A 115,343-nucleotide genomic window follows, 5' to 3' on the forward strand; every position below is an offset into this window, starting at 1 on the left:
CTCAATCTTTAGAAGGAACTGGAGAAAAGCCTTACGAGTTGGCAAAATTAGGACAGTTCTATGCGACCAGGATCTATTCTCTTGAGATAAAAGAGCAACTCTCTCCAAATTCAGATCCAGAAATAAAAGATTTTCTAATCCCTCAGATATCTAGAGAGAAATTTAAACAAACTTGCTCTAGGCTTAAACCGGATTATGTAGTTCGAGACCAATTAGCTATCGAAGAAAAGATCAGGATCGATCGCTCTGTGTACGATTGTAATCTTTCTAAAATGGAAGAATATTCCATCATAGGCAGAAAGGATCTGTTCGAGACTTTAGAGAAGTTGACCAAGGATTCTTTTCCTTTGGTTCCCAAGAAAAAAATAAAAGAATATTCCAGAGAACCGGTTAAAGCCGCGAAATCACAGATCATCGTACTTGATTCTTCTTATTCTTATGCGCCTGAAAGAAAAGAATTTATGTCGCAATTGGAAGCGATCTCTTGGCAACCCGAAACAAAATTTCGTTTAGTTGTTTTTAGTGAGAATGGCTCCAAAGTTTTTCCTGAATCTAGTCGTTCAGAATTCATCAAACAATGGAAGGATTTTAAATCAGAAGGAAAATCCAATACCCAAGATCTTACAAATGCACTTCTTCGATTAAGAAGGATTCTAAGTTCGGAAGATTCTCCAGGAAAGAAGAAGGAAAGGATGATCAGCATTCTGACTAATGCTAAGTCTTCTAATTCAATTGCAGGATACGGTGCAGCGATCGAGGGTTTGAGTCAGATAGGAGCGAAAGTTTCCATTCTATATTCTTCTTATGCCGGGCCGGAGGCACGTAGGGAACATAAAGAAGCCGCAAAAAGAGGAGCAGAATTCAGAGAAGTTTCTTATTTCCAGAAAATTGTAACTCCGAGAGATTCTAAAACTCTCGTATTCAAAGAGGGAAAATTATACAGCACCGGAGCTTCCCCAGATCCAAAAATGAAAATTGAGGATTCTTCTTTCGAAAAAGTGGAATTCGCAGGTAAGTATTCCTTGGGAGAATTCTTAAATCCATGGAGTTTAGGGAGTATTTATGAAGAAGTGAAGAAGGAAAAGATCCTCACTTCTGAGCCTGTTCGCAGTAATTTTGCATCTTTATTCTCTTCTTCCGTAAGTGAAGCTTCCAATTCAGAATATTTCGGAAATTTTCCGAAGGTTTTAGTCAAATCAGGGTCTAAGGCATTCTGGATCCGAGTTCCGAACCTATCCGGATTTTCAGAAGGAAAAAAAGGAGTATGGGCGGTTACGTTTCTTTCATCCTCTTTTTCGTCGGAGGGGGTCGAAGTAATACCGGATTCGTTAGAACGATATACTTTCTCTACTGCTAAAATTTTAGAATGTGATCCTTCCGTTGCTCGAAATTATTTAAGAAATACGGAAAAATTCAAATTCGATTGTTTAGTAAAGGGAGAGATCCTGGAAGTTTCTCAGCCGTAGCAGAGCCATGGAAGAATCTAATTTTATTGCATTATCCCCTTCTACCCGTAAAATTCTGGACCGCATGAAACAAGCGGTCTCTTCCGATTTACCTATCTTGTTTTTAGGAGAATCGGGAACCGGAAAAAGTTATTTAGGATATCTGTTTCATTCCTTCTGCAAAGATAGGTTTCCACAATATCAGGTTTTTGATTTTTCCGTTTCCGAGTCGGAAGAAGAAACCTCTGAGATCTTTTCCAAGTTAGACGGGAAAGCTGGGGTTACGATTTTTTTAGAAGCCTTCTCAAATTTGAATCCTAGTTTTCAAGTGCAACTTTTACAAAAGATACGGAATGAAAAAGGTAAGAATAGATACTTACTTTCTGATCAACCCGATCTTACTGAAAAAGTAAAATCCGGTAGATTGCAGGAATCACTGATGACAGAGATACAAACTCTTCAGGTGAAAATTCCTATGTTAAGAGAAAGAAAGGAAGATATTCCGCCGCTGACCCGATTCTTTCTGGATCTGATTGGTAAAAGGTATAATCGGAAGAATATTAAAATTTCGGAAAAGTTAGGAAAGTTCCTACTGGAGTATGATTATCCGGGTAATCTTCATCAGCTAAAGAATTTATTGGAAGCAATGGTCTCCATGCATAACGTGAAGACTCTGGATACAAAACATCTTCCTCCAGAACTATTCGAAACAGGATATAAACAGAACGATAATCTTACCGTTCGCACTGGAATTCCTCTCAGAGATTATGAAAGAGAAATTATCAGACGCAATTTGATCTTGGTAAATGGGAACAGAGAGAAGGCTGCGAGAATATTAGGGATTTCTGAAAGAACGATTTACAGAAAGATTACCGAGTTCGAATTGTTCGATTCCGAGGATGGAAAAAATCTTCCATCTTCCTGAAGAAATAATACACAGTTTCTTCTTTTTCGGACCCTGTTTTTATCTTTTGGTTCATTTCCAATAAGAACTCGTATAGTTCTTTGATTTCCAGATCGTTAAATGCAGAACTTTCTTTTCTGAGTCTTTTGAAAGTGTGATTTTTTCTAGCGGGAGAATAAGCACCTATCCCAAGCAGGTCTGATTGTTCCTTTTCACTTAGGACCTTATCATACATTCTTAGAATGATTTTATAAATCCTTAATTTATCTAAATGGTCTTTTACAAGGGAAAGAAAAATAAGAAGCGAGTCCTTCCCTATTTTGAATTTTGAAAATTCCCTGGAAAATCTTCCATAATCCTTTTCGAAAAAATAATCCACAATTTCGGAAGAACTGAATTCTGAACTTTGGAATAATACTTCTTTTAAGTCGGCAAGATTGAAACTTTTTTTACCTAAGTATAATTTCAGTTTCTCAAGATTCTTTAAGTAAGCCCCAGCACTAGGATTTACTTTGAGCAAAAATTCTTCTTCTGCTTCTTCGTCTAATTTGACTTCTACTTCTTTGGAGGCTCTTAAGAAGGCTTCCTTTCTTTTATCCGGAAATATTTTTGAAGATTTAAAATGAGAAACCTTGTCTCCGAATATGGAAACCAATTCTTTAGGAAGATCCCAATGATCATAATGAATAAGAATCCTTACCGTCTCTGGAACTGAAAAAGATTTAGGTGAAGTTTTGGATTTTGTTTTTCCCAACCAAGGTTTGAAGAATGTAACGCCTGACTTGATGATAAATAATTTCTGGGCAGCGAACATGTCCAGGTTCCCAGCTTCGTTCTGAAAATTTTCCAGATCTCCCGGCTCAGCAACGAATACTACGATCTCATAAGGATCAGCACTTTTTTTATAAGCTGTTTTGTATAGGTCACTAACTACACCGAATTCATAAGAATCCTGAGAGACCACAAATAGAACCTGGGGCAAGGATTCTAGGCTGGGCTTAGTCTTGTGCAGAAAATCGATCAGATTCTCGTAAGAATTCGAAACTTTGGTATCGGCCACGGAAATCATCCTGGAAGGATTTCGCAGTTAGTCAAGCGGATGATCCGATTCTTTTCCTAAAGTAGATCCGATATTTTTCCGATCTTTTATATAGGTTATTGTTATGAGAATCAGCGACGGCGTTCAAAGAATTTCTGCCCAAGAAGATTACCTTACTTATATCAAACCGATCCTGAATCAGTCTAGAGTTCCGGCGATCGAACCTATCCGCCAAAGGGATTTTTCTGATTTAGGAAAATCTCTGAAATTATACGGCCCAGAAGGAAGTTCTGCTCCCCAAGAATCTTCCGTTTCAAAGGGTAGATTCCTAGATCTTTACGTTTAATTCCCTTCTTCTTTAATTAAAAATCAGAGAAACCTGCTCCAAATAGTATGGTATAAGAAAAATTTACGGATCGGAAATCCTAGGATATTCGAATATGATCCTTGAAATTTTTTAGCAGGTGAATTCGGATCTTGAATACCGTAAGATCCCGCCTTATCGTACGGTTTGCAAATTTTAATATATTCTAAAATTTCAGATTTGTTCCAAGAATAGAATTCCACTTCTGAAACATCGTAATCGAAAATTTTTTCGTTCTTAGTCATTATACCTAACCCCGAATACACTTGATGTGTTTTTCCAGAAAGTTCTGAGATCATGGAAAATGCTTCTGATTCATCCGCAGGTTTTTGCAGTATCTTATTTTGAAAAACAACGATTGTGTCTGAGGCTAAGATCACTTCTTCCGGATCGTCCGGCTTAGCTCCAAGTTTTGCTAGAGTGATTCTTTCCAAATAACGAACAGGTGTTTCTTGGTGTAGACTAGTTTCGTCTATGGGCAAAGGTAGGATTTTGAAATGTAACCCTAAGGACTGTAAGATCTCTTTTCTTCTGGGAGATTGGGATCTCAGAATAAGCATATATCCATTCTGAAAGAAAAGCCTTGCCAGACACTCCTTTTCCCAGTATCAATGTTCGCACGGATCGAACCAATGAATTTATTTCTTAGATCATTCTTCTCTAAACGTACCCTAGTTTTGGTAATTCTTGTCTCTGTTGTGGTCTCCACTTCTTCTTATTCCCAAGAAGCTAAGAAGACCGCGCCTAGTGATAGTCCGGAGACCAAACCGACTAACTCCAATGTAGACCCTAAATCCAGAGCATATTCTTTGCGTAAAAAATCTTGGGTGTCTTTACGATATCTTAGGACCAGTCTTTTAAATTTTGGGAAGAAGGCGGACTGGGATACCTGCCTTGCAGATTATTCAAAGGCAGAATCTACTTTTCAAAGAGGAGAATGGGAACCTGCGGGAAACCAATTCCAAACTTTAAAATCCAAGTTGGACCAACTTGCAGAAGCTCAGGCAAAAGAAGTGTTCAATCGTTCCGATGCTTTGGAGAAAGATATCCAACCTAAGGTTGTGGATCTGAAACTAAATACAGATGCACCTGGCAAACAATATATCCCCGTAATGGAAAAACATCTTCAAATCTATAGGGATACTTGGCAGGCGGCTAAATTAGAAAGAGAAGTCGGAAACCATGGACAGAATTTATATTTTGCTAAACAAGGTCTGTTACAACTTTATAAAGCAAAGATCCTTTTGGAAAAATCCAAAGAAGGAAAATTGGAATCTGAGGAGAAACTTACTAAAAATAAAGTTTTGGAAACAGACTATCTAACTCCTGAGGAAGTAAAATACTGGGACGATTGTCTGGAAGTATTGAACGAATCAGAAGAGAAGAATCGCCAAAAAGAAAAACAGGCAATCATAAGCGTCTACCAATCTAGAACCGGTAAAAGACTGGGTGATGGTAAGGGTAATGCAGGTTCTACGAGTTCTCCTTCAAACGGTGAAGGTAAAAAGTAAGAGCCTTTCAGGATATTTTTCCGAAAGTAAGAATAGGATATGAAATCATCTAAAATAATTTTACTTCTATTTTTTCTTTCCTCCGTATCTTGCCGAGGTTTCAATCTACAAAATTTTAAGAATCATACTTTTGAAAACACCTGTGATTGGTTCGATCTATTCTGCGATAAGATCGTAGTGAATCCGGATCTTTCCGACTGTGATCCATTTCATGAAGAATACGAAGGATATTCTCATTATATCGATCGTGGTGTTTTAAAGAACGATTATAAGATAGAAGAAGAAGCCAAGCTGGAAAAAGAACCTAACGATCCAACAGAACCTCTACCTAAGAAGAAAGAAAAGATCAAGGCAACCAATACGGATTATGGAAATAATATGAGAATAGATTCTAAAAAACTATTCGAAAGATATGATATTTCCGCCGGAAGAAGATCCGACAAAGATAGATCCAAACATCCTTGCGGTGTTTTGCAAGATGGTAGCAAACCTAAAGTGTATTATTCGGAACCTAAAACTACCGACAAGGGAGGAGAATTTTGAAAAACGTATTCGATTTAACAGGTAAATCAGTATTAGTAACAGGAGCAACTAGGGGGATCGGAAGACAGATCGCTCAGGGATTTTTGGACGCAGGTGCAGCAGTTTATGGAACTGGATCTTCTGCGGAGTCCATCAAACGTTTAGATGGATCAGGCATCGAAGCATTCGCAGCAGATATTCGCCAACCAGGGGCAATGGATTCTATCATTGAAACATTGAGTAAAAAACACGGCAAGTTGGACGTGCTTGTAAATAATGCAGGTGTAGCTACCAATCTACCTGCCGGCTTTTTTAAAGAAGAAGACATACAAAACGTGACACAAACTAATTTTGTGGGAGTGTTTCGTGCGAGTCAGGCATACTATAAAATACATAAGAAAAAAGGCGGGAACATTATCAATATCGCCTCAGTCTTAGGTATGGTCGGCACTAAGTTTGCTTCCGTCTATTGCGGAACAAAAGGTGCGGTAATCAATATGACCAAGGCCCTCGCGGTTGAATGGGCAGGTTCTGGATACAGAGTGAACGCGATCTGTCCTGGATTTATAGATACGGACATGACGGAGATGATCAAAGAAAGACCTGAAGTATTGGAACAAATGAAAGCAAGGATCCCAATGTCTAGATTAGGTAGACCGGAAGATCTTGCTGGAGCAGCAGTTTTTTTAGCTTCCGATGCAGCGGCTTATGTTACTGGTCAAACCATCGTCGTGGACGGAGGTGTTACTTCCGGTATATGATATTAGAATTACATCCCCAAAATCCTGAAAAGAGGATCCTCGGACAAATTTCCAAAAGATTATCCGAGGGAGGGGTGTATGTATTTCCTACTGATACAGTTTACGGTTTGATCGCAGATTCCCAGTCCCATGCTGGAGTCGAAAAATTATACAAACTGAAAAATATCTCTAAGAACCAACCTCTGTCTCTTCTATGCGCGGATATTTCTACCGCATCCAATTATATGGAACAACTTTCTAACGAAGCGTTCCGTTTGATGAAAAGAATTACTCCAGGACCATATACATTCGTGGTTAAAGCGAATAAACATCTTCCGCGAGTTTCTTTCTCAAATCAAAAAGATAAGAATATCGGGATAAGAATTCCTGATTCGAAATATCTACAGACTTTGATGGAGCTTCATCCGAATCCTCTTACTTCTACTTCTGTATTTTTTAAAGATGAATTCGTGACCGATGTGGACATGATCGAAAAAGAATACGGCAGTAAAGTAGATGGGATCTTAGATGGAGGAATCCTAGAACTCGAATTATCTACTATTCTTGATTGCACAGGAGATGGAATTTCCATCTTAAGAGAAGGCAAGGGAATGGATAAGATCAATTCATTATAATCTCTGGAGGCAATCATGCAAAAAAGACAATTGGGAAAGATAGGCCCACTCGTATCCGAACAAGGATTGGGTTGTATGGGGATGTCGGATTTTTACGGAAAAACAGATGATACTGAATCCATTGCAACCATTCATCGTGCGATCGAACTTGGAGTCACATTATTCGACACAGCAGATATGTACGGTCCTCATATAAATGAGGAACTTTTAGGAAAAGCAATCAAAGGTAAAAGAGATAAGTTGGTAATTGCCACTAAGTTCGGCATTGTAAGAGATCCAAATGATCCTTATAAAAGAGGGTATAATGGAAAACCTGAATATGTAAAAGCGGCCTGCGAAGGAAGTTTAAAACGTTTAGGAGTGGATACAATTGATTTATATTACCAACACAGAGTAGACCCTGATACTCCAATCGAAGAAACCGTCGGTGCGATGGCAGATTTGGTAAAACAAGGAAAAGTAAAGTATATAGGACTTTCCGAAGCAGGAATTGATACAATCAAAAGAGCTGCAAAGGTTCATCCTATCTCTGCTTTGCAAACCGAATATTCTCTTTGGACCAGAGATCCGGAAGATGGTATTTTACAAACTTGTAGAGATCTTGGAATTGGGTTCGTGGCTTATAGTCCACTCGGCCGTGGATTTTTAACTGGGCAGATCCAAAAATTTGAAGATCTGGATCCTACTGATTTCAGAAGAAACTCACCTCGTTTCCAAGGAGAGAATTTCAAAAAGAATTTAGAACTAGTAGATAAGATCAAAGAAATCGCTAACGAAAAATCTGTAACTGCTGGGCAACTTGCTTTAGCCTGGGTTCTGGCTCAAGGAGAGGATATAGTTCCGATTGCGGGCACCAAAAGACGTAAGTATCTAGAGGAGAATATTGGAGGAAGTTCGGTAAAATTGACGAAAGAAGATCTAGATCGGATCAATTCAGTGGCTCCGAAAGACGCGGCGGCCGGACTACGTTACCCGGCAACTAGCATGGGTTCAGTCGGAAGATAAAAATTGAAGAGAATAGGACTTGGTGTAAAGATTCGAAATCCGTTTTTACGAGTCATTTCTATTGCATCTTTAATTCTAATTTTTTCAGGAATCTGCATTACGATTCTAATTACTTTGCTAGTTTATATACTCCCAACTGTAAAGGAAGGATCTATATTATATAAACCTGATCTAATATTGTCCTGGATAGTTTACGTCGGTCTCTTCTACGGTTATATGATGTATCGAGTATCCGATGGAGAGAAAGCTGAAATTTTGAAAATGTTCGTATCAACGATCGTTTCTTGGGTTTTGATCCTTATACTTCTCGGACAGTTTGTAAAATTAGAATTCAAAGACGGCTCATATTATATCCGAACCGTATATTCAGAAAGAATCGTTCCTGCTGCAGTGGATTCGAAACTTGTTATATCGGAAAAAATGGGCGGAAGAAGTAATAGAACATATTTGATCTTAGATCTAGAATTTCCTAATCCAAAAGATAATTTAAATATTAAAATATTTACTTCATCCTTTTTCAGAGATGTCCGTGATACATGTGTCGAAGAAAAGAAGTTACTTGAATCAGCTGGGATCCGGGTCAGAACATTTTGTACACCGAAAGATTAACGGCTATTTTCCCTTTAAAGCTGCCTTCCATTCTTCTTCTTTAAAACCGACGAAGCCAAAATTTTCACCCAAGATAAAAGGTCTTTTGACTAGGTTGCCGTTCCCGGAAAGAAGTTCGAACTGTTCATCCAAGCTCATTTTGGAAAGTTTGTCCTTGAGTCCGAGTTCCTTGTAATCTCCACCAGAAGTATTGAATAATTTTTTGGAGTCTCCGCCTACGTACCCCAGCATTTTTTTGAGTTCTGCCTTGGTTGGTGGAGTTTCCCGGATTGCCTTTTTGTCGAAGTCGATCTTCTTACCTTCCAGGAATTTTAAGGCGTTTCTGCATGTGCTGCAATTTTTGTATTCGTAAACTTTCAACTTCACGGTTGGATCTCCTACAAAGCTTTCTCTTCCCAAATTCGGAATTTATGTCGTGTTTGCAAGCCGGAACCGACAAAAAAACTTTACCTTGAAAATGGAAAGTTTTGCCGATAGTATTCCTTAGGACGCGCTCAAAGTGCTGAATAAAAAGACCTCTCTAACCGGAAGACAAAAAGCGGCCATTTTTCTAATCGCCGTAGGGTCCGACGTATCTTCGGAAATTTTCAAACATCTACGTGAAGACGAGATCGAGCAGATCACGTTCGAGATTGCACGTTTAGATAAGATCACCCCGGAAGATAAGGAGAAGGTTCTCGTAGAATTCAACGAGCTCATGATGGCTCAGGAATTCATCTCGAACGGAGGTATCGATTTTGCTCGGGGACTATTAGAGAAAGCTCTTGGTAACCAAAAAGCGATCGATATCATCAACCGACTTACTTCAAGTTTACAGGTTCGTCCTTTCGACTTTATTCGTAGAACTGACCCTCAGCACTTATTAAACTTCATCCAGAACGAGCACCCTCAAACAATCGCATTAATTTTATCTTATTTAGATCCTCAGAAAGCATCTAGCATTCTTTCGGGATTGCCACATACGATCCAAGCAGAAGTTGCAAAAAGGATCGCGACCATGGACCGGGTTTCTCCTGACGTTCTTCGAGAAGTGGAAAGGGTATTAGAAAGAAAACTTTCCACCTTGGCGAGTGAGGATTATACCTCTGCCGGTGGTATCGATTCAGTGGTTGAAATTTTGAACCTTGTGGATAGGGGAACAGAGAAGACAATCATCGAAGCGCTGGAAGAAGAAGATCCAGAACTTGCGGAAGAGATCAAAAAGAGAATGTTCGTATTCGAGGATATCGTATTACTCGACGACCGTGCGATCCAAAAAGTATTACGAGAAGTAGATAACTCTGACCTAGCAAAAGCTCTCAAGTCAGTGGATACAGAAGTTCAAGAAAAGATCTTTAAGAACATGTCCAAACGTGCCGCGAACCTACTCCGAGAGGATATGGATTTCATGGGACCTATTCGTATTAAAGACGTGGAAGACGCTCAGCAAAAAATCGTTAACATCATACGTAAGCTGGAAGAATCCGGAGACATCGTCGTCGCACGTGCTGGCGAAGATGAACTCGTTATGTGAGGTCCGAACCTGGACCATATATCTCACAAACGATTTGTATTCTGGACCTGTGTAACCTTACTGGTTTCTCAGTTCGGTTGTATTTCTGATACTAAACCTGTTAGAAAGATCGATTTTTCTGAACTGGAATGGAGCGGAAGACTTATTACAGAAACTCCAAACGAAAAGAAATCAGAATCAAAAAATAAAAAACAAGAATCTGCTTCCGAAGATTGGACTCCTCTTCCCAATTTACCTTGGACATTCAATAGTCTTTTCCAGATCCCTATGGATTCAGGTCTCCATCAAGTTGAGATCAAAACAGAATTTAATTTAGATAAAGCAGACGATTTACTCAAGATCCCGGCCGGTCTCTATATTTCGGACATTGGAGAGAACTGGAAAATTTTTCTGAACGGAATATTAGTAAGAGAAGAATGGTACGAACCTACAGACGGGCAACTTACTAAAAATCGCTCCGTAAAGGGACTGATCATTCCGCTTCATCATGGGATTTTAAAGCAGGGCAGAAACGATCTGAAAATCCGTTTTATGGGAATGGCAGATAGTAATCCAATAAAAGCAAATGATCATTTTGGATTTTATCATCCTAAAAATTTCAGGATCTCTTCTCTCGAAGAAATTTATAACTCTAGCTCAGAATACTTTGATATATTTCTTTTCGGGATCTATTTTATATTTGGGTTTTATCATGTTCTGTTCTTCGTAACCAGAAAGCAGGATATTTATTATCTGTATTTCGGTCTCTTCTCTTTATTTTCTTCCGTATATTTTTATTTTACTACATTCCATATATATAATAAATTTATAAACTTTCCTGGTGGCCCTGATACTGAATTTTTCTTTAGAGGGGAAATTTCAGCTCTCATTCCAATGGTTCCTATCTTTATGCTTTTTGCTAAAGATTTCTTTTACCAAAAAGAAGGAAAGTTTTGGATCATTCATACATTCTGCGCTTTAAGCGGAGTTTTGTTCTTAGCGAACTGGGTTCTTCCTTATAAATACGTTCTTCCGAATCTGACAGCTTTCCAAATTCTCCTTTTTCTGATGCTTTTGTATGTGATCTTCTTCTCTGCAAATGCGATCCGTTTGAAAAAACCTGACTCTGTTAAACTCGCAGTTGGTATTGGGGTTTGTGGTCTTTTCGGACTTTGGGATACTATCGATGCGATGACTAAGATTGCAGGATTTCACTATCCTTTCTTTAAAATTTCCTTCTCTGTTTTCATTCTTGTGATCATCAGTCTTTTGGTTTCCAGATATGTGAGTTTGTATAAACAATCTCAAGCTCTCAACTTAGAGATAGCAAAACAAAGGGATGCATTCTACAGATTCGTACCTTCCGAATTTATTTCAATTTTAGACAGAGAAAGTCCGGTAGAGATAAAAATAGGTGACTCTAAAGAAAAGACAATGTCGGTATTTTTCGCAGACCTTAGAGGTTATACTTCCGTCTCCGAGAAACTTAGTCCGGATGAGAATATCAAATATCTGAACAAATACTTCTCCGCATTTGAAGATATTATATTTAAGAATGCAGGTTTCGTAGATAAGTACATTGGAGATGCTATCATGGCTTTATTCTCCGATCATAGCGACAGAGCGGACAAGGATAACTTTAACTCTGCTGATAACGCTCTTCAATCTGCGATAGATATGGTTCGTTATGTAGAATCCCTGAATGATGGGATTGGCATTGGTGCTGATCTGGGAATAGGTGTGAATACCGGGCCTTTGATCTTAGGAACTGTGGGAAGCGAAAGAAGAATTGATACAACAGTCGTAGGTGATACTGTAAACTTATCTTCTAGGGTCCAAAGTCTTTCCGGTTTTTATAAAACTAAAATTTTAGTAACTCACCATACGTTCTTAAGATTGAACTTACTATCGGATGTAATGGCAAGAGAGATCGATACCGTAATCGTAAAAGGTAAAACTCAGCCAGTAATCTTATACGAAGTTTTCCAAGCAGACGAGCCTGAATCATTGGATTGGAAAGAAGGCTCCAAAATGAAACTGAACGAAGGGATCGCCCTCTATAAAGCGGGTCAGTTTAAGAATGCTTTTTCTATATTTAAGGAATTATACAAAGAAAAGCCTACAGATAATATCGTGAAACTGTATGCTAAAAGAACTAAAATGATCCTTGGCCAGGCTCCTCCGGGAGATTGGGATGGGATTTTCAGGCTTCATAGAAAATAATTTCCGATTTTAAGCCCTTCTTCTAAAATTTAGGGAACATATAAAACCTTCTCCTGTCTGATTGTTTGCTCGGTTTTGTAATCCGAATTTAATCACAACTAAATAGGAAATTCTAAAACATGAAGTATAAGATCCGAGTTATCTCATTCGTTTTGTTTTTCTCTGTCATTGGATTAAGTGCAGACGAAAAAGAGAAACTTCCGGATTTCAAATTGGCCGACCAAAATGGAAAAGTATTCAGCTCATCGAGTGCAAAAGGGAGTGCTTACTTTTTACTCGGGTGTGGTTTCAAAGATGTCGTACTTTGCAGAAAACACGGACGCAAGATCTATTGGAAGATGCAGACATTATTGAAGGACGACGACCACGTTACCTTCTCCGCCTATTTGAATTTGAAAGAGGCGCCTTCCTCAGTTTTCGAATATATTCTACAAGAAAAGGGGAAAGATTACGAAAGTATTTTGTTGGATAAGAAAGGGATTTTGTCCAAAGGCTTAACCGAAGGTAAATCTTTTTTAAGAGTATATTCTCCTAAAGGTATACTGATCCATAAAGAATACTTCGAATCTGTGGATGATACTAAAGTTTCTGAACTTTATAAATTGGTCCGAAGTGGAAAGTAAAATGAACAAAAAGATTTCTTCTTATCTTCTAATTTTATTACTTCTCCCTTTCTTTGGGTGTGTAAGAAAGAATCTGCACGCAGCTGATTACTTCGAAAGATATTTTAAATACCAAGACTTTATCCAAACCGAATTTAAAGACGATCCGGTTCGCGGGATTTTATACGGAAATCCGGAATCGGATTCAGAGGAGAAGTTTTATAAGAAGGACGGATATCTTGCTCTTTCCTTTCGACTAAGTGAAAATGGTGGCCGTTTCAGAAAAGAATTATCAGATTCTCCCCTTTCTATATTTCCAGAAAGTCCTTATTCTATCTTTGTAAAAGCCGAACCTGCGGAGTTTCATACAAAGCCAATCTATAAGATCACTAGATCGGTTGAGATGCTTTCTCCTGAAGTAAGTGTATTCGATGTTTTTCCTATGATCGAAGAGACGATACAGCACTTGCGCAAATCGGAACCAAATCAAGTTTTGGAACATTCATCTCTTCAAAAATTTCTATGCCTTCAGTTCGATTGTGAGATTAAAAAAGAAAATGGTGAACTCTTTCTAACATATACACTTTCCGAAAGAATGAGGGAACAATTCCCGATCGCTTACAAAAAGTGGAATAAACGTTTAGGCCAGGTCTCTTTCCGCTTTCAGTTATTTCAACCGGGAGGTTTTACTAAAGGTTGGGAATTTTATAATGAGGGAAAAAAAATTATATTAGGAATTCCGAATTCTCCTAATGGTTATTGGGCCTCTCCAAAAACTTTACATCTTAGGACATATATGTTCATCAATGTATTTGGATTAAAGATCGATATTCGAGGACTGGGATATACTCTTAAGTTCAGTCGTTCTGGAAGCACAGATACTGTACTAGGATATTATAGTAAAATTCCGGAAACTACGATCGGAGGTAGATTTCTTTCCATCTTCCCTCCCGGGGCAGTGAACTTCTTTATTCCTGGGAATATGGATGAATATGCGGAAGGAAGTTTTAAACTTTTGGTGGAAGGATCCGACGGAAAGGGTGGGACACGTTTTGAAAATAGAACGAAACGTAATGGGAACAAAACAAAAGTTCTCCTTACTACCGAGTCTGAAATTTTCAGAGATCGTTTTCTTCCTTTCAAGTCTAGTGACGAAGATGATGAGCCTTCTTTCTTTACCGAGCTTGGAAAAAGTATTGTATTAGATTTAAGAGGTAAATGATTCTTAAAACTTCAAGTATACTTGAAGTTCGTAAAACCAATTTAGAAACTTTCCAAAACTGCTTGACTGGACCTCTTTCGGAAATAATCCTAATCGGATTCGGTTAACGACCGAAGAATATTTTTAGAACTGTGTTCGGAGGAATCATGGAATTAACCCTGTTTACCACCACGAACGGGCTTTATTACTTAGTTAAGTACATTCACTTTTTATCCGGGGTAACCTGGATTGGAATGTTGTACTACTTTAACTTTGTACAAGGTCCTTTCTTCAACGAAACCGATGCGGATACAAAGAAGAACGCAACTCAGAAATTAGTTCCACGCGCATTATGGTGGTTCCGTTGGGGCGCTATGCTTACCTTCTTATCCGGTATCGCGATGATCGCTATCGCACTTGGAGCGCAAGGTATTCCGCATAATTCCCAGTGGGTAGTAGTAATTCTAGTAGGTGCACTTTTCGGAACGGTTATGTGGGCGAACGTTTGGTTCGTTATCTGGCCGAATCAAAAAGTTGTGATCGCAAAAGCTAAAGGAGAGACCACTGTGGATCCTGCTCCTAATGCTAACCGTGCTTTCGTAGCTTCTAGAACTAACACTTTCTTCTCTATTCCAATGTTATTTGCGATGGGAGCGGCTCGTAACCTTCCTATTAACTATAGCCCAGAGAAGCTAAGAGTTTTCTTAGGAATTATCGTACTTTTGATCGTGATTTTCGAAGTAAACGCTTTAAGAGCGGACCAAAACGGTCCTACTGTTAAGCCGATCAAAACCGTAAAAGCTGTAATTACTAGCGGAGTGATCTTTGCTTTAGTTACTTATGTTCTGATGGAAGTTCTTTTAACTGCTTAAGGAATATTGAATGAATCCATTCCAAACCAATCGGAGTGGAAGCGAGAAGGGCGGTAATCACCGCCTTTCTTTTTTTAGCTTTCTACTCTTACTAATTTTTGGCGCAGCATTTTCTTTATGTAAAGAATCCAAACCTCTTTCTCCGGAAGCAGAGGCTGGTAGAGGATTGTATATGGCGAACTGTCTAGCTTGTCATAATGCCAATCCTAAACTCGATGGGGCGGTCGGGCCTTCGGTAGCAAATTCTTCTTATGAATTATTAGAAGCAAGAATGAGAGGAGAATATCCTCCAGGATATGTTCCTAAACGCCAGAGTACTGCAATGACCCGTTTTAATTTTTCGGAAGCTCAACTAAAGTCTTTAGAAGAGTTTTTGAAACAATAAGATGTTTATGCAAGCTGCGACTCACCGTCGCAGCGATTAGAATTTAATTTCTTCCGATGGAGAGTCGAACATTTCGAAGAATGTCGATAATCTGCTTATGGATCCTTCCGTTAGAAGCTACTACTTCTGCCTGACCTGATAAGAAGTGTTTTCCTTGAAAGTCGGTGAGTTTCCCGCCTGCTTCCGTTAAGATCACCGAGCTTGCTACAGTATCCCAGAGTTTTACGCCCTTCTCCCAGATCCCATCGAGAACACCTTCTGCCACCCAACAAGTATCCAATACAAAAGATCCTGTCCTTCTCATAGATCGACCGCAGCTGATAAACGCAGTGATATCAGAGATTACCTCGTTTAAAATTTCCTTTCTGTTTGTAGGAAAGCTGGATACTAAAAGAGATCTTGCGAGTGCATCTGTATTAGACACATCGATCCTGAGCCCGTTCTTGAATGCACCTTGGCTTAAAATTGCAGAGTAGCGTGTGTCTAGTTCAGGTGCGAACACAACTCCTGCTACCGGAGTTTCTCTATGCTCTAAGCCTACAGACACACAATAGAGAGGAATTCCTCGTACGAAGTTCATGGATCCATCGATCGGGTCTAAAACCCAACGGAAAGAATTGCTTCCTTCGTGTTTAAAATAATCTTCTGAAATGATTGAGTCGTTTGGAAAGTTTTGTCGGATAAAATCGATCAGGAATTTTCCCATCAATTCATCCGCTTTATGAATGCGGTCTTTTTCTTCGGAGTCGCTTACGATCCCGAAAACTCGGATCTCTTTTTGTAGTTTACGAGCGGATTCCAGTATAAGCCCGGATACGGACTGGACTGATTTCACTCTCTTCTTCACTTCTTCAAGAGGGAAATCTATGGGAGGTGCTAAGGATTCCATGTTCGGGCTTATGTCCTTTATACCCGTAAAATTTTCCAAGCCATGTTTCCCGATGGGGAAATGATCCTCTCAGATTTATGAGATCGGAGCCAAGCGAAGAATGAATTTCGGGCAGATTCTTCTAAGGTCATGCTGCCTGGTCTTAACAAAAGATCAACTACTTGGTGAAACGAATTAAAATCCTTTGCGATCTTATCTAGGGAAGGATCTAAAAATCTGGTGGTCAAGGTAAGGTATTCCACCGCTAAAGGAGCGAATATTTTTCCAAGAGTCCAGTCAGAAGGAGTAATCCCCAAGGACTCGTGGATAAAACTTACCTGCTTAGAATAATCCACCTCGTCAAAAATTTCAGAATATGTATGCCTAACCCCTTCGAATGTATCTGTGGAGATCTGGACCATGAAGTCAGACTCTTGGTATTTCTTAGTAGTGAAGTCTATCACTGCATCTTCTAACACTGTAAGAGAATCTAAAGGAATAACCCTAGAAGAAAAGTAAGCCCTTTTGCTGTAAACAGACATAGTTTTTCCCTGAGAAGCTTGCGCATAAATATCTTCCTTGGGAGCTCCACCAAGATGCATCACATGAAAACTGGTAATGATCGCAAACGGGGGAAGTTTTTCTCGCCATACTTCTGGAGAATTTTCTCTGAACATCTCTCCTTCCGTATAGAACGGTTTGATTAGAAATAAACGATCAATATCTCTTTTTGGTCTGGGTTCAGGAAGAACAAGGGAATCTGCGACTAATTCAGGAGCAAGTTGCAGAATTGATTTCAGAAAACCTTCTGCAGCGCTAAACTCTATTTCGAAAACAGAAGTAGAGGGTAGAATAAACTTTTCTTCGAATTCAACGAAGGAAGTGTGAAGGTTATCCACATAAATGGAATGTTCCTTGTTCCTTCCCTTCGAATGATTCTGTAAGAGCTTGTTTAATTCTTTAACTTCATTCAGCTTCATTTTTTCGTTTTAGACAGTATCCGCACCTCGTACGGTTTGAGTAGCTTGAAACCGGCAAAAGCCTTCTTACCGGAATGATTGATAAAAATTTCGTAGTCTTTGGACTTTCCCTTTCTAAAACTGCGCTCCACTGTTGGGCCGTAAAAAGTAAAAGGGATACCTGCCATTCTTAAGGTTCTTCTATATAATAGCATAAACGAGATCGGACTCAGACTCGCTCCAACGTATACGACAGATCCTTTTCCGAATCGATTACAAGTTATGACAGGTTTTCCTTTATAAAATTTCTTATTATCAGAATATCTAGCCCAGACTTTGGCCGTAGTAGGTTCCAAGATCTCGCAAATTTTGGAACAGGATCCCGGTAAGACCCTGAATTGGAACTTAACGTTTTGATTTCCTACCGCTTCGAATTTTCTCACCTTGACCCCTGCCATTTCGGAGAATGGACCAGGAACCTGAGAGTCCAACATCCAGGAATTTTTGTCCTTCAAACCTGCTCTATACCCTAAAACTAAAACACCTCCCTCTCTAACGAATTGCTCCAATTTTTTAACGACGGAATCATCCACCATTGCATAGAGGGGAAGGACCAAAACTTTATATTTGGAGAAGTCGGTTTTGGAGATCGGTAAGAAGTGAGTATTTACATTTAGAATGTTCAAACCTGCAAACCAAGTTGCCATCTCAATGTCGTAGCCAACTTGTGCAAACGGGACGGGACTATGTTTTAAACCGGAAGAGATGGGTTGGTGTTTGAAATTCCTCGCATTCTCAATATCATGAAGAACAGCTATCTCCGCAGGAAAATGTTCCGAAGCAAAATCTTTAGCCTCAGGTAATATCTCAGAGATCCCTTTTTGCAATTCTAAGTATCTATCAGTCAGAGATTTATCGTGGTCTAGAATTCCATAACAAAGTTGTTCTTGTCCGAATCTTGCAGTTCTATATCTGAAAAATACAATTTGTTCTGCGCCTTGGACGATCGCTTGTTTCATCCATAGTTGTATCTGACCTGGCGCAGGAAGATAACCCAAAGTATCATGCCCTTGAAATCCCGATATTTGTTCCATTACAGTAAAAGGAAGATCTTTCAGTCCTCGATTGTATTGATGCATTGCTGATATAAATGGATGAGGGAAAGGTTCTTCTTGGTCTCCCCAGGTAGGATAATTATCCCAAGAAACGTAATCTAAATGAGTGAATAATTCGCTCATATCGATCACAGGAAGAAAAGGACTCGGATATAAATTCGTAGTGAGCTTGCGGTTCGGAGAAAACTTTCGAACAATATCAGACTGTAATTTTACAAAATCCACGATCGTATCCGAATGAAATCTGTAAAAGTCTTGGATCATAGAAGGATTAAATCCAGCACTCACATGAGGACCAGGAAGTGGGATCTCATTCCAATCGTTAAAGATCACTCCCCAAAATATATTTCCCCAAGTATCATTTAGATTTTGGATCGTTTTGTATTTAGATTTCAACCAAAGACGAAATGCTTTGAGAGAAGTTTCTGAATGATCAATATCTGATCCCTCATGACCGATCTCATTATCTATTTGCCAACCGATTACTGCAGGATGATTTCCTAATGTTTGGGCCATCTTAGTAACGACCTTAACCACTGCTTTTCTATAATTCGGAGAAGAAAAACATGCCTGCCTTCTTGTTCCTATATTTCTTAGAACTCCATCTCTCACTTGGAGAACATCAGGATATTTTTTAGCAAGCCAAGGAGGGAATGTCGCGGTCGGAGTCCCTAGGATCACATCCATTTTATGTTTATGAAAGAGGTCCAACATCTTCTTCCAAAAAGAAAAATCGAATTTACCTTCTTTAGGTTCGACTAAGGCCCAAGAAAACTCTGCGAGACGAACTCTGGTCAGTCCCATGTTCTTCATGATCCGAATATCTTCTTCCCAATCTTTGGGAGTCCATTGTTCAGGATAATAATCCGCTCCGAAAATCATTCGGTCCTCGCATGTTAAAAAGGTAGAGACGATGATTCTCTTGAGGGAAGATCTTTCCAGAAAGAAAACCCTTAAATACTATCGAAATTCGGAAAAAATACTGTCTTTTCGATACGATTCAGGGAGAATAGATTAGAACCTCGTCCTACAAGGTCGGGAACCCAATCATTACATGGAAAATCACGATATATACCATTATGGGATTCTTCCCGACGTTCACTTTCGTTTTTCCTCAGCCGAAATTTCCTACGCAGTAACCGCAGCATCTAACTTACACGGTTTCGACGATGCAGGTACGGAGCTTCTGGCAAGGACAATGCTTGCAGCATTCTTCTTAGCAGATCTAGTAAAAGATGATACTAAGGTAAGCGTTCAAATCCGCTTTTATGATGATACTGAGATACACTCGGTCTTAGCTTATAGTACTCGCGATGGAAAGTTAAAGGCGACCTTAAGACATCGCCCGGAAGAAGATATAGAATCCGGACAGATCTCAGAGGAAAATTTAGGAATTTTAAAAGTATTCCGTTGGAAAGACGGAGAATGTATATATCAATCTATTGTTCCTTTTAGAAACCAAAGTTTCGAAACAAATATTGAAAACTATTTAAGAGACTCGGAGCAGGTCCCTTCCTTCTTAGTGGCTTATATTAAATTAGAAGGTTTGCATTGGAGAATCAAAGGTTTATTCTTACAAGCATTACCGGAAGCAAGACCGGAACATATAGATGCAGTTAGAGAATTAGCCGGAAAGTTAGAAGAGGAAAAATCCAAAGTTTATGAAGGAACTGTTTCTCAAGCATTAGAAATTTTGCAATCTTCTTGGAATACAAAATTCGAGATCTTAGCAACTGGAAGACCTGAATATAGATGTGATTGTTCGGAAGAGAAAATCAAAGAACTGATCCAAAATTTAGGAAAAGAAGAAGCTATGGATATCGCAGAAGAGCAAGGGCAGATCGAAGTCACCTGCGAATTCTGTAATTCCATCTATAGATTTCCGAAGGCAGAGGTCTTAGAATTATTTTAAGAAATAGAATGTTAGGACGGTTTGAAAATCTTACCTTAGATTCTATAGAAATCCCTGTATCAAAACTCGCAGGGATTCTCTCAAAAGTCTGGAAAGAAGGAAAATTCCCTCTGCTACTACTTTCCGGAAAAATGGGCTCAGGCAAAACCACATTTGTTTCTAAACTTGTAAAAGCATTATTGGACCAATTAAAGCCTGGATTAGATAAATCTAAATTATTTGTAAATTCTCCCACATATACTTTGATGAATGAGTATCCGTTTCCGGAGATACTAAACCAAACGGGAGATATATTAGAGATCTTTCATTTTGATCTGTATCGGATCGGTTCTTCAGAGGAAATTCCAGACTTAGGTTTTGAAGAATATTGGAACGGTAAAGGGATTTCTCTGATAGAATGGTGGGAAAAAGCAGAGCCTGAATTTAAAGACAGAAAATTCTGCATCAAGATCGATTTGGAAGAAGCAGATGTAGACACTCGGAATCTAAAGGTTGAGTTTTTAGGAGAAGAATGGAGAAGGTCCGATCTACAGATCGGATCGTTCCTGAAGTCGGAGAAAACCTTATGACAAAAATATTATTCTTCGATGCAACTAACTCTTGGATCTTAGTGGGATGTTATCTTAAAACGGAAGATGGCAAATTAGAAAAACTTTCCGAGCATAGAGGATTGCATAATAGAGAATCGTCTCTTTTGCTCATTAAAGAAATTTCTAATTGTTTGAAGGTTTCTAATTGGGAAAAACCTGATATAATAGTAACTGCTACCGGACCTGGATCATTTACTGGGATCAGGATCTCAGTTGCGACTGCTCGCAATTTTTCACAGATCTGGAATATTCCGGTCTTGGGAATTGATAGTTTAGAATTGTACTCCTGCCAATATTATGCGGAATCTGAATCTCCCGTTTGTGTAGGAATAGAAGCGAAACAAGGAAAAATATATTTCGGTCTAAGAGACGCCAGAGGTTATTGGGGCACCTTGGACATTGCTCCGGATATGATTCCGGAAACCATCCCGGAAGATAGGATAGGCTCTTATCTTACTGGAATTAAGTTCAGTGATTCTCCCGAATTTTTTGCGGGAACAAATATGAAAGAAAATCTTCCTTCGCCGGAAGCGAGTATATTGGAAAAGTCCAGCGAGATCAAAAAGGCATTAGCCAAGCCGGAAGATCATTCATATTTGCAATTGGTTCCGAATTATCTGAGAGGAACTTACGCTGATGATAAGCCTAAGGTATATTATACATGACACAAAAAAAGAAAATGGTTAAACAAATACAAACTAAGAAACAAACAAAAACCAATCAGAGTAGTGAGAAAAGCAAAGAACCAAAAAAATCCAGATCCAAAGAATCGGATGAAAAAGATCTAAGAAAAAGTATCAGAGAAGCAAAGGAAAAGGTTTCCAAAAAGAAAAAAGATCATAAGTCTTCTCGCTCCAAGAAATTGGAAATATTTCCCGTCGAACAAAAAGTTTCGGCTCCTTCTTCTAAAAACGAAAAGAAGAATAAAAACAAATCTTTTAAACAAGAGACAAGAAAAGAATTCCGAGAAGAAATTCCTTCACCAAAAGAAGAAACAAACTATAAAAAGCCTTCTTACGAAAATCAAAATAAGAATCAGGGATATTCTCCTAAACCTTCACATCACAAAAATGATTCCCATGTTCCGAGTTCAAAACCCAAATTTTATGATCAAAAGTCTAGAAGTCATGATTGGGAAAGAGAGAATGAGCCAGGCAGAAAACTTCTAAAATTTTTCCGATCTAAAGCTGGAAAGGTCCTCTCTATGCAAGAGATCTACTCTAAGTTTATTGCTCATGCAGGACAAAAAAAAGGATTTAGAAGAGAAAAATGGGAAGCCCAAGAACAAAAACGGTCTGCTGAAGAAGTTCTAGTCTTCTTCGAAAAAGAAGGTCTGATAGAGATCCAAAAAAAGAATATCATAGTTCGTCCCAACCAAACTTTAAATGGAACAATCTCACTAAGTAAAAAGGGAGATGGCTTCGTAAAATTGACTACAGGAACAGAAGTATTCGTTCCAGGTCAGTACACTTCTTCCGCAATCCAAGGTGACCTTGTGGAAATTCTTCCAACAGGTATCGGCCGCAAAGGAAAATTAGAAGGAGAAGTAGTCTCCGTTCTTCGCAGAGGCCGTGAACTTTATAGAATGAAGGTCACTGAGAAGGATTATAAATTTATAGTCGGGACCTTCTTAGATATGGAAGGAGATCTGAAGGAAGGTTTTCTTCCCCGCAAAACATTACTCCAAGATCTACAAGATGAGATCAATATCGGAGATGTTTTAATCGTTACTTTAAAACAGGATTCAGATCACGAAAAAAATCTATACGAAGCTCACTTTGTTCGTTTCGAGTCGGATACAAAAGAAGACACTGATCTGATGAGAATGTTAATGAAATACAATTATACTATTCTCTATCCGGAAGAAGTAAAATTGGAAGAACTTCCTGACGAAGTGGACGAATCCACAGTAGACAATTGGAACTCAAGAGTGGATTTGAGAGAGCTAAAGTCCATCACTATAGATGGAGAATATTCCAAGGACTTTGACGATGCGATCTCCTTTATAGACGAAGGTAAGAAGATACGGTTTTATGTTCATATCGCAGATGTTTCTCATTATGTTCAGCCCGGTTCCGATCTGGATATAGAAGCCTATGCGAGAGCTACTTCCGTTTATTTGGGAAGTAGAGTTGTCCCGATGCTTCCACCTGAACTATCCGAAAATCTTTGTAGTCTTGTGGCTAAGAAGAACCGACTGGCATTTACAGTGGAGATGGAGGCGGATTGGAGTGGAACTATCTTCCATGCTAAGTTTTATAAATCCATTATTAAAGTAGAAGAAAGATACACTTATAATCGAGCAGAAGAAGAGATCAAATCCGGAGATCAGAATAATTGGATCTTCCAAATGATGAAGTTTGCGGACATTCTTAGAAAGAGAAGACTCAATTCCGGAAGAGTGGATCTAAATCTTAAAGAGACAAAGGTAGTCACGGACTCAGAACATAATGTGGTTGAGATCAAACCTGTCGATAGATTACAGGCTCACATCTTGATCGAAGAATTCATGCTCTCTGCAAATATCAAAGTAGCAGAGTATATACGCAAAAAAGAAAGACCTACTCTTTATCGTGTCCACGAACCGATGGATGTGGAAAAACTGGAGATGTTAAATTCGTTCCTAAGCTTGAATGGAGTTAATGCACAGCTACAAGATACAAAGTACGAATCTATCCGACATGTTCTACAAGTGATCGAAGGAAGTCCTTCGGAACGTTTGTTTAATATTTCTCTTTTGAGAAGTTTTATGCAGGCTTATTATTCCGGAGAATATCTAGGTCATTGGGGATTGGGTTTTAAAGACTATTGTCATTTCACTTCTCCAATTCGTCGTTATCCTGACTTGGTTTGCCATCGGGTTTTAGAAAGTATCCTACTCTCAGAAGAGGAACCTTATTCGGAAGAAGATATTAAAGTAATGGGTCTTCATACTTCTCACGAAGAAAGAAAGGCAACTGATTCTGAAAGGGATTATTATAAACTCAAGGCTTGTAGGTTTTTGGAGAAAACAGGTATCAAAGAATTTACTGCGACACTTGTAGGATTCAAAGCTGCTGTTGCATTTGTGGAATTGAATAATCCACCAGTGGAAGCAATCATCCCAGCGATAGAATTCACTGATGAAGGTGAGTTACAAACAGAGACAGATTTCACATTCTATTCTAAAAAATATACCAAACAATATTCATTAGGTGAAACATTCCCTGTTGAATTGGATAGAATTGATTTCGAAGAAATCAAAATTTACGTGAAGATGAAAAAATTCCAAAAGAAAGGATAGACAAAGTCGAACATATTCCAGAACATTCGTTACGGTAAACTTTGTTTTTTCGAACAAAGTTTAGGAGTTAGAATTGGAATCGTTTCTGGATGAGAAAGTCTCTCGTAGTCGCTTTCTAAAGTTTTTGTTCAAAACGGCGGCCATCTCCGCCATCCTAGTTCCTCAAGCTTCCTGCAAACCTGGATCTATTCCTAAATTGCATGGATTGAGTGATTCTGAATATCTCGCTTTCAAATCTTTGGAAGAGGTTTTCCTGGTAGGAAATCCAATCCAAGGATTCGATTTGGGAGTGGCTGCGGATAAATACATCTACGGTCATCCATACCCTATCGATACAGAATCCGTTTTGAAATTATTGGCATTCTTGCCTGGCTCTTCTCTCGTTTCTCTTGCTTTGGATTTTTCTTTCACCTCTATGGTAGGACTTTCCAAAGAAGATAGAGAGAAACGTCTTCTTTCCTGGAAAAACTCTTCCCTATCTTTGAAAAGAGGCGCTTATAATATCATGCGCCAGCTGTCCTTCTTCTTAGTTTCTATGGAAAGAGATTATAACGAACTAGTGGGATATAAAGGTTAAGAACTATGGGAGCAATTCCTGAGGCAAATTATAAGATCATAACTCCTGAAAAACATGAATCTTTGATCAAAGAGAACGGGATCAAAGACGGAGTTTGGAAATTACAAGCAGAGGCTGTCATCATTGGTTCCGGCGCAGGGGGAGCAGTAGTCGCTGCCACTCTTGCAAAAGCGGGTTGGAAAGTAATTCTAATCGAAGAAGGCGGATATTTTAATCCTGCAAAATTCACAGGAGATGAGTTTCTTTCCCAAGCTAGATTATATAGAGATGCGGGATTTATCATCTCAGAAGAGCAAACTCTTTCTATCTTACAAGGAAGGACCGTAGGAGGTTCGACCACTGTAAATTGGCAAACTTCTCTTTATCCTCCTGATTACGTGACCAACGAATGGGATTCCCGTTTCGGTTGGAAAGGTTATGGAAGACAGGAAATGGACGCGTATATTTCAGAAGTCCATGAAAGGATTGGTGTCCATGAAGTTCCTCCGAACTTGATCAATGCAAACAATAACACCTTAATGAAAGGCGGAAAAGCATTAGGCCTACATCCGGAAGTATTAAAAAATAATAATAGAGGTTGTATCGGTCTAGGCCGTTGCGGTTTAGGTTGCCCTATTAACGCAAAACAATCCGCATTCTTAACCTGGATCCCTGATGCGATCGAAGCAGGTGCAACTGTAATCTCGAATATGAGAGCACAATACATCCAAGACGGAGATATTAAAACTGTAGTTGCAGAATTCACTCCTGATCCTTACGAAAAGGCTCCGAACAATATTATAGAAAAAGTAGTGATCGATGCTCCTGTAGTAATCGTAAGTGCAGGGGCAATAGAAGGTCCTGCATTATTACAAAGATCGGGGTTAGGAAACGATTGGGTCGGAAGAAATTTAAAAGTCCATCCTACCAGCACGAACTTTGCCATCTTTGACGAGACGATCAATATGTTCTCTGGACCACCTCAATCCGCAGTGATCAAACATGGCCATAACCAAAATAATACGGGTTATGGATATTGGTTAGAAGTAGCTCCATTCCGCCCTACTTTGGCAAGCTCACTGATCCCTTTCTATGGACAGAGACAATTCGATGCTATGAAGAAGTATCCGAATATGAGCGCAGGTATCGTGCTAGTTCGTGATGGTGCTGATGGAGAAGCGAATGCTTCGGTAAAATGGTCCTTAGGAAGAAGAAAAGTTTATTTCGAGATCACTCCTACCGACGGCAAAAATCTACTCAAAGGTTTGAAAGCTCTCGCAGAAGTACAAGTTGCGGCAGGTGCAAAGGCGATCATATTCCCATTCCCTGATGTAGAAGATCCGATACCAGTGGATAAAAATTCCAAGTTTGATTGGATCTTAGACAAGAGCATCGAACCTGGAAAGATCGCAATCGGTTCTGCTCACCCTCACGGTTCTATCCAAGCAGCCAAATCAGCCGACCTTGGTGCGGTGGATTTAGATTTCCAACTCTTCGGTCATAAGAATATTTTCGTAATGGATGCTTCTGTATATCCTACAGGATTATCCGTAAATCCACAAATTACGACCATGAGCGTGAATCTAAGAGCCGCAAGAGCCTTGGCTCAAAGAAAGTCAGAGGTTTTAGGAAATAAATAATTCCTTTTGGAAGGCGAGAATTCCACTTTATTCGTGGCGTTCTCTTCCAAAATTGGATAAATGCCTTCCTTCTTTTGTAGTATTCGGAGGGAAAATGTAGGTCTTACTAGTATGCGTAAGTCCTTCTTTTCTCTACTGATTTGCTTTAGTATATTCTTCTTTTCCAATTCTGTCTTCGCAGATATGAAAGAGGGCAAAAAAGCTTATTCCAGAAAAGACTATACAGAAGCTCTCAAACAATTCCAAAAATATAACGATGGAAACCCTTCTTCCGGCGAGGCCTGGATGTACATGGGTTATATCTATGAGAGCAGAAAAGATTATAATAAATCGATCCAAGCATTTAAGAAAGCAGTCAGTTTAAATCTTCCCAAAAAGGATTTAGTCAATTCCCTTACAAAGATCATTCTTTATCATAATTATCAGAGAGATTATGGGGAAGTGATCTCTTATTCCAATCGATTGCTAAAGATCGATCCGGATCTTTCCCATATCCAAAAGATCAGAGCTGCCGCAGAAGAGAGATATTCTTCCGGGGGACCTCGCAAACCTGTTTATCATGAGGAAGAACCGGAGCAGGAAAGTGTTTCCAGCCTCGAAAAAAAATTAAAACAAGAACCAAATAACAAAGAGATCCTCTGGAGACTTGCATTAGCTTATTATAATGAAAAAGAATTTGCTAAGTCTGAATCTATTCTTTCCGGATTAGTTAAAAGTGAACCGGAGAATGTGGAGTATGGTTATAAGTATGGTGCCCTTCTCGTTCGCATTGGAAATTATGACGATGCGCTCGTTGTTTTAAATCGTATAGAGCCTAAGATCCCATCTGAAAGAGAAAAATTACTTTATTATACTCACCTGACCCAGGCTGCCGCTTATCATAAAAAGAAAAACTTCGAAGAAGCTTCCAAGTATTACAGAAAGGCGCATGCAAATAAACATACAGTCCTTCCTTTGATTGGTCTGACCAAAATTAAATGGCAGCAAAAGGATTGTGATAGTGCGATCAAAACCGCCGAAAAAGCTCTCGAATACGGAGAAAAAACCAGAGAGATCCGAATGTATATCGGCCTCTGCAAAATACAGATCGGCAAAAAAGAAGAAGGTTATGATCTTCTGAAAGAAATCGGTGCCGCCATCGAAAAAGAAAATCCGGAACTAAAAGAACTTCCGGACGTGTATTACGATGGTATTTTAAAACTTGCTAGATATTATACAAACAACGGTAACTATGAAAAAGCTCTCAAATATTTTCATGCTGTCCAACCGGATGAAGAAGAAATTAGAGAATACAATTTTTATTTAGGTAAAACCTATCTATACACCGGTTCCGTAGAAAAAGCGATCAATCATTTGGAAAGAGTAGAAGATTCTGCAGGAGCCTATTATCTCTTAGCGAAATGTTATGCAGAGAAGAATGACCAAGAAAAGACAATGTCCTATATTAAAAGATCAGGGAGTATCAAATCTTCTTATTGGTCTTCTGCAGAAAAAGACAAGGCATTCAAAAAATTCAGATCCGACGAAGGTTTCAAAACATTCTTGGAGACAAGAGCTGGAACTAGAGATCATAAAAAATCTGACGATGATAAAGACGACGACGATTCCCAAGATAGGGACTAATCGTTTATTTTCTTTTTGAAAGTAAGGTTTCCAGATCCACTTGTCCGGGAGCCTTTGGTTCTCCCAAACAACAATAAGTAAACTGAGATCCTATCCTTTCCGGAAAGATCCTAAATTCTTTTCCTGATTCTCCCATTAATATTCCGCAGAAGCCTATTGGGATATTCTGTTTGGCACATAGTTTTGAAAGTTTAAGTGCATATTCTTGGAAATCTTTGGATTCCTTTTCATTCTTTGGAAGTGCAGCTATCTTAAAAATTCTTTGGAAAGGAAGTCCCGACTTAACAGTAGCTAAAACTTCTTCAGTGACTGGTCTTAGGAAAAAGAGTAATTCTTCGTAATCCGGAATTCCAGAAAAACTATGAACGGATCGAATGATCCCGAAACGATCCTCGTCTATTCCATTAAAGACTGGATTATCCTTATCCAATTCCAGATCTACATAATGTTTTCCTGATTCTAATCCGGAAAGTAAGGGGGCAATATTTTCTATATTCCAGACACCTAAACTTTTCAGGCTGGAATCTTCAGGTTGTCTATAAGTGAATACACAGGATGCATTTAGATCTTTTATTTTTTGTAAGATCTTATCTGGAGCATCTTTGTCTGAACGAAATTGATCCAAACGGATCTCTAAAAAATCGGCCTTAGGAAGAGTCTTTAATCCAAAAAACTCTTCTTCATTCAATGTAAGAATGATCCGTATTTTTTGAGAGTCGTTGCTCATCCGATGATCAAAGCCCTTTTTGCAAAAGATCGTGAATGGAAACGATACCTAATAATGCTCCATCTTTCGAAACAATTGGAGCTACCGAGATAGGTTTTTCTCTTCTTTCCATGGATTGTAAAACATCGTAGGCCATAATCCCGCTTTCGAATACTGTAGGTTTAGGGTTCATTAAATCTTTTGCTTTGATGGACTTATCTAATTTTCCATCATTTAACAATTTTCGAATATCAAAATCGGTTACAAATCCAATCAACTTTCCGCCCGGGTCTACGACTCCGGTAGCGCCCACGAGTTTTTTTGTGATCTCGGAGAGAACTTCTTCTAAACTTGCGTCGGAGCTAACTTTTGCAAGCTTGTCCCCCTTCCTCATAACATCATCCACTTTTAGGGATAATCTTTTTCCGAGTCTTCCAGCAGGATGGTATAACGCGAAATCTTCTTTTTGGAAATCTCTAAGTTCCATTAATGCCATTGCGATCGCATCTCCCAACATCAGCGCGATTGTAGTGCTGGAAGTCGGTGCAAGTTCAAGAGGGCACGCTTCTTTTAATACGGGAGTTAGGATTACAATGTCACAATCCAATGCCAATCTAGATTGGGGATTTGCAGTTAAGCCTACTAATTTGGCTCCAATACTTTTTATAGTAGGGAGAAGGTTAAGCAATTCTTCACTTTCCCCACTTTTGCCGATTGCGATAACTACATCACCTTGGGCTAAAATTCCTGCGTCACCATGAGCTGCATCTGACGGATGAAGAAAATAAGAAGGGGTTCCTGTAGAAGATAAAGTGGATGCGATCTTTTTACCTACGTCTCCGGATTTTCCTACTCCAGTTACGATCACTTTACCTTTGGATTGGAAGATGAGTTCGACCGCTTTTTCTACGTTTGGATCTAGATTTTCCCTAAAATGAAGGATTGCTTCTATCTCTATGTCTAAAGCTTTTTTAACTTTATCTAATGTATTTCCCACTTCTAATTCTCCTCGCCCGTTTCCAATAGTTCCGAATCCAATTCCAAGGATACTGTAGTATCCATTCCGGAAATGGAAACAAGAATAGACGATTTACTTCCTTTTCGGATCACTCTTGCCTTTCTGTCCTTGAAAGGTCCACTTCTGATCAGCACCTTTTTACCTGGAGCTAGCATCTTTTCTCTTTCTATCTTGATCTTATCAGGATATTCAGTGACAATCTGTCGAATTGTTTCGATATCTTCTTCATCGATTACGATAGGAGTTTCTCCGATAGAGACGAACTTTACTGCTCCAGAGGTTTCCAGGACTTTTAGTTTTTCTATTCTTATATCAATTTTTACGAATACATAAGAAGGAAAAACAGGCACCAGAACCGTTTTGATCCGATCAGACCATTGTTTTTTGGTCGAGATAATCGGCAAGTATTGGGTTACTCCCTTTTTGGAAAGTTCTAGCGCTAACTTCTTTTCTGTCCTAGAATTTGTATAAACTGCATACCATGATTTGAAAGATTCACTCATCTGATTCAATGTGAAAGGATACTGGAATAATTATTATATTTCCTTCCGGCAGTTGAAATTTCCAGCTAGAAACTGATCTTCTAAACTGTGTTTCGAAGACCTTATATTTGCAAGGTTTGATAGTGGTAATATTTTTGGCTGCGCCATTAGACCCAATCACTACTTCCCAAGAACAATCTGATTCTAATCTTTGTTCCAATGCCTCCGGTGGAAAATGGATCTCGTTTTTGAATCTTTCAATCTCTGCCTCTGGGGTTCCCGCCAGACCTGAATTTGAAGAGGTATTTGGTCCTTCTCCTGAATTTTTAGGAAGTGAAAAATGTAAACTCGGGATTTGTCCTTTGCTGAGGCTTAGTTTGATTTGTTCTGAAAAACTTTCAGGGCTTAGATTTCGTACAAAATAATAAGATAAAAATAGGGCTACATGAATAGAAAAAGAAATGAAAAAAGAAACCCTGGATCCCATTGGATTGATACGTTTTTACAAGTATAATTAATATTGAATTTTTCTTGAATCGAATTTTCGGACCTATGAAACTCGGCCCGATGCACGGGTCAATGATAGAGATCATTTCAATTCTGGTCACTTGCTCTTTTGTAGGTTGGATCACAAACTATATAGCGGTGCAGATGATCTTCTATCCTGTGAAGTTTAGAGGATGGGGAATTTTAGGCTGGCAGGGTATTATTCCAAAACATTCTAAAAAAATGGCAGGACTCATTTCGGATGTAATGATGGAGAGATTGATCCGACCATACGATCTGTATAAAAAAATCGATCCTGTGCAAATTTCAGATCTGATCCGCGACAGGATTGGAGAAAAGTCTTCCTCCATAGTCAAAGATATATTTTTCGCGGACAACCCCGTGATCTGGAAAATGGTCCCGGAAGAAGCGAAACAAATTTTAGAAAAAGAAATACGAGAAGATATTCCAAAAAAGATTCAGGAAATCTATACTTCTTTTGGTAAAAATTTGGAAAGTATATTAGGGATTGGTGATTTAATCAAAGAATCTCTTTCCGGAGAAAATGCAAACGTTCTCTCTGAAATTTTCAGGAGATGTGGAGGCCCTGAATTTAGATTTATTGTTCGTTCCGGGATTTATTTCGGGTTTTTGATCGGTTGTGTCCAAGTCTTGTTCATCGCATATTTAAACCAATGGTGGACCATGCCGCTTATGGGAGTTTTTGTCGGTTATATCACCAATTGGCTTGCGATCCTTATGATCTTCTCCCCTTTACAACCTAAGAACTTTATGTTTTTCAAATACCAAGGTCTTTTCTTAAAAAGACAGATAGATGTTTCCAGAGAATTTGCATCCGTAGTAGCTTCTAAAATTTTAGATCCTGAAAGTTTAATCGGTGTGATCTTCAAAGGGAAAGGAGGGGATCTGATCATTACGGAACTTCTTTCCAAATCCAAAGAATTGATGGATGAGAAGTTAAAGAAAAAAATCCCTTATGCTTCTTTGATCTTGGGTTCTAAAAAACTAGAAGAATTAAAGGAGAAGATTGCGGATTCTATTTTGGAATTGGTGCCTGAAACGGCAGACAAAATGAAAGACTATATCGAAGAAAGATTGGAGATCGAAAAATTAGTTTTCGAAAATTTAAGTATACTACCTCCTGAAGAATTTGAACATCTATTACATTCGGTTTTCAAAGAAGATGAGGCCACCTTGATCAGCTTAGGTGCATTCCTAGGCGGTATCGCTGGATGTATCCAAGCATATCTCGTTTTCATAAAATAGATAATGCGGTCGGTTTTAAGATGTATTCTCTTGTAAAATAAGCCGAAAGTATTATTCTTTAAATGATTTTTTCCGGATTATTTCTCTTTCATACCCCCATTAAACAAAATCAAGAAGTCGGTATCTTAAATTCGCTATACCAAACTTGACTCTAAAAAATTACTGAAAATATGAGAAAGAACCTTCCGATTACGGGCCGAGAAATTCAGTTCGCTGAATCGGCGGTAATTATTTCCAGAACAGACTCAAAAGGAAAGATCACTTACGTTTCCCAGGACTTCGCGGATGTAAGCGGTTTTTCAGAAGAGGAAATGCTGGGCCAACCTCATAATATTGTCCGTCACCCCGATATACCTCCAGCAGTTTATAAAGATCTTTGGGACACAGTTCAATCCGGTCGTCCTTGGAATGCGATCGTTAAAAATCGCGCAAAGAATGGAGACCACTATTGGGTGGATGCTACTGTTACTCCTGTTCTTGAAAATGGAGTGATCACCGGGTATATGTCTGTTCGTAAGAAAACAAACAGACAACAGATAGAAAAGGCGGAAAAACTTTTTGCGAGATTGAACGGAGAATCTCAACTCATTAGATCATTCCTATCTTTTATAAATTCACTCCGAGTGAAATTCGGATATCTTGGCCTTGTAGCTTTTACATTTGCATGTATATTTGTTCCTTCTTCTTATTTAGGTTTGAAATTATTTTTAACGGATCCTGTTGCCGCTACTTTATCGTTTCTCGCCGTTGTTCTTGGATTTTCTCTCTGTTTAAGAGCCCTCTATAGCTTGAAAAAGAAAATGTCAGAAACCTTAGAGATTGTGGGCAGGGTAGTGAATGGAAATCTTGCTTCTGAATTTCCTAGGAAAGAGGGTGTCGAAGACGCGGACAGGATCTATTCTAACTTTAGATGTATGACTATCAGTCTTTGGGGACTTTTGGTACAAATGAAAGAGAACTACCAGAGAAACTTGAAACTGTATGAGGAATTATTCCAATCAGTGGGATCTTTCGAAAGAGTTTCTCAAAAGCAAGCACATGCTGTACAGGAAACTGCAGCTGCTTCTCACGAACTTTCTAAAACGATTGATGAGATCGTACTAACTATTAACGAACAAACCAGAAGTTTATCCAATGTAAACGATAGTATTGGTTCTATTGACATGTCCTTAGGGAAAACTTCGGAATCGATGCAAAATTTGGAATCCCAAGCCGGTAATGTCGCTGATAAAGCTGATCAGGCAAAACAGATCTTTAATGAAGCAATCCAATCTATGGAACAGATACGTTCATATTCCAATGAGATCAATAAGATCGTGGGAATTATCACAAGTATTTCGGAAAGAACGAACATGCTTGCGCTAAACGCATCTATAGAATCCGCAAGAGCTGGAGAAGCAGGCAAAGGGTTTTCAGTAGTTGCAGATGAGATCTCTAAACTTGCAGAACAAACAAAGTCGAGTATCAAAGACATCACATATCTTGTAAAAAGTACATCTAACTCGGTAGAAGAAGGTGCTCTGAAAGTGGGACAGTCTGTAGATGTATTCGAAAATCTTCAGAACTATATTGAAGAAGTCCATAACTCTGCATCTAAGGTAAAAAGTCTTTTATTAGAACAATCCAAAAGACTCGGAGAAATCCGCAGTAGTTCCGATCAGGTTTTAGTTTTGGGTAAGATGATGGCTGGAACTTCTGAGCAACAAAAGTTTTCCGCTGGTGAAATTTCAGATTCTATGAGTGCTATTTCCAAATCTGCAGAAGACATAGCTGCTACGTCGGAGAATATCAGGCATTCTGTGAAAGATACTCTAGAACATTCTCAAAAATTTGGCGGAATTTTAAGTCATTTTAAAACAGATTGAATTCTAAAAACCGACTGAAAATTCCATTTAAAAAGCCGATATTGATTCTAGAATGGAGAATCGTTTCCTAAGGCTTGCACTCTTACTCGCGATCATAGTGACTCTTCTTTCCTACTGGAATCATGGATGGGTTTCGTATCTAAAAGACTTCGTTGTTTTTATCCATGAAGCAGGACATGCGATCGCAACTTTGATTTCCGGCGGTTCCGTTCAGATGATAGAACTGAATGGTGATGAGGCAGGGCAAACCGTTGCATCTCCAACATCCGGCAAAAGCCCTTTTATATTCGTAGTCTCCGCAGGTTATTTGGGTTCATGTTTGGTCGGAGGATTTTTGATCAACAGAGGATTCAAAGGAAGTCTGGTCCGTCCCACCTTATTGCTTTTGGGAGGGGCGGTTTTATTACTCACTTTGAAATATACTTCTTCCGGAGGACTTGCTCAAAGGACAGGTTTGCTTTGGGGGATTTTTCTTTTAGTCTCTTCCTTCCTTCCATTCGGCTGGGATCGATTGATCACTGTGTTTTTAGGGACCAGCGTGAGTTTATATAGCCTTTATGATCTTTTAGATTTTACTGAGAATGTTCAGAATACGGATGCAGGTATCTTGGCATACTGGGCAACTGGAACCTCTCCTGGTGGAGCTGTTCCTAAATCAGTTTTGTTCTTGGGATATTTGATTGCTCTGCTCTGGTCCTTTTTTAGCGTATCCATCATATTCTTTTCATTGAAGCGAGCGGTAGCTCCTCGTCCGGTTCCGGATGAGACCCCAGGATTTGATGAAGGGCCGGTGATAGGTTTAGACAATCCATTTCCTGGAGAAGTAACTCCGGAAGTATTGGAATGGTTTTTAAGCAGAGGTTTGGATCTGAACGGTAAACCTCTTCCGCCGGAATTTATGGATATCGAGAGAATTGATGGCTAATAGAGTGCTAGTGACCGGTGGTGCCGGATTTATCGGATCTCATTTATGTGAAAGACTGATACAAGAAGGTAACGAAGTTATTTGCGTAGATAACTTTCACACAGGAAGAAAGAAGAATGTTGAAAAACTTCTCTCCAACCCTCGCTTCGAACTAATACGTCATGATATCACTGAACCGATCCGACTCGAAGTAGATCAGATCTACAACTTCGCTTGTCCTGCGAGCCCAATTCATTATCAATCCAACGCAATCAAAACTATTAAGACAAACGTACTCGGTACCACGAATATGTTGGGACTTGCTAAAAGAGTAAAAGCAAGGATCTTGCAAGCGTCTACCAGTGAAGTTTATGGCAATCCTATCGAACATCCTCAAAAAGAAACTTATTGGGGAAACGTAAATCCAATCGGTATCAGAAGTTGTTATGATGAAGGAAAGAGGGTCGCTGAAACTCTTTGTTTCGATTATCATAGAAATCATAAAGTGGACATAAGAGTGATTCGTATCTTCAACACTTACGGACCTCGTATGCTTCCTGACGACGGCAGAGTTGTAAGTAATTTTGTGGTCCAAGCACTTGCAGGAAAAGATATCACAGTTTATGGAGATGGTTCTCAGACCAGGTCCTTCTGTTACGTGGATGATCTTGTAGATGGTATCATTAGAATGATGAATACCCAAGACTTCATTGGTCCCGTAAACTTGGGCAACGACGGAGAGTTTACCGTTAAAGAACTAGCGGAGTTAGTTTTAAAAGAAACCGGCTCTTCTTCCAAGATCATTTATAAAACTCTTCCTCAAGACGATCCTGCCCGCAGAAAGCCGGATCTGACTTTAGCTAGACAAAAACTGGGTTATGAACCTAAGGTACCTTTATTAGAGGGAATCAGGAAAACGGTCGATTATTTCAAAAATCACTTGGATTAATCGTTCGCCAAGAAAATCTGGACCTACTTTTCCCCTATAAGGGAATTTAACCGAAAAATTGAGTTTCGAGTAGGCTGTATGAATATCGGAGTTTTAAAAGAAGCTAAGGAAGAAACTAGAGTCGCGGTAACGCCAGACGTAGTTGATGCCCTTAAAAAAATCGGTGCTTCTGTTATCATCGAGAAAGGCGCTGGAGAAGGATCTTTTTTCTCCGACGAAGATTATAAAAAAGCCGGGGGGACGATTCAATCTCGCGCGGATGTCCTAAAAAAATCCGATCTAGTTGTGAGCATTCACTTAGCGGATGGAGCAAGCTTATCTAAGATCAAAAAGGGAGCTTTCTATTTAGGAATGTTCCAACCTGCAGTGAATCCTCAGGTTATCAAAAAGCTTGCGGCAGGGAAAGTTACAGTACTAAGCTTAGATGCGATTGCTCGTATCACTCGTGCTCAGTCCATGGACGTTCTTTCATCTCAAGCAACCGTTGCTGGATATAAAGCTGTTCTTATTGCTTCCACTCATTTGACCAGATTCTTCCCAATGTTAACTACCGCTGCAGGAACAATCACTCCTGCTTCTGTTCTTATCATTGGTGCTGGTGTTGCAGGTTTACAAGCAATTGCAAGTTCCAGAAGATTAGGTGCAGTTGTAGACGTATTTGATACTCGTCCTGAAGTAAAAGAGCAAGTTCAGTCTCTTGGAGCTAAATTTGTTGAGGTCGAAGGTGCAACTCACTCCGCAGCTGCGGGCGGTTACGCTGTAGAACAAACTGAAGAATATAAAAAACGTCAGCAAGAAGCGATCGAAAAATTTGCAGCTAAAGCAGACGTGATCATCACTACAGCTTTGATCCCAGGAAGAAAAGCTCCAATCATCATCACTAAAAAAATCGTGGATAGAATGAAGGCTGGATCCGTAGTAGTGGACCTTGCTTCTCCAAACGGAGGAAACTGCGAGTACACTCAACATGGTAAGGTTGTATTAACTAAAAACGGAGTTTCCGTAGTTGGTCACCAAAACCTGGCAGGTTCTCTTCCTTCAGATGCTTCTAGAATGTTCGCTAAGAACGTATTAAATTATCTGAAACTACTGGTTAAAGAGAAGAAGATCAACTTTGACTTGAACGACGAAGTTATCGCTTCTACGACGATCGCTCACGAAGGAGAGATCCGTCACAAACTTACTTTGGATGCCTTAGGTGGTTCCAAACAAGTAGGGAAGAAGCCAGCGGCCAAGAAAAAGGCCTAAGGTCCCGAAACAGATTCCTATCAACCACCCTCCGAGTACATCGGAGGGAAAATGGTGAAGAGATAATAATCTTCCGATCCCCGCCAAAAGACTCAGCACCAAAAACCATTCCGGAAAACCGAAAACAAACACTAAGATCAATGCTGCCGTCATCGAGTTAGATGCATGAGCTGAAGGAAATGAATGTTTCATATCCGGATTTTGATCCACTTTTCCAGCTACAGTGACTAGCGGTCTCTTACGAGCGATCAGCTTCTTTAATACTAAAACAAAACGATCATTTGCATAGGCGATAAGTCCGGCATACGGAATTACGATCCACCAAGGATAAGGAAGACTTCCCTCCCATGCCGCATAAGCAAGATAAGGAAGAATAAGAACTAACATTATTTCTCCTCGATTGATCCTGGAGAGAGTTCGGTTCAGAAGAGGAGTATGGATCTTTTCGCGAATGAACATCGCGATCGCATAATCGATTCTTTCAAAAGCGGATAATTTTTCCAATGTGTTCTTATCCAAGTAAGGATTTCCGTAAAATGGAGATTAGATCCGATCTGGAAACAGAAGATTGTTCTCCTGAGACGATATCTTTTAGCTGAACCTTGTTTTCGGAGATTTCGGATTCTCCTAAGAAGATCAAGAAACGATATCCCTTTTTTTCCGCCGTCTGGATTTGTTTGCCGAGTTTTGCAGGCTCGAGCATTGTTTCCACTCCGATTCCTTCTTTCCTAAGTTCTTCTGCGAGTTTTAAAACTTCCGGAAAAACTTTATCGTCCATCAAAGGAATTAAAACAGCAGTTTTAGAATTCAGATCTTTTGGAACAAGTCTATGTCCTTCTAAAAAGTTTTTGAAGGTCACATCCCCTAATCCAAAACCGATTCCGGAAAGTTGCTCATTGGAGAATAATCCGATCAGGTTGTCGTATCTTCCTCCGCCGTATAAAGATCTTCTGTTTTCGGGATTGGTATCGAATACTTCGAAAATACAACCTGTATAATAATCAAAACCACGAATGATAGAAGGATCAAATTCCAATTGGTCTTTAATTCCCAGAGATTCTAGATCAGAGAAAAGATTTCGAATGAACTCGACGGAAGAAGGATCTATACCTTCTAATTCTCCGATTGTTTGAAGATTTGTTTCTAAGTATTTATATATGAGAGTTAATTGTTTTTCCGGATTAGAAAGTAGAGGTTTTATCTCTTCCTCGAATGCTTCTTTACTGATCTTGGATTTTTTATCTAAAAGTTTAGAAACTGAATGCGCTTTTTCAGGAGCTAAAGCCAAAGTTTGATTCAAAAATGAATCCAAAATCCCTCTATGAGAGACTTTGATCTGGTAACTTCCTTTCGGAGCTTTAAAATTTTCTAAAATAGCGTTAGCGATCAGAATGATCTCAACTTCCGCTCTATAAGAATTTACACCGAACAGATCCACATTGAGCTGCCAATGTTCTCTAAGACGACCCTTACCAGGTTGTTCATATCTCCATAAGTTCGGAATAGAAAACCAGCGGATAGGTTTTGCAAGATTTCTAACTTCTCCAGCAACCATTCTTGCCAGAGTGGGAGTCATTTCCGGCCGGATCGCTACATGACGATCTCCTTTGTCCTTAAAATCGTAGAGTTGTCGTTGAACGATCTCTTCTCCACTTTTAGCTAGATAAAGTTCGAAAGATTCTAGGACTGGGCCGTCGTATTCTTCGTACCCGAAAGATTGGACAGTCTTCCTCATTACGGAAAACATCCAATTTCGGAATCTCATTTCTTCCGGATAAAAATCTCTCGTCCCCTTGTACGGGGCTGTGGGTAAAAAGGCTTTCTGTTTTTCCAAGTCTCTTAGACGCTCTTAATGAAGCTTAAATTCTTCTTTAATAGAGTCATATTCGTCTTGGCATCGTTGGAGCCAACTATTTCTGCACCGACCAGATAAATTTCCCCTACTTGTGAAATATGTCGGATTTTGAATGCGAACCTTAACGGAGCTTGCATCTTAAAAGTTATATCCGCAGTAAAGAAAGGTTTATGCAGAAACGATTCGACTAGCTGGGATTCGGTTACTTCTAAAAGAATTCCGCCTTCGGAAGCGTTGATCACGTTTTGACGGATATCTACATCCAGAGTATTGGAATCTTCTATCCTTTCATTAAATACATCTTCTAACTCTGCGTATTTTTTTAGAATAGCAGGATCTAAAATTCTATCCTTAGTCTCCGCATAACCTAAAGCAACGAGTTTAGATCCGGAAGGATCTTTGTAATAGATCGGATAGATTGCAAAGGATTGGATTTTGCCTGAACGATAAACTTTGGTTCTATCTTCCAAAAGCATCTCATCTTCTAATTCTTGTTTTAGATCTAGAATATTGAAGCCGCTTGCCTCTTCCTGGGATAGAGGATCCATACTGATTGCGTCTTTTACGAAAATAGTTTTACCGGTACGTTTAGCTAAATCCTGTTCGAAGCTAAGTTCCTTTCCTGTTGGAAATACCAATCTGGAAAAAGGATACTCTGATAAGATATTCTTATGTAAGTCGGTAAGCAGGATTTGACCGGAAGTTCCCAGGACTTTGGTGGAATCCTGTTCTTTCTTAAGCATATGAAATCTATGTGCTACTACTTTGCCTTGTAGTCCTTCTATCCTAGGAAGAATGCGGCCATCTTTAGCGATCCTTACGTATTCAGGAGAACAGACGACAACCCCGTCCTCATGATTGACTGAATCCACTCTAAAGCCGATCTCCATATGTTTACTTAAGGTTTTGTAAACTGTGATCTCGCCTTCTTCATTTATAGATTCAGGGTCTATCCTAAGGAAAATTTTTCCTTCAGGAGTTGTTTGTAAGATTTGTAATTCTTGTTTTAGAGGATTTTCTTTCAGAAAGAGCCCGTTATTATGTACGTACTCTTTCAGAATATAACCTACTTTTTGTGGATCCTTAATAGTATCCCATATTCTTGGTGATTGTAGGTAAGATCGGTACTCGACTTCCATCTGCTCTCCTTTATAGCTTGCGGAAGTCGACCCTCCTGTTTTTAGCTCTTCCATCTTCGGTAGAGTTATCTTCATCAGGTCTGGAATACCAATAAGCTCTGGTTTTTAACCTAGAAGCTTGGATCCCTTTACTACGAACGTAGTCAAAAACTTTCCGCGCTCTGTTCCCGCTTAAGCGAGTATTATATTCTTTGGAAGCTATATTATCTGTATGGCCCCCAATCTCTATTTTATCCGACGGATTCTTCTTGAGATAGTCTACAATCAGATCGAGTTGTTTACGATGTGCGTCAGTCACTTCGGTCTTATTGAATTCAAAATAGAGTTTAGTACTTAAAACAACTGGGACTTCTGAATCTTTCCTTAAAGCGATAGAAACTGTAGAACCGGGTTTAATATCTTTCTTCAAGATATTAACACTTTCGGAAATATATTTCTCAGCCTTTGCAAAGATTTCAAAATCAGTGTCGGGAATCAACTCGATATGGAAATTTTTTGACAAACTGTTGTATTTTAAGATTTCTCCCTGTCTATTCTTAGGAGTAAAAACTGTAGCGGTCGCTCCAGCGATTGGCTCTTTAGTAGTAGCATCTACAACTACCACATTAAGTCCTTTACCTTTATCTCCATCACCAGTGTTAACGATTTTACCTTTCTCTTCATCTTTGATAGGAAGAAGCACATAAGTTTTATAAACTTTCTTATTTCTTTCTACGTTTCCACGTAAGTCTAGCTTGTCCTCAGTGGGATAAAATCCTGGAGAAGAAATTTCTACTTTATACAATCTTCCGGTCTTCAATACGGTTTTAAAGTTCGTTTGATTTCCTTTAGAAAGATCTCCTCCAATTCTTCTGGAGGTAATAGTGCGAGAAGGTCCTATACTATCCGAAATTTTGATCGTAGCATCCAAACCGATCATAGTAGCTTCTGAGCCGTCTAAGACCAATCCCTGGAAGGATACATCGTAGGAATTTCTCAGATTTTCAGGCACCTGGAATCTATAAATATCGTACTGGCCCTGTCCCCCATTCCGGTTGGAAGAAATATATGCCCAAAGACCTTCGTGATCGAAAGAAATCCCTTCTGAGTCGATTCCTTCCGCAGTATCTAAATTAAATGGATGAGGAAGTTTTTCTAAACTCCCTGTTTCCGGGACTGGATGAGGAAGATTTGTTTTGGAAACAGTAAGTTTATCTTCCGCATCTTCGGTGTCGGAACTTCCGGGAAGATTTAAGAAGCTGCGATATAAGGAAAACTTTTTGCGATCATTTTCTCTATTGGAAGAAAAGTATAACTGTTCTCCATCCGGATGAATATAAGGAAGAATTTCACTTACCTTAGAATTGATCTCTGATCCTAGATTGATCGGGCTGGACCAAACACCTGTGGAAAGATTTCTATAACTTACCCAAAGATCATATTCTCCGTATCCGCCAGGACGATCGGAAGAGAAGATTATATATTTTCCATCCGGAGAAATTGCAGGCATCTTCTCATTGAAGTTTGAATTGATCTCGGAAATACCGATCAAGTCGCTCCAACGTTTTGTTTTTTCGTCTCTCTTAGTATAATAAATATCTAATGCGTCAAAACCTTCTCTATCTGCTTTTACGTTTCGAATAGAAGTTAGAAAAATTTCTTCCGGGTTTCCGAACTCATCGAATCGGATAGAAATTCCACCTTCGTACTTATCAGTATTAAATAGTTTAGATTTTTTTTCTCCGGAAGGAAGTTCCTTTTTATTCTGTTCCCAAATGTCTTGGTTTAGGTTAACCGGCTTCTTCCAATCAGCTTCCCCATCTCTTTTTTTATAATTTGCATTTTCGGAGAGCCAGATGTCCATCTCTCCTTCTCCGCCAGGGCGATTGGATTGAAAGATCAAATACCTTCCGTCAGGGCTAATAATAGGATTGTATTCTACGTTTTGTGTGTTTAAAGGAGATCCGAAGTTTCTTTCCAACAGTGTAGGAACAGGCTGAGCGGATCCATCCCAGGAAAATAAAAAAAACAGAAGAGTTCCGGCAAACATGGAACTTAGAAAATGATTTCGTTTGGTAACGAGTCCTTTTCCTTGATTGTAAAAAAACATCTTGTAATTAGTATCGGAACAAAGACCCCAAGTATCAAGATGGAAACTAAGATGGAAACGGGCGTTCCGAGCAGAATCCAGGGAGAAATTTTCCCTCCAAAACCTATCTTATTCGGGGTTTTGAATATAACCAACGACTCCTTTTCAGATGGGGGTAAATACCTGCATGAGGACCTTGCTTTGGCCAAGGCAAAATCCTTAAGGGAAGAAGGCGCAGATGTTATCGATATCGGTGCCCAATCCTCCAATGTAAAAGCAGGACCCATTTCGGAAGAAGTAGAATGGGATAGAATGAAAGAGGTTATCTCCGAACTTAAAAAAGAGAAAGTTAGGATCTCTATCGATACTTTCAGACCTTACGTCATCCGAAAGGCATTAGAAGCAGGCGTAGATTATATCAATAATATCCGAGGATTTGTAGATCCAGAAAGTTTGGATCTATTAAAGGGTTCAAACAAACAATCCACAAAATATGTAGCAATGTTTTCTCAAGATCATTCTATTAAGGCCTCCGAATCTTCGGACCTGAAACCGGAAACTGTTGTCCCTCTTGCATTGGAATTCTTTAGAGAAAGAACAAAAACTTTCGAAAGTTTAGGGTTGGCAGATCATCTGATCCTAGATCCCGGGATGGGATTTTTTTTAAGTCCTGATTATAAGGTGAGTTTTGCGGTTCTTTCTAAGATCACTGAGATTCTTTCCGAGTTTCCGAATCTAATGGTTTCGGTTACGAAAAAATCTTTTTTAGGAAATGCTCTCGGAGGTTTGCCCGTAGAAGATAGAATTATTCCGACTGCGATCTCGGAAACATATCTTTGGTCCAAAGGAGTTCCTATGATCAGAACTCATTCTCCCAAATCTTTTTTATTAGCAATGAAAACTTGGGAGATGTCTCACGGAGTTTATGGTCCGCAACGCGAGCTTCAGGAGCGAAGCGACTAGTCCGTCCTAAAACTTAGGTTATCGCCCGTAGCGGATCCTATCCATTGTTTCTTTTCCTTCCGGAGTCAGAGTTGGAAAAAATTCTTCCTCGGTAAATTGGAGTCCTTTAGATTTCAATTTTCTAAAATAAGGAAGAAGTGGAGAAACATCCGCTTTAGGGTTTTTGGAAAGTAGAGAAAGTTTCCATAATTCTAAGAATACCAAAGATTCTTTTTCAGATTCGGGTGCTTTGTTAAGCCAATCCAATGATTCTGAGTATCTTCTTTTCTCACAATATGCATGAGCGATATAATATTCCAATTCAGGAATTCTTTCTCCGGTTCCGCTTAAGCTAAGTCCGAAAACTAAAACATCGTCCCATTTTTCTAAGATATGGGCCATCTTCAACATTAGGCCTCTTGCATTCTTATGGAATGGACTTTGTTGTAGTATCTTCTCCAAATAATAATAACTTTTAGACCATTCTTGTTTAGAGAAAAAGTATTCTGCTAAGCCTGACCATGCATAGACTTCTTGGCCAGGAATTGTAGAAAGTACATCTCTATAGATTACTAGTTCTTCGTCTCTTTGGGCTTCTATCAGCAAGTTCTCGAATTTTTTTCGTTCGATCGGAGGAGACTGTTTTAAGAATGTTTCCAGGAACTTTTTAGCTTCTGAAATATCATCCACTAGATAATATAAACGTAATAGATTGAGTGCAGGAATAGGGTTATTTGATAGAAGTTTTTGCGAATTTAGGAATTCCTCTTCTGCGTCATCAATTAGAGAGAATCTTACAAATAGAATTCCCAAATTGTTTTTATCTGGGGCAAGGATCGCTTTTCCTCTATGAGTTTTTGCTTCCCAAGGACTTTTTACAGAGTCAACCTTCTCCCTTGTATAATCCGTAGCAGGAAGATATAGAAACATCGGATCGTTTTCGATCTGTTCATTGTTTCTGATTGGATATAGACAAGAGAAGAATAGAAGGACTGGTAAAAGAAAAAGATTAACCGGTTTCAGAAGTGGGATTTTCCTGTAGGTTTTTCTGCGCATACAATAAATACTTTAAGGCCCGCTCTGTATCTCCATGAAACAAATACATAAGAGAAAGATCAAGCGCGTCCTGTGCTTCCGGAGCCTCGAAATCCTGAGGACTTTCCTTAGATAGAGTAAGTTTATTCTTAAATTCATCCAATTTTTTTCGAGTTAAAACTTCCAAATTATCAAAGAATACTTTCTCATCTGGCTTAGGCTTTTGTTTGGCTTGTTTTATAGAGTCGTTGAATTGGACAAATCCTTGGGCGGTCGTAGTTACCTTCTTAAGAGTTTCGAATGATTGTTTATAATTTCCTAGTTTCACATGGATTTCCGTCATCAGGATTTCCATTCTAGGATCATTCGGATTGATCTGAATTGCGGCGTTCGCGGCTGCTAATGCTTGCTCCCATTTTTCAGTATCAAAATAGATGGTGGCGAGTGCTGCATAAGCAGTTTTGTTTTTAGGGTCTAACTTGATAGCATTCTTCAGATAAAGTTCTGATTTATCAGGTCTATCTAATTGTTTATAACAATATGCAAGAAGTAGATGAGAGTTCAGATATTTTTTATTTAACTCTAGAGAACTTTTGAGCGCCTTAACGGCAGCGTCTAAACTTCCGAGTCGATATAGTTCTACTCCAAGGTTATAACAAAGTTCGGTTGTTTTTCCAAGCTCGAGTGCCTTTTGATAGGTCTTAATTGCATTCTCAGAATCTCCGGTTCTAGAATAAAGTGCACCTAGGTTTAGATAAGCCTTTTGGAACTTGGGGTTCATTCCCAAAATTTCAGAATATACCTTGGCCGCCTGGGAAATTTTCCCTTCTTTTTCGAGTTTTAAAGCCTCGTTGAACTTTCGTTTGATATCGGCCTCGGTCATATCCGGAATATCGACTAAAATTCCCCAGAAAACAACCTGAAAAAAACTTCAGGTAAAATGTAAAAACCTCCGAAAATATAACATAGAAAGACAGAGGTCCGAAATGAAACAGATAGCCGCTATCTTCGCATTGATAACTGTTACCGCTTGCGCTTCTTCAGAAACCAGAAGAAGTATCAGCGCGTCCGGAGATCCTTCCGAAATATTTTTTGAAAAAGAAATCGTTCCGATGGACCAAGAGTCCAAAAGAGATTTGGTTCTGGCTAAGAACTCTTCCGCTTCCAGAGGATTGGATGATCTTCTCGCGGATAATAAACCTGTAAAAGCCACTACCCCTTCCAGACAACAGTCAGGTTCAAATGGAGAATTCGACGAGGTCGGATATTCTTCTTGGTATGGTCCTAAATTTCACGGTAAACCAACAGCGAGTGGAGAAATTTTCGACAAAACAAAACTTACTGCAGCTCACCCAAGCCTTCCTTTAGGTTCAGTGGTTCGAGTTAAAAATCTGGAAAATGATAAAGAAGTTTTAGTAAAAGTAAATGATCGTGGACCTTTCGTAAAAGATAGGATCATCGATCTTTCTGAAAAAGCAGCTGAGAACTTGGAATTCAAAGATGTAGGAATTGCAAAAGTTGGTCTCACTGTAGTAAGTAAAGGAGGAGCAGCGGAGTCCGAAGACATGGAAGGTCTGGAAGATGAAGAAGCTCTTCTCAAAGAAAACAAACCGGAAAGACTTACTCCTAAAAAAGCTGTGACTCCGGCTCCATTAGTGAAGGGGGCTCCAAAAGGACAAACAGTTCAGGTTGGAGTTTTCAGAAACAGCAGACTTGCTGAAGACTACAGAAAAAATCTTTCTGCAGAATACGGTGAGAAAGTCTATCTATTTGAAAGAGAAGGAATGTTTGTTCTTCAGATGGGAGATTTTATGGATCGCGCAAAAGCGGACCTTCTAAAATCCAAATTGAAAGAGGACGGAGTGGATTGTTTTATCCCTAAAAAATAAAACTTCAATTCGGTCTCTGAAAGAAAAAGCCTCCGATTATCGGAGGCTTTTTTATTTAATTTCGATGTGCTCTACAACCTTCGACCTTCATTCTGCTAGCACAAAGTGTTTTGGCTAATTGAACATAAGCAGGAAGACAGGTGCCTGTTCCTTGTCCACAGGCCGGATCGGCAATCAACAAAATAGTAAAACAATCATCGTACTTTTTCAGATCTTCTCCGCAGAGATCTTCATGATTTACTAGAACCCCACAATCTGAAAATGAATAGAGTAAGATTGTAGAAAAACAAACTAGAAAAAAGGCCCTTAATTTCGACTTCATAAACCCTCGACCGCAAAGGCGGCTAACGAATATAGCCTAGAGGATTTGAAAGAAGGTCAGTTTGTCAAAAAAAATCTTTCCGGAATTTAGATTCCACCACCGTGAATGAACTCGTTTAGCTCATCATCTTCGTTTTTAGAATGGGATTTTTTCTCTTTAAGATTGGATTTCGCGTATAGTTCGTTCACTTCTTTTTGTAATGTATCTATCTTTTCGACTAAAATGGAGAAAACTCTTGCAACCGGGTCAGGAAGTTCTCCATGATCCAGCATTCTTTCTCCTTGTTCTCCGAAATCTACTTTGGAACGGACTACTTTTCCAGGAACTCCAACCACAGTACAATCTGCAGGAACATCTCTAAGAACCACGGAACCGGCGCCGATCCGAACATTATGTTCTATGACTATGTTTCCTAAAATTTTTGCTCCAGCTCCAACGACCACATTCTCTTTTAATGTAGGATGTCGTTTGCCGCTTTCTTTACCTGTTCCACCCAAGGTAACGCCTTGCAGAATGAGACAACCTTTAGCTATTTCAGCGGTCTCTCCAATCACAACACCTTGGCCATGATCTATAAAAATCCCGGGTTCAATTTTTGCTCCCGGATGTATATCTATACCAGTCAAAAATCGAGCGAAAGTATTGATCATTCTAGGTAAAAGGGGAACTTTGATCTTATATAAAGAATGAGCAAGGGAATGGAACCAAAGCGCATGTAAACCCGGATAACATAAAATGACTTCCAAATAGGACTTGGCTGCCGGATCGTTTTTTTTAATTGCTTTGATGTTTTCGAACAAATGTTTATCCCGGTTCTTCTTTGACGGTCGATAGAAGAAGAATGTTATCTTTACTTATGAATAAACCTGAAACTGTGTTGGTATGTAAAGGAGGAATCGTTTTGAGAGATTACATAAGTCGGAATCTAAAGGAAAACGGTCTAAAAAATTGAACAGATCGTCTTACGGATGGAACGTACTTCTTTTTGTTCTGACTTTTTTTACCTTAACCTTTCAGGACGATATATTCAGACTTCCGTATTTAAATTTCGCGACAATTTCAGAGATCTTTCGGATCAGAACTCCTTATTCATTCTCTCTTCTTGGAATTCTTTTTTGCCATGAGATGGGGCATTATTTAGCCGCTAGATATTATGGGATCAAGTCGACTCTCCCTTACTTTTTACCGGTTCCGTTTTCCCCTGTAGGAACCATGGGTGCTGTGATCCGTATCAAGGAACCTATCCGAAATAAAATCCAATTATTCGATATCGGGATCTGGGGACCTGCAATGAGTTTGGTACTTTCAATCCCTTGCATTTTGATTGGATTATATAATTCTCAATTAGTTTCTCTTGCGGAAAGAACTGCGATATTACAAGCCCATCCAGGTCTTATGGACATTCATTTTGGGGACAGCATTCTTACTTATTTTTTATCCCAGAAAATTTTAGGACCTTTTGATTCTTCCCTCTTTACTGTGGAATACAATCCTCTTGCGTTTGCCGGTTGGGTCGGGCTTTTGATTACCGCATTAAATCTTTTACCTTTTGGTCAATTAGATGGAGGTCATGTTGTTTATTCATTGGTAGGAGAAGGTTATAGAAAGTGGATCTACTATTTGTTTTCCGCATTTCTTTTGCTCTCTCTTTGGAATTATTCGTGGATCTTATGGGGATTGCTCATCTATTACTTTATCAGAGTAGAACATCCTTTTGTCCCGGATGCTTCTTATCCAATCGGCAAATTTAGAAAGATATTTGGCTGGGGTATGTTATTATCCTTCCTGCTTATTTTTCCGATCTCTCCGATCACTGTTGTTTCCTCTGTGGGGGTTAAGAGCAGTTTAGGAGAAGATCTCTGGAATATCCTACTCGAAGTATTTTCAAAATGAGAAACCTGATCGTTCAAATTTCCATCCTATTCTTTCTAATTATCTCTCTTTCTATCTATTCACAAGAAGAAGGTGACGTAGACATTCAATTAACCGAGAGTCCATATGGTCTTTCTTACGACGGAACAAATTTCTGGTTCGCTGATAGCAAAAGAAGAGCGATCATTCGTGTAGATCCGAGCGGCAGACAAGAAGCTTTCAATCTAGGAATTCCTTTTATTGCAGGTTTAAATTTCGATCCGAGAGAAGGTAAACTTTTCGTAGCGAGCAAAAGGATCGTTCTAAAAGTAGAGCCGAACACCGGCGGAGTTACTGAAAGAATACAGGTCCCGATAGACAAGATAGGTGGGATTGCGAACTTTCAAAATTATCTCTATATTCTGGATTCGGACACAGGAAAAGTTTCCGTGTATGATAAAGGAACCCAAAGTTTTTTCGGTGGATTTTTAACGGATAGATCTGAGCCGAAAGATATTTGTTTTGCAAGGGATAGTCTTTGGATCACAGATTCTTCGGATGGAAACGTATACAGATATGATCCTACAAGTGGAAAGATCACAGGGTCCATTCGTTCACCTTCTAAAGACATTCGAGGGATTGCGATCTTAGGAAGTAGGATCTATGTTGTAGATAGAACTACCAGAGAAGTCAAAAAGATCTCCTTTGTGGAAACGGATCGTTTCTTAGCTTCCGGAGAAGCTACATACCTTATTAACGTAAAGATCAAATATTCTTTGGATGAGGCAACTTTAGTTGGTGGAGTTCTCGGGCTTCTTCCACCTCCTACAACAGAACACCAAAGGATAAGAAATCTAAAAACCAAAGATCCTAAATTTAAAGGCGATATGGTGATGGGAGTCCGTGCACTTTCTAAAAAGTTGGGCATAGACGATCCGAAAGGTCCCCAAACCTTAGAATATCATTTCGAAGCAAGAACGACCAATGTCAGATATTACGTCTTGGATGATTTTTTAAAGAAGAAGGAAGAGATCCCAACTGACTTAGGCGCATTCACTAAAAATAGAGTTTCGGTAAAAGAGAAAGCCGGGAATTTTTTCTTGGATAAAATTTTCGACGCGAGATTATTCCGCTCCGATTGGGATAGTTTGAAAAAATCTCTGTTAGATTCGGGTTTGCCTGTCCGCCCAGTAAAAAGTTTAGTATTTTCGGGATCTTCTAATCCTTCTTTTAAAGACACCTTGGACATTTATATTCCAAGTTTTGGTTGGGTGCCTCTGGCCAGTGTAAAACCGGAGAAGATAGAATCTTCTCGTGCTTACCAGAAAGGAGAAGATATGGTAGACTTGTTTCGCAGTGAGGCATGGGCGGCTTTACCTTCTCCTATTTTATTCAAAGCAAAAGATTCGGAAATTTGGAAACCACTTCCTGCGGAGATTGAAGTTACACTTCTTCCTAAAGGTACTGATCTTTCTTCTAACTGAAAGATCGTTGGTTGTTTACAAAATATTTTTTATAGGCTACAGTTCCAAGTGTGATCGCTCTTCCTAACATATAGAAAGAGAGTGAAAGCCAAAGTATATGATTGTTGTTTTGGATCTTTCCCCAATAAGCTATTGGAAAGAAGAATACGATCGAGCTAACGATCATTGAATTTCTTAGGATTTTTCCTTCTGAAATTCCTAAGAAGAATCCATCGAATATGAATGCAAAAGATCCAAAGAGTAAAACTGGAGCGATCCAATAACCATATTCTTTTGCCAGAGCTACTACTGGTTTGGATTTGCTGAATAATTCGAATAAGAATCCGGCAGGAAGAAGGATCAAAAGGCAAAAGAATAGAGAGATCCCGAATCCGGAAAGGATAGCCATTTTTAGGATTTTTCTTAGGCCTTCCGAATTATTGTTTCCTTTTAGATTTCCTGCAACCGTTTCCATTGCGATTGCAGCTCCATCTATCCAAAATGCGCCGATCAATATCAATTGATGAAGGATTGCATTTGCAGCTAGAGTTTCAGAACCCAAACCTGAACTATAATTTCTAAATAAACTGAATGTAGTGATCAAAAGTAGGGTCCGGATCATTATATCCGAATTCAAAGATAGAAGGGATGTATAACCTTTCAGAGAGAAGATTCGGATCTTATGATAAATTTGTAAGAATCGGTCCTTCTCTTTGAATAATAAAACAAGGAAGAACGCGCACATCAGATATTGGCTGATGGAAGTTGCGATCCCCGCTCCATAAGCTTTCCAATCTAAAAATAGAATGAACCAAATATTCAGACCTATATTGACTAGATTTGCAATGACAGTTGCTACTAGAACAGTAGCACTTTTGGATCTTCCTAAAAACCAACCCGTGAGTACAAAATTACAAAGAGTTGCAGGTGCGCTGATGATCCTGGACTTGAAATATTCTCCACCAGCGGATTTTACTTCCTTCTCTCCTTCTAAAACAGAAAAGCCGAATTCTTCTAAATACGTTTTAGTGAGTAGGATCAAAACACCGATCCCAAGGCCGAGTAATAAGGATCTCAAAAGTATTTGAAAGGATTCTTTATTATCTTCGTTTCCTTCTGCTTGGGCAGTAAGTCCGGTTGTACTCATTCTTAAGAAAGAAAATCCCCAGAATAGATAATCGAATAGTACGTTTGCTAATGCAACTCCTGCTACATATGTATGAGATTCCAATTGCCCAAGTACTGCAACATCTGCAAAGCTTGTAAGTGGAACAGTTAAGTTTGCTATTATATTGAAGAATGTTAGAGTAAGAAATTTTTTTTCCAAGAGAAGACTCAGGTGTTCAGTCGTTTCTTATCTTCTATACTTTGGAAAACATTACAGGCAACCAAGTCTCCAGTAACATTTACTGTGGTTCTGCACATGTCCAGAATACGATCCACTCCCAAGATGATCCCGATCCCTTCTGTAGGAACTCCTACGCCAGCTAAAATAGATGCGAGGATCACTATACCAAGTCCTGGAGTACTGGGAGTTCCGATAGAAGCTACTACGGTTGCGATAAGAACAAATGCAAGATTGGTCGTCGTTAACTCAATACCGTACACCTGAGCTAAGAAGACAGTGGCGACCGCTTGGTAAAGTGCAGTCCCGTCCATATTTACTGTGGCTCCCAAAGGTAGAATGAACTCTGCAATCTTTCGAGAGACGCCCATCTTCTCTATTCCAGTTTTTAAAGAAAAGGGAAGAACAGCTGCAGAACTGGAAGTAGAGAATGCAAGTAGTTGCACTTCTCCTGCTTGCTTAAAAAACCAAATAGGACTCTTTCTTGTGGCAAGAATCAGTATGATTGAATACATGATGAGCACTAGGGCAAGTCCGCCAAGAACAGTGAGAAAATAAACTCCAAGACTCAGTAGTACTTTAAGTCCAATCTTTGCAGTGATCTGTGCTATAAGACCAAAGACCGCAAATGGTGCTATCTTCATTGCCCATTGTACGAATACCATACTTGTCTTGAATACTGCTTGGAAAACAGGAAGAACATAGGCGGCACTTTGTTGTTCTATGGAAAGAATAGCGATCCCGACTAATAGAGCTAACAAAACTACGCCTAACATATCTCCATTAGCAAATGTTTGGAATGGGTTCCTCGGAAGAACTGAAAGGATTAAATCTGGGACCTTCTCTACAGAAACAGTACCCGAAGATTCGGATACTTTATTTGGTACCTGCACTCTTGGGATCCCGGCTGGATCTACAAAACTTCCCGGTTTGATAGTACTTGCTAAGATCATTCCGATCGATACAGCTAATATTGTGGTAAATACAAAGTATAAGAATGCTTTTAATCCGAAACTTTTCAGATTATCTATCGTTTCACCTGCATGAATTCCTAAAACAATAGAACAAAACACCAAAGGGATCATGATGATCTGCAATAAGATCAGGAAGAAATGGCCCGGAAGTCCTAACCAAGAAATGACCGGTTTAGAATATTCTTGGGCTACCAACGAATTTTCAGGGCTTAGATATAGACCTACTAAAAGTCCGGATACCAAACCTAACAAGACTCTGAACCAGAGTTTTTCTAAAGGAAGAAATCTACGAGCATTCGGAATGTTTCGGTTTGAGTCGGCGGACATACTCGACAGAATAGGAGTCGTATTCTTATTTTTCTATTGATTTTTCCCTTTTCAAAATGATAGTGAAGGCTTTAGCCGATTTTTTACCAGTTCGGAAGATGTATTTCGGAACCGGTAAACTAAAAATAAAAGATTCGGTTCGAAGTCAGTTTCGATCATCCGGGCATCCGAGTGCCTGCAGGAGTTTATGGGGTTAAATCCGATTTCTTGGGACCTAGTCCTTTTTAATTATTATTCATTTGGAAGTTTATTGGTCACTTTGACCACCATATTCCTCGGGATTTTCTTTCTTACCCTAAAGAATAGGACCATAGCTACCACTCAGCTTGGGATTGGTTTTATGCTATTAGGGATATTCGAGACAGGATACTTCTTAGCAGCATTTTTATATCATCCTATTGCGGCATACCATCGTTGGATGACCGGTGGATTCATTCTTTTTGCTCTAGCCCATTTCACCCAATTTTTACTTAGGTTTCCAGGGAATAGTAACCAACGTATAGCAAGATGGGTCTTGATTGTTGAGCACTCGGTTGCAGCGATCACTGTAAGCTTATTTATATACTTCACTTATATCTCGGAAAAGATCTATCACTTCACTGCACATCATTGGGATTTTAATGCGTTCGATGCCAGTCGTTATCTGGCATTAGTGATCGGGATATTCTCTATTGTAGGTTTTATTATCGTTCCTGCATGGAGAGTTGTGATCACAAAGGACAAGAGAAGGATCGCTCTTCTCATGTTCAATATTGGATTTTTGATCGCAGCGATCTATCCGAACATTTCGAACATTCTCAGCCGAGACGGAGTGATGGAACGTTCTACATACATGACTTCGAACGTGATCCTATTCTTGACTGCGTTTTCATTCTTAGTAATTGCATTTATCAATAATAGTGCGGAACGAACTACCTTTATGGTTAAGATCGTGGGGATCACACTCTTTACTATCTGCTTGATCATGCAGGCATTAGTTTATATCTCCAGCCAGGAAAAAGACGCAGAATATGATAGTTTGCGTATGGTGAATATCGAAAGAGCTCTGGAGAATGGTGTAAAATCCGGCGATATAGAGTACGCTTTCCATTGGGATGATTCCAAGGAAAGTTTGAATTCTTCCGAATATGATCCGAACAAGGAGTTAGACCTCAAGCAGATCGAGGCAGACTTACAAAACGTAACTATTTATGAAGAGATCCGTAATCTAAAGGAAGAAGGATTTAGAAAATCCTTAATCTCACTTTTGGATCGAACTCACACTTACTTCGGTGGTTATAAACGTTTTATCCAAAAATTATTGGAAGAAAAGAAAGACCTTTCCGATGCAGAACTCAAAAAACTGATCTTTGAAAGTGCAGAGCAATGGAACAAACGTGCTTTCGTTTCTACGAACCGACTCGAAGCGATTGTCGGAGGATCTTTCTGTAAAAAAGGAAGGGACTTCGTAAAAGCTTTAGGAGATTCAGAGTCTGGCTTTAAAGAAGAAATTTTCTCCCATTGGTCCGAAGACTGTCTTTGGGACGGAAAGGACTTAGACCAAGCAGAGATCCGTTCCGAAGTTTTAACATACTTCAGATATTTTAAACCAAGCGAGACACGTCACTACAGAAGAAGTAAGGATGGAACAGGGCATTATGTTGCCTTCATGAAATTCCAACCTGAGAAACAACAAATGAGTGAAGTTGGATTCTCCTACAGATTGTATAGAGAATTCATGCACCCAACTGCGGTGAAACAAACTGGGATCTTGTTAGCAGTGATCTTTATCGTTCTCGCGTTGTTTCCTCTTTTCTTCAAGAACAGTTTAGTAGATCCTTTGAATAGCCTTCTTTCCGGAGTGGAAAAGGTAAACAAAGGAGATCTGGACGTAGTGGTTCCAGTTAAGGTCAGAGATGAGATTGGATTCTTAGCGGACTCGTTCAACGCAATGGTGTCTTCTATCAAACAAGCCAGAAGAGAACTGCAAGATTATGCGGAAAACCTGGAAGAAAAAGTTCGCGAAAGAACTAGAGAAGTTCAGGAGAAGATGGAGGAAGTCCAACGCCTTAAAGTACAGCAGGACGGTGACTACTTCCTAACATCATTATTAGCGAAGCCACTTTTCTATAATGCGAACAAATCAAAATTGGTTTCTACTGATTTTATCATTCGCCAAAAGAAACAATTCGAATTCAGAGGAAAACATTCCGATCTGGGCGGGGATATCTGTGTTACAGGAAATCTTAGATTAGGACGTCCTGATTCCTTCAAACGTTATACAGTTTCCATGAATGGAGACGCAATGGGTAAATCCATGCAGGGTGCCGGGGGAGCATTGGTGATGGGAGTTGTTATGAACTCCATTCTTGCTCGTTCGGCTGCAAACAATAGGATCCTTGATGCAACTCCCGAACAATGGCTGACTGAAATTTATAATGAGATCCATGCAGTATTTAAATCATTTAACGGTTCGATGGTGATCTCAGCTTGTCTTTATTTGGTAGAAGATGAAACCGGAGTATGTTGGTACTTCAATGCGGAACACCCTTACTCGGTTCTGTATAGAGACGGAAAGGCAAGTTTTATCGAAGACGGACTGACTCTCAGAAAATTGGGCTTGGATTCGGAATTTGAATTTAAGGTCAGAAGTTTCCAACTCAAAAAAGGTGATATTATAATCCTTGGCTCGGACGGTCGGGACGATGTGGATCTAACTCCTGAAGAGACGATCCGAACAATTAACGAAGACGAGATGTTGTTTCTACGACATGTAGAAACTGCAAAAGCAAATCTGGAAGATATAGAAACCGAGATCCGTAAAACCGGAGAACTTACAGATGACCTTTCACTTCTTAAGATAGAGTTCCAAGGAGAACCGAAGAGCGATGAGATCGAAGAAATTTTCGAATCCTCCGATCATATTGATAAAGCATTAAATACGGATTCTGTTTATGAAGACGCTAAGAAGATGTACAAAACAGGGCGTTTGGACGAAGCATTAGAACTTCTGAAAACGGGTTATATGCACGATAGCGCTAACCAAAGGTTGAACAAACTTTTGGGGCTTCTCAGCTTTAAAGGTAAAGATTATAATACTGCTGTAGAAGTTTTGAACAATTATCTCGGAACTGATCCAGATCTTCACGAGTATTGGTTCTATCTTTCCATCGCAAACAAGAAGATGGGCAAGTATGACCAAGCCTTGGCTGCGAGTTTGAAACTTTTGGAAATCGATCCAAACAATATATCCAATACGATCAATCTATCCGACATATATCGTTTGATGGAAATGTATGATAGAGCGGAAGAATATGCTCGTAAAGTATTACAAAAAGAACCGGGGAACGAAAACGCTCATAAACTGATCCGTTTAATAGAGAGAGATCGTTGATCAACTTTTTTCTCTCTAAGTTCTCTTTATGGATGCGGATCGGAATTCTTTCCGCATTCTTTTTTTCTGTTTTTCCTATTCTTTCTCAAAATAAGAAGTCTTCAAAAACAAATGAGTCAAACTTCTCCTTTAGATTGAAAGGAGGAGATATTCGATTAGCAGTTCGAAATGAAACTGAGCTGAAAGAATGGGACAGATACGCTTTTGATAAGACAAAAAAGATCTTAGATGCGTACGAGTCTTATTTGGGGATTCCATTTCATCAGGCTTCTTCTCCCATATTCAAAACTCTTCCTTCTTCTGAAAAAGATAAGATAAGATTGGTTTTAAAAGACACAGTCTTTCTGAACGGAACCAGAGTGGGGGGATATAATAATGTATCCGGAGAATTGGGAAAAGAACTAGGTATATTTATGGAACTTGGGCTGGTGCCTCCCGGTTATCCTGCCTTACTTTTACATGAATTGGGTCATTATTATTTTACTGAACCGTCTTGGTTAAGCGAAGGGATTGTTTCTTATCTACCTTATCTTTTGTCCAAAAGAGGTTATTTGAAACTGGACGCTGATGAGCTCCAATCAGTAACGGAAGAATGGAGCCTGGCAGAAGCGATCCCTAAAAACGATCCTCCTCTCTCGAAAGATTTTCATCTATCCAATCCGGCTTTGGGACCTTGGTTTTACTCCAAGTCAGTCCGCACTCAGTTTATTATTCATAAAGAACTAGGTTACGAAGGTTATAAAGCGTTTCTGAAGCAGGTTGCTTCTTCCGAAATGCTGAACACAGAACTAGTTTTCAAGATTTTGAATAAGGTTCAAAGAAAAGATTGGAATAAGATCCTACAAGGTTGGGTGGAAGCTGGGCCTTACAGTGTTTATCCGCCTAACTCTTTTATGAAAATCCAAGACATAGAAAAACTTTAAGCTTGATTTTTATATTGCATTCGTTATACAAAATAGTGAATTCTAAACGAATTTCTTTTTTGATTTGATCTGATCGGTTCCGGCTTTAATATAATCCATTTATAAGAGATTATTCCCTTGGAATAATCTCTTGGAACCCGGCCAAAAGCTGGATTATAAGAGCTTGGTTCCTCTTGCTTGCATGGAAATTTCTTCAATCTTACAAAACGATGTTCTGCTGAACTATTATTCTTTCGGAAGTTTGCTATCTATTTTAGCTTTCTTATGTACTTCCTTATTCTTCCTCTTCTTGAAAGAAAAATCCTCTAGCACAATGCATCTCGCATTGGGGGCTTTATTTTTCTCCTTCTTCTGTTCCGGATATTTTTTCGCAGCATTCCTGTATAACCCTATCGCTGCTTACCATAGATGGTTGACCGTCGGATTTATTTTACCAGCGCTCATTCACTTGGGTCAATTTTTAGCACGTTATCCGGGACATGCGAATCCCAAAATGAACCGAAACCTAACTATCGGAATGTATACGGTTGCTGCGATCGGCATCTCCTATTTTTACTACGTCACTCTTAGTTCTCCTCGAAAATATCACTTCACTGCACATCACTGGGATTTTAACGCGGAGAAAGCTTCTTCTATCATTGCAGTATTGATTATATTATTCGTTCTGATTGCTTTCTTGATCCTGCCGATTTATAGGATGACCAAAACCAAGGGAAGAGTGCGATTTGCGATCGGCGGTTTTATGGCAGCTCTACTTGCAGGTGGTGTGGTTCCTGCTCTTACGAACATTCTCAGCCGAGATGGATGGATTGAACGTTCTACTTATTTGACCTCTATCGTTCTTTTGATGACCTTGGGGATCTTTTTGATCCTAGTAATCTTCTTAAACTTTAGCGAAGAAAAAACCACCTTTATGGTCAAGATTGTAGGGATCACTTTTGTGACATTGATGTTGATCATGCAAGCTTTGGTTTTCATCTCAAATCAGGACAAAGAGGCTGAATACGACACTAAAAGTATCGTGAACATGTCTAGAGCTCTCGAAGGTGGAAAGCAGATCCCTGAGATGTTGTATATTGTTCAGTGGGAAGGTGGGTCCAAGAATGTGGATTATTCTCGCTATGATAATCAATACGACTTGAGACTTCCACAATTAGAGATCGACTTTAAAAATACGATCATCTTCGAACATATGAAACTTTTGACGGAAGAAGGTTTTAGAAACTCCGTTAAAAAGACACTGAAAGATACTCATGAATATTTCAGCGGATATAGAGCTTCTATTCTGAAGTTTTTAGATGATAATCCGAATCTGGAAGGAAAAGAACTAAAAACAAAATTATTCGATCATCTGATTAGTTTAAATACCGCTGTTTTTGTAACTTCTAACAAACTAGATTATATTTTTCCGAAAGAATTCTGTGTAGATGGTAGAAATCATCTAAAAGGGGTTGTGAACAAAGGAGTTATTCCTTTCAAAGAACATCTTCTTCAAAAATGGAAAGAGAAGGATGGGACTTGCACCTTTGATGAAAAGGATCTGTTGATAGGGCATTTAAAAGCGGAAGTACTTTTATATTTCCGTCCATTCCAACCTGCATTGTATCGCCATTACAGAAAAAGTTTGGATGAGCACCAACATTTCGTAACTTATATTCATTATGATGTGAAGAAGGATGTTGTAAGCGAAGTAGGTTATTCTTACCGCAAGTATAGAGAATTCATGCACCCAACTGCTGCAAAACAAACTTTGATCTTGGGTTTGGTTTTGGTAGTGGTATTCTTCGTATTCCCTCTTTTCTTCCGACAAAGTTTAGTAACTCCGTTAAACAGGCTATTGTCCGGGGTTGAAAAAGTAAACTTAGGCGCCTTAGATGTTGAAGTAAAAGTAGACTTAAAAGATGAGATCGGATTTTTATCTGACTCATTTAATAGTATGGTGACTTCTATCCGAAAAGCTAGAGGAGAACTCCAAGATTACGCAGAACATCTGGCAACTAAGGTAAGAGAAAGAACCAGAGAACTTTCAGAAAAGATAGAAGAACTCCAACGCCTGAAGGTGCAACAAGACGGGGACTACTTCCTGACTTCTTTATTAGCAAAACCGCTTTTTTATAATGCGAATAAATCTCCTAAGGTCAGCACAGATTTTATTCTTCGCCAAAAGAAACAATTCGAGTTCAAAGGCAAACGTGCAGACTTAGGTGGGGACCTTTGTGTAACTGGAAATCTTCGTCTCGGAAAAGAGAACGACTATAAACGTTATACCTTCGCGATGAACGGAGACGCGATGGGCAAATCCATGCAAGGTGCAGGAGGCTCTCTCGTAATGGGGGTTGTCATCAACTCCATTCTTGCCAGATCCGCTGCAAACGATAGAGTATTGGACACAACTCCTTCCGAATTTTTAACAGAAATTTATAAAGAGATGCAGTCCGTTTTCAAATCATTCAACGGATCAATGGTGATCTCCGGAACATTCATCATCGTCGAAGATGAGACAGGTAAATTCTGGTATTTCAACGCAGAGCACCCATTCTCAGTAATGTACAGAGATGGAAGAGCAGGCTTCTTAGAAACAGGACTTACTCTTAGAAAGATCGGATTGGATTCAGAATATGAGTTCAAAGTCCATTCCGGAAGATTAGAACCTGGTGATGTATTGATCGTAGGTTCGGACGGTAAAGATGATTTGGATCTTACTCCTGAGAAAGAAGTTCGCACAATCAATGAAGATGAGATGCTTTTCTTACAAATGGTGGAGAAGGGCCAAGGTGACCTGGAAAAAATAGAAGAAGAAGTCCTCAAAGTCGGAGAATTGACTGACGACCTTTCCCTTCTTAGAGTGGAGTATTCTCCTGTTGCTTCTCCGGAAACAAACGGAAAAGAAGACGAGATCACTGATCCTTTCGATTGGAAGTTCATATATAAAAAAGCAAAAGAAGATTATATGGGTGGCCGTTTAAGTGAAGCTCTTGGCGCACTCGAAGGTCTATACAAATCGGATCCTCAAAATACAAAGGTGACTAAACTACTTGGGCTTCTCAGCTTTAAAGGTAAAAATTACGGAAAAGCAGTAGAAGTTCTGAATAAGTATTTGGGATCGGATCCAGACTTAGTAGAATACTGGTATTATCTTTCTTTGGCTAATCGTAGGATCGGAAGAATGGACGAGGCCATTTTGGCTGCAAAAAGAATGGAGGAACTCCAACCGGATAATTCCATGAATCTGATCAATCTTTCCGACTTATACCGTCAAACGGAACAATTTGAGTTAGCATTGGAATACGCTCATTTAGCTCTGGAGAAGGACCCAGAGGATGAGAACGCACAGAAATTAGTAAGATTGATCGAAAGAGATAGAAAAGCTTCTTTATAGAAGTTTAATATTTTCCGTTCTCAAAATCCTTATATAGCATAGAGGTTTGAATACCTTTATTGCCTTGGTATTTGCCTGATTTATATTCTGTGATCTCACCTTCGACTGTATGGTAGAAGATTTGGCAAATTTCTACATTTGGATAAATGATTAGGGGTTGGATGACTGAAATTTCAAGAGTCCAGAATCCTTTGAATCCTACATCTCCGAACCCTGCAGTCACATGCACATACATTCCTAATCTACCAATAGAAGAACGGCCTTCTAACATGGGGACCAGGTTATGAGTCTCGGTGTATTCTAAGGTTCTACCTAAATAAAGAACTCCAGGCTGTAAAAGTAATCCTGAGTCAGGGATGATGAGATTTTCGGAAGGATTGGATTTTTTCATATCCAATGGAGTTTCCGTATAACGAACTAATTCGTTATGAAGCCTTAGATTATAAGAGTTCGGATTTAATCTATTATCGGAGTAAGGATCAATGATGATGTCCTTCTCTAATCTTTTTTTAATTTCCTTACCCGTTAGAATCATTAGTATTCCAGCTTCCTTGTTTTGCCTATTTTCAGGTCGGCCTTGTGTCTCGCCTCCCTTTTTCGGAGTTCTATTTTCCTTTAAATTCCGGTTTTCTTTTTTCTCGGAAAGCCTTTAAGGCTTCTATCCTATCTTCCGTTTTTAAGGTTTTATTATAATGTTTCCTTTCTATCTTTAAGGCTGTTTGTATATCTTTACCTTCTCCTTCTCTGATCGCTTCTTTAGCGAGTCTTAAAGAGATAGGGGCCTTTTCGGAAAGTAAGGAGGCTAATTTTTTTCCAGCCATAAATGCTGAGTCATGCCATACCGAATTCGCAAGTTGGATATCCAATGCGGTTTGCGCATCTATCACAGAAGCAGTTAAAATAAGTTCTAATGCTTTTGTTTTTCCCACTCTACGTGGAAGTCTTTGGGTTCCACCTGCACCCGGAATAATACCAAGTCCTGTTTCAGTAAGGCCTACTTTTGCTTCTGCACTCATCAGAATAAAATCGCAACAGAGGGCCATTTCTAATCCGCCACCGTAAGCATCTCCATCCAAGGCAGCTATTGTTGGAAAAGGAAGATTTTCTAAAGCAAGGAAACATTTCCCAACTTGGTCCAGAAATTTATGAACTTCTCTCTCGGACATATCCGCTCTTTCTTTCAGATCTGCTCCAGCACAGAATACGGCCCCTTCTCCCCTGAGTACTAGGGCACGAATTTTCGGATCTTTGCCTGCCCTATCTATATGGGACATAAGCTGATTGAGCAATTCTTTAGAAATTGCGTTTCGTTTTTCGGGTCGATTTAAACTGATTATGCACGTATAATCTTCGATAGAATAAAGAACAGTCTCGCTCATGTTTGCCTTCTAAAAAATCTTTCCTGGATGGGATGATTCTTTCCGATAATTGGGTAGATTCTGCGGTTTTTTAAAAACGGCAAGCAAAAGCGTTACGTATTAACGGTTCTAGGTTAAAGAAAAAATGCGATTTCAGACTCAGATCTTAGCTATTATTTTATCTCTATCTATCTTTGGATTTAGTTGCTCTTCGAGCAAAGATTCGGACCTTGCCGCTCAGTTAGGTTTGGGAAATCCGGTAATCACGGAAATTGATCCTCCTAGTGGATCTCCTCCGATAGGATCCAATGCAGGGACAACGGTCACAATAAAGGGTCGTTTATTCTCTGCTGATACTAGCTTAACAACGGTTAAATTTAATGGGGTATCTGCAAGTGTTCTGAGTGCTACTAGTACAGAGATCGTTACAGTAGTTCCTGCAGGAGCTTCTACCGGAACATTGTTTGTGACTAAAGACGGACCGGTTATTTGTGATGAGAATAATGGGAGCACAGCGACTAACTGTTATGGCAGTAAATTTTACATAGATTGTTATAAGTCCTTTGATAGTCTATATGGCGAAGAGTTGGGAGTATCTTATCCTGATTCCAAAACTTTTGCGATTACTGGCCAAACTGGAACTAAAGCCCTTAGAATCGACCTGAACCCAGAGGGGCCTACCAATGTTAAGATTGCTTGTGATACTTATCTGATCTATTCTAAGTTCTCTAAGACCTGCGGCCGCACGGATGTAGGAACTTTTAGCGATACTAACACCTGGGTCTTTGAGCCTACTTTGACCTTCTCCAGTTATTACACAGTCCAGATGTTTGTTACTGCCGGAAAAGGTGATTGTACGGTATCTTTTCCTTAATCTTTAGGGTAAAAAAATACTTGGTTTATTATTCGATTTGGATTAGGATCGGAATGGAGGGATTACTGAATGTCAACAATAACCTCTATATATCTCGGACTCGCTGAAAAGGCCTCTTCCGATCCACGTAAAATGCCAAAGGTGGAAGGAATTCCGAATAAGCCTTATGAAAATAAGCAGGCTGAAACCTTTGATCAAAAAGCAATGAATCCTAGTTATGCGGGCGATATTTATAAAACTAAGGGAGCATTTGTAGACAAGATCTCCTAACTTCTTTTGGCCCGATTGTCTAAACCCAATAAAAAAGCCCTCGATTGAGGGCTTTTCTTTATCAGAGCCAAAATTCAGATCTTAATCTTCTTTGTAATTGATCTCTAAAATATTACCGGACGGATCCAAGAAATGAAGGAATTCTCCTCCGTCTCTGGCTTCTGGTCCTCTTACAATCTGAACTGACTTAGACTCGAGTTCTACGATCGCTTCGGTAAAATCATCCACATCCAATACGAAACTGAGGACAGGGGATTTAACTTCGGTTAAAGAACTTTTAACTCCGTTGGTATTGAGGAGTTTAATGTTCACAGAATCCAAACCGATGATTGCGAATTCGTTTCCTTTTTCCTCGATCGTCTCGAAATCAAATAGTTCGGAATAGAATTTTACAGAGGCTTCTATATCCCCGGTAGGTATTACAATATAATCGATTCCTTCTACGATGATCATTGAGGTAGATCCTGTTTTCCTTTTTCGTCATTATGAGAAGAAAACCGGGCTTGTCTATCGGAAAACCGGAGGATACTCGTTTTTCAAGTCAGATGGGCTTTATGAGCCTAAATTCCGGAGGCCAATAAAGCCTTCCAACTCTGAGTTGTTTTTTCCTCCCTTCCAAAGGAACCCATCTAAGATATAATGAGTGAATTGGGGAAGAAAGAAGATAGGCACTAAGATCCCCTCAAGGCCCAGTCCTAGTTCTGCTTTTATTACGGAAGAGTTTCCGAATAGATACGGATGTTCCCTCCATACAAAACTATCCCAAAGCCATTCTTCAGAGAAAGCAAATGCCAATAATATGAAGGAAAAGCTTAGAATAGCCAAAGCAGCGTTACGAAAGCTATTATAGAAAAAGGAAGAAAGCTGTTTCTTTCTAAAATTAGAATATGCGAATACCAAGGCCATATAAGGAATTCCATGGTTGATCACATTAGTGAGAGTAAACGCAAAATCATCGTTTAATAATACGATTCCCACATACCAAACAGAAGCAGTGTTTAATAAAAGTAGAAGTTTTCCAGCACTGATCCTTCTTCCTTTAAGAAGAAGATAGACTTGACTCAAAGAGTATACTATGACCCAAACCCAAAATAGTATATGAATGAAGTTTGAAAGAGACTGATTTGGATATTGATAAAAATCACCTTCCATAAACCATTCGAAATGCCTTCCACCAGGGACCAGATGCCAATACAAAACGGGCAAACCGGTTACCATATAAAGACAGATCTTATCTAATAGAAACGGGATCTTGTTTTCAGTTTTAGGTTCCGTTCTCGCATACAAACTTAAGAAGCCGTATTGTTGTCTTAGAAAATGAAATACAGCAAGATATGCCATTGCTCCCCAGAAGAATAATTTTCCGAAAGAGTAAAGTATCAAAGCTGCGATAAAACATAGGAATGGAACTAAACTTAAAAGAACTTTTTTTCGATTCCAGACTTCTTTATCGAAGTAGGCTCTAAACAAAGTAGAATACACATGCGAAACATCTATACCAGGAATAAGAAGTAACCAAAGCCAAGGAGGCAATGCATTACCACTTGTTCTGGAAGAACCAACGGGAGAAGGTTCCGGAAATCCTAAATAACTCGCAAGTAATACTACTATCACTGAAATCAATCCGGGCGTAATAAACCAGCTTAGATCGAAACTTTTAGAAATGATCCAAGGACTGAGCCGGTTCTTCTCTTCCATCAACTTCTCTTGGAGGACATTTGGACTTTTTTAGAAGCTTCGAATCCTCTATATAAAGCTTCTTCAAAAATGGAAATCCCACTTAGATCGCAGTGAGCGAAATGGATTCCTGATTCAGATTTTGCGAGCTTTTCTCTTTCTCCTCCCCAAAGAAAGCCGGGAATGGGACGGATCATCGCATGTGCATGAGTCATGATATCGATCCGAGAAACCAAACTTTCTATATTTTGATGAGGTTTTTTTAGATCGGAAAGTATCTCTTCCTTCCAATCGTCCCAGGTTTTAGGAAGAATGGACCTTCTCGAGGCAAGAGTATCCTTTTCTCCAAAGGCAAGATAGTAAGTGAGAACAGATTGTGGTCTAAGTGCCCTTAGATCTTGGTGTGTGGATACAACGTAACCTAGAGATTTACTTTTATAAATTACATTCTCCCAGGCAGGTGGGTGGCCTTTTCCTTGAGGAAGTTCGTCTACGAATAGATTTGCAACCAACCAAGGAGAATATTCCAATTTCTGCAAGAATGCGTCCTTCTCTCCCAAAATATATTTTCGAATGAAAGAAGGTAATGCAAAGATCACTTGTTCCGCTTTAATGAGCAGATCTTTTTTCTCTTTTACATCGTAAGCATTGATTTCCCAGGTTCCAGAATTTTTACGAATTCTTTCTACAAGAGTAGAAGTTCTAATCTTATCTTTAGAAGGTTTTTGTAGGAGTTCCAACAGGAATCCGTTTCCTTCGGGCCAAGTCAGAACCGGAGGAGAATCTTCATCTTCTCTTAATCTAGAACAGAAATAATGTAGTCCTGCCCAGGCGGAGATATTGTCGGAATTCCCACCATAATCATCTCGAGTGCAATAGTCAGCGTACCATAAGATCTCTTGCGATTGTATTCCTAACGATTTCAGGTATTCTGAAAAAGTGATCCGATCTAATTTTAAAATTTCAGGATCTCTGGAAGAACGATCTATAGGAATGCAAAATGCTTTTTGTCCGTCTCTTCCCCTTTTGTTTTGCCATGAGTTTATAATTTTACGAAATAATAATTCTTGAGCATCAGGTTCGCCATTTCTTCTAGGAACTAGACCTGCTTGCCATCTTCCTTGGTAAAAAAGTCTTTCTTCCGGATCGAAACAAAGATACTTCTCTGGATAGATTGGATTTCCGCTCGAGTCTTTGCCTTGGACGAGCCCATTCTCTTCTAAAAATTTACGGACTAATACTGACTCAGGTCCCGGTTGTGGAAGATAATGAGCACCCCAAGGATATTTTAAGGAATTGGTTTCCGAGTATCTGGAATTGCCTCCCACATCCTTCTCCAGATCTAAGATCAAATAATCTGAGATCCCGAATTGGGATAGATAGTATCCGGAAGAAAGTCCTGAGATCCCTCCTCCAGCTATGAGCACTTTTGTTTGGATCGTATTTGTAGTCGAAAAATTTGTTCTTACTTGTCTGAGTCTATGACCGGTCTCTTTGTCTGGACCGAGGATACTTCCTTGGATCTTTCTTTTTCTGAATCTGAAATAAGAACCAATCCCTAAAAGGGCAGCGCAGAATGCTAATGCGGAAAGGAATACTTTTCTGGAAAAACGATCTTCGGACATAAACGAACGGATTGCAGATTAGTTTTGAGGGAAGAAGAAGCAAGGAAAAAGAAATTTCCTGAGCATTTTCCAAAACTCTCCTTGGCTTTCCGATCGGTCCGGGAATTTTAGAGTTATGGCAGTTCTTTTAGATTTGGATAATACGGTCTTCGATTCTATAGGGATCTATGAGTTTACGATCCTTGAAATGGAAAAGAAGGCAAAGACCTTTGGTTTTTCCTCTTCCAAAGAATTTAAAAAGGTTTACGACGCAGTTCGGGCAGAAGTTAAAAAGGAACTTCCGAACAATCCAGTCAATCGACTGCGCATTCTTTATTTTAAGAAGATGTCCGAACTTCTTTTTGGAAAATTGGATCCTTCTTTTGTTTTAAAATTGGATTCTGCTTATTTTGGGTTTTTTCTGCAAGGAATCAAGGATTGGAAAAAGAAAAATTCTACAGAGTTTAAAAAGATACTGTCTTTGCTTAGAGCTCTGCAAGAAGTCCAAGATTTGGTCATTATAACAAATGAATCCCTCAGAACTCAATTATTGAAATTATCCGTTCTATTTCCAAAAGACATCCAATACAAGTTGGTCACTTCTGAAGAAAGCGGAGCAGAAAAACCTTCTGCTTTGATCTTTAATAAGGCTTTAACAGATGCAGACCCTAAACAGTCCTATATTATAGGCGATTCTTTGAAAGACGATATAGGTGGAGGACTTGCCTTCGGATTAGAGGCTTTTTATTTAAAAAGCCCTATCTCTTCTGCCCAAACGAAATCGGTTTTGGAAAAGAAAAGTTTAGAAGGAAAAGAATATTGGGAATCTCCAGATCTATCTTCTGCTTTAAACTATATCTTAAGTTTAGAAAAAGGAATCGTACTTTAGCTATTACTTTTTCTTAAGCAAAGCAAACAAGGTTAGATTTAAATTTACCTTTTTGAATGTTAAATACCAAAGCATTAAGGTTCCGTAATAGAATACCTTTTTTAAGAAGACTCCTAGTTTCGCCTTGGGACCGGAAACTCCTGATACGGAAGCAATCGGTTTTAGGATAGAAAATTCCACCGATGAGAATCCGCATTGTTCTGCTAGAAGTCCTAAGGTCTTTTCAGTATAATCGTTAATATGATCTTTTGCTTCTAGGTAATGCCCGCCTTCTTGCATACCTTTCAATGCCACTTTCAAATTTGCTTTGAATAACTGGACAGGGAAATTAGGAGTTTGAACAAATAAGAATCCGCCAGGTTTTAAGAGCCCGAACAGATATTGGATGAGGCTATGTGGTTTAGGGATATGTTCTATCACATCCCAAAGTGTTATAATATCAAAACTTTCCTTTGGAAGTCCGCTGTCCTGAACAATTCCTGGGAATACTTGCTTAAGACCGTTCTTTTCTCTAGCGAATTTAACTGCTTTTTCGGAGATCTCGTATCCCACGGCTTCCCAACCTGGCCTTGTAGTCCCGATTGTTTTTACGAAGAAGCCGAGTCCGCAACCTACGTCCAAAATTTTTCCTTTAGGAGCCGAGAGAAATTTCCCAATGAAGTCATTATAGATGTCTCTATGAGCCACATCCCACCAGTCTAAATCATAACCGGTTTCGTCGTCCCAGTATCCCTCGTAATGCTCGTCTTGTTCGTAAGTAGAGAATGCGTGGCTGCAATTTAAACAACGCACGATTGGGATTCCGTTTTCGACGAATAAGGTTTTGTTTTTCTGGCTTCCGCAAAGATAACAGGTCTGGTTCAAAAGGGAGGTTCCGTTGGAGTGATAGTTTATTCTTTGGCTCCACCCTCTAAATTCCAGTAAAAAACCAAACTTCTCCCGGGCTTTTTGGATTTTCCGGAGAAGGTCCTATTGGAAGCATGGAAACAACCTCTCAGGTTTGATTAGGAGATTCGTTTGGCTAAAGTACATTTTACCAAGATGGAAGGGATCGGAAACGATTACGTTTATGTGGATGCAACCAAAGACGATTTACGTCTAAGTCCGGAACAGATCCAAAAACTCTCCGACCGTAATTTCGGGATCGGTGGTGATGGAGTGATCTTTATCCGTGCATCGAATAAAGGCGATTTCCAAATGGATATGTACAATGCGGATGGTTCTTCTTCCGAGATGTGCGGGAACGGGATCCGTTGCGTTGGTAAATATGTTTTCGATCACGGTCTTACAAACAAAAAACAACCTAAGATAGAAACCGGAGCAGGTGTTTTAGAACTCGACCTTAAAGTAAATGGGACCGGCAAAGTGGAACAGGTTTCCGTAGATATGGGAAAACCGATCTTAGTTCCTTCTTTAATCCCTGTTAAATGGGAAAATGAAAATCCAATCTTAGAGCAGCCGCTTTCTTTCTTGAGTGGATTGCCAGGCTATTCTTCTTATAATTTAAAATTCAGCGCTGTAAGTATGGGAAATCCTCACTGCATTATTTATGTAGAAGATCCGGATAAGTTCCCTGTCAGAGAGATCGGCCCATTGATCGAAAATTTTACTGAACTATTTCCTCGTAGAGTGAATGTTGAATTCGTTTCCTTAAGAGGAAAGGATCATCTTTATCAAAGAACTTGGGAAAGAGGTGCTGGAGAAACATTGGCTTGCGGAACAGGCGCTTGTGCTGTGATGACTGCTTCTCACTTAAATGGCAAAACAGGAAAAGATGTTCGTATCGATCTAAGAGGCGGAACCTTAAGAGTGCAGTTATTGGATTCAGGCCATGTGCTGATGACTGGGCCGGCTACAGAAGTATTTAGTGGAGTCGTGGAAGTTTAAGCTTCCGCGTACTGTCCTTCTTGTAGGGCGATCATTCTACTTCTAACAACATCAGAGAGTTGTTTCATATTCTCATCTAAGGCACCGGAAAGAAATTCTCTGTGATCTACTTTTTCTCCATAGATCACTTTTACCTTTTTGTAGATTGCACGTTTTTTGATATCACAGACTTCTTTAGGCATTCCCATAAAGCTGCGAACGATAGGCGGAATTGGGATATCAGAATAAGATTCTTCGACAGGGATGATTACGGAAGGAAGAATATCCACTTTATTGCGGATGGAAAATGCTGCGAATCCTGAATGAAAGTCTACCATTCCGGATTTAAAATCATTTTTGACCATATAGTCATGGCCTTCGGGGAAAATTCCTAGGGTCTCTCCCTTTTTGAAAACCTGTTGGATCATCTTAATAGAACCGATGGAAATATTTCCGTCGATGGACATAGGGATCCCACCTGCAATCTTTGCAAGGTCTCTGAAGATAGGAATTCTGAAAGTGTACTCTGCAGCGATCCAAGAAATAAATCTAGGAAAAGTATAGGAAAGAATAAAAGGATCCATATCGGATCTATGATTGCAGGTAAGAATTACTTTACCGTTCGTTATTATATTTTCGGTTCCGTACGCGGTAATATCCACGGCTAAACCTATAAAGGGAGCCACGAAATTTTTGATCCGAAGATATGTCTTTGCTTCTTTCTCCACGGTCCAACCTTCCTAAGCGACTATTCTCCTAAGAAAACGCTCCACCATTTTTTATCCTGGCCTACAGGTTTGTTAGAGTTCGGATCTCCATCAGAGGATTTGATCTCTTGTCGAGGTCTTCCGAAATCTTTTTGTTTTCGTTTCGGTTGAACATTGGAGAGATTTTTTTTGATCTCTTCATATTCCTTCGAAGCGTTGGCATTAGAGCGAATATAATTACGTATATCGTCCCATTGAGGATCGTCTTCATTGCCGTAAGCGGCATAGTTGAACAGATCAATTTGATCGAATTCAGGCATACTTTTCCTTTCCGTTAAGGGGAAGTTCAGAATAGGATCTGATCGGAATTGCCTAAAAGCAAAATCCTTTCAAACCATTCGCATGTTTGCCTGGGAAAATACTATGGCAACAGTTTTCGTAAATTTCAAACCGGATTTTATGATTTCGTTTTTAAAAAATCTAGCGAATGTCACTGAATTTAGGACTTCGAATTTCCGAAGGTATAAGTTATGGAGAGAGAGAATCTCCCCCCTTTAAACAGACATAATCATAAAGAATCGGAAGATATAAAAGAAACCGGTACGGCGAAAAATCTAGGTAGGATCATTCCATTTCCTTCCCCGCCAGGAAGAAATTTGAAAAAGATCCGGGAATTGTACGAGGACATTTTCGATCAGGAGCCTTGATTAATACGCAATGCGGGTCTCTTCAGGAGCGAAGTGACTATATCGTTTCTGATTTTAGAAAAGAGATCTGAGAAAGTCCAGATATTGAGTTTTGCCTTCACTGTTCTCCGGTGGAGCCCAAGAAGCGAACTCTTTGTCGGTCGTCGGATCGTACGGTCCTGATTTTCCTTCGAAACAAATGCAGTTCTCCGAAAGGCAGACCAATGTATGGTACACTCCCGGAAGAATATCTATCCCATAGATCGGTCCGTCCGAACTTAGGATATGTTTATCTCTGACTTTACCATCTTCTTCGAATAAGATGAAGCCTAGTTTTCCTTTTAGCACTAAAAAGGTTTCAGGCTTAGGAGGATTTTTGTGACGATGCGCTTGGACGTAAGTGTCCTTAGTGAGTACGTTCAGAAATCTCTGATACGGTTCTAATAGTTCGTGGAAATTGTGATTGGTTCTTCCTCTAGCGGAAGAGGAAGCAAGTGGAAGGAGTTTATTGAATAACTCCTGATCGATGAGTAATTTATCCGGCCGAGACAAGTTGCAGATGCTGTTCGCAATACGCGATGAGGTAATCTGTGCAGGCTGTGCAAGTATCCGCAGCTCCGCAAGCTTTTACCACTTCACGATAATCTTGCCCTTGTTGTTTAGCAGTCTCTACGATTTTTTCAAATGTGATTTGAGCACAATGGCACTTTTCCATTCTGGTTCCCGATCTCTTTCTCTATAACTATCGTTTTTGAGACTCAGTATTAAAGTCAAGTTTTCTGAATAAAAGTTCAGAATATTTTCTAACTTATATGGGACATAATGTCAGAGTTTATGGGGAAAAGAAGAAGTTGGTGCGCCCAGAAGGATTCAAACCTCCGACCTTCTGATCCGTAGTCAGACGCTCTATTCAGCTGAGCTATGGGCGCGGGTGATTAAAAGAATTTCTTTTCCAAAAGCTCTAAATGCTCTTGGGGAAGTTTCGGGACCAGTTTTTTTCCCTTGGTGTAATTGTATAGCAGTAAACCGGATAGGCCAAGATAGATAATCACTCCTGCTAAATGAGCAAGATTTGCCAACCAAGCTCCAACAACAGGAATGAAGGAGAAGAACCAAGACAATACTAAGAATGTTATAAAGTAGAGAATATTCAAAAAGGAAAGTTTGGAATGTCTATATACTTCTGCTTCGTTTGAGTAGAAAGAAAATCCGATGAGCCAGTTTCCGAATAAAGGTAGAGTTACCAAATAGATTCTAAATCTTTCGGTATTAGTAAAACTCTTTGCTTGGTTCCAGTAAGGAGAGAGAAACGCGAAGGCCTTAGCCTTGAGTTCCTCTAATTTTGCTGAGTATTTTTCGAACTTCATTCTCTATTTCCGGGAATAATGGTAATACGAACAGTTTGCCTTGGTAAGCTTGTAAGGCTCCTAAAATTCCGTAACCTAATAAAGCCAACCATGCGACATAGCTGATAAAGTCGGTTACTACAGGATTCGCATGAATCCATTTTAAAATGGTGCTTAGAATAGGGAACTCTCTTAAGAACCAAACTACCAAGTATAAAAATACAAATCCTAGATTTAACTTGATTGCTTGGAGTGCGTGGAACTTGCAAATTTCCTGTTTTTTTCTAAAAAACCAAGGAATGACCCATCCTAAAAAAGGAATATAAGAAATAGCAGCAAATAGATTGGGATATTCATCCCCTTCTAATAATCGTTTGGTCTCTTCCAGGAATTCCCGGGTGTTGAATCTCTGGTCAGACATCTTCTTATTTCTCGGGGTCAGCGTGAGAGTTTGGAACTTTCGGAGACGCAGGGATTCGAACCCTGGGTACAGGTTACCCCATACGACAGTTTAGCAAACTGCTCCTTTCAGCCACTCAGGCACATCTCCAGCAGTGTTCCAACGGAGAAGGTAGGATTCGAACCCACGGTGGGAGTTACCCACGACGGTTTTCAAGACCGCTGCCTTAAACCACTCGGCCACTTCTCCGGTTAAGGATTACTTTACTGACAAGATGGGGGACCCTGTCAAGGTGATTTACCTATGAGTACGGAAAAGAACCGTAGAGAAATTTCAGGATTGGTCGCGGAGAAATGGGCTAATCTCGGAACTTGTATTTCTCATGCGGAGAATAAAACCGTTTTTGTAAAAGGAGCGGTTCCAGGAGAAACAGTTCGGATCAGAACTGATAAAGAAAATTCTAAACTGATTTGGGGTACTGTTCTCTCTGCTGAAAAAAAATCTACTCTTCGGATCGAGTCAGATTGTTCAGCATTTCCAGAATGTGGAGGATGTTCTTATCGCCATATTCCGTATGAGGAAGAGCTTCAGATCAAAAAATCTCTTCTAAAGGATTCATTCTTATATGTTTCTAAATTGGATCCTTCTCAAATTCCTGAAATTGAAATTTTAAGCGGGCCTTCTAACGGTTATCGTAACACTGCCCAGATCAAAATCGAATTCAAAAAAGGAAAAACAAACGCAGGATTTTATAAAGAGAATTCCAACTCCTTGGTTTTATTTCCTAAAGAAGGTTGTAAACATCTTCCTTCCGAAATGAACGAATATGTCAGAAAGAATTTAGGAAATAAGAAAACATTTTCTAGAAAGGGAGATTGGAGACTTCGCTATTCTTCCGGAGAGATTTTAGAATATGATAAAAAAGAAGTAAAGATAGGTCCCTACCTTCCTGAAAAATTAGAATGGTCCATTCCGGCAGAAGGTTTTACCCAAGTGAATCGTTTTCTCTTGGAAGAATGGATGCTCAAAATACGTTCTTGGGTCCCGAAAGATTCCGGTCCGGTACTAGAGTTTTATTCGGGAGCTGGATTGATCAGCTTAGCGATCGGCCATTTAGTGAGCCGTCTTTCCGGTTACGAATTGTCCAACTCTTCTGTAGAGGCTGCTGAAAAAAATGCGAAGAATCTAGGATATTCTCACTTAGAATTCCATACATTGGATCTGAATTCTTCTCTTCCTAAAAAACTGGATTCTTTCGGTGTAAAACTCTGTATCTTGAATCCACCGAGAGCTGGGGCTTCTTCTTCCTTATTAGATTTTTTGGATGGATCTAGACCTTCTCGTGTTATTTATTCGAGCTGTAATCATAGCACATTGGCAAGAGATCTTGGGATCTTAAAAAATTCAGGATATAAGCCGAAGGAAATTATTCTTACGGATTTTTTTCCCAGGACCAAACATTTCGAGGTTCTGGTTCTTTTGGATCTTTGATTTTTTACTTTTAGAATTTAGATCTGAAATCTGAAAATGGTTATTGGGGTCAGGATCCCGGAGAAACTAAATGCCTATCATAGACGAATACGAACTTCCTTCTAAAAAATCAGATCCTGGTTCCAAGTTCGGCGAGGTCTTACAAGGCATTTGGTTAGAAGATGAGATCTGTTTTGCAATCGCAGGTGGCGGTTGTAAGGCATTTTACGGTTTGGGCTTTGGCCATGAATTAAAAACCTGGGGATTAAAACTCAAACAAGTATCCGGAGTTTCCGCGGGTGCTGCAATGGTTCTTTCTTTAATTTGCGGAACAGAAGAAGAATCAGTTTCTTTCTTTGAAAGAATAGTCCGCAAGAACCCTCGCAATTTTTATTTCACTCGTTTATTCAACGGAGAGAAGGCATTTCCTCATGAGGATATGTATCGTAGGACGATCCGATTCGGAATGGATTTCGAAAAGATCATTCGCTCTGGTGCAAAAGTTTTTATACATACGATCAAAGCGTTTCCTAAGGACGATTCCAACAAGAACACATTCAGACTCGCGAGACTGATCGCAGAAACTGGAAAAGCGTTTTTAGAAGATGAAAGAGATCGAGGCAAGGGTCTACATACGGAAAGAACGTTTCGTGTTTTAAGAAATTGGAATATGAAAGAAGTTCTATTTACGGAAGCGGACTTCAGGGATCCGAGCGTGATTGAACAGATCATTATGAATTCTTCTTCTATTCCTCCTATTGTTTCTTTTCAGAACCATGGAAAAGAATATTATTTGGATGGAGGACTTACGAATAATTTACTTTTGGAAGCATTTCCTCCTAATGCAAAAATTATTGGAATACATTACGAGCCAACTACCATAGTTGGAAAAGATCCTCACCTATTAGATCGTTGTTTTTTAGTAACTCCTTCTAAGTCTTTGCCAATTACTTCTTTCGATTACACAAATGCAAAAGGTGTGAGAGAAGCTTACGAGATGGGAAAATCGGACGCATTAAAGAAGAAGGATCAAATCCTAGAATATCTCAAAAAAGATTGGGTGAAAAAAGCGGAAAAGCTGCGTAAGAATTAAGGTTGTACTGTGGATAAAATTCAAAATCCGATCATATCGGTATCTAATGTAACTAAAAAGTTCAAAGATGTAACTGCTGTTAGCGATCTTTCTCTGGAAATTAAAAAGGGAGAGTTTGTCGGTTTGCTTGGACCGAATGGAGCTGGTAAAACAACTCTGATCGAAATGTTGGAAGGTATCCAATTTCCAGATTCGGGAAAGATCCAAATTTTAGGCACGAGTTGGAAAGAGAGCGAAACATTTTTAAGAAGTAATATTGGTCTCGCTTTGCAAGAAACCAGATTTATGGATAGAGCCACAGTTTGGGAAACTCTGAAATTATTCGGAAGTTTTTATAAAGCTCCTGAGTCCAGACTTCATGAAATTTTAGAACTCACCAGACTTACTGAAAAAAATAAATCCTTCGTGAACAGTTTATCCGGAGGTCAAAGACAGAGATTGGCTTTGGGCGTTTCTATAATGAACAAACCAGAAATTCTGTTTTTAGATGAACCCACTACAGGTTTAGATCCGGGAGCCAGAAGAGATATCTGGAAAATCCTAGAGGATCTAAGAGCATATGGAACTACTATGATCCTCACCACTCATTATATGGAAGAAGCAGAAGTTCTCTGCGAAAGGATTATAGTGATGGATAAGGGCCGGATTTTAGACCAAGGAACTTTATCTGATCTTTTAGGAAAACTAGGTGGTGGAGAAATTGTTCGTTTCTCTTTGGAGAATGGAACTGATCCGAGTACTTATCTTCCTGAGAAAGGAAAATTCAAATTCAGTTGGAATTCCGACACGAAAGAAGGCCGCATCAACGTGGAAAGAATTACAGATTATCTTCCTTCTATGTTGGATTCTTTTTCTAAAGCAGGTATCGTTTTAAAAGAACTGGAATGTCATAAAAAAACTTTGGACGACTTATTCCTTTCCATGACCGGAAGAGGGTTGGAAGAATGAAACAAATCTATCATTTAGTCACGATTCAATTAAAAGAATTTTACAGAGAACCCGGGATTCTTTTCTGGGCATTTATATTTCCTATTGCTATCGCAGGTGTATTAGGACTCGCATTCACGACTAAGGGAGTGCCTCAAACCAGAGTTGCCATTATTTCTTCTTCGCATGATGCAAGCGGACTTTCGGCGAAGATTGAAAAAGCATTTTCTAATTCTTCCGGTGGGAATTCCGACGGTTTAGGAGTGATCATTCCTCAAGTTCTGACAGACGAAGATGCGATTAAGGCGCTAAAAAGAGGAGAGATCAATCTTTTAGTAAAAGAAGATGAGAAAGGAAATTTAGAATTTTCTTTCGATCCGAGCAATGCAAATGCGCAGAGAGATTACCTTCTTCTTTCCAATGCTCTTTTGACCATGCAAGGAAAAGAACAATCTAGTTCAAGCATCCGAAGATTGGATTCAAAAGGAACAAGATATATTGATTATTTGGTTCCTGGAATGCTTGCCATGGGAGTGATGAACTCCTGTCTTTGGGGAGTTGGTTGGAATCTAATCGAGATGAGGATGAAAAAACTTTTAAGAAGAATGTCCGCAACTCCAATGAATAAGTTGGCATTCGTAATGTCCTTCTTCTTCACTCGGATTTTTGTCACTACTGTAGAATCTATCATCTTCTTAACGTTTACATTTACAGTTTTTGAAAATGCTTTTTTTGGTTCTATTCCAGCGGCACTTCTGATCTTTCTAACTGGAAATTTCGTATTTGCATGTATTGGGATTTTTGTGGGATCCAGAGCACAAAGTGCTCAAGTAGGGAATGGACTAGTGAACGCATTCACATTTCCGATGATGGTTTTATCCGGGATATTCTTTAGTTATAAAAACTTTCCGGATATAGTACTTCCTTTCATAAAACATCTACCTTTGACCTTGGTGGCGGATTCTTTACGAGCTGTATTTATAGAAGGAGCCGGACTTGCAGAGATAATCTACCCATGTGTGTTTATGATCGGGATCGGATTTTTCTTCTTGGGTGTTGGGCTTCGTATATTTCGCTGGTCTTAATCTATCTATCTGCCAGGAGACCGGATGAATTCAGAATGGAAACAATGGGTTTATGAAAAAACAGCAAAACCTTTCTTCTTAAGCATTCATCCGGAGTCCGCTCACTACTTAGCCCAAAATCTACTCGGGCTTTCTAAAAAACTTCCGTTCGTGTTTCCTGTTTTGGAATCACTCATGTCTTATTCCAGCGATCGTTTGAAAACAAAGGTAGCGGGGATAGAATTTGCAAATCCAGTAGGTTTAGGTGCCGGTTTCGATAAAACTGGAGAACTGTATCCATTTCTTTCTCGATTAGGTTTTGGTTCGATTGAAGTAGGAACAATCACTGGTCAAGGCCAACTCGGTAACCCAAAGCCAAGAATTTTCAGATATGCAGAAGACGAAGCTTTAATCAATCGAATGGGTTTCAATAATCCTGGTGCGGACGTTGCTGAAGAAACAATCCGAAAACAAAAAAAGAACTGCATAAGAGGAATTAACGTAGGCAAAACAAAAATTGTCTCCGAAGAAGACGCAGTAGATGATTATGTATATTCTCTAAAGAAACTAACTCCATATGCAGACTATGCAGTGATCAATATATCTTCTCCTAATACTCCCGGTCTTAGGAATTTTCAAAAGAAGGAAAACTTTACCAAGCTAATGGATGGGATTCGTAGCGGTTTAGGTGGAAAATTTCCAGTCCCTGCTTTTGTAAAATTTGCACCTGACATGGAAAAAGAAGAGCTGAAAGGATTGTTGGAACTCTTACCGGATTCTAAATTATCAGGTGTAATTCTTACAAACACTACTATAGACAAATCAGTCTTAACCAGATACCCAAATGTAGAAAAAGAAGGTGGAGTTTCCGGAAAACCTCTTCGCCAAAGATCTACAGAATTTGTCAGATATGCCTACTCCATCTTAAAAGGAAGCCTTCCTATTATTGGGGTTGGTGGGATAAATTCGGGGGAAGCTGCATTGGAGAAAATTTTAGCAGGTGCGGACCTGATTCAATTATATACAGGTTATGTGTATAATGGACCTTTCTTGCCTGTTAGAATATTAGAATATCTGGATGGAGTTCTTAAGAAAACTGGAGCGAGATCGATTGGTGAATTGGTAGGTAAGAATAAGATCTAATCTTATTCTTCCGATATTTTACATTTTCCTTTTTCGTCCCATTCTGCTTTCCAGACGGCGGAGTTTTGTTCCTTCACTAAACGAATTACTATATCGGAACATACTGTTTTTGAACCGTTTTCAGAAACTTCAAAATCACCCTCATACCTAAACCAAAATTGTTCTTTATTAGGAGTTAGATTTTGCCCGAATTCAGGTTCTGTTAAACGAATAGAATCTACGGATTTAGATTTTCCTTTCTCTTCTAAGATCGCTTCTTCTACGATTTGATAGACCTCGTCTTTTGTAGGAGGTTCTTTTCCTGGTTCGGTGACAACAACTGATCTTGCCATTCCTATATCAGCGAAGACCCAACCTTTTTCTCTTATGAATTGGTAGATTACTCCGACTGGAGTTTTGGTTGTTTGACCTTCTTTTTTGCGGCTAGTAACGAAGAAGGAAAATTTATATCTTAGATCGACAGGTGCATTCTCTTCTGGAGCTTCTTTTTCGATCAGCTTAGGCTTTCCCGCAGCTTGGACGGAAAGTATTCTGTCTCCTGGGAATTTTTTGGACCATTGATTTTGTAATTCTTTTTTAGCCTTTTCCTCATCAGGAGTTCCTGCAATTTGTGAAGAAAGGTTTGTGGCAAAGGATATTAATAGGACCACCCCGATAATATACATCTTTGACATAGCTCAGAAGTTTTATCGTTAGGAAAGATCCTTGTCAATGAAATTCTAAATTCGAAAACTTTATCGCGGAGGAGAGGATTTTGAAAGAGATTCATCTCATAAGACATTCTAAATCCGATTGGAGCGATACTCATTTAAAGGATAAAGAACGTCCTTTATCGAAGAGAGGTCGTAAAAACGCGCGGTTTTTAGGAAAATATGTGGAGAAGGTTTCCTTTGTTACAGATGTCGCCCTTGTTTCGCCATCAATCAGAACTTCAGAAACTTGGAAGATATTACAAAGTTTTCAGAATATTACAAAGGACATTAAGATTGTAAGTGAGATATATGAGGCGGAGTATTCTGACTTACTTAGGATCTTAAGAGGTCTTCCTTCTAAGATCAATAATGTAGTTTTGATCGGTCATAATCCCGGTATGGAAGACCTGGCAAATTATTTATTATTAGGAAATAATACTGACTCTATTTTCGAAAAATTTCCCACTTCTTCTTTTATAAGTTTGGTAACTGATCAAAAGGATTGGTCGGATTTGGGAAAACAAAGTTGTAGGCTGAAAAGGTTTTGGATCCCATGAAGAATAATATTTCAAAATTTAATAATATACCATTCCAGACCTTATTCAGTGAGGAAATGATTATCGCAAGAGTCAGGGAATTGGGCCTACAGATTGCAAGCGACTACATAGAAAAGAATCCGATTTTCGTATGTGTCTTAAGAGGTGGAGTTTACTTCTTTTCAGATCTGACTAAAGCAGTTCCTATACCTATCGAATTAGACTTTATTCAAGCAAGATCATATATCGGAACGGAGTCTTCTGGAAATGTAGAATTGATAAAAGATCTGGATTCGGAGATTGCAGGAAGGGACGTTCTAATTGTAGAAGATATTGTGGATACTGGCCGTACGCTGAAATTTTTGATCTCTCATATTCTTTCTAAAAAACCCAATTCTCTCGAAATAGCTTCTTTATTATTTAAAGAAGGCGGAGAAGAAGTAGGTTATCCAATTAAGTACGTAGGTTGGAATATAGGTAAAGAATTTGTAATTGGATACGGCCTTGACTATGACGGCAAATTCAGAAATCTACCTGGAGTATTCCTTTATTCGGAAGAATGAGGAGTATCCTCAGGCTTTTTGATCAAAGTTTTTAGTCCGGTAATAGAAGTTTCCAAATCTTGGATCTTAGGTAAAAACTTCTGCCCATCAATAAAACTTTTACCTTCATTCTTTCCGAGCTCGGAATATATTTCAGCACTCAGATCATGATAAGACTTTTGTAGACTTATAAAAGAGGATTCTAAATGTCCAGGGGAGAGTGCCTTCTTCTTTACCCTATATTTATGGAATAAAGAAAATCCGAACTTCGTCAGAACTAAAAAGTAAGCGGGAAGAAGAAGGGTGAGTGCCGTTTTTGTGACCGCAAAAATTTCCCAAGACTCGGAAATCGTATGGCTTAAAAAGGATCTAAGCCCAGAGATAAAGACCACGGAGATTGTATAGTTCGTTCTTGGTGTCGAAGGGGATAAGGTATTGATAACGTATAATAAAGGCAGGGAAAGTAATAAAACCAAAACCAAATCGATTGGAAAGAGATTTGAAATCAAATCCAGAAAATGAACGATGGCCTTATAGGTTTTCACCAAGTCGTCTACGGATTGGTTTAACCTGTCAAAGTCAGCCTTTAGATTGGAGAAAAACTGGGTGATCTGGTTCATTAAATCGTTTCCTAAAATTCCAGGATGGGAAAAGAGAACAGCCCTGTCTCTAAAGCTGCAAGAACTTTCCTTAACTAAAAAACTCTTCCTGGTATATTCCGTTTTTGCGTTATATTTTTTATTCTATCACGAGGCCCATCTACCATTAGTTTGGATGGTTGGTCTAGCTTTGATCGGCTATCTTGTATCAGGAATTCTTTTCTGGGGGATCGTATTCGCTTTCCGAAAATTAGAAACTAAAGTCGTATTACCTGCAATTTTTGCAGAAGTCGGGATCGAAAGACCAACCATCAAATTAGTTCCTTGGGTAGAAGTTTCCTTCTTCGCATTTTCAGTTCTTGCATGTTGGCTTACTGGTTTTTTTGAAAACAGATCAGGTATTCTTTTTCTTTTGGTGTATGCAGCTGGAGTTTTAAGCGCAAGACTTATAGACAACAAAACATATTATAAAATTGGCTTATTGGGATTAGTTATCTTAGCTTCCGGACTTATCAGTTTTAAAAGTTTGCAGAAGGCGGAGATATTCGTAGCTTACTCGATGTTCAAGCCCGATTTCGAACAAAAGGATCTATCTCGTTGGAATTACAATGCGGAGAATAGGACCTTACATAACGAAGATCTAAAACTCAGCATTCTTTTACCGGAAGAGTTTTATTTTCATAATCCTCAAAATTTGAATATGGAAGATAAAACTGGAATCGGACAGATTGCCGGGATTATTTCTACGAGCGATTCGGATCCGAATCGTTATCCATCCATTAAGCTCTTTTTTGTTCCATTCAGATTCGATAATGAATCTGAACTACTTTCTGAATTCAAAAAGTTTTTGGACCTCCAAGTGCAAAGAGGAGATATCCAGGAATTGAACGAATTAGAAAGGGAAGTTTTCGAAGATAGATATTTCGGGACTTTTTGGACATTCTACGATGTTCTCAGACCAAGATACGCAAAAACAGGAATGTTCTTCTTAGCGAAACACAAACAACCTTATAGTTTGGTCTTTATCATAGACGAAAGTCTGATCAAAGGAAGAAGACACGAAGAATCCGTGGAAAAAATTCTCACCAGCGTAAAGATAGAAGAGTAACTTTTTAACCGATAGTTACGTAGTCTAAATGGTTTGCTATATGCATTGCATGCGCGAGCTCGTATTCTTGCTTAGTTAGTTTTCCGTAAGCGAAGTGGGGAGCAAATTCTCCAGTATAATTGGAGAATGCAGAGATCGCTTTTTTCAGTTCGAGAATACTATCTGAAATTGAAACTCCAGATTGTAAAACATCCGCACCAGGGATAGGTGCATTTAAGTCGTGAGACATCTTTCCTTTTCTGGAAAAATTCCAGAATGCAATCTTACCCAAAGTATTTTGAAAAACTTCGGATTTGTTTTCAGGATAACCTTTAATAGAATAATAAATACTTTGAGCACAATGAAGAAGTATCTGACTCGGGCTCCATTCTCCATATGGAACGATTGCTTTAGAGAGAAGTATCTTTTCTAACTCAGCATTCACTTCGGAAAAATTAGAAAATTGAAGTCCTCTTTCTTTTACTCCCGCGGGAGCATTGGAGCAAGACTCTAATACAGTTGCCGAGCTTGTTAGAATTCCAACAGCCACCGCTTTTTGAATAAATTCTTTTCTGGAAAAATTAGTATCCGACATGGAGCACTCCACAGTTCTTTTATTTCTATTCTCTAATAACTAATGAAATGATCGAAGGAGTCAAGAATTTGATTATTCTTGAGGAAGGTTTCCGATATACTTTGCTCTAGGTCGGATCAAGTTTCCTGAATCATATTGTTCCATTGCATGAGCTAACCAACCCGCAGTTCTACCGATCGCAAAAATTCCAATGCCAGTTCCTTTAGGGAGTTTCAGCGTCTTAGAAACAAGTGCAAGTCCAGCATCAATCGTTGCATAATCTTCTATAAGTTCTTCTATCTGTTTTAGGAATTGAAGATATAGTTGGACTTCCGCATCTTCTGAAAAAAATCTTTCCACCAGCTGTATTAATTTTCTGCCTCTGGGGTCTCCTTTTTTATAGAGAGGATGACCGAAGCCTGGTATATTTTCTCCGCTTCTTAATTTTTCTTCTAAGAGTTGTTTATCTTTCTTTTTGTTTCCGCTTGCTTGGGAAAGAAGAAGGATCGCTTTCTCAGTGAGTAATCCATGTTTTGGACCTGACAAAGCAGCGAGTCCGGCAAGTACAACTTGATAAAGAGAAGCTTCACTGGAAGCAACACATCTTGCCGTAAAAGAAGAAACATTCAACTCATGATCTGCCGAAAGGATCAAAGCTGCTTCTAAAAGTTTGAGTTTGGAGAGGAAGTTAGCATCTTCCTTTTTTCTAGATGGATTCCAGCCACTTAAAAGTGTCTCAGAAATTTTTCCTGCAGATTCCTTTTTCCCGGAAGAAAACAAGGTAAGATATCTTAAGATAGAAGAGGAAGTCTTTCTAAAAGTTTTAGGATCTTTTCGAAATGCCTTTGCATCTTCATATTCTAAAAAGGGAAGTAAGATCCTAGAAATATCTAAGATGGGCCGGCCTTCTAATAATTTTAGGATTTTATTACATTCTTCAGATAATATTGGCCAATCTGATTCAAAAGGATTTGTTTCTTCTGATTCCCAAAGTAAGCAGGCTATATCTTCAAAACTTCCGTTCTCTGAAAGTTCTAAAACATCCTTTCCTCTGTAAAAGAGAGAGTTTTCACCAAGTAACGTAATAGACGATTCTAAAACAGGTTGTCCTAAGGATAAGGCGGCTTTTGCAGTTTTTCCGGGCTGGCTTCTTTCTTCCCTTCTGAGTAATAATTGTTCTATATCTTCTCTTCTGTATCTTTTACTTCTGTCTTTATTACCTCCGGATTCGGAATGTAATAAACCGCGACTAACGTATGCATATATAGTTTGAACTTCTACTCCTAAAGCGGAGGCAGCCTCGTCCGCATTCAGGAACGGTTTTTTTGAAGAAAAAGCCATATATTGACAATATAATCAACATTGACTATGCTCTGTCAACCCGCTAAACTTGAACGGAAACAAAGGAGAAATATCATGCTGATCTCTGAACAGGAAAAAGAGAAAATTTACAGCCCGGGTTTAGAAGGGATACCTGCGGCAAGAACCAAACTTTCCCAAGTAGATGGAAAGGGAGGTAGACTGATCATTGCAGGTTACCCTGTGGAAGAATTCGCAGGCAAAGCAGTCTTTGAAGAAACCATCTTCACACTTTGGAATGATAGAAGGCCAAAGCCTACCGAAACAAGTTTATTCTCAGAAGAACTCAGATCCTCCAGAAGATTTTCTAAAGTGATACGAACCATCATTGAAGAGGCAGTGTATGCAAATCTTCCTTTGATCGATATTTTAAGAATTGGATCTGCAGCTTTGTCTTTAGGTTCTCAAAAAGAAGATCCTAGAAAGGATGCGATGGCAGTCCTATCTACGTTTCCTTTAATTGTTGCTTGGGCTTATCGTTTGTTGAAAGGGCAAGCCCCAGTTCTTCCAAGACAGGACTTAGATATTGCAGCCAACTTTTTGTATATGTTGAATGGAGCTGATCCGGAACCTAGAAACGTTCGCGCTTTGAATACATATCTAAATACAGTTTGCGATCACGGATTGAATGCTTCTACCTTCGCAGCGAGAGTGATCATCTCCACTCAGTCTGATATGATTTCAGCAGTTACCGGTGGATTAGGCGCATTAAAGGGGCCTCTACATGGAGGAGCACCAGGGCCTGCATTAGACACAGTCTTTGAGATTGGAGCAAGGGAAAATGCGGAGAAGGTACTAAGAGAAAAATTAAAACATAATGAAAGATTAATGGGCTTTGGGCATAGGATCTATAAAGTCAGGGACCCTCGCGCAGACGTTCTTGCTAAGGCAGCAAAAATATTATACGATACCGATGAAAAAAGGGAGTTCTATGATCTTGCAATGTTCGTGGAAAAAACTGCCTTAGATTTATTGAAAGAATATAAACCGGATAGAATTCTACAGACCAATGTGGAATTTTACACCGCATTACTTCTTCATGGATTAGGATTTCCAACTGAGATCTTTACTCCAGTATTTGCAATGGGAAGAGCGGCGGGTTGGACTGCTCATTGTTTTGAACAAATGAAAGAGAGGATCTTGAGACCGGATGCGATCTATACGGGAGAGGACGGAAAGGTTTGGAATTGAAGAGGATATTCATCGGGAGAGATATTATCTTCTCTCCCGATTCGATAGATTACTTTTTCGAGGTTTTCTTTTTGGCTTCGACCAAATCCGTTTGAACAACGGAAAGAGGATCGATCATTGTTCCTAAAACCCTAAGTCCCAAATGTAAATGAGGTCCGGTCGACATACCGGTGGACCCGATCTTTCCGATCAAATCTCCCTTCTTCACTTTATCGCCTTGCTTTACTAAAATTTCAGATTGGTGCATGTATAAGGAATAAACTTCCAAACCATGATCTATCACTGTGAAGTTGCCTTCGTAATACATAGATCTTGCTAAGATCACGGTGCCGTCATTGATCGCATAGATTGGATCTCCAACACCGCCTTTGAAGTCGGAACCACCATGAGGACGACCCTTCTCTTTATTGTAGATCCTACGTTTGTAAAATGGGCTATTTAAGATCGGATTGTGAACCGGATATTCGAAATCCGTTGCAATTTGAAGATCCGACTTAGATTGAAATGCTTTTGCTTTTGCATCGGAACATTCTTTGATGAATGTTTTAGTTTCTTCTGAAAGTTCGTCAGTCGTATACTGCTTATCCATCGTAAGATGAGATACTTTAGAAGTGGCAAAGTAAGTTTTCTGGATTGGGATCTCGTATTTTTTGGAATCGTTTTTAGTAAAAAGATGTTTTTCAGTTAATTCCAAAACTCCATATGTTTTTGAAAATTCTGGAGAGATAGGAAGAAAGGTGAGGATATAACCTTCTCTTTGAGTGAATGGAAGTTCTTGCCCCTCCCAACTGATCGTAAAATTTCCGAGTTTATCTAGGATTTTAGGCAAAGGTTTTATTTTTAAAAATAGAAGTTCCCCTTGCGCGAACTTTCTTCCTCCAAGAGAGAATGAGAACAGTTCTTCTTGTTTTTCTACAATCTCTCCTTTAAGTCTTTTAGATGTTTTTTGTTCAGAGATAACCGTCTTAGGTTTTTTCTCTTCTTTCTTCTTTTCCGGTTTAGAATTTAAAGCAACTTGGTTCAGCTTAGGAAGAACTGAACCCTTTTTGGGCGCCTCATTCTTTTTCTTCTGGTTGGTCTCTTTTGCAAAATGTAAAGAGCTAGAAAGAAGAACTAGAGATATAAATAGAAAGATGTTTTTAGAAATATTACGCATTGGAAAAAAGGGCCCGAGACACGGACATTCTCATAATCGGATAAGACGTATATTGGTACAGAAATATTTTTCCAGATTTGGAAAGAATCTATTCTTCCGATAAAAAGGATGCCAGTTCCGGATTCAATATCTCAGGGATTTCATGGTGGATCCAGTGAGTACCCTTAGAAAAGAAACGTACGGAACCTTCTGAAAATAATTCCAAGGTTTCTTCTGCCATTTCTTTAGCCAAAAACCTGTCTTTTTCTCCCCAGAAAATCCGAGTAGGAACTTTGATCTTTCTAGTTCGTATTAATTTAGGAGGATTTTTAACTGCAGCACGATACCAATGAAGCATTGATTTCACACATCCGGGAATTGCCCATGCATCTTTATAAAGTGAGATCTCTTCCGGAGAGAATGCACCTTTCATAGAAGTTTTTGTTAAGGATCTCTCTAATTTTCTGAAATTCAATCTAGAGAGTAAGAACTCAGGTAACCATGGAATCCTGAAGAAAAGTATATACATACTCTTCTTCCTTTGAGCCTTATCAGAAAGAATTTTTCTCTTCATGATCGTAGGATGGGGAACATTCAAGATACAAGCTTTTCTAAATCGTTCCGGAAACTTGGAAAGAGTCCAATACGCTACTGCTCCTCCCCAATCATGAGCAATAATATCAGTTTTAGAAATTCCATACGCATCTAAAATGGAAACAATATCTTCGGATAAAATATCCAGTCCGTAATCTGAAATAGATTTAGGTTTGGAACTTCTTGCATAACCTCTTTGGTCAGGAGCGATCACTAAAAATCCAAGCTTCGCAAAATAACCGATCTGATTTTTCCAAGCATAAGAAAATTCAGGAAATCCATGTAATAATAATAATGGTTTTCCATTTTTAGGACCGGACTCGAGTAAGAAAAATTTTTGTCCGTTCGCGTCTATGTATTTGGAACGAACCTCAGGAAAGTCGGAAGGGAAAGGCAAATGTTTGATGTTCTCTTCAAGTATTACTGACATGATAGGGTTTCCCATTTTAACCCTTATATTAGTTTCAGCAAGAAAGATTAAAGAAATTCTTTTCGAGGTAAACGATCGTTTATTCTCTAAAATAGAGAAATTTAAATTTTTAGAATATTATACAGGGACCTATTTGAAGAAGGAAAATGTCAAAGATACTCTTCCAATTTTCTATAAACTTCTTCGGGCCAATCTGTCAGACTCAGGGTAGAAAGAGATGCGAATCCGTGTAAAAAGTCTGCCGAACATCTTTTTTCTTCTCCACAAATCGCTTCTACATTGATGAGAATATTTTGGCGTCTTAACCGTTTTACTTTTACTTTAAATTCTAAAATCTCTCCTAAAACCGAAGGTTTATAGAATCTTGCCACAATCTTCATCGCAGGAATACCTTGTCTATTCTCACTTACCATACGGGAGAATTCGAATCCAATCCCTTCTCTGAACCAATCTTCAATTGACTCCACGAATAAATTGAAATATTGAGGAGTGAATACGACCCCACCCGGGTCGCAGTGCTGCATTCTTATTATCTTTCGGACTACGTAAGCTTTGTTTGTCATATATTCCCTGAAATATAGCACAAACAAGTTAGGCCTAACTTTGGATAATTTCTACAATTTTTTCAGAAAGAGATCATCGCCTTTTAGAGCATTTAAATCTACGGGACCTTCTATCCCTTCTAATCTAGCTCTACTATGATATTGCCAGATGATCCAATTTCTTTTGAAAGAAGAAGATGGATGTCCGAATATATCCCGAATCCAAACAGGATATTCCAAAAAGTCATTTTTCAAGTATAGATCTATAAATTCGTAAGTAAGATATAGTATGGGTTTTTTTCCATAATGATTTTCTAATTCAATAAGGAAGTCATGGATCTCTTTTTTTACATCTTGTAATGGGGGTCTCTCTTTACAGTTTCCGACAAACTCCAAGTCTGCAACGGGAGGCAAAGACTCGGGATCTTTAGGGACTAATGAGATGAAATTAGCGGCTTGTTCTTTTCCGGAACGGCATAAAGTGAAAAAATGATAAGCTCCGACTCTGATCCCTAACTGATTTGCCTGTTCCCAATTTCGTAAGAAGGCTTTATCTTTCCAATCTCCACCTTCGGTAGCCTTAATATAAACAAAGCTGATTTTGTTTTCTGAGACCTTCTTCCAATCTATATTTCCTTGGTGGTTAGAAACATCAATTCCTCGGATCGGATATTTTGATTCGGATGGATATACAAACCATATAATTCCTTTGTCAAAAGCAAAGTACAGGACAAAGAGAAGAAGGAGTAGTGGTAATAGTAGAGCTAAAAGTTTATAGGGAAGTTTCATTCGGACTTTTCGAATAAGAAATCTGTATTAACATGAAACTAGGTCATTCTTTTTCTAATTTCTCCTAAAGTATCATTGAAATATTATGTCTCTTTATTGAGTTTTTCAATCTCGGCAAATCGCCTTCTTCTCTTTAGAAAATTCTTATTACTTCTAGTTCTTCGCTTCTAAGCCTCTGAATTTCCAAAAAAACCCCTCATAAAATTCCGGATTCCGCCGAAACAAAGAACAGGGACCGGACAATGATATTAAATAAAGAGGAATGGTTGGATCGGGTGTCTTCTCTTTTCGAGGAAGAAATCCGACTGTACTCCGAAATCCTGGAGTTAGAGAAAGAAAAGACTGAATCGATCACGAAAGCGGACGGAAGATCTTTGGAAACGATTTCTAAAAAGACCTACGAGTTGATTGTTCATGCGAGCGAATTGGAAAGAGTTCGTATGTCCGCTATCCATGATGTTTATACATCAGGTAATTTAGGAATTCCTAAAGAAGGCGAACTTACTCTTACTGATTTTTTAAATAAGATAGACCGTGAATCCGAGCACAAGTTGAAACAACTCGGAACAAGATTAAAGGATACGGTTCATAGGCTGAAGGACAAGATCAAAGCCAATGATAAATTGATCCGAACCAGACAGGAATTTTTGAAGGCCACCATCGACGCGATGCGGACTAACGCGAATAGCGGAGAAGTCGCCGTTTACGAGGACGAAAATCCAAGCGCAGTCAGGAACAAGAAGAAACGTTCTTCGGTGCTAGTAAACGCTTCGGCGTAAGATTGGATAGGAGGGAAGAAGTATGGGATCCACATTCTCCGGATTAGAAATTGGTAAAAGAGGCCTTGCGGCTCATCAGCAAGCCTTACAAACTACCGGCCATAATATCTCGAACGCGGATAATAAACATTATTCACGTCAAAGAGTTGTTTTACAAGCTACGGATCCTCTGTACGAACCTTCTTTGAATCGTGCTCATGTTCCAGGTCAGATCGGTCAAGGCGTTGAGATCGCTTCCATCGAACGTGTTAGAGATAATTTTATTGATGATAGAATTATCGAAACTTCTGGTGTGAAAGATTATTGGGCAGCCAAGAACGAATATCTCTACCAAGCAGAGAATATTTTTAACGAGCCTAACGGTACTACTCTTAGGACTCTAATGGATAAATTCTGGTCTTCTTGGGAAGAACTCGCAAATTATCCTGAAGATAACGCACATCGTTCCGTGGTTCTGGAGAAAGCACAAGGGCTCGGAAGCAGGATTGAAGATGTGTATCGCAAACTTTCTCAATTGAGAGACCAATCAAATCGTGAGATCGAAGCTCATGCACTTCATCTGAATACGATCGGAGAAAATATCCGGACATTAAACGAAAGGATCGCTAAATCGGAAGCATTGGGCGATAGACCGAATGATCTTTATGACAAAAGAGATGCTCTTCTCCAAGAACTTTCTGGCTTAACCGATATCACAATTGGTAGAAGTGATGAAGACGAGTTGATGGTATTTATTGGCCAGCAGATCCTTGTCCAGGGTGGAAAGCTCAATAAAGTCGATATATTAGGAAATCCTTCTAAAGATGGTCTATTAGATCTTTATTGGAAAGTTACTGGAGATCCGGTCCTTCTCCGCAAAGGAAGACTACAAGGTTTGATCGAAGTAAGAGACAGGATTTTGGGCGAGAAGATCGACCAAGTGGATGCTCTTGCGATCAACGTTATGGATGTGATCAACGAGATCCATAAAGACGGTTTTGGTTTGAATGGAAATACGAATCAAAACTTCTTCGATATTCGTTCATTAGCTTTGAATACTTTCGGCGAATATGATTCAGACGGAGATGGCCAGAATGATATCTCTGCGATCTTTAGAGTAACGGGTAAGAATACCTTGGATCCGGATCGTCCGATTGGGATCAGCGGAACCATGACATTCTTAAAGCCTGACGAAAAAGAAACTCAGGTTTTAATTCCTTATTCTGCAAATGATACTTTGAACGGTATTATCAAACGTATCAATGCTTCTAAGGTTGGTGTTGTGGCTTACATGAACCACGATAACCAATTGGCTTTTAAAGCGACTGTAGCGGAAGATACTCCTAAGAAAAACTTCATTCTTAGACATATTGAAGATTCCGGAGAGTTATTAGTCGGTTTGACCGGAATGCTGATGGCTTCCGGACCTTCCGGAGCTTATGATTACAAACGTTTGGGTGAGATTACCAAACTTCAATCTAAGCCGGAAGACATTACTTTAACTCCACATTTTCATCCTTCTTCTCATTTTAAAGTAAATGAACACATTGCGAATAACGTAGCAAATATCGCAGCAGCAAGAGGAAAGGATGTTGGTGGAACAGGAGATTATAATTCTCCTGGAGGTCATAAGGACGGTAGGAATGCTCTTTTAGTAGCTTCTTCCCTTAGAAATAATCCTGTGATGGTGGATTATTCCAAAACCACGGATGATTTTTACAATAGTCTGATCTCTAAACTTGCAACAGAAGCAAGAGAATCAAAACAAGAATTTGGGATCCAATCAGATCTTATGACCGAGCTCGAGAATATGAGACAGTCGGTGATGGGTGTAAGTTTGGATGAGGAAATGGCCAATATGGTCCAGTTCCAGCACTCGTACAATGCGTCTGCGAAGATGATCAATACTATGAATGAAATTCTAGATACGATCATCAATCGTTTGGGCGCGTAATTCCGCCGGAATAGCAAGGAGGCGAAGCCATGATGCGGATCACTAACATGATGCAAAATAACAGTCTGGTGAGGACTTTGAATCGTCACCAGCTGTCGTTAGACGAAACCCAAAACCAATTGGGAACAGGACAAAGAATTAGGACTCCTTCCGATGATCCTGGAAGGGCGACCAACCAAATGTTCTTCCGATCTAGGATGAATGAGTTGGATACTTTCCAAGCAAATATCGACGATGGCTTCGGAAGATTACAACAGATCGACGGAGAGCTGGACAGGATTGGAAACTTATTCCAAAGAGCGAGAGTTCTTGCAGTCCAAGCTTCCAACGGTATCTATCAAGGTGACAAAGGTTTCGAATTAGAAGTTGCTGTCGGTAAAGAGATAGATGAATTACTCAGAGCGTTAGTCGATATTGCGAACACAAGAGATGCCACGGGAAGACCTCTTTTTGGTGGGCATGTGATCGAAAGACCTCCTTTTGAACCGATCGAATCCAAGATCAAAGGACTCCAAGGATTGGAATTAAAAAACCAATATATCGGGGTAGAATATCGCGGAGATATCGGAGAACAGATCAGAGAGATCGAAAAGGGAGAATATATCCCAGTTACAATTCCCGGAAACAAAGTGTTCTGGGGAACGAATATGAGTGTTACCAGTCGTGTGGATAACTCAGGTTACGTTGCAGTTTCCGATCAAAAATTCAAGATAGATGGAGTCGAGATCCAAGTTTCCGCAGGTGATACAATTGATGATATCATAGACAAGATCAATAACTCTCCGATTGAAGCTAAAGCGAATAAGCTTGCTCAGGATAATATCAGTCTTAGTTCCACTGCACCTCACCAGATCTGGTTAGAAGACGTGGATGGAGGAACTGTCCTGAGAGATATCGGATTGATCGATGCAGGAAATTCAGAACCTCCTAATAATTATAGTAAGTCCGCGACTGTTACTGGCCTTTCCGTATTCGATGTACTCATCCAATTCAGGAACGATTTAATCCAGAAAGACCAAGAAAGAATTTCAGGTCGTGATATCCAAGACTTAGATCTTGCATTGGAGAATATTCTTCGTTATAGATCTATTGTAGGAGCAAGGATGAATCGTATGGAGGAACATTCTCAAAGAGTTTCCTTTGATAAATCCTATATGACCGAGTTACTTGCTAAAAATGAAGGAATTGATTTCCCGGAAACTATCATGAACTTGAAGTGGCTGGAAACGATTCATCAATATGCGCTTAACGTAGGATCCAAGGTAATCAAACCTACCTTGATGGACTTTCTAAGATAAGAGCGTGATTCCCCGAAATTCAATCGGGGAATTCTTCTTGTAGTGATTTGAAAAAAGTATAAACTTAGAGCTTAGCTCTGAAAAACAGGTCGGTCGATGTTAGAGATCCACAGCAAACCTTTCGGAAAAATAAAAGTTTCGGAGCGACAACTTATCAAATTTCCGGAAGGACTTCTAGGTTTCGGGGGATATAAAAGTTTTGCCCTAATCGAAGAAGATGAAGAGTCAGTATTTAAATGGCTGCAGTCCATTGACGAAGTGGACCTTGCTTTTGTAGTAATTCCACCTTCTTTATTCAAAAAAGAATATAAACCGATTCTGAGCCAAGAAGAACTTTCTCAAATCGGGTTGCAGGATGTTTCGGAAGCTTTGACCTTAGTCATAGTGACGATTCCGAACGACGATCCGGCATCTATGACCGCAAATCTACAGGGCCCTATTTTGATTAATAAGACGGATCTAACCGGTCGCCAATTCGTATCACGTAACGAGATCCATTCAGTTCGTGAAAGAATTTTAGAAAGCGCCACTGTGGAGATGTCCTAAGTGCTCGTACTAGCTAGGCGTACTAATGAATCCATTATTATAGGTGACGATATAGAGATCGTTATCGTGGATATCAAAGGGGATCAGGTAAAGATCGGAGTTAAAGCTCCTAAAGAAGTTTCCGTTCATAGAGCGGAAGTGTATCGTGAGATCCAGGCTGAGAATAAGAAGGCCGCCGGTGCGAAAATTAAGCCGGAGGAATTGGGAAAAATTGGCAGCATGCTTAAAAAAACCGATTCGGGCAAAAAAGAAAAACCTTAAACTTCTAAGTTTCTTTCTTACCCTTCTATTTACGATCTACTGTTTGTCTTCCCAAAGAAAGGGAATGGCTTCCTCTTCGGATTCAATCGTATTATATTATCTTAAAAAGAGTTCAGAGACTCCACTCTTCTTGCAGGCGGAGACTTGGTTACCGATTGCTTCAGGAGTTTTGACTGGAGCTGGGCCGGACCAATTGGATAAGACAGAGTTTATTTCCAGATGGGAAAAACTTTTTAAGTTCACTGGGGTTTCCGAAACAGGAGTTTTCAATTCAGAACCGGTTCGCTTGTTCACGGAAGAAGAATCTTTTCGCCTCGGAGAATTATTATATAAAGCGGAAATCGAGATCCCAGATGGACTTCCACAAGCTTATCAAGTAATTATTAAAAGAGAAGATCCGATCCGCCCAGGACTCAGGATCAGAAGAACCATTTTTTATATCAGAAATACCCCCGAAGGAATTGTATTAGAATTTTCTGAAATAGGGCAGGTGCTTGATTTTCAGACCACTTATTCTTTTAGGGACTGGACCTTAGTTCCTATATCAAAGCCGGAACCTTCTTCCCGTAACTCCATTTATCTTCCGGAGATCCGTCCGGAAGGTTTAGAATATCTTAACGCTGTTACAGACGGAGAAGATATAAGAAATCGTATCCTTGTGAAAAACGTTTTTTGGACAGCAAATCCTTCTAAGAAAAATGTCGGAACTCCTACCAAAAAAATCCCTAAAACGATAGAGGATCGCCTAAGGACTTTGCAGGAACTTTTAGATAAGGGATTAATATCGAAACAGGAATATGAAAAGAAAAAGGCAGAAATTCTAAAAGAATTGTAATAGATAAAACCCGGAAACTTTTCAGCATCCAGGTTTTGTTGAGAAGAATATTATAAGAGTCTGTCCCAAAAGGTCCAGGCTCTTGAAGCCTGCGTTGCGGACTATAGTCACTTCGCTCCTGAAGCCCGCATTGTGGACTAGAGATTCTTAACTAATCCTACGGTTCCTCCGTAGTTTCCGAATTGCTCGTTATCTGTAGTGGAGCTTAAATTAGGCACTGTGCCTGCTTCCACAACTTGGCCCCCGGAAATGGAAGGTCCTTTTACTTCTCCTACACTGAAATAGGTGAGCTGGTAGAATCCACCGAATCGAATACCGAATGTTTCGAAAGGTTTAAGTACGAATCCTGTTTCGAAAGTCATAGTAAATCCGGAAGCTCCCGCAAAGAATCCATCCTTGGACTTGAATGCGTTGAAGTCTAAACCGTTATACGCTCCTGCAGTGGCTCCTGTATCTACACCGATCTGAGCGGAACTTAAAGATAAGGTTCCCCAGAAAAAGCTTGTATCGCCTCGGAAGTACCAGTTCATCCAACTCCACATTGGAACTGCAACACCGTAATCCAAGGAAAGTGTAGTGATATTATATCTAAGATCTCCAAATCCGATCGCATAACCTGACATTCCATCCGAAGTTCCTGCGCTAAAACCTGGGAGCTTGAGTCCGAAATTGGAATAATCTCCACTTGTTTTACCTTGCCCATAACCGATTGAAAATTCGTAACTTATGTTATTAGAAGTATTTAAGTTCAAAGGTCCCCAACCGTACTTAACTTTCCACTCATTGGTGGTTGTAGTAATTTTATCGGTGGTATATCTATTAGAAGTACTTGTAGTAGTGGTTTCTGTTATAGATTTTTCTCCCAAGGAAGCTACGATACCTATGAATGTGTTATCAGACAACTGGTGAGAATATCTGATCTTAGGAAATCCACCGCTCGGAGTTGTCTTACTATCTTCCTTGAAGAATTCAGGCGTTCCACCTAGTGCACTTCCGGCAATCCTAACACTATTTAAGATTCCGTTAATAGACTGAGGTCCGCCTTGGTTCAGGCTTCCTGCAACTCCATCTAATTCCAAAATATGTAATAAACCATTTCCATATGAACTACTATTACTTGAGGAAGAGTAAGAAGAACTGCTACCTCCGATCGGAGCTTGGTCTTGAGGTGGTTGCTGTTGGTTATTATTCGTAGGTTGATTTTTAGGAGGCTTTTGATTATTCGGATTTCCTGTTTGTCCGTATAAGGAAAAGCAAACTAGATAAGTTGCCAATATAGCTAGAATCTTTTTTTTCATGAGGTGCCAGAGTAATAATTTTTTTCCCAAAACACCAATTATTACAGAAGAGAGCAAGGAAAAAAACAAAAGACCGGAGCGGCCCCCGAAAGGGCCGCTCACGTAGTGAGAATAGTGAAGAGAATTGGATATATGTTAACTACTTACCGGGTTATTGGTACTTAGGTAACAATCCATAAATACCATACCCATATAACCGATTGAAAAGACAGATTTTTTTCACTTATTTGCTGATTTTTTAATAAGAAACCTTCAATAAGATCTTCGCTTCGCGAAATAAATTTCCAGCTTCGATCGGAGTCGCAGATTTTGCGCTCATAGTTTGAAAACCATCCATGACAGGAAGTGGTTCGGAAATTTCTTGGAAGTCGGCTCTTATCTCTACAAAATCCTTAAATTTCAAGCCGAGTGCTGAAAGAATTATATCAGCTTTTTTGCGAGCATCCTTTGCAGCTAACTGTAATGCTTCTTGAGAAGCCTTCTCTAAATTTGCATCCGTTGCTTGTAATCGGATCCCTATGATTTGATTTGCTCCATTTTGTATGGACTCATCAATTAGTTTGCCTGCGGATTCTACTTTAGATCTTATTAAAACTGTATTGGACGCTACATAACCTTTGATCTGTCTCGCTCCAGATTTAGGATATTCGTATATAGTTTGAAGACGGACCACTTCTGTTTGTAACGAAAGTAAGGACTGCTTTTTGAGATATTTTACGAGAGAATCGGTCTTCGCTGAAGTTTTTTCATGAGCTTCTTCTGCTGTTTTGGATTCTGTCTCTACTCCGATACGTATCTCTATAAGTTCTGCAGGAACTGCAACTTTAGAGAATCCGCTAACGATCAGAACTTTTTCCTGTTCTGCAAATGCGGAACCTATACTAGCGAATAATAATATGCACCCGAATAATATTTTTTTCATAAAAACTCCGAAGGTAAGACCTTTTTCCATTCGGGAAAATTCCCGAACGGTAAGGATTTTTAGATTTTATTCGAAGTTATAAAAATTGAAACTTGTAAGAAGAAACGATCAGTACTTTACGAATTCTTTATCGAGTTCGTCTTCGTAGCGGCTGACACGTTTTTTTAAGTTTTTCTTTCCTACATAATATTGGCCTTCTTCTTCTCGTTTGGCCTTCTCTGTAAATTTTTCAGAACGATGGGAAAGATAAGGATGTGTCATAAAATATTCTTGGATGGGTGAAGCGGCATTTTCCTTCCCACCGCTAGCTTCTTGTAGTTTTAGGAACGTTCTTCCCATTGCGAACGGGTCGTAATATTCTCTGAGCAATAGATCGTAACCGTAAGAATCTGCTTCATCTTCTTGGTTTTTTCCGAAAGAAGGTTTTAGAAGTATTGCTGCAGTTAGATCTGCCAATTCACCTAGGGTAGAGGCACCGATCTTTCTCGCCAATAATTCCCCTCTTACCATATCCATGCAGTGAGAAAGTTCAACATGGCCAATTTCATGTCCGATAACTGCAACCAATTCTGCTTCAGAGCTTACCATAGAGAGAAGTCCCTTGGTTACGAATAAGATCCCTCCGGGCATTGCGTAAGCATTCGGAATGGAAGAATCCATTATAAAAATTCTATATTCGAATCTTTTATTTTTCCCGACCGTAAGGTTGGATACCAAACTTCTTAAATAGATCAGATCAGGATCTTTTTCGTCTGCATAGGATTCATAACGTAAAGCCACTGAATCTCCCAGTTTTTTCTCATCTAAATCGCTAATAGGCATAAGTTTAGTAAGAGAACGATCGAATGTCTTGATCGGTTTTCCAAGCAATTGGAATGCGGGAGAAAGAGTAGCAGGCATTTCTACATTTGCCTTACTCTTTACCGCCAAAAATGAAATGGCTACTCCGGAAGCTAAAAGTATAACAAAGAATAATAATCGATTACGGAGCATCTGCTTTCTCCTTATTTCCAAATTTGCCGTAAAGGGTGTTCATTAGGATAAGTATTCCCCCCACTCCCAAGAATACTAAAGCGCGAGTGATTGTGGACGACTGGGAAAGATCCCAGAAGATCAATCTTAATAGACATACGATCATTGCAACCAGGGACACATAACGGAAATGTTCCTTTTTCAAAATGAGTCCCATTAAGAAAACGATAAACACTTCTACCATCCACAATAAAGTTAACAGAGAAGAATCAAAACTCCAGAATAGGAAGAATGCTCCCGCTGCGAATAAAGGATAAAATATGATATAATCGGATCTTCGGTCTAGTCTTTCAGAAAGGTTTCGGACCCTGCCTGGATAACCTTCTACTTCTATTCCTTGGAATGTAGGAAGAAGTTGGATCCTTACTAAATAAGCGATCTGTAATACGATCCCGATTAGTCCACCCAACCATTCTTGGTTTGCCCAATATTCGGAAGGAGTCAAAGACGAGCTGGAAATAAATGCCACATGGATACAGGAATACCAATAAAAGCAGAGAGAATAAAATCTGAATCTGGAGATTTCCCAAGAAGTTTTTAAACTGATCTGATTTAAGAAGAATGCCCAAACGATCCAGGCAACCGGTAACCATGTATTCGGGATTTCTAATGCGATAATCGCGGTGATGAATATAGCGGTTAATTCCCAAAATAATGGCAGAAGAGAACTCCAATAATTTGGAGTTTCTTTTTTAGGATTCGGACTTTTTGCCCAATATAAAAATACTCCGATAGCTAATGCTTGGATCAAGAATCTGATCTTGAAAATTCCTACATAAAGTTCAGATTGCAGATGAACCAGAATATGAGCTCCTAAAAATAATCCCACAAACGTAAGTGCAAAAAATTGCCAGACTGGTCCTGCAGAATTGATGGAGGACTTCCAGGTATTTTCCCAAATCTTCTCTCTTTCGGAAAAAAAGTTTTTGGTTTCTAGGTATACCAATGAAAGAAGAAGCCAAAGTATTCCAGGTAAGAAAGGAGAAAGGCTTTGAGTAGTCCAATATGCTAAGAATACAATATGTAAAGAAAGAAGGATCGCTCCCGGTGAAGAAAAATATCTGATCTTGTCTGCGCCCATCTTTACTTTAGAAAGAGGGATCATCAAGAAGCAGAATAGGATTGTAGGAAGATCTCTTAATAGTACTTCCCATCTTTCCAAAGAATAAATTCTATAGATCACTTCAAAATGTAATGCAGCTACAAAGAAGAAGAGCCCGACTCCTAGGCCGTTCCAATTCCTGTTTTGTCGGATCATCAATAATAGAATTCCGAATGCAGGAAGATACAATTCAGAATGTTTCCAATCGAATAATTGGAAACAAATAACGGATGCTAAAAGTCCTGAAAAAATTCCAGCAGGTGAAATTCTATCATCACCCCCTATTCCATAAACGTCATCGCTTGCTGTAGAACTTTCTTTATTGCGGATCTCGTCATAGAATTGGATCAAGAAAGTGAGAATGACCATCACAAGAGTAGTGATAACGATTGGCCAAGTTCCAAGATTTATTCCGCCAGAATATTTTATGATTAGAAGAAGAATGTACCAAGCCCAAGAAATATGAAGAAGAACGGCTCCTATGTTCTTGAGTAGATTTTCTTTTTCTTCTGCACTGACAACAAAGAAGATGGAGAATAGAAGTGAAACATAAACGTTGATCAGGAATAGATCCACTTCCCATCGAGTGAGTAATATGATCCCGATAGAAGCAAGGGCCAGAGAAACTAAAGTATCAGTGAGATAAAGCCAGCGAATGTTCAATTTTTCTCGAGCAGTTCTTGCCCAGAAAAATAATCCTATAGAAACAGAGATCAATACGGGAGGATTCCATTTAGATCCAGTGGAATAAACAGATAATCCTAATCCGATCCCGGCCCAAATGATAAGGTGAGTGATAAAAGGAAGTCGTTGTATACTTGCTGAAGAATATACTTTTCTATAATGAGCTAAGATGGATGGAATTCCGACAGCGAGAGTTCCTAAGATCCCCCAGGTTCTGGAAAGAGGCGAATTTAATACATGTAATTGTTCTGAAAAATGTCCTTTATAAAGAAAGTTTAAAATTAAAAAGGAAATTGCAGTTTGTATTAAATGAAATTCCCATTTAGTTCTATAAGATAAAACCACACTAAAGGTGGAAACTCCAACCGCTAAGAAGAAGATCAAAGTGCTTAGTGGAAGGATCGCTAAAGAGATTAAACTTAATACTATATGAAGACTTGCAAACTTTTGTTGAGAAGTTTGCCAAGCAAGTCCTAGGTTTATTGAAATCCCAGCGATGATTAAGATAAGAGCGTAAAATTCAGACTCTATCCATTTCATTCCTGGAACAGAAACCGCGGCAATACAAGAGAATAAGATAACTGCACCTGAACCGCTTCTGATCCAATAACCGATCTGCTCCCAGAATTCTTTTTTAACTAGAAGGATAGAAATAATGAATAAACCGATACCGATCCCTAATACCATTAAGAATCTGAAGAAAGGAGACATGTTCAGGGCCGCATAAATTCCTAAGAACCCAACACCCATTACGAGTATGATTGTTCCTAGGATCCCGGTCCAATTTTTCGCTATTTGCTTCTCGAATTTTTCCCAAGCTTCAGATTTTTTAGCAATAGGTTGAGGCTCTTGCTTTATAATAGTTGGAGGTATTTCTGCAGGCTTCGGGACTTTTGCAACAGGCTTGGAAGAAGGGAGTTCTTTCTTAGCTTCAGGGATTGTTTCTTTTACTAAGATTGGTTTTTCTTCTTTGATAGGCGACTTTTTCTTTTCTGCCTGAATTTCTAGAAGGGTAGAAGGTCCCTTCTCCTTTAATTGGTTCTCCAGATCTTGGACCCTTTCCAGTAATCCGTTGATCTTGGATAATAAAACGAAGGGAATGATAAGGTAGAATACGCCTGCAAAGAATGCTAATAAACCGATGAGAAATTCCATAGTATGTAGGCCTTTTCGAGTAACGTGTCCTTAAGGATTGCAACTTTCTTGAATTTTGGAAAAAAAATGAAAGTTTTAGAAAAGTAGTTTCTAGCGTTATTTAGTCCATTAGTATTTGAGGGTTTATTCCCTCGGTGATAAAAGTTTGGAATCATCCCTTTCACAGCTCAGTATCCTCAGGCAGTTTTTCGAAAGGATCGGGGATGGTGTACTTGTATTTTCTTCTTCCGGAAGTCTGATCGAAGCGAATCCGGCAGCATTGCAGATCTTGGGCTATTCTTCCAAAGAATTGAAAGAGATAGATTTTAATCTGATCTCTGATATTCGAAACGGGATTTTTGAAAGTCTTAAAAAAGAAGAAAAAACCAATTGGTACTTAGGCTATTTTTTACTTAAGACTAAAGAGATCAGGACATTTTATTGCCAAGGTTTTAAGATCCAAGGTGAAACAGATTCAGAAACCACTACTTGGATCCATATCCGTTCTCCCAAACAACAAAGTGAACTTTCTAAAGAAGATATAACTCATCCGGAAATAGGATGGCGGGCTCTCGAAAAATTTTTCGATATGAACCCTTTGCCTATGGCGATCACCGAGATCGAAACTGGAAAATATCTAAAAGTAAACAGACAGTTTTGTATCCAGGTAAAATATTCTGAGAATGAGATTGTTGGTAAAAGTGCATTAGAACTTGGCTTTTGGAGCTCTGCTGAAACGAGAGCGGATATAGTAGAGGCTATCAAAAAAGAAGGTTTTGTCAGAGATATAGAATTACGTTTTACTAATAAATTGGGAGAAGAATTTTGGGGACTCTTCTCCGCTCACCCGATTGAATATGGAGGTTCTTTAAAACTTCTTACGATCACTGTTCCGATTACCGACAGGGTAAAAGAAGAAGTAGAAAAACAAAAACTTTTAGATGAACTAAAAGAGAACCAGGAAATTCTAAATCAGATCATTCGGCTAAATCCAACCGCGATCACTTTATCCAAAGCCGATGGAACGTATCTAGATGCAAATGATGTATTCTCAAGTTTGATCGGTAAAACGAACGAAGAGATTATAGGTAAGTCGCCAATTGATCTTGGAGTTTATTACGATCTAAGCGACAGAGAGATAATTCGAGGACTTCTAATCCAAAAAGGCGCAGTAGATAATCTAGAAGTGAAGATGGGCACCGCTGACGGAAAGATACGCTCTATTCTATTCTCCGCTAGAGTAATAGAAGCGGGTGGTGAAAAAAAGATCTTAGCGGTTGGTCACGATATCACTCATATCAAAGAGGCGCAATCCGATCTAGAAAATCTTGCTTCTGAACTTGAAAAGAGTAAGGAACTTTTCCAAAGATTATTTCAGCTAATTCCTTCTGCAGTGGTTCTTACCGATTTGGTTTCCAGAAAGATCATCGATGTAAATGAAAGATTCCTGGAAGTCATAAAACTCAAAAGATCTGAAGTGATCGGAAAACTCACCACCGACATTAAGGTCTGGGATTATGATCCTGATAGAAGAAGTGAAATTTATAACCAGTTAGACGAGAAAGGTGAGGTCAGTAATATTGAAACAGTTTTTCGAGCCGCCGATGGAACCGGGATCCCAGTTCTATATTCAGGAAGGATCGTCAAATTAAACGGAAGACCTCATGTCATTTCTCTTGCAACAGATATCAGAGAACGGTTGGAAGCGGAAGAACAAACCAGGAAATTGAACGCGGAAGTCCGACACAATAAGGAACTATTTGAGAAAATTTTCCAAATGAACCCGGCTGCGGTCTCTCTTTCCGATCTGGAAACCGGCACTTATAGAGAGATCAACCAAGAATATTGTGACCTAATTGGATACACTAGAGAAGAGATTATTGGGAAAACTTCCTTCGAGTTGGGGATCTGGAAAGGTCCCATGGATAGAGCAAAGATCCGCAAGGAGTTGGAAGAAGTAGGCTGGTCCAAAAATATAGAAGCAACCATCAATCGATCTGATAATACTGAAAGGCATGTAATTTCAGGAAACAGAGTGTTTAAGATCGGAGAAAAAATGATGCTTCTGGCACTTCTGATCGATGTAACCGATAAGAAAAAAGTGGAACAAGAAAGAGATCAGTATCTTCTCCAATTGGAGGAAAGTAAGGATCTTTTCGAAAAAGTTTTCGATCTGAACCCGGATACTATCTGTATTTCCGATCTAGAAACTGGCAAATATATCAATGTAAACTCAATGTTCTATGATCTGTTCGGGTTCACGAAAGAAGAAGCGATCGGAAAAGACTCCATAGATATGGGGATTTGGCCCGATCCTGCTGTCAAACAAAAGCTCATAACCCAAATGAAAGAAGAAGGTATATTACGAGATATTGATATACCTTTTGTGAAAAAAGACGGAACTCATATAGATTCCATTTTTTCGGGCCGTATCATGAACTTGCTGGGAAGGCCGGTAATCGTTGCGATCACAAAAGATAATACTGCGGGAAAAGCAGCGGCGAGGGAAAAGGAAGAAGAGAGTTTAAAAGTTTCAGAACAAGCAAGAGTTCTATTGAATATGGCGACTGATCCTGATTTTGCGTCGGGTAATATCTCTGCAGGTCTGAATAATATAGTCAAAATGTGCACAGAAACTTTGCGATGTGATCGTGCCTCTATATGGCTTTTTTCTGATAAGGAAAGAACTGTCTGGTCTTTGGTTTCAGGATGGGATCAAAAATTTCTGTCTTATTTAGATCCGGATTCTATGGATCTAAAAGAGTACCCCAAATATTTTGCATCGATGAAGACTGAAAGATTGGTGGATGCGTATGATGTAGTCAATGATCCAAGAACTTCTGAATTTGCAGAATCTTACAGTATTCCTCTTGGGATCCAATCCTTGTTGAACGCTCCTATTTTTTTAAGGGGTGGGATTTATGGGGCCATATGTTTGGAACATAGAGGTGCTCTTCGCAGATGGAAAGGTTTCGAGCAACAGTTCGTGGTCACAGTTGCGGAACAAGTCACTCAGTTATTATTAAATTCTGAAAGAAGAGAAGCTAAGGAAGAATTGGAAAATGCGGTTCGTATCCGAACTTCTGAATTAGCTTCCGCTTTGGATAATCTGAAAAAAACCCAGGACCAACTTATCCTTTCGGAAAAGATGGCCGCACTTGGACAGTTGGTTGCAGGTATCGCTCATGAGATCAATAACCCGTTGGGTGCGATCTCTGCTTTAAGCGGTGAATTAAGAGCTTATTTAGATTCTTCTCCGGAACGTTTGAAAAAGTTAGGCCCATTCTTTGCCGAAGCGGAACCAAGTTATATCAAACGATTATCGGAATTTATCCGTGCAGGAATTTCCAATAAAGAAATTCAGGTTTCAAGAGAAGAAAGAAGGAATGTTCTTAAAAAACTAAAAAACACTTTGAGCGAACTTGGTTTCGAAAATCCATACGATCTCGCCGATAGATTGATGGATGTAGGGTTATATAATTCTACAGAAGAATTTCCTGAAATATTTAAAGCAAAGACCAATCTTGCACTTTTGGATTTTGCGATCGAAGAGATCCAAACATATAAGAACGCGGCATCTATTCGGTTAGCCGTGGATAGAACTTCTAAAATTGTCTATGCTCTTAAAAGTTTTGCTCATATCGATTCTGGCGAAGGTAAGATCGAAACGGATCTCGCAGAAAATATAGAAACTGTACTTACCATTTATCATAACCAGATTAAAAACGGGGTAGAAGTAGAATTGGATTTCCAAGCAAGGCCGATAATTTTTGCTTACCCGGATGACTTGATCCAAGTTTGGACAAATTTAATTTATAATTCTTTGCAAGCCATGCAGTTTAAAGGAAAGATCAAAATTTCTATTTTAGATTCTGACTCTGATGTTTCTGTTTTGATTTCAGATAATGGCCCGGGAATTCCTGCGGATATTAAATCTAAAATTTTCGATCCTTTTTATACAACTAAAGCTCCAGGAGAAGGAAGCGGTCTGGGCCTAGACATTTCGAGAAGGATTGTTTTAAAACATGGGGGAAGAATAGAATTCAATTCCAAACCGGGAAAGACAGTATTTAAGGTAATTCTCCCCAAAACTTAAAGTTTAAGTTTTAAAGAATTCTACTTCTTTTTTCAAAGAGCTTGCTTGGTTCGCAAGTTTCTCCGCAAGAGAATCAATATCGTTCACGATCCCGTTCAAAAACTCAGTAGCTTCCGAGATACTTCCAATCGTTTTAGAAAATTCTAAAGAAGTTTGGGATTGTTCTTTCGTATGATTTCGGATCTCTTCTGCAGATCGGATCAGTTCAGAAAATGCATTCTTTACTTGAGCGCTTGCTACCAATTGAGATTCAGATAGGGAAGAAACCTGCAAAATTCTTTCAGAAGTATTTTGAGCAGTGTCTCCTATTCTTCTGAAAGCGACTTCGGTATTTCCTAAAACTTCTCTTCCAGAATTGGTTGCCTTAACTGCTTCTGCCAATGTTGTACGGATCCTTTTTGCATTCTCCTGAGTTTGCTCTCCCAGTTTAGAGATTTCTTGAGCGACCACGGCGAAACCTTTTCCTGCTTCTCCTGCACGAGCAGCTTCAATAGCTGCATTCAAGGAAAGAAGTCCGATTCTATCCGTAATCTCGTGGATCACATTCACACTCGCTTCCATTTTTGCAGTATTAGATTCTATCTCTGCCATTGCATCTCGAGTGGATTGTAGTGCGGATTCTCCGTTAGAAGTTTCTAATCTCATCCTCTCTGCGTCGTTTTTTGTATCCATAAGAGAAGTATGAACGTTACGAATTCTATCTTCTAGTTCGGCAAGTGATGCAGATGCTTGTTCTACGGTATCAGACTGGCTTTCAGCTCTGGAAGAAGTAGATTGAATGGACGCTGCGATTTCTTCTACACCTGAGCTCATTTGTTCTGTGGAAGCGGCTTGCTCTTGCATTTTTATAGAAAGATCTTTTGTTCTTTCTTCCAACACTTTGGAACTTTGAGAAAGTTTTTCCGATTCTTTGATCACAGTTTTAACAACGATCCGAAGTCTTTTCACAAAATCGTTCAACATCTTGCTACTTCTTCCTAACTCATCTGTGGAAACCATAGGAAGTAGGATATCCAATTCGCCTTGGGACATTTCTACGAATGCATTCATCATATTTTTGGAATTCCTACGAATGCTAGAAGCCAATAGATAGGAAGAAATGGTGAGAGTGATCACCATAAAAAGTATGGTAAGAGAAAGTGCTAAGGTGACATCTCCCAGTTTTAACCAACCGGATGTCTCTTCTACTAAAAGGTAACCGAAGATCACAACAGGTAGCAGTGCTATAGATGCTATCGTAGAAATGATCCGAACGAAGATTGAAACTTTACGAATATCTTTTTCTTCTAAGGGAAGTCCATTCAATTTGTCCGATTCCAAAACTTCAGAGAGTACTGATTCTGTTAAGAAGAAATGAGAAATTCCTAAAGTTGGATAAATGATCAAAGGTAAGAGTAAAAACGGAGCCGACTCGAAAAATTCTGGAATAAAGAAAAAATGCATAATTTTCCATGCTGTAGGAATTCCGTAACTCCACTGCACGATATAAAATCCTGTGTTCAGAAGCGGAAAGTCCAAAAGTTTTTTCTTTACTTCTACCTTTCCTTTTGTGTTCAATTTTTCCCAATTATTAGGTTCCAGATTGGATAGGAGTTTTCCCAAATATAAAAAACGAAGTGTAGGGAAAAAATAAGAGGTGGTCAATGAGACTGTGGAAGCCCCGATAAGTGCGATCGCCTTATTGAAGTCATACGCCCCTGCTGCAATAATAAATAGAACGGCTAAAGGGACGGCAAGAACGGAAGTTAATAGTTCCAGGCCTAAGGTCAGTCTCCATCTAAGTTTTCTAGATTCTCCCCTCGTCATTTCAGTTCTTTCCCTTTTTTTTGATTTGAAAGAAGCCAGAGGCTTCAAGATATTTCATGACAATGAGACGCAGATTGCTTTTATCATCCACCTCTTTGTTGTTTTTACTGTTTGGATTCTTTTACATCGATTTTGCAATTTATGGAAAAAGTCAGTCAACCGACACATCTTCGCCTTCTAGTATCCAATCGGGGCCGATGTTAGGTTACTCGACTCATAAAGAAGTGAAAATCTGGGTGCAGACTAAGAATCCTTCTAAAGTTTATGCGAAATATTTTATTTCCGAAAATCCGAAACAAAGTTACATAACTCGTGAAGTAAATACTGAACATCATAAGGGCAATGTTGCTCATCTGATCGCTGACGTATTGGAACCTGGAAAAACATATGAGTATATAATTTATATAAACGGAAAACAACAAGAACCGAAGTCAGAGCAAAAATTTAGATCACAACCTATTTGGATAGGAAAACAAAGTGGACCGCCTGATATCAAATTCGCTTTGGGAAGTTGTGCATTCGTAAACGATCCGAAATACGATACACAAGCGAAACCATACGGCGGAGAATATTTTATCTACAAATCCATCTCCTCTCAAAAACCGGACTTCATGCTTTGGATGGGGGATAATATTTATCTAAGGGAACCTGATTGGGAGTCTCGAACAGGATTCATCTATCGTTATACGGAACAAAGATCTTTGGCGGAACTCCAACCATTACTTGCAAACGTTCACCATTATGCAGTTTGGGATGATCATGATTGGGGACCGAACGATGGAGATGCGTCCTTTTGGATGGGGAATACAGCAGAAGAAATTTTCAAACTATTCTGGGCAAACCCTAACTATTCGAAAAAAGGAATATACGGCTCTTTCACTTGGGGAGATGCACAATTCTTTTTGATGGATGATCGTAGTTTTAGGACTGCGAACGATAATAAAACCGGACCTAGATCGTTCTTCGGGGAAGAACAACTGGATTGGTTAGTGAATGGCCTGGCATTCTCCAAAGCGACTTTTAAGTTTGTGGTGGTTGGCGGCCAAGTCTTAAATCCGTTGACCGTCTTTGAAAATTATTCTACATACGCGGAAGAAAGGGAAAAACTTCTTTCCAAAATCTCCAAATTGAAGATAAAAAACCTGGTATTTTTGACCGGGGACAGACATTTTACGGAATTATCATATATTCAGGAAGGATTCGAATATCCTGTATATGATTTTACAGTTTCACCTTTAACTTCTTCCACTCATGCACCTATTACCGAAAAAAATCCGTTAAGGATAGAAGGTACAATGGTGGATGATAAAAGAAATTTTGGAACCATTGAAATTACCGGACCTTTAAAACAAAGGAATTTGGTTTTTAGAGTCTTTGATTCTGCCGGAAAAGAACTTTGGTCCAGGGATATTAAGGCCAAATGAAAATCCAAAAGCTTATGTTATATCTTCTCTCGGTCATCTTCATTGTTTTTTTAGGGCTCTTCGGCTTATTATATTCAAATCAAGACAAGCTGATCTTTTTCCCAGAAATTTTACCTGAGGACTTTCACTTCTCTTTTCCCTATACTTTTCAGGAAGTTTCTTTGGAGTTAGAAAATGGAGAGAAGGTATATGCATTATTTTTCCCTGCTCAAGGTCCTTCCAAAGGGACTGTTTTGTATTTTCATGGAAATGCAGGAAGTTTAAGAAGTTGGGGTGGAGTTGCAGAGGACTTCGTTCCTCGAGGCTGGGACCTTCTCATGACCGATTATAGAGGTTACGGTAAAAGTAGAGCCAAGCTGACCGAAAAAGGAATGTACCAGGATGCGGAACGTTGGTACGAATATCTGAAAACGGATAAATTGAAAAAGGAAAATGAGATCATTCTTTATGGAAGATCTATCGGAACCGGAGTTGCGGTGGATTTAGGAACCAAAACAAATCCCGGTTATATTATATTAGAAACTCCTTATACTTCTTTGGCGGATCTAGCAAAAGAATATTATCCATTTGTGCCAAAATGGTTTTTGGCTTATTCTCTTAAGTCTGAAAATAAGATCGGGAAATTGCATTCTCCTATGACAATTATACATGGAAATGAAGATGAGATTGTCCCATTCAGACAAGGAAAGAAATTATTCAAAACCGCTTTGGAATCAGGAGTTAAAATAGAATTTCTAGAAATAGAAGGAGGAAATCATAATAATCTCTCCTTCTTTCCGGAATACCAAAAGGGATTGGTTAATATTTTAGGGTCGGTTCACTTAAACCGAAGAAAATCAAACTCTCAGAGATAATCTGGGAATAAGACTTTCAGTTTTGCAACAGTATCCGGATTTCTGCGTTCAGGAGCAGTGATGATCGAATACTTAGTGCTATTCTTGAGGCTAAGATCGTCTCCGTTTCCAAGAGAAGGGATCAAGGCGCTCAAAAGTTTTTTAGCATTCTCTGCATTCTTTCCTAAGTTCGCCATCACCATTTCAGCAGTAACTGCTTCTTCGTTCTCTCTCCAACAATCATAGTCGGTGGACATACAAACCATTTGGTAAGCGATCTCGGCTTCTCTTGCAAGTTTTGCTTCCGGAAGAACACTCATATTAATGATGTCGCCGCCCCAAGAACGATACATATGAGATTCTGCTCTTGTGGAAAATAAAGGACCTTCCATACAAACCAAAGTTTTGTTTTGGTGGATCTGAAGATTTACTTTTGCAGCAGCTTTATTAATTCTATCGCTTAAGTTTTGGGAGAAAGGATCTGCGAAGGGAGCATGAGCCACCACACCTTTTCCGAAGAATGTGGATTCTCTTCCTCTCGTTCTGTCTATGATCTGACTTGGAAGAACAAAGTCCAAAGGTTTGATCTCTTCTCTTAAACTTCCGACAGAGCTGAACGCTACGATCTCTTCTACGCCTAAAATCTTAAGAGCGCAGATATTTGCCTTCATAGGAACTTCGTGAGGCATGATAAAATGTCCCACACCATGGCGAGGTAGAAATGCGATTAGTTTGTCGTGGATCTTTCCGATCTTGATCGTGTCGGAAGGTTTACCCCAAGGAGTTTCCGGAAGGACTTCTTCGACAAGTTCCATTCCATCCAGACTATAGAGACCTGTGCCTCCGATAACTGCAGCTTTTACTTTAGTCCCCATATCCATCTCCTTGAATCGGAATAAATTCCATATATCGAAATATGGGTCCGATTGTAAAGAAGAAGGAAATGAAAAGGTCTTAGGAATTATTACTCAATACTTTTAGTTCGGAGGCCTTTGTTTTGATCCGATCAATCTCTGAGTTTAAACTAGCTGAATCTTCGTTAATCTCATTAATATCTTTTTCTAATTGGGACATGGTCCGGATCATTTCCTTTTGGCCAACTGATTGTTCTTTTTCAGATTCATGGATCTCATTCGAAACTGATTTGATACTTTCCAATTCACTTAAGAACTTACGGATAATATTTCTCTGTTCCAGATAAAGTTTGTTCATCTGGACAATTCTGTCAGAAGTTTCTAGGATCTTAAATTTTTGTTTTTCCGTTAGGTCTCCCGTTTCCGCAGAGGCGTTTTTTGCTTCTTGGATAAAACTCTGGGATTGTCTTACGATTGCAGAGATGGATTTTGCATTTTCTGAGGTGAAGTCTGCAAGTTTACTTACCTCGTTCGCTACCACTGCAAATCCTCTTCCTGCTTCTCCTGCTCTTGCGGCTTCAATAGACGCATTTAATGCGAGAAGGTTCGTTTTATCCGCAATCTCTCCCATGATCTGATTGATCTGATCTACTTTGTCAAAGGAGCCTGCGATATCCGCCAGATAGGATTTTGTTTTTTCAGCAGCGATGGTAACATTCTCCATATCCGCTTTATTATCGTTTGCAAATGTAGAAAGCGCTTCACTATACCCGGTGATATTAGAAACTATTTCTCCTAACTTCTTAGAATCATCAGCAAGTTCAGTCAAACTCGCATTCTGTGATTCAATAGACCTAGAAGTATTTGTAGAAGCAGCGGAAAGTTCCTCTAATACTGCGTTCACTTCTTCCAATGCAGCAGCTTGGGATTCCATCTTCTCTCCGGTGCGGTTTATGAACTGAGCGAATTTAACGATAGAATCTTCCAAACTAATTGCAGAATCTTTAATGATAACCTGATTTTCACTCAATTTTTCGAGCAAGTCCTTTGAATCGGTATAAAGACGGTTTCCTTCTACCGTTAATCTTAAAAACAATCTCATTAATTGAGCAAGTATCACACTCGCAACAAATATGAATGCAATTTTGATAATCTCAGTAGAACCGCTTATGTTATAAGGAAGTTTTGCTGCTTCTGGATCATTTACAAATCCAACTCCGTTTTTAAGTGCACATACAAGAGCAACGATTGCGCCAGCGGTAGAGAATGCACCTACGATCAAAACGAATATCCTTTCTCCTAAAAGACAGGAGTAGATCATTATATAAAAATAAATGAAGAATAATACAACGTTCTTTAAGGTTCCAGCCGCTACATCCGGAGAAACGAAAGTATCTAAGATCAATGTGGCACTTAGGACATTCACATCGAATAAAACGAAAAGTTTATGGAATCCAATGGACATATTCCTTTTGCGATTCGCTACAAAATTGAAAATGCAGTAGAGTCCCATAAAGGCAGTGCCGCCTGCGTGGACCATAAATTGTAAGGGCTGAAAACTTTTATAAGCTCCCGCTAAGGAAATGATAAAAAGTAAAACTAATCCTAATCGGATCCGGTTGATTACGATTGCTCCGTTCTTCCAGATTTGTAGGATCGTGGATTCCGTTTTTACATGGGAAGTTTCCATTCTTACCTCGCTTGAGATCAATAGACGGAAATTCCCTAGTCAGACTAACGTTGGTGTTCTTTTATTCGGAAGAATGTCCGCTCAATACTCTTAACTCTGAAGCCTGGCTATTGATCTTGTCGATCTCAGTGTTCAGTTTGGTGGATTCTTCGCTGATCTCGTTTATGTCTTTTTCCAACTGGCTCATTGTCTTCATCAATTCGTTTTGGCCGAGAGTTTGTTCTTTGGTGGATTCCAGAATATCCGTGGATGCTGATTTGATAGTATCCAATTCGTTTAGGAAACTTTTGAGGATAAATTTTTGCTCCTTATAGAGCTCATTCATTTTCAATATCCTATCCGTAGTTTGTGTCAATTTGAACTTCTGTTTTTCGGTAAGATCTCCAGTTTCCGCGGAAGCTACTTTTGCCTCGTTGATAAAACTTTGAGATTGTTTCACGATGGAAGAAATAGACTTCGCATTTTCAGAAGTGAAGTCTGCTAGTTTACTTACCTCATTTGCCACGACGGCAAATCCTCTTCCTGCGACCCCGGCTCTTGCCGCTTCAATAGATGCGTTTAATGCGAGAAGGTTTGTTTTATCTGCGATCTCTCCCATGATCTGGTTGATCTCATCTACTCTGTTGAATGAGTTCGCAATGTCTGCGAGATAAGAATTCGTTTTTTCAGCGGCGATGGTAACATTCTCCATATCCGCTTTATTCTCTTCTGCAAATACGGAAAGTGTTTCGCTGTATTCCGTAATATCCCCTATGATCCCTCCCAATTTTTGAGAGTTGGAAGCAAGTCCCGAAATACCTTCATTCTGAGTTTCGATAGATTGAGTATTATTGATAGAAGAAGCAGAAAGTTCTTCTAATACTGCGTTTACTTCTTCCAAAGCAGCGGCCTGGGATTCCATCTTTTCCCCGGTCCTTGCAATATAACCTGCAAATTCTTTAATAGATGTTTCTAAGTTTTCTGCGGAGTTACGAATGATGATCTGGTTCTCTTTAATTTGAGTTAAGAATATCTGGGATTCTCCGAATAATCTGGACCCTTCTGCAGTTAAGTTCTCGAATAATCTCATTAATTGGTATAAGATCACACTTGCAGTGATCATAAAACCGATCTTTACGATTTGAACGGAGAAGATCAGAGTATCCGGATCCTTTGATTTACTTGCATTTTCGGTTAGTACAAGCCCGTTCTTCCAACCCACATAAAGTGCGATTGCAACTCCGATCGCAGTTAATAATCCGATCAGAAGTACGAATTTTTTTTCTCCCAATAAAGAGGAGTAGATCATTATATAAAAATAAATGAAGAATAAGATCATATTTGCGAGAGTATCTCTTGCAACGACTGCATCGATACTACAGTCAGCGGCCATGATCGCAGAAAGTATGATTACATCCAAAATCACTAAAGTCTTTTGGAATCTAATCCCGACTTTTCCTCCTCTTGCCAGGAAAAATTCGAAGATACAGTATAATGCCATTAAGCCTGTTCCGACAGAGTGGGCGATTACCTGAGTGGGGTGGTTTGTTTTAGAAACTCCGATCAAGGTAAGAATGAAAAGAAGCACCAATCCTAATCGGATACGGTTGATAACGATAGCACCGTTCGTCCAGATTTTTGCTATAGACGATTCCTTAGAGATCGCGGAATTTACCATGGAATTCATCATTCACCTTCCGGCAGATTTGATTTTTATTTATTAAATTCGCTTAATATCTTGTTTGGATTTTAAGAAAGAGAAGTTCTCACTACTTCTAAAATACGATCCATTTCCAGGATACCTTCTTCAAATAAGGCAGGTCCTGGTTGTAAAATGATCGCTGGGTCCATTTCGAAAATTTTATCGTTTTTGATCGCAGGAATATCTTTCCATTCTTCTCGGGTACGGACCCATTCGAAGTCCATGGGTTTTCCACACCAGCTTCCGATAATCAGGTCCGGTTTTGCATCCGCTACTTCATGAAGACTTATTATCCTGTCTTTGGCCAAGGATTTTTCTTTTAGATGTCCGAAACAATCTACTGCTCCGACAATCTCCAATAATTCGGAAACCCATCTGATCCCAGTGATAATCGGATGATCCCATTCTTGGAAAAACACCTTAAGCTTCGGTTTAGAAGAAGAATGTTCTTTGATCTCGTTTAATTTTTTCTTATACGATTCTACAAGTTTAGAAACCTGTTCCGATTTTCCGATCAGTGATCCCACCATTAATATAGTTTGGAAAATTTCCTCTAAACTTCTTTGGTTGGTGATAAGAACATTCAGCCCTTCTTTCACAAGATCATGAGAAAGTTGTGCCTGGATGTCCGAGAATCCGACGACCAGATCCGGATCTAACTCTTTGATCCTCTTTATGTTTCCGTTAATAAAAGCGGATACTCTAGGCTTTTCTTCTTTTGCCTGAGGAGGTCTTTCGGTATAAGCAGAGATGCCCACGATCCGATCTTCTTCTCCTAATAAATAGAGAAGCTCCGTAGTTTCTTCAGTTAAACAAACGATTCTTTGCGGACCGATTCTACTCAACTGTGATACTTCTTCTTATCTTCTATTAATTTTTCTACCACACTTGGATCAGCTAAGGTCGAGATATCTCCCAAACCTTCGAACTCGCCGGATGCTATCTTACGCAAAATCCTTCTCATAATTTTTCCGGATCTTGTTTTAGGAAGGCCAGGCGCCCAATGGATTACGTCAGGTCTCGCGATCTTTCCGATCATTTTTTCCACAGTAGTAATCAGTTCCTTTTTGAGAGAATCATTTGTAGTCACACCTTCTTTCACTGTGACATATGCATAAATTCCCTGGCCTTTGATATCATGTGGAAATCCTACAACCGCTGCTTCTGCAACGGAAAGATTTTCTACGAGTGCACTTTCTACTTCCGCGGAGCCGATCCTATGACCTGATACATTGATCACATCGTCTACACGACCGGTGATCCAATAGTATCCGTCTTTGTCTCTTCTTGCTCCGTCTCCTGTAAAATAGTAACCTTTATAAATGGAGAAGTAGGTATCGAAAAATCTTTTCGGATCCTTAAACACCCCTCTCATCATAGAAGGCCAAGGAGATTTGATCGCTAAGTTTCCAGAAACTTCTCCCTTGGAATTGATCTCTTTTCCTTCATCATCTAAAAGAACAGGTTGTACTCCAAAGAATGGAAGAGTAGCAGATCCAGGTTTTTGAGCAATTGCTCCAGGCAAAGGAGAGATCATGATCGCTCCGGTTTCTGTCTGCCACCAAGTGTCTACGATAGGACATTTGGATTTTCCAACATGTTTAAAATACCATTCCCATGCTTCCGGATTGATAGGCTCTCCTACGGATCCAATCAACCTAAGAGAACTTAGGTTTCTTTTTTCAATAGGATCGGTTCCTTCTCTCATTAGGGAACGGATGGCAGTCGGCGCAGTATAGAATACCGTAACCCCATGTTTATCGATCACATCCCAGAATCTTCCGACATCCGGATACGTAGGAACTCCTTCAAACATTATCGAAGTAGCTCCGTTAGAAAGTGGACCGTACACTAAATAACTATGACCTGTTACCCAACCAATATCAGCAGTACACCAATATGTATCCGTAGGTTTGATATCGAAAATATAATGAAAGGTCATATTGACCCCTAAAAGATATCCTCCAGTGGTATGAAGAACTCCTTTCGGTTTTCCGGTAGAACCTGAAGTATAAAGAATGAATAAAGGATCTTCCGAATCCATTTGTTCAGGTTTACAATATGCAGGAAGATTCGTGTCGTTCATCAGATAATGCCACCAACGATCCCTGCCTTCTTTCCAATTCAGTTCTGTTTCTTGTCCGGTCCTTCTGACAACGATCACATTATTTACTTTTTCAGAAGATTGATCTAAAGCAGTATCGACTGCCTTTTTCAGATCCAGACTTTTACCACCTCTATAACCTCCATCGGAAGTTACGATCAGTCTTGGTTTACAATCTTCTATCCTACTCTGTAGAGCTTCCGGAGAAAAACCTCCGAACACTACCGAGTGGATCGCGCCAATTCTTGTACATGCAAGAATAGTAATGGCTAGTTCAGGGATCATTGGTAAATAAACCATGACCACGTCACCTTTTCTGATCCCTGAATTTTTCAGAACGTTTGCGAACTTATTCACTTCACGATAAAGATCGTAGTAGGTATAAGTTTTAGATTCTTGGGGATTATCACCTTCCCAGATGATTGCAGCTTTATTCTTTAAAGGAGTGTCTATATAGCGGTCGAGGCAATTATAAGAGACATTGATCTTGCCTCCCTCGAACCATTTTACTTTTGCATTCTTAAAATCGTGATCTAAAACTTTGGTCCACTTTTTGAACCAGGTAAGTCTGGTAGAAGCTTCTCTGGCCCAGAATTTTTTAGGGTTCTCTATGGATTCTTTGTATAATGCCTTATAATCTTTGAGATTGATATTCGCTGTTTTTTTAAAATTAGCGAATGGCTGGACGATTCTTTCTTTCGACATGGCTTATTCCTTCGCAATCGAATACGAAACTTTTTAATTTCCGTATTGTCCACTCATTCTTCTAACCAAATTGTATGAGAGTTTTTTATGTAAAATCTCGCCTGTTATGTAAAAAAAGAATTCTCCCCCGACCGTATTTCAGCAGGCTCGGCTCAATGTCAGAAAAATTGGATACTCGGGAAAGTTGGAAGCGTAGGTTCCTAGTTTGGTTGGTGCCTACAATTGTAGTTTTTTTACAAAGGATCATAGGACTCACCTCCAAAAAGGTAGAATTAGGTAAGGAGCATTTTAATTCTCTTTATCCTTTGAAGAAACCGTTTATCCTCTGCGTTTGGCATACGAACGTTCTTTATTCGCCATACTTAAATAAGAATCGTAAGTTAGCAGTTTTGATCTCCGAATCTAAGGACGGGGATTTTATTACCGGAGTGGTGCATAGATTCGGTAATGGAAGTATTCGTGGGAGTTCCTCAAAAGGTGGCTCGAAAGCTCTTAAGGCGATGATCGTTCACTTAAGAAAAAATCTTCCTGCAGCATTTACTCCCGATGGGCCTAGAGGTCCGGCTTGGATTGTTCAGCCTGGAGTGATTGCCGCTGCTCAAGTCTCTCAGGTCCCAATCTTACCTTTTCATTATGAATGTACAAAACAATGGATTGCGGAAAAGTCTTGGGATAAACATAGGATTCCAAAACCTTTCACTACTTTTGTAATCTCTTACGGAGAGCCAATCATGATCCCTAGAGATCTAGATGAGGCCGGCTTCGAAAGAGAAAGATTGAGAGTGGAGAAAGCAATGCTCGAAAATAAAAGTCGAGCAGAGCAAAAAGCGGAAGAACTTAGGATTAAAGCTGGGCTTAAGTCGAACCAGTCCGAATTAAATCCAGAAACTCACTCCTAGTTACCATATTCGTTTTAAATTCTCCGAGCATACAAGAAGTGAAAAGTTCGGAGTTTTG

At 39.3% G+C, this 115,343-nt stretch carries 106 protein-coding genes, 3 tRNA genes and 1 pseudogene (2 of these 110 cut by a window edge); 57 read left to right on the top strand and 53 right to left on the bottom strand.

The features are described 5' to 3' along the window. Both EHO65_RS16175 and EHO65_RS16180 read left to right on the top strand, forming a co-directional pair. Positions 1 to 1,466, top strand: partial view of an LIC10012 family protein gene (locus tag EHO65_RS16175; protein ID WP_135775583.1) — the 3' portion only. The gene continues 109 nt to the left of window position 1, outside the view; 1,466 of the gene's 1,575 nt are visible here — the last part of the coding sequence; its start codon lies off the left edge, out of view; the stop codon is at positions 1,464 to 1,466. A gap of 7 nt (positions 1,467 to 1,473) precedes the next feature. Next, positions 1,474 to 2,370 (top strand): AAA-type ATPase lid domain-containing protein, encoded by an 897-nt coding sequence (locus EHO65_RS16180; protein WP_135775584.1) that lies wholly within the window; start codon positions 1,474 to 1,476, stop codon positions 2,368 to 2,370. Here the strand turns inward: EHO65_RS16180 and EHO65_RS16185 are convergent. After that, complete coding sequence (locus tag EHO65_RS16185) at positions 2,315 to 3,418, bottom strand: DNA polymerase III subunit delta (RefSeq protein ID WP_135775585.1); 1,104 nt, start codon at positions 3,416 to 3,418, stop codon at positions 2,315 to 2,317. The genes EHO65_RS16180 and EHO65_RS16185 overlap by 56 nt on opposite strands. 94 nt (positions 3,419 to 3,512) lie before the next feature. Here EHO65_RS16185 and EHO65_RS16190 point away from each other — a divergent pair, with 94 nt between their 5' ends. Beyond that, positions 3,513 to 3,734, top strand: coding sequence for a hypothetical protein (locus EHO65_RS16190; RefSeq protein ID WP_135775586.1), 222 nt, complete (start codon positions 3,513 to 3,515; stop codon positions 3,732 to 3,734). 23 nt (positions 3,735 to 3,757) lie between these two features. Here the strand turns inward: EHO65_RS16190 and EHO65_RS16195 are convergent, their stop codons facing one another. After that, a complete protein-coding gene (locus EHO65_RS16195; RefSeq protein WP_135775587.1) occupies positions 3,758 to 4,312 on the bottom strand; it encodes a Maf family protein in 555 nt (184 codons plus the stop codon). A gap of 72 nt (positions 4,313 to 4,384) precedes the next feature. On the opposite strand from EHO65_RS16195, the gene EHO65_RS16200 reads away from it, so the two are divergent. The 6 genes from EHO65_RS16200 to EHO65_RS16225 are packed head-to-tail and all read left to right on the top strand — an operon-like array spanning position 4,385 to position 8,774. Then, a complete protein-coding gene (locus EHO65_RS16200) occupies positions 4,385 to 5,263 on the top strand; it encodes a hypothetical protein (RefSeq protein ID WP_135775588.1) in 879 nt (292 codons plus the stop codon). Between the two features lie 39 nt (positions 5,264 to 5,302). Continuing rightward, on the top strand, positions 5,303 to 5,806 hold the full coding sequence (locus EHO65_RS16205) for a hypothetical protein (protein ID WP_135775589.1): 504 nt from the start codon (positions 5,303 to 5,305) through the stop codon (positions 5,804 to 5,806). Further along, positions 5,803 to 6,546, top strand: coding sequence for an SDR family NAD(P)-dependent oxidoreductase (locus EHO65_RS16210; protein WP_135775590.1), 744 nt, complete (start codon positions 5,803 to 5,805; stop codon positions 6,544 to 6,546). Before EHO65_RS16205 ends, EHO65_RS16210 begins: the two co-directional genes overlap by 4 nt. Next, a complete protein-coding gene (locus EHO65_RS16215; RefSeq protein WP_135775591.1) occupies positions 6,543 to 7,160 on the top strand; it encodes an L-threonylcarbamoyladenylate synthase in 618 nt (205 codons plus the stop codon). The genes EHO65_RS16210 and EHO65_RS16215 overlap by 4 nt, the downstream gene beginning before the upstream one ends. Before the next feature lie 15 nt (positions 7,161 to 7,175). Next, a complete protein-coding gene (locus tag EHO65_RS16220; protein ID WP_135775592.1) occupies positions 7,176 to 8,165 on the top strand; it encodes an aldo/keto reductase in 990 nt (329 codons plus the stop codon). A 3-nt stretch (positions 8,166 to 8,168) separates the two neighbouring features. Continuing rightward, positions 8,169 to 8,774, top strand: coding sequence for a hypothetical protein (locus tag EHO65_RS16225; RefSeq protein WP_135775593.1), 606 nt, complete (start codon positions 8,169 to 8,171; stop codon positions 8,772 to 8,774). 3 nt (positions 8,775 to 8,777) lie between these two features. Here EHO65_RS16225 and EHO65_RS16230 read toward each other — a convergent pair whose 3' ends face one another. After that, positions 8,778 to 9,140, bottom strand: a complete 363-nt coding sequence (locus EHO65_RS16230; protein WP_135775594.1) for an arsenate reductase family protein — start codon at positions 9,138 to 9,140, stop codon at positions 8,778 to 8,780. A 133-nt stretch (positions 9,141 to 9,273) separates the two neighbouring features. Here EHO65_RS16230 and fliG point away from each other — a divergent pair, with 133 nt between their 5' ends. The 6 genes from fliG to EHO65_RS16265 all read left to right on the top strand — a co-directional run bounded on the left by fliG (position 9,274) and on the right by EHO65_RS16265 (position 15,549). Beyond that, positions 9,274 to 10,287: a flagellar motor switch protein FliG gene (fliG, locus tag EHO65_RS16235; RefSeq protein WP_008589915.1), complete on the top strand. Its 1,014-nt coding sequence runs from the start codon at positions 9,274 to 9,276 to the stop codon at positions 10,285 to 10,287. Between the two features lie 267 nt (positions 10,288 to 10,554). Then, positions 10,555 to 12,489, top strand: a complete 1,935-nt coding sequence (locus tag EHO65_RS16245; RefSeq protein WP_135775596.1) for an adenylate/guanylate cyclase domain-containing protein — start codon at positions 10,555 to 10,557, stop codon at positions 12,487 to 12,489. 119 nt (positions 12,490 to 12,608) lie between these two features. Next, positions 12,609 to 13,112 (top strand): hypothetical protein, encoded by a 504-nt coding sequence (locus EHO65_RS16250; RefSeq protein ID WP_135775597.1) that lies wholly within the window; start codon positions 12,609 to 12,611, stop codon positions 13,110 to 13,112. A 1-nt stretch (position 13,113) separates the two neighbouring features. Further along, entirely contained in the window at positions 13,114 to 14,313 is a 1,200-nt protein-coding gene (locus EHO65_RS16255) for an LIC10025 family lipoprotein (protein ID WP_135775598.1), read from the top strand. Between the two features lie 146 nt (positions 14,314 to 14,459). Further along, positions 14,460 to 15,164: a urate hydroxylase PuuD gene (locus EHO65_RS16260; RefSeq protein ID WP_167482044.1), complete on the top strand. Its 705-nt coding sequence runs from the start codon at positions 14,460 to 14,462 to the stop codon at positions 15,162 to 15,164. A gap of 10 nt (positions 15,165 to 15,174) precedes the next feature. Continuing rightward, the gene (locus EHO65_RS16265; protein WP_135775600.1) at positions 15,175 to 15,549 is read left to right on the top strand and encodes a c-type cytochrome; all 375 of its coding nucleotides are present in this window, start codon (positions 15,175 to 15,177) and stop codon (positions 15,547 to 15,549) included. Positions 15,550 to 15,592: 43 nt separating this feature from the next. On the opposite strand, the gene EHO65_RS16270 is transcribed toward EHO65_RS16265, so the two are convergent. Genes EHO65_RS16270 through EHO65_RS16280 form a run of 3 tightly spaced genes read right to left on the bottom strand, consistent with a single transcriptional unit; the run spans position 15,593 to position 19,373 of the window. Continuing rightward, entirely contained in the window at positions 15,593 to 16,438 is an 846-nt protein-coding gene (locus EHO65_RS16270; protein WP_086447587.1) for an inositol monophosphatase family protein, read from the bottom strand. 17 nt (positions 16,439 to 16,455) lie between these two features. Next, positions 16,456 to 17,397 carry an LIC_10030 family protein gene (locus EHO65_RS16275; protein ID WP_135775601.1) on the bottom strand — a complete coding sequence of 314 codons (942 nt, stop codon included), beginning with the start codon at positions 17,395 to 17,397 and terminating at the stop codon, positions 16,456 to 16,458. Continuing rightward, the gene (locus tag EHO65_RS16280) at positions 17,394 to 19,373 is read right to left on the bottom strand and encodes a beta-galactosidase (protein ID WP_135775602.1); all 1,980 of its coding nucleotides are present in this window, start codon (positions 19,371 to 19,373) and stop codon (positions 17,394 to 17,396) included. Before EHO65_RS16280 ends, EHO65_RS16275 begins: the two co-directional genes overlap by 4 nt. A 172-nt stretch (positions 19,374 to 19,545) precedes the next feature. Between EHO65_RS16280 and EHO65_RS16285 the strand changes: the two genes are divergently transcribed. The 7 genes and pseudogenes from EHO65_RS16285 (at position 19,546) to EHO65_RS16315 (ending at position 28,095) form a co-directional block, all read left to right on the top strand. Beyond that, positions 19,546 to 20,403: an Hsp33 family molecular chaperone HslO gene (locus EHO65_RS16285; protein ID WP_135775603.1), complete on the top strand. Its 858-nt coding sequence runs from the start codon at positions 19,546 to 19,548 to the stop codon at positions 20,401 to 20,403. An 8-nt stretch (positions 20,404 to 20,411) separates the two neighbouring features. Beyond that, the gene (tsaE, locus tag EHO65_RS16290) at positions 20,412 to 20,972 is read left to right on the top strand and encodes a tRNA (adenosine(37)-N6)-threonylcarbamoyltransferase complex ATPase subunit type 1 TsaE (protein ID WP_135775604.1); all 561 of its coding nucleotides are present in this window, start codon (positions 20,412 to 20,414) and stop codon (positions 20,970 to 20,972) included. Continuing rightward, on the top strand, positions 20,969 to 21,658 hold the full coding sequence (gene tsaB / locus EHO65_RS16295; RefSeq protein WP_135775605.1) for a tRNA (adenosine(37)-N6)-threonylcarbamoyltransferase complex dimerization subunit type 1 TsaB: 690 nt from the start codon (positions 20,969 to 20,971) through the stop codon (positions 21,656 to 21,658). Before tsaE ends, tsaB begins: the two co-directional genes overlap by 4 nt. Before the next feature lie 587 nt (positions 21,659 to 22,245). Next, positions 22,246 to 24,276, top strand: a pseudogene (locus EHO65_RS16300) (ribonuclease R family protein); the annotation flags it as partial. 73 nt (positions 24,277 to 24,349) lie between these two features. Continuing rightward, positions 24,350 to 24,853: a hypothetical protein gene (locus EHO65_RS16305; protein ID WP_100708637.1), complete on the top strand. Its 504-nt coding sequence runs from the start codon at positions 24,350 to 24,352 to the stop codon at positions 24,851 to 24,853. A gap of 5 nt (positions 24,854 to 24,858) precedes the next feature. Beyond that, positions 24,859 to 26,472 (top strand): GMC family oxidoreductase, encoded by a 1,614-nt coding sequence (locus tag EHO65_RS16310; RefSeq protein ID WP_135775607.1) that lies wholly within the window; start codon positions 24,859 to 24,861, stop codon positions 26,470 to 26,472. A 111-nt stretch (positions 26,473 to 26,583) separates the two neighbouring features. Further along, positions 26,584 to 28,095, top strand: a complete 1,512-nt coding sequence (locus EHO65_RS16315; RefSeq protein WP_135775608.1) for a tetratricopeptide repeat protein — start codon at positions 26,584 to 26,586, stop codon at positions 28,093 to 28,095. 4 nt (positions 28,096 to 28,099) lie between these two features. Here EHO65_RS16315 and EHO65_RS16320 read toward each other — a convergent pair whose 3' ends face one another. From EHO65_RS16320 to EHO65_RS16335, 4 genes are read right to left on the bottom strand one after another with little or no spacing between them, the layout of a single operon-like run. Beyond that, positions 28,100 to 28,822, bottom strand: a complete 723-nt coding sequence (locus tag EHO65_RS16320; protein WP_135775609.1) for a type I 3-dehydroquinate dehydratase — start codon at positions 28,820 to 28,822, stop codon at positions 28,100 to 28,102. 7 nt (positions 28,823 to 28,829) lie between these two features. Beyond that, a complete protein-coding gene (locus tag EHO65_RS16325; RefSeq protein WP_135775610.1) occupies positions 28,830 to 29,798 on the bottom strand; it encodes a KpsF/GutQ family sugar-phosphate isomerase in 969 nt (322 codons plus the stop codon). Between the two features lie 2 nt (positions 29,799 to 29,800). Further along, positions 29,801 to 30,322: a UpxY family transcription antiterminator gene (locus tag EHO65_RS16330; RefSeq protein ID WP_208744120.1), complete on the bottom strand. Its 522-nt coding sequence runs from the start codon at positions 30,320 to 30,322 to the stop codon at positions 29,801 to 29,803. After that, the gene (locus EHO65_RS16335) at positions 30,315 to 30,788 is read right to left on the bottom strand and encodes an LIC_10042 family TonB-like protein (protein WP_135775612.1); all 474 of its coding nucleotides are present in this window, start codon (positions 30,786 to 30,788) and stop codon (positions 30,315 to 30,317) included. The genes EHO65_RS16330 and EHO65_RS16335 overlap by 8 nt, the downstream gene beginning before the upstream one ends. A 65-nt stretch (positions 30,789 to 30,853) precedes the next feature. On the opposite strand from EHO65_RS16335, the gene EHO65_RS16340 reads away from it, so the two are divergent. The 5 genes from EHO65_RS16340 to EHO65_RS16360 all read left to right on the top strand — a co-directional run bounded on the left by EHO65_RS16340 (position 30,854) and on the right by EHO65_RS16360 (position 37,040). Continuing rightward, entirely contained in the window at positions 30,854 to 32,074 is a 1,221-nt protein-coding gene (locus tag EHO65_RS16340) for a DUF445 domain-containing protein (protein WP_244243554.1), read from the top strand. A gap of 170 nt (positions 32,075 to 32,244) precedes the next feature. Then, positions 32,245 to 33,939, top strand: coding sequence for a methyl-accepting chemotaxis protein (locus EHO65_RS16345; RefSeq protein ID WP_135775613.1), 1,695 nt, complete (start codon positions 32,245 to 32,247; stop codon positions 33,937 to 33,939). 52 nt (positions 33,940 to 33,991) lie between these two features. Then, the gene (locus EHO65_RS16350) at positions 33,992 to 34,864 is read left to right on the top strand and encodes a M50 family metallopeptidase (protein ID WP_135775614.1); all 873 of its coding nucleotides are present in this window, start codon (positions 33,992 to 33,994) and stop codon (positions 34,862 to 34,864) included. Continuing rightward, on the top strand, positions 34,857 to 35,792 hold the full coding sequence (locus tag EHO65_RS16355) for a UDP-glucuronic acid decarboxylase family protein (RefSeq protein ID WP_425269355.1): 936 nt from the start codon (positions 34,857 to 34,859) through the stop codon (positions 35,790 to 35,792). The genes EHO65_RS16350 and EHO65_RS16355 overlap by 8 nt, the downstream gene beginning before the upstream one ends. Before the next feature lie 78 nt (positions 35,793 to 35,870). After that, the gene (locus EHO65_RS16360; RefSeq protein WP_135775616.1) at positions 35,871 to 37,040 is read left to right on the top strand and encodes a Re/Si-specific NAD(P)(+) transhydrogenase subunit alpha; all 1,170 of its coding nucleotides are present in this window, start codon (positions 35,871 to 35,873) and stop codon (positions 37,038 to 37,040) included. Here EHO65_RS16360 and EHO65_RS16365 read toward each other — a convergent pair. From EHO65_RS16365 to EHO65_RS16380, 4 genes are read right to left on the bottom strand one after another with little or no spacing between them, the layout of a single operon-like run. After that, a complete protein-coding gene (locus EHO65_RS16365; RefSeq protein WP_167482048.1) occupies positions 36,987 to 37,499 on the bottom strand; it encodes a phosphatase PAP2 family protein in 513 nt (170 codons plus the stop codon). The genes EHO65_RS16360 and EHO65_RS16365 overlap by 54 nt on opposite strands. A gap of 52 nt (positions 37,500 to 37,551) precedes the next feature. Next, positions 37,552 to 38,874: a histidine--tRNA ligase gene (hisS, locus tag EHO65_RS16370; RefSeq protein WP_135775618.1), complete on the bottom strand. Its 1,323-nt coding sequence runs from the start codon at positions 38,872 to 38,874 to the stop codon at positions 37,552 to 37,554. A gap of 5 nt (positions 38,875 to 38,879) precedes the next feature. Next, positions 38,880 to 40,034, bottom strand: a complete 1,155-nt coding sequence (locus EHO65_RS16375; RefSeq protein WP_135775619.1) for a DUF1577 domain-containing protein — start codon at positions 40,032 to 40,034, stop codon at positions 38,880 to 38,882. A 10-nt stretch (positions 40,035 to 40,044) separates the two neighbouring features. Further along, entirely contained in the window at positions 40,045 to 42,063 is a 2,019-nt protein-coding gene (locus EHO65_RS16380) for an OmpA family protein (RefSeq protein ID WP_167482049.1), read from the bottom strand. Positions 42,064 to 42,174: 111 nt separating this feature from the next. On the opposite strand from EHO65_RS16380, the gene folP reads away from it, so the two are divergent. Further along, positions 42,175 to 43,065: a dihydropteroate synthase gene (gene folP, locus EHO65_RS16385; RefSeq protein ID WP_244243555.1), complete on the top strand. Its 891-nt coding sequence runs from the start codon at positions 42,175 to 42,177 to the stop codon at positions 43,063 to 43,065. Positions 43,066 to 43,083: 18 nt separating this feature from the next. On the opposite strand, the gene EHO65_RS16390 is transcribed toward folP, so the two are convergent. Together EHO65_RS16390 and EHO65_RS16395 are read right to left on the bottom strand one after the other, a co-directional pair. Further along, positions 43,084 to 44,100 carry a tetratricopeptide repeat protein gene (locus tag EHO65_RS16390; RefSeq protein ID WP_135775622.1) on the bottom strand — a complete coding sequence of 339 codons (1,017 nt, stop codon included), beginning with the start codon at positions 44,098 to 44,100 and terminating at the stop codon, positions 43,084 to 43,086. After that, positions 44,054 to 44,962, bottom strand: coding sequence for a tetratricopeptide repeat protein (locus tag EHO65_RS16395; protein WP_135775623.1), 909 nt, complete (start codon positions 44,960 to 44,962; stop codon positions 44,054 to 44,056). Before EHO65_RS16395 ends, EHO65_RS16390 begins: the two co-directional genes overlap by 47 nt. Before the next feature lie 103 nt (positions 44,963 to 45,065). On the opposite strand from EHO65_RS16395, the gene mpl36 reads away from it, so the two are divergent. Then, complete coding sequence (gene mpl36 / locus EHO65_RS16400; protein WP_135775624.1) at positions 45,066 to 45,968, top strand: RlpA family plasminogen-binding lipoprotein MPL36; 903 nt, start codon at positions 45,066 to 45,068, stop codon at positions 45,966 to 45,968. A gap of 55 nt (positions 45,969 to 46,023) precedes the next feature. On the opposite strand, the gene EHO65_RS16405 is transcribed toward mpl36, so the two are convergent. Both EHO65_RS16405 and cysE read right to left on the bottom strand, forming a co-directional pair. After that, entirely contained in the window at positions 46,024 to 46,290 is a 267-nt protein-coding gene (locus EHO65_RS16405; protein ID WP_135775625.1) for a hypothetical protein, read from the bottom strand. 86 nt (positions 46,291 to 46,376) lie between these two features. Beyond that, the gene (gene cysE, locus EHO65_RS16410; protein ID WP_135775626.1) at positions 46,377 to 47,090 is read right to left on the bottom strand and encodes a serine O-acetyltransferase; all 714 of its coding nucleotides are present in this window, start codon (positions 47,088 to 47,090) and stop codon (positions 46,377 to 46,379) included. 148 nt (positions 47,091 to 47,238) lie between these two features. Here cysE and EHO65_RS16415 point away from each other — a divergent pair, with 148 nt between their 5' ends. Both EHO65_RS16415 and EHO65_RS16420 read left to right on the top strand, forming a co-directional pair. Then, a complete protein-coding gene (locus EHO65_RS16415) occupies positions 47,239 to 48,183 on the top strand; it encodes a site-2 protease family protein (protein WP_135775627.1) in 945 nt (314 codons plus the stop codon). Further along, positions 48,180 to 49,625 (top strand): Vgb family protein, encoded by a 1,446-nt coding sequence (locus EHO65_RS16420; protein WP_135775628.1) that lies wholly within the window; start codon positions 48,180 to 48,182, stop codon positions 49,623 to 49,625. Before EHO65_RS16415 ends, EHO65_RS16420 begins: the two co-directional genes overlap by 4 nt. On the opposite strand, the gene EHO65_RS16425 is transcribed toward EHO65_RS16420, so the two are convergent. Next, positions 49,618 to 50,943: an MATE family efflux transporter gene (locus EHO65_RS16425; protein ID WP_135775629.1), complete on the bottom strand. Its 1,326-nt coding sequence runs from the start codon at positions 50,941 to 50,943 to the stop codon at positions 49,618 to 49,620. The two genes, EHO65_RS16420 and EHO65_RS16425, sit on opposite strands and share 8 nt — an antisense overlap. Continuing rightward, a complete protein-coding gene (locus tag EHO65_RS16430; protein WP_135775630.1) occupies positions 50,940 to 52,250 on the bottom strand; it encodes a dicarboxylate/amino acid:cation symporter in 1,311 nt (436 codons plus the stop codon). The genes EHO65_RS16425 and EHO65_RS16430 overlap by 4 nt, the downstream gene beginning before the upstream one ends. Positions 52,251 to 52,437: 187 nt before the next feature. On the opposite strand from EHO65_RS16430, the gene EHO65_RS16435 reads away from it, so the two are divergent. The 3 genes from EHO65_RS16435 to EHO65_RS16445 all read left to right on the top strand — a co-directional run bounded on the left by EHO65_RS16435 (position 52,438) and on the right by EHO65_RS16445 (position 59,925). Further along, positions 52,438 to 55,623, top strand: coding sequence for a SpoIIE family protein phosphatase (locus EHO65_RS16435; protein ID WP_135775631.1), 3,186 nt, complete (start codon positions 52,438 to 52,440; stop codon positions 55,621 to 55,623). Next, entirely contained in the window at positions 55,620 to 56,546 is a 927-nt protein-coding gene (locus EHO65_RS16440) for a M1 aminopeptidase family protein (protein ID WP_135775632.1), read from the top strand. Before EHO65_RS16435 ends, EHO65_RS16440 begins: the two co-directional genes overlap by 4 nt. 181 nt (positions 56,547 to 56,727) lie before the next feature. After that, complete coding sequence (locus tag EHO65_RS16445) at positions 56,728 to 59,925, top strand: SpoIIE family protein phosphatase (RefSeq protein ID WP_135775633.1); 3,198 nt, start codon at positions 56,728 to 56,730, stop codon at positions 59,923 to 59,925. 4 nt (positions 59,926 to 59,929) lie between these two features. Here the strand turns inward: EHO65_RS16445 and dcd are convergent, their stop codons facing one another. Then, positions 59,930 to 60,460: a dCTP deaminase gene (dcd, locus tag EHO65_RS16450; protein WP_086447556.1), complete on the bottom strand. Its 531-nt coding sequence runs from the start codon at positions 60,458 to 60,460 to the stop codon at positions 59,930 to 59,932. A gap of 70 nt (positions 60,461 to 60,530) precedes the next feature. Beyond that, positions 60,531 to 61,304, bottom strand: coding sequence for an enoyl-CoA hydratase/isomerase family protein (locus tag EHO65_RS16455; protein WP_135775634.1), 774 nt, complete (start codon positions 61,302 to 61,304; stop codon positions 60,531 to 60,533). 124 nt (positions 61,305 to 61,428) lie between these two features. Between EHO65_RS16455 and EHO65_RS16460 the strand changes: the two genes are divergently transcribed. Further along, positions 61,429 to 62,157: an LIC10067 family putative lipoprotein gene (locus EHO65_RS16460; RefSeq protein WP_135775635.1), complete on the top strand. Its 729-nt coding sequence runs from the start codon at positions 61,429 to 61,431 to the stop codon at positions 62,155 to 62,157. A 69-nt stretch (positions 62,158 to 62,226) separates the two neighbouring features. Then, the gene (locus EHO65_RS16465; protein WP_086447553.1) at positions 62,227 to 62,427 is read left to right on the top strand and encodes a hypothetical protein; all 201 of its coding nucleotides are present in this window, start codon (positions 62,227 to 62,229) and stop codon (positions 62,425 to 62,427) included. Positions 62,428 to 62,508: 81 nt separating this feature from the next. Here the strand turns inward: EHO65_RS16465 and EHO65_RS16470 are convergent, their stop codons facing one another. From EHO65_RS16470 to EHO65_RS16480, 3 genes are all read right to left on the bottom strand, one after another. Further along, complete coding sequence (locus EHO65_RS16470) at positions 62,509 to 62,880, bottom strand: VOC family protein (RefSeq protein WP_008589759.1); 372 nt, start codon at positions 62,878 to 62,880, stop codon at positions 62,509 to 62,511. A 99-nt stretch (positions 62,881 to 62,979) separates the two neighbouring features. Then, positions 62,980 to 64,125: a hypothetical protein gene (locus EHO65_RS16475; protein WP_135775636.1), complete on the bottom strand. Its 1,146-nt coding sequence runs from the start codon at positions 64,123 to 64,125 to the stop codon at positions 62,980 to 62,982. Next, positions 64,125 to 65,729, bottom strand: coding sequence for an NAD(P)-binding protein (locus EHO65_RS16480; RefSeq protein WP_135775637.1), 1,605 nt, complete (start codon positions 65,727 to 65,729; stop codon positions 64,125 to 64,127). Before EHO65_RS16480 ends, EHO65_RS16475 begins: the two co-directional genes overlap by 1 nt. 115 nt (positions 65,730 to 65,844) lie before the next feature. On the opposite strand from EHO65_RS16480, the gene EHO65_RS16485 reads away from it, so the two are divergent. Continuing rightward, positions 65,845 to 66,597 carry an HAD family hydrolase gene (locus EHO65_RS16485; RefSeq protein ID WP_135775638.1) on the top strand — a complete coding sequence of 251 codons (753 nt, stop codon included), beginning with the start codon at positions 65,845 to 65,847 and terminating at the stop codon, positions 66,595 to 66,597. A gap of 3 nt (positions 66,598 to 66,600) precedes the next feature. Here EHO65_RS16485 and EHO65_RS16490 read toward each other — a convergent pair whose 3' ends face one another. After that, positions 66,601 to 67,461, bottom strand: coding sequence for a class I SAM-dependent methyltransferase (locus EHO65_RS16490; RefSeq protein ID WP_135775639.1), 861 nt, complete (start codon positions 67,459 to 67,461; stop codon positions 66,601 to 66,603). A 153-nt stretch (positions 67,462 to 67,614) separates the two neighbouring features. Between EHO65_RS16490 and dapF the strand changes: the two genes are divergently transcribed. Then, on the top strand, positions 67,615 to 68,484 hold the full coding sequence (dapF, locus tag EHO65_RS16495) for a diaminopimelate epimerase (protein ID WP_135775640.1): 870 nt from the start codon (positions 67,615 to 67,617) through the stop codon (positions 68,482 to 68,484). On the opposite strand, the gene EHO65_RS16500 is transcribed toward dapF, so the two are convergent. From EHO65_RS16500 to EHO65_RS16540, 8 genes are all read right to left on the bottom strand, one after another. Next, positions 68,481 to 69,191: a lysophospholipid acyltransferase family protein gene (locus EHO65_RS16500; RefSeq protein ID WP_135775641.1), complete on the bottom strand. Its 711-nt coding sequence runs from the start codon at positions 69,189 to 69,191 to the stop codon at positions 68,481 to 68,483. The genes dapF and EHO65_RS16500 overlap by 4 nt on opposite strands. 20 nt (positions 69,192 to 69,211) lie before the next feature. Continuing rightward, on the bottom strand, positions 69,212 to 69,490 hold the full coding sequence (locus EHO65_RS16505; RefSeq protein ID WP_135775642.1) for a hypothetical protein: 279 nt from the start codon (positions 69,488 to 69,490) through the stop codon (positions 69,212 to 69,214). 441 nt (positions 69,491 to 69,931) lie between these two features. Continuing rightward, the gene (locus EHO65_RS16510; RefSeq protein ID WP_135775643.1) at positions 69,932 to 70,408 is read right to left on the bottom strand and encodes a WbuC family cupin fold metalloprotein; all 477 of its coding nucleotides are present in this window, start codon (positions 70,406 to 70,408) and stop codon (positions 69,932 to 69,934) included. Positions 70,409 to 70,708: 300 nt separating this feature from the next. Continuing rightward, positions 70,709 to 70,785, bottom strand: a tRNA-Arg gene (locus tag EHO65_RS16520). A gap of 6 nt (positions 70,786 to 70,791) precedes the next feature. Next, complete coding sequence (locus tag EHO65_RS16525; RefSeq protein ID WP_135775644.1) at positions 70,792 to 71,223, bottom strand: hypothetical protein; 432 nt, start codon at positions 71,221 to 71,223, stop codon at positions 70,792 to 70,794. Continuing rightward, positions 71,177 to 71,623 carry a magnetosome magnetite crystal formation protein family gene (locus tag EHO65_RS16530; RefSeq protein ID WP_100708592.1) on the bottom strand — a complete coding sequence of 149 codons (447 nt, stop codon included), beginning with the start codon at positions 71,621 to 71,623 and terminating at the stop codon, positions 71,177 to 71,179. The genes EHO65_RS16525 and EHO65_RS16530 overlap by 47 nt, the downstream gene beginning before the upstream one ends. A gap of 40 nt (positions 71,624 to 71,663) precedes the next feature. Further along, positions 71,664 to 71,752: transfer RNA gene (locus EHO65_RS16535), tRNA-Ser, on the bottom strand. A gap of 13 nt (positions 71,753 to 71,765) precedes the next feature. Next, a tRNA-Ser gene (locus EHO65_RS16540) sits at positions 71,766 to 71,851 on the bottom strand. Between the two features lie 54 nt (positions 71,852 to 71,905). On the opposite strand from EHO65_RS16540, the gene EHO65_RS16545 reads away from it, so the two are divergent. The 5 genes from EHO65_RS16545 (at position 71,906) to EHO65_RS16565 (ending at position 77,299) form a co-directional block, all read left to right on the top strand. Then, positions 71,906 to 73,093 (top strand): class I SAM-dependent RNA methyltransferase, encoded by a 1,188-nt coding sequence (locus tag EHO65_RS16545; protein WP_135775645.1) that lies wholly within the window; start codon positions 71,906 to 71,908, stop codon positions 73,091 to 73,093. Between the two features lie 70 nt (positions 73,094 to 73,163). Beyond that, complete coding sequence (locus EHO65_RS16550; protein ID WP_135775646.1) at positions 73,164 to 74,165, top strand: patatin-like phospholipase family protein; 1,002 nt, start codon at positions 73,164 to 73,166, stop codon at positions 74,163 to 74,165. A 9-nt stretch (positions 74,166 to 74,174) separates the two neighbouring features. Further along, on the top strand, positions 74,175 to 75,113 hold the full coding sequence (locus EHO65_RS16555; RefSeq protein WP_135775647.1) for an ABC transporter ATP-binding protein: 939 nt from the start codon (positions 74,175 to 74,177) through the stop codon (positions 75,111 to 75,113). After that, on the top strand, positions 75,110 to 76,177 hold the full coding sequence (locus EHO65_RS16560) for an ABC transporter permease (RefSeq protein WP_135775648.1): 1,068 nt from the start codon (positions 75,110 to 75,112) through the stop codon (positions 76,175 to 76,177). Before EHO65_RS16555 ends, EHO65_RS16560 begins: the two co-directional genes overlap by 4 nt. A 24-nt stretch (positions 76,178 to 76,201) precedes the next feature. Beyond that, positions 76,202 to 77,299 carry a quinone-dependent dihydroorotate dehydrogenase gene (locus EHO65_RS16565; RefSeq protein WP_135775649.1) on the top strand — a complete coding sequence of 366 codons (1,098 nt, stop codon included), beginning with the start codon at positions 76,202 to 76,204 and terminating at the stop codon, positions 77,297 to 77,299. Positions 77,300 to 77,301: 2 nt separating this feature from the next. On the opposite strand, the gene EHO65_RS16570 is transcribed toward EHO65_RS16565, so the two are convergent. Next, positions 77,302 to 77,964 (bottom strand): hypothetical protein, encoded by a 663-nt coding sequence (locus EHO65_RS16570; protein ID WP_135775705.1) that lies wholly within the window; start codon positions 77,962 to 77,964, stop codon positions 77,302 to 77,304. Between the two features lie 89 nt (positions 77,965 to 78,053). Between EHO65_RS16570 and EHO65_RS16575 the strand changes: the two genes are divergently transcribed. Together EHO65_RS16575 and hpt are read left to right on the top strand one after the other, a co-directional pair. After that, the gene (locus EHO65_RS16575; protein WP_135775650.1) at positions 78,054 to 78,548 is read left to right on the top strand and encodes a SixA phosphatase family protein; all 495 of its coding nucleotides are present in this window, start codon (positions 78,054 to 78,056) and stop codon (positions 78,546 to 78,548) included. 8 nt (positions 78,549 to 78,556) lie between these two features. Then, entirely contained in the window at positions 78,557 to 79,090 is a 534-nt protein-coding gene (gene hpt, locus EHO65_RS16580) for a hypoxanthine phosphoribosyltransferase (RefSeq protein WP_425269359.1), read from the top strand. Here the strand turns inward: hpt and EHO65_RS16585 are convergent. Next, positions 79,075 to 79,689 carry a hypothetical protein gene (locus EHO65_RS16585; RefSeq protein ID WP_135775652.1) on the bottom strand — a complete coding sequence of 205 codons (615 nt, stop codon included), beginning with the start codon at positions 79,687 to 79,689 and terminating at the stop codon, positions 79,075 to 79,077. The genes hpt and EHO65_RS16585 overlap by 16 nt on opposite strands. Between EHO65_RS16585 and EHO65_RS16590 the strand changes: the two genes are divergently transcribed. After that, complete coding sequence (locus tag EHO65_RS16590) at positions 79,688 to 80,776, top strand: hypothetical protein (RefSeq protein ID WP_208744139.1); 1,089 nt, start codon at positions 79,688 to 79,690, stop codon at positions 80,774 to 80,776. The genes EHO65_RS16585 and EHO65_RS16590 overlap by 2 nt on opposite strands. A 4-nt stretch (positions 80,777 to 80,780) precedes the next feature. Here the strand turns inward: EHO65_RS16590 and EHO65_RS16595 are convergent, their stop codons facing one another. Beyond that, positions 80,781 to 81,350, bottom strand: coding sequence for a DUF1569 domain-containing protein (locus tag EHO65_RS16595; protein WP_135775654.1), 570 nt, complete (start codon positions 81,348 to 81,350; stop codon positions 80,781 to 80,783). 72 nt (positions 81,351 to 81,422) lie between these two features. Continuing rightward, the gene (locus EHO65_RS16600; protein WP_135775655.1) at positions 81,423 to 82,670 is read right to left on the bottom strand and encodes a citrate synthase family protein; all 1,248 of its coding nucleotides are present in this window, start codon (positions 82,668 to 82,670) and stop codon (positions 81,423 to 81,425) included. A gap of 75 nt (positions 82,671 to 82,745) precedes the next feature. On the opposite strand from EHO65_RS16600, the gene EHO65_RS16605 reads away from it, so the two are divergent. Then, the gene (locus tag EHO65_RS16605; RefSeq protein WP_135775656.1) at positions 82,746 to 83,879 is read left to right on the top strand and encodes a citrate synthase/methylcitrate synthase; all 1,134 of its coding nucleotides are present in this window, start codon (positions 82,746 to 82,748) and stop codon (positions 83,877 to 83,879) included. 49 nt (positions 83,880 to 83,928) lie between these two features. Here the strand turns inward: EHO65_RS16605 and EHO65_RS16610 are convergent, their stop codons facing one another. The 4 genes from EHO65_RS16610 to EHO65_RS16625 form a co-directional block, all read right to left on the bottom strand. Beyond that, positions 83,929 to 85,035: a M23 family metallopeptidase gene (locus EHO65_RS16610; protein ID WP_135775657.1), complete on the bottom strand. Its 1,107-nt coding sequence runs from the start codon at positions 85,033 to 85,035 to the stop codon at positions 83,929 to 83,931. Positions 85,036 to 85,123: 88 nt separating this feature from the next. Continuing rightward, positions 85,124 to 86,038 carry an alpha/beta fold hydrolase gene (locus tag EHO65_RS16615; protein WP_135775658.1) on the bottom strand — a complete coding sequence of 305 codons (915 nt, stop codon included), beginning with the start codon at positions 86,036 to 86,038 and terminating at the stop codon, positions 85,124 to 85,126. A 149-nt stretch (positions 86,039 to 86,187) separates the two neighbouring features. Further along, on the bottom strand, positions 86,188 to 86,601 hold the full coding sequence (locus tag EHO65_RS16620; RefSeq protein WP_135775659.1) for an acyl-CoA thioesterase: 414 nt from the start codon (positions 86,599 to 86,601) through the stop codon (positions 86,188 to 86,190). A gap of 51 nt (positions 86,602 to 86,652) precedes the next feature. Further along, the gene (locus EHO65_RS16625) at positions 86,653 to 87,369 is read right to left on the bottom strand and encodes a glycoside hydrolase family 25 protein (protein ID WP_135775660.1); all 717 of its coding nucleotides are present in this window, start codon (positions 87,367 to 87,369) and stop codon (positions 86,653 to 86,655) included. 242 nt (positions 87,370 to 87,611) lie between these two features. Between EHO65_RS16625 and EHO65_RS16630 the strand changes: the two genes are divergently transcribed. The 6 genes from EHO65_RS16630 (at position 87,612) to EHO65_RS16655 (ending at position 93,021) form a co-directional block, all read left to right on the top strand. Continuing rightward, positions 87,612 to 88,148 (top strand): flagellar protein FlgN, encoded by a 537-nt coding sequence (locus tag EHO65_RS16630; RefSeq protein WP_167482045.1) that lies wholly within the window; start codon positions 87,612 to 87,614, stop codon positions 88,146 to 88,148. Between the two features lie 22 nt (positions 88,149 to 88,170). Continuing rightward, on the top strand, positions 88,171 to 90,081 hold the full coding sequence (flgK, locus tag EHO65_RS16635; protein WP_135775661.1) for a flagellar hook-associated protein FlgK: 1,911 nt from the start codon (positions 88,171 to 88,173) through the stop codon (positions 90,079 to 90,081). Between the two features lie 32 nt (positions 90,082 to 90,113). Further along, positions 90,114 to 91,379 carry a flagellar hook-associated protein 3 gene (locus tag EHO65_RS16640; RefSeq protein ID WP_135775706.1) on the top strand — a complete coding sequence of 422 codons (1,266 nt, stop codon included), beginning with the start codon at positions 90,114 to 90,116 and terminating at the stop codon, positions 91,377 to 91,379. Between the two features lie 96 nt (positions 91,380 to 91,475). Beyond that, complete coding sequence (fliW, locus tag EHO65_RS16645; protein WP_135775662.1) at positions 91,476 to 91,925, top strand: flagellar assembly protein FliW; 450 nt, start codon at positions 91,476 to 91,478, stop codon at positions 91,923 to 91,925. After that, a complete protein-coding gene (gene csrA / locus EHO65_RS16650; RefSeq protein WP_008589574.1) occupies positions 91,926 to 92,186 on the top strand; it encodes a carbon storage regulator CsrA in 261 nt (86 codons plus the stop codon). Beyond that, positions 92,104 to 93,021 (top strand): SHOCT domain-containing protein, encoded by a 918-nt coding sequence (locus tag EHO65_RS16655; protein WP_425269356.1) that lies wholly within the window; start codon positions 92,104 to 92,106, stop codon positions 93,019 to 93,021. Before csrA ends, EHO65_RS16655 begins: the two co-directional genes overlap by 83 nt. A gap of 137 nt (positions 93,022 to 93,158) precedes the next feature. On the opposite strand, the gene EHO65_RS16660 is transcribed toward EHO65_RS16655, so the two are convergent. The 4 genes from EHO65_RS16660 to EHO65_RS16675 form a co-directional block, all read right to left on the bottom strand. Further along, positions 93,159 to 94,319, bottom strand: coding sequence for a hypothetical protein (locus EHO65_RS16660; RefSeq protein ID WP_167482046.1), 1,161 nt, complete (start codon positions 94,317 to 94,319; stop codon positions 93,159 to 93,161). 238 nt (positions 94,320 to 94,557) lie between these two features. Beyond that, entirely contained in the window at positions 94,558 to 95,241 is a 684-nt protein-coding gene (locus tag EHO65_RS16665) for an SIMPL domain-containing protein (RefSeq protein WP_135775665.1), read from the bottom strand. A gap of 108 nt (positions 95,242 to 95,349) precedes the next feature. After that, a complete protein-coding gene (locus EHO65_RS16670) occupies positions 95,350 to 96,234 on the bottom strand; it encodes a M48 family metallopeptidase (RefSeq protein ID WP_135775666.1) in 885 nt (294 codons plus the stop codon). Further along, complete coding sequence (locus EHO65_RS16675) at positions 96,224 to 99,214, bottom strand: DUF2339 domain-containing protein (protein WP_135775667.1); 2,991 nt, start codon at positions 99,212 to 99,214, stop codon at positions 96,224 to 96,226. Before EHO65_RS16675 ends, EHO65_RS16670 begins: the two co-directional genes overlap by 11 nt. 145 nt (positions 99,215 to 99,359) lie before the next feature. On the opposite strand from EHO65_RS16675, the gene EHO65_RS16680 reads away from it, so the two are divergent. Further along, positions 99,360 to 103,289, top strand: a complete 3,930-nt coding sequence (locus tag EHO65_RS16680; protein WP_135775668.1) for a PAS domain S-box protein — start codon at positions 99,360 to 99,362, stop codon at positions 103,287 to 103,289. A gap of 3 nt (positions 103,290 to 103,292) precedes the next feature. Here EHO65_RS16680 and EHO65_RS16685 read toward each other — a convergent pair whose 3' ends face one another. Next, complete coding sequence (locus tag EHO65_RS16685) at positions 103,293 to 105,095, bottom strand: methyl-accepting chemotaxis protein (RefSeq protein WP_135775669.1); 1,803 nt, start codon at positions 105,093 to 105,095, stop codon at positions 103,293 to 103,295. 62 nt (positions 105,096 to 105,157) lie between these two features. On the opposite strand from EHO65_RS16685, the gene EHO65_RS16690 reads away from it, so the two are divergent. Beyond that, positions 105,158 to 106,519 (top strand): alkaline phosphatase D family protein, encoded by a 1,362-nt coding sequence (locus EHO65_RS16690; RefSeq protein ID WP_425269357.1) that lies wholly within the window; start codon positions 105,158 to 105,160, stop codon positions 106,517 to 106,519. After that, positions 106,516 to 107,373: an alpha/beta hydrolase gene (locus EHO65_RS16695; protein ID WP_135775671.1), complete on the top strand. Its 858-nt coding sequence runs from the start codon at positions 106,516 to 106,518 to the stop codon at positions 107,371 to 107,373. Before EHO65_RS16690 ends, EHO65_RS16695 begins: the two co-directional genes overlap by 4 nt. Here the strand turns inward: EHO65_RS16695 and mtnP are convergent. From mtnP to acs, 5 genes are all read right to left on the bottom strand, one after another. Continuing rightward, positions 107,364 to 108,227 (bottom strand): S-methyl-5'-thioadenosine phosphorylase, encoded by an 864-nt coding sequence (mtnP, locus tag EHO65_RS16700; protein WP_135775672.1) that lies wholly within the window; start codon positions 108,225 to 108,227, stop codon positions 107,364 to 107,366. The two genes, EHO65_RS16695 and mtnP, sit on opposite strands and share 10 nt — an antisense overlap. A 79-nt stretch (positions 108,228 to 108,306) precedes the next feature. Continuing rightward, positions 108,307 to 109,896, bottom strand: coding sequence for a methyl-accepting chemotaxis protein (locus EHO65_RS16705; RefSeq protein WP_135775673.1), 1,590 nt, complete (start codon positions 109,894 to 109,896; stop codon positions 108,307 to 108,309). A 61-nt stretch (positions 109,897 to 109,957) separates the two neighbouring features. Further along, positions 109,958 to 111,553: a methyl-accepting chemotaxis protein gene (locus EHO65_RS16710; RefSeq protein WP_208744141.1), complete on the bottom strand. Its 1,596-nt coding sequence runs from the start codon at positions 111,551 to 111,553 to the stop codon at positions 109,958 to 109,960. A 71-nt stretch (positions 111,554 to 111,624) separates the two neighbouring features. Further along, positions 111,625 to 112,422 carry a cobalamin-binding protein gene (locus EHO65_RS16715; RefSeq protein ID WP_135775675.1) on the bottom strand — a complete coding sequence of 266 codons (798 nt, stop codon included), beginning with the start codon at positions 112,420 to 112,422 and terminating at the stop codon, positions 111,625 to 111,627. Beyond that, a complete protein-coding gene (gene acs / locus EHO65_RS16720; protein WP_135775676.1) occupies positions 112,419 to 114,386 on the bottom strand; it encodes an acetate--CoA ligase in 1,968 nt (655 codons plus the stop codon). The genes EHO65_RS16715 and acs overlap by 4 nt, the downstream gene beginning before the upstream one ends. Positions 114,387 to 114,541: 155 nt before the next feature. Between acs and EHO65_RS16725 the strand changes: the two genes are divergently transcribed. Further along, a complete protein-coding gene (locus EHO65_RS16725) occupies positions 114,542 to 115,285 on the top strand; it encodes a lysophospholipid acyltransferase family protein (protein ID WP_135775677.1) in 744 nt (247 codons plus the stop codon). Here EHO65_RS16725 and folE read toward each other — a convergent pair. Continuing rightward, on the bottom strand, positions 115,242 to 115,343 hold the 3' portion of the coding sequence (gene folE / locus EHO65_RS16730) for a GTP cyclohydrolase I FolE (RefSeq protein WP_008591026.1). It continues 450 nt past the right edge of the window; the window shows 102 of its 552 coding nt (coding positions 451-552); its start codon lies beyond the right edge, outside the window; it ends in the stop codon at positions 115,242 to 115,244. The genes EHO65_RS16725 and folE overlap by 44 nt on opposite strands.

The sequence above is a fragment of the Leptospira andrefontaineae genome, from assembly GCF_004770105.1.
In the GTDB taxonomy this organism is placed as follows: domain Bacteria; phylum Spirochaetota; class Leptospiria; order Leptospirales; family Leptospiraceae; genus Leptospira_B; species Leptospira_B andrefontaineae.

Excerpts from the sequence above, each read along its gene's own strand:
- EHO65_RS16485 (WP_135775638.1), top strand. The coding sequence starts at position 65,845 with ATGGCAGTTCTTTTAGATTTGGATAATACGGTCTTCGATTCTATAGGG.
- EHO65_RS16525 (WP_135775644.1), bottom strand. The coding sequence starts at position 71,223 with ATGAAGTTCGAAAAATACTCAGCAAAATTAGAGGAACTCAAGGCTAAG.
- EHO65_RS16310 (WP_135775607.1), top strand. The coding sequence starts at position 24,859 with ATGGGAGCAATTCCTGAGGCAAATTATAAGATCATAACTCCTGAAAAA.
- EHO65_RS16340 (WP_244243554.1), top strand. The coding sequence starts at position 30,854 with ATGAAACTCGGCCCGATGCACGGGTCAATGATAGAGATCATTTCAATT.
- mtnP (WP_135775672.1), bottom strand. The coding sequence starts at position 108,227 with ATGGGGACTAAAGTAAAAGCTGCAGTTATCGGAGGCACAGGTCTCTAT.
- EHO65_RS16320 (WP_135775609.1), bottom strand. The coding sequence starts at position 28,822 with ATGAGCAACGACTCTCAAAAAATACGGATCATTCTTACATTGAATGAA.
- EHO65_RS16675 (WP_135775667.1), bottom strand. The coding sequence starts at position 99,214 with ATGGAATTTCTCATCGGTTTATTAGCATTCTTTGCAGGCGTATTCTAC.
- fliW (WP_135775662.1), top strand. The coding sequence starts at position 91,476 with ATGTTAGAGATCCACAGCAAACCTTTCGGAAAAATAAAAGTTTCGGAG.
- EHO65_RS16705 (WP_135775673.1), bottom strand. The coding sequence starts at position 109,896 with ATGGAAACTTCCCATGTAAAAACGGAATCCACGATCCTACAAATCTGG.
- EHO65_RS16600 (WP_135775655.1), bottom strand. The coding sequence starts at position 82,670 with ATGGCTTTTTCTTCAAAAAAACCGTTCCTGAATGCGGACGAGGCTGCC.
- dcd (WP_086447556.1), bottom strand. The coding sequence starts at position 60,460 with ATGATTCTAACGGGTAAGGAAATTAAAAAAAGATTAGAGAAGGACATC.
- EHO65_RS16435 (WP_135775631.1), top strand. The coding sequence starts at position 52,438 with ATGGGGTTAAATCCGATTTCTTGGGACCTAGTCCTTTTTAATTATTAT.
- EHO65_RS16405 (WP_135775625.1), bottom strand. The coding sequence starts at position 46,290 with ATGAAGTCGAAATTAAGGGCCTTTTTTCTAGTTTGTTTTTCTACAATC.
- EHO65_RS16455 (WP_135775634.1), bottom strand. The coding sequence starts at position 61,304 with ATGAGCGAGACTGTTCTTTATTCTATCGAAGATTATACGTGCATAATC.
- EHO65_RS16265 (WP_135775600.1), top strand. The coding sequence starts at position 15,175 with ATGAATCCATTCCAAACCAATCGGAGTGGAAGCGAGAAGGGCGGTAAT.
- EHO65_RS16380 (WP_167482049.1), bottom strand. The coding sequence starts at position 42,063 with ATGTTTGCCGGAACTCTTCTGTTTTTTTTATTTTCCTGGGATGGATCC.
- EHO65_RS16215 (WP_135775591.1), top strand. The coding sequence starts at position 6,543 with ATGATATTAGAATTACATCCCCAAAATCCTGAAAAGAGGATCCTCGGA.
- EHO65_RS16630 (WP_167482045.1), top strand. The coding sequence starts at position 87,612 with ATGATATTAAATAAAGAGGAATGGTTGGATCGGGTGTCTTCTCTTTTC.
- EHO65_RS16220 (WP_135775592.1), top strand. The coding sequence starts at position 7,176 with ATGCAAAAAAGACAATTGGGAAAGATAGGCCCACTCGTATCCGAACAA.
- EHO65_RS16710 (WP_208744141.1), bottom strand. The coding sequence starts at position 111,553 with ATGGTAAATTCCGCGATCTCTAAGGAATCGTCTATAGCAAAAATCTGG.
- EHO65_RS16255 (WP_135775598.1), top strand. The coding sequence starts at position 13,114 with ATGAACAAAAAGATTTCTTCTTATCTTCTAATTTTATTACTTCTCCCT.
- EHO65_RS16545 (WP_135775645.1), top strand. The coding sequence starts at position 71,906 with ATGAGTACGGAAAAGAACCGTAGAGAAATTTCAGGATTGGTCGCGGAG.
- EHO65_RS16695 (WP_135775671.1), top strand. The coding sequence starts at position 106,516 with ATGAAAATCCAAAAGCTTATGTTATATCTTCTCTCGGTCATCTTCATT.
- EHO65_RS16560 (WP_135775648.1), top strand. The coding sequence starts at position 75,110 with ATGAAACAAATCTATCATTTAGTCACGATTCAATTAAAAGAATTTTAC.
- EHO65_RS16205 (WP_135775589.1), top strand. The coding sequence starts at position 5,303 with ATGAAATCATCTAAAATAATTTTACTTCTATTTTTTCTTTCCTCCGTA.
- EHO65_RS16470 (WP_008589759.1), bottom strand. The coding sequence starts at position 62,880 with ATGATCATCGTAGAAGGAATCGATTATATTGTAATACCTACCGGGGAT.
- EHO65_RS16330 (WP_208744120.1), bottom strand. The coding sequence starts at position 30,322 with ATGAGTGAATCTTTCAAATCATGGTATGCAGTTTATACAAATTCTAGG.
- EHO65_RS16420 (WP_135775628.1), top strand. The coding sequence starts at position 48,180 with ATGAGAAACCTGATCGTTCAAATTTCCATCCTATTCTTTCTAATTATC.
- EHO65_RS16660 (WP_167482046.1), bottom strand. The coding sequence starts at position 94,319 with ATGAAAAAAAAGATTCTAGCTATATTGGCAACTTATCTAGTTTGCTTT.
- EHO65_RS16390 (WP_135775622.1), bottom strand. The coding sequence starts at position 44,100 with ATGCGCAGAAAAACCTACAGGAAAATCCCACTTCTGAAACCGGTTAAT.
- EHO65_RS16360 (WP_135775616.1), top strand. The coding sequence starts at position 35,871 with ATGAATATCGGAGTTTTAAAAGAAGCTAAGGAAGAAACTAGAGTCGCG.
- EHO65_RS16200 (WP_135775588.1), top strand. The coding sequence starts at position 4,385 with ATGAATTTATTTCTTAGATCATTCTTCTCTAAACGTACCCTAGTTTTG.
- EHO65_RS16595 (WP_135775654.1), bottom strand. The coding sequence starts at position 81,350 with ATGTCGGATACTAATTTTTCCAGAAAAGAATTTATTCAAAAAGCGGTG.
- EHO65_RS16725 (WP_135775677.1), top strand. The coding sequence starts at position 114,542 with ATGTCAGAAAAATTGGATACTCGGGAAAGTTGGAAGCGTAGGTTCCTA.
- EHO65_RS16270 (WP_086447587.1), bottom strand. The coding sequence starts at position 16,438 with ATGGAATCCTTAGCACCTCCCATAGATTTCCCTCTTGAAGAAGTGAAG.
- EHO65_RS16260 (WP_167482044.1), top strand. The coding sequence starts at position 14,460 with ATGGAATTAACCCTGTTTACCACCACGAACGGGCTTTATTACTTAGTT.
- EHO65_RS16610 (WP_135775657.1), bottom strand. The coding sequence starts at position 85,035 with ATGCGTAATATTTCTAAAAACATCTTTCTATTTATATCTCTAGTTCTT.
- acs (WP_135775676.1), bottom strand. The coding sequence starts at position 114,386 with ATGTCGAAAGAAAGAATCGTCCAGCCATTCGCTAATTTTAAAAAAACA.
- EHO65_RS16275 (WP_135775601.1), bottom strand. The coding sequence starts at position 17,397 with ATGAAGCTGAATGAAGTTAAAGAATTAAACAAGCTCTTACAGAATCAT.
- EHO65_RS16570 (WP_135775705.1), bottom strand. The coding sequence starts at position 77,964 with ATGTATATTATCGGGGTGGTCCTATTAATATCCTTTGCCACAAACCTT.
- mpl36 (WP_135775624.1), top strand. The coding sequence starts at position 45,066 with ATGAAACAGATAGCCGCTATCTTCGCATTGATAACTGTTACCGCTTGC.
- EHO65_RS16250 (WP_135775597.1), top strand. The coding sequence starts at position 12,609 with ATGAAGTATAAGATCCGAGTTATCTCATTCGTTTTGTTTTTCTCTGTC.
- EHO65_RS16550 (WP_135775646.1), top strand. The coding sequence starts at position 73,164 with ATGCCTATCATAGACGAATACGAACTTCCTTCTAAAAAATCAGATCCT.
- tsaB (WP_135775605.1), top strand. The coding sequence starts at position 20,969 with ATGACAAAAATATTATTCTTCGATGCAACTAACTCTTGGATCTTAGTG.
- folP (WP_244243555.1), top strand. The coding sequence starts at position 42,175 with ATGGAAACGGGCGTTCCGAGCAGAATCCAGGGAGAAATTTTCCCTCCA.
- EHO65_RS16465 (WP_086447553.1), top strand. The coding sequence starts at position 62,227 with ATGTCAACAATAACCTCTATATATCTCGGACTCGCTGAAAAGGCCTCT.
- EHO65_RS16615 (WP_135775658.1), bottom strand. The coding sequence starts at position 86,038 with ATGTCAGTAATACTTGAAGAGAACATCAAACATTTGCCTTTCCCTTCC.
- EHO65_RS16620 (WP_135775659.1), bottom strand. The coding sequence starts at position 86,601 with ATGACAAACAAAGCTTACGTAGTCCGAAAGATAATAAGAATGCAGCAC.
- EHO65_RS16365 (WP_167482048.1), bottom strand. The coding sequence starts at position 37,499 with ATGTTCATTCGCGAAAAGATCCATACTCCTCTTCTGAACCGAACTCTC.
- EHO65_RS16190 (WP_135775586.1), top strand. The coding sequence starts at position 3,513 with ATGAGAATCAGCGACGGCGTTCAAAGAATTTCTGCCCAAGAAGATTAC.
- tsaE (WP_135775604.1), top strand. The coding sequence starts at position 20,412 with ATGTTAGGACGGTTTGAAAATCTTACCTTAGATTCTATAGAAATCCCT.
- EHO65_RS16530 (WP_100708592.1), bottom strand. The coding sequence starts at position 71,623 with ATGTCTGACCAGAGATTCAACACCCGGGAATTCCTGGAAGAGACCAAA.
- EHO65_RS16245 (WP_135775596.1), top strand. The coding sequence starts at position 10,555 with ATGGATTCAGGTCTCCATCAAGTTGAGATCAAAACAGAATTTAATTTA.
- EHO65_RS16565 (WP_135775649.1), top strand. The coding sequence starts at position 76,202 with ATGAATTCAGAATGGAAACAATGGGTTTATGAAAAAACAGCAAAACCT.
- EHO65_RS16185 (WP_135775585.1), bottom strand. The coding sequence starts at position 3,418 with ATGATTTCCGTGGCCGATACCAAAGTTTCGAATTCTTACGAGAATCTG.
- EHO65_RS16475 (WP_135775636.1), bottom strand. The coding sequence starts at position 64,125 with ATGGAAGAGAAGAACCGGCTCAGTCCTTGGATCATTTCTAAAAGTTTC.
- EHO65_RS16280 (WP_135775602.1), bottom strand. The coding sequence starts at position 19,373 with ATGATTTTCGGAGCGGATTATTATCCTGAACAATGGACTCCCAAAGAT.
- EHO65_RS16395 (WP_135775623.1), bottom strand. The coding sequence starts at position 44,962 with ATGACCGAGGCCGATATCAAACGAAAGTTCAACGAGGCTTTAAAACTC.
- EHO65_RS16605 (WP_135775656.1), top strand. The coding sequence starts at position 82,746 with ATGCTGATCTCTGAACAGGAAAAAGAGAAAATTTACAGCCCGGGTTTA.
- EHO65_RS16350 (WP_135775614.1), top strand. The coding sequence starts at position 33,992 with ATGGAGAATCGTTTCCTAAGGCTTGCACTCTTACTCGCGATCATAGTG.
- EHO65_RS16685 (WP_135775669.1), bottom strand. The coding sequence starts at position 105,095 with ATGACGAGGGGAGAATCTAGAAAACTTAGATGGAGACTGACCTTAGGC.
- EHO65_RS16430 (WP_135775630.1), bottom strand. The coding sequence starts at position 52,250 with ATGTCCGCCGACTCAAACCGAAACATTCCGAATGCTCGTAGATTTCTT.
- EHO65_RS16180 (WP_135775584.1), top strand. The coding sequence starts at position 1,474 with ATGGAAGAATCTAATTTTATTGCATTATCCCCTTCTACCCGTAAAATT.
- EHO65_RS16375 (WP_135775619.1), bottom strand. The coding sequence starts at position 40,034 with ATGGAAGTCGAGTACCGATCTTACCTACAATCACCAAGAATATGGGAT.
- EHO65_RS16505 (WP_135775642.1), bottom strand. The coding sequence starts at position 69,490 with ATGCCTGAATTCGATCAAATTGATCTGTTCAACTATGCCGCTTACGGC.
- EHO65_RS16445 (WP_135775633.1), top strand. The coding sequence starts at position 56,728 with ATGGAAATTTCTTCAATCTTACAAAACGATGTTCTGCTGAACTATTAT.
- EHO65_RS16460 (WP_135775635.1), top strand. The coding sequence starts at position 61,429 with ATGCGATTTCAGACTCAGATCTTAGCTATTATTTTATCTCTATCTATC.
- EHO65_RS16665 (WP_135775665.1), bottom strand. The coding sequence starts at position 95,241 with ATGAAAAAAATATTATTCGGGTGCATATTATTATTCGCTAGTATAGGT.
- flgK (WP_135775661.1), top strand. The coding sequence starts at position 88,171 with ATGGGATCCACATTCTCCGGATTAGAAATTGGTAAAAGAGGCCTTGCG.
- EHO65_RS16640 (WP_135775706.1), top strand. The coding sequence starts at position 90,114 with ATGCGGATCACTAACATGATGCAAAATAACAGTCTGGTGAGGACTTTG.
- EHO65_RS16195 (WP_135775587.1), bottom strand. The coding sequence starts at position 4,312 with ATGCTTATTCTGAGATCCCAATCTCCCAGAAGAAAAGAGATCTTACAG.
- EHO65_RS16670 (WP_135775666.1), bottom strand. The coding sequence starts at position 96,234 with ATGCTCCGTAATCGATTATTATTCTTTGTTATACTTTTAGCTTCCGGA.
- EHO65_RS16335 (WP_135775612.1), bottom strand. The coding sequence starts at position 30,788 with ATGGGATCCAGGGTTTCTTTTTTCATTTCTTTTTCTATTCATGTAGCC.
- EHO65_RS16315 (WP_135775608.1), top strand. The coding sequence starts at position 26,584 with ATGCGTAAGTCCTTCTTTTCTCTACTGATTTGCTTTAGTATATTCTTC.
- EHO65_RS16480 (WP_135775637.1), bottom strand. The coding sequence starts at position 65,729 with ATGTCCGAAGATCGTTTTTCCAGAAAAGTATTCCTTTCCGCATTAGCA.
- EHO65_RS16585 (WP_135775652.1), bottom strand. The coding sequence starts at position 79,689 with ATGAACCAGATCACCCAGTTTTTCTCCAATCTAAAGGCTGACTTTGAC.
- EHO65_RS16355 (WP_425269355.1), top strand. The coding sequence starts at position 34,857 with ATGGCTAATAGAGTGCTAGTGACCGGTGGTGCCGGATTTATCGGATCT.
- EHO65_RS16345 (WP_135775613.1), top strand. The coding sequence starts at position 32,245 with ATGAGAAAGAACCTTCCGATTACGGGCCGAGAAATTCAGTTCGCTGAA.
- EHO65_RS16285 (WP_135775603.1), top strand. The coding sequence starts at position 19,546 with ATGGAAAATCACGATATATACCATTATGGGATTCTTCCCGACGTTCAC.
- EHO65_RS16625 (WP_135775660.1), bottom strand. The coding sequence starts at position 87,369 with ATGAAACTTCCCTATAAACTTTTAGCTCTACTATTACCACTACTCCTT.
- EHO65_RS16690 (WP_425269357.1), top strand. The coding sequence starts at position 105,158 with ATGAGACGCAGATTGCTTTTATCATCCACCTCTTTGTTGTTTTTACTG.